Annotated in this window: 108 protein-coding genes, 3 tRNA genes and 1 riboswitch (2 of these 112 only partly in view); of the genes, 61 read left to right on the forward strand and 50 right to left on the reverse strand. The window is 64.0% G+C overall.

All coding sequences use genetic code 11. The features are described 5' to 3' along the window. From ACSYDV_RS06175 to ACSYDV_RS06210, 8 genes are all read left to right on the forward strand, one after another. Positions 1–295: the 3' portion of a response regulator gene (locus tag ACSYDV_RS06175; RefSeq protein WP_438322909.1), read on the forward strand. It extends 59 nt beyond the left edge of the window; the window shows 295 of its 354 coding nt (coding positions 60–354); the start codon falls outside the window, past its left edge; its stop codon occupies positions 293–295. A 121-nt stretch (positions 296–416) separates the two neighbouring features. Next, entirely contained in the window at positions 417–1493 is a 1077-nt protein-coding gene (gene recA / locus ACSYDV_RS06180) for a recombinase RecA (protein ID WP_438322910.1), read from the forward strand. A 168-nt stretch (positions 1494–1661) separates the two neighbouring features. Continuing rightward, the gene (gene speB / locus ACSYDV_RS06185) at positions 1662–2477 is read left to right on the forward strand and encodes an agmatinase (RefSeq protein WP_438322911.1); all 816 of its coding nucleotides are present in this window, start codon (positions 1662–1664) and stop codon (positions 2475–2477) included. 18 nt (positions 2478–2495) lie between these two features. Then, complete coding sequence (locus ACSYDV_RS06190) at positions 2496–3122, forward strand: glutathione S-transferase family protein (RefSeq protein WP_438322912.1); 627 nt, start codon at positions 2496–2498, stop codon at positions 3120–3122. Then, complete coding sequence (locus tag ACSYDV_RS06195) at positions 3112–3699, forward strand: hypothetical protein (protein ID WP_438322913.1); 588 nt, start codon at positions 3112–3114, stop codon at positions 3697–3699. The genes ACSYDV_RS06190 and ACSYDV_RS06195 overlap by 11 nt, the downstream gene beginning before the upstream one ends. A 129-nt stretch (positions 3700–3828) precedes the next feature. Then, positions 3829–4569: a hypothetical protein gene (locus tag ACSYDV_RS06200; protein ID WP_438322914.1), complete on the forward strand. Its 741-nt coding sequence runs from the start codon at positions 3829–3831 to the stop codon at positions 4567–4569. A 63-nt stretch (positions 4570–4632) separates the two neighbouring features. Further along, a complete protein-coding gene (alaS, locus tag ACSYDV_RS06205; protein ID WP_438322915.1) occupies positions 4633–7287 on the forward strand; it encodes an alanine--tRNA ligase in 2655 nt (884 codons plus the stop codon). After that, positions 7284–7760 carry an SRPBCC family protein gene (locus ACSYDV_RS06210; RefSeq protein ID WP_438322916.1) on the forward strand — a complete coding sequence of 159 codons (477 nt, stop codon included), beginning with the start codon at positions 7284–7286 and terminating at the stop codon, positions 7758–7760. Before alaS ends, ACSYDV_RS06210 begins: the two co-directional genes overlap by 4 nt. 302 nt (positions 7761–8062) lie before the next feature. Here ACSYDV_RS06210 and ACSYDV_RS06215 read toward each other — a convergent pair whose 3' ends face one another. Continuing rightward, the gene (locus ACSYDV_RS06215) at positions 8063–8473 is read right to left on the reverse strand and encodes a holin family protein (RefSeq protein ID WP_438322917.1); all 411 of its coding nucleotides are present in this window, start codon (positions 8471–8473) and stop codon (positions 8063–8065) included. A 54-nt stretch (positions 8474–8527) separates the two neighbouring features. Then, positions 8528–9097 carry a glycoside hydrolase family 108 protein gene (locus tag ACSYDV_RS06220; protein ID WP_438322918.1) on the reverse strand — a complete coding sequence of 190 codons (570 nt, stop codon included), beginning with the start codon at positions 9095–9097 and terminating at the stop codon, positions 8528–8530. Positions 9098–9168: 71 nt separating this feature from the next. On the opposite strand from ACSYDV_RS06220, the gene ACSYDV_RS06225 reads away from it, so the two are divergent. Then, complete coding sequence (locus tag ACSYDV_RS06225) at positions 9169–10146, forward strand: NADPH:quinone oxidoreductase family protein (protein WP_438322919.1); 978 nt, start codon at positions 9169–9171, stop codon at positions 10144–10146. On the opposite strand, the gene ACSYDV_RS06230 is transcribed toward ACSYDV_RS06225, so the two are convergent. Beyond that, positions 10143–10916 carry a TSUP family transporter gene (locus tag ACSYDV_RS06230; protein ID WP_438322920.1) on the reverse strand — a complete coding sequence of 258 codons (774 nt, stop codon included), beginning with the start codon at positions 10914–10916 and terminating at the stop codon, positions 10143–10145. The two genes, ACSYDV_RS06225 and ACSYDV_RS06230, sit on opposite strands and share 4 nt — an antisense overlap. A gap of 148 nt (positions 10917–11064) precedes the next feature. Here ACSYDV_RS06230 and ACSYDV_RS06235 point away from each other — a divergent pair, with 148 nt between their 5' ends. Continuing rightward, complete coding sequence (locus ACSYDV_RS06235) at positions 11065–11736, forward strand: hypothetical protein (RefSeq protein WP_438322921.1); 672 nt, start codon at positions 11065–11067, stop codon at positions 11734–11736. 92 nt (positions 11737–11828) lie between these two features. Here ACSYDV_RS06235 and ACSYDV_RS06240 read toward each other — a convergent pair. Then, a tRNA-Pro gene (locus ACSYDV_RS06240) sits at positions 11829–11905 on the reverse strand. 282 nt (positions 11906–12187) lie between these two features. Between ACSYDV_RS06240 and yajC the strand changes: the two genes are divergently transcribed. From yajC to secF, 3 genes are read left to right on the forward strand one after another with little or no spacing between them, the layout of a single operon-like run. Continuing rightward, complete coding sequence (gene yajC, locus ACSYDV_RS06245; RefSeq protein WP_438322922.1) at positions 12188–12517, forward strand: preprotein translocase subunit YajC; 330 nt, start codon at positions 12188–12190, stop codon at positions 12515–12517. Positions 12518–12569: 52 nt separating this feature from the next. Continuing rightward, positions 12570–14183, forward strand: coding sequence for a protein translocase subunit SecD (gene secD, locus ACSYDV_RS06250; protein WP_438322923.1), 1614 nt, complete (start codon positions 12570–12572; stop codon positions 14181–14183). 15 nt (positions 14184–14198) lie between these two features. Then, positions 14199–15182, forward strand: a complete 984-nt coding sequence (gene secF, locus ACSYDV_RS06255) for a protein translocase subunit SecF (RefSeq protein ID WP_438322924.1) — start codon at positions 14199–14201, stop codon at positions 15180–15182. 64 nt (positions 15183–15246) lie between these two features. On the opposite strand, the gene ACSYDV_RS06260 is transcribed toward secF, so the two are convergent. Beyond that, positions 15247–16416: a glycosyltransferase gene (locus tag ACSYDV_RS06260; RefSeq protein ID WP_438322925.1), complete on the reverse strand. Its 1170-nt coding sequence runs from the start codon at positions 16414–16416 to the stop codon at positions 15247–15249. Positions 16417–16687: 271 nt separating this feature from the next. Next, complete coding sequence (locus ACSYDV_RS06265) at positions 16688–17248, reverse strand: helix-turn-helix domain-containing protein (RefSeq protein WP_438322926.1); 561 nt, start codon at positions 17246–17248, stop codon at positions 16688–16690. 88 nt (positions 17249–17336) lie between these two features. Here ACSYDV_RS06265 and ACSYDV_RS06270 point away from each other — a divergent pair, with 88 nt between their 5' ends. Next, the gene (locus tag ACSYDV_RS06270) at positions 17337–17819 is read left to right on the forward strand and encodes a DUF6456 domain-containing protein (RefSeq protein WP_438322927.1); all 483 of its coding nucleotides are present in this window, start codon (positions 17337–17339) and stop codon (positions 17817–17819) included. Between the two features lie 631 nt (positions 17820–18450). Here the strand turns inward: ACSYDV_RS06270 and ACSYDV_RS06275 are convergent. Then, positions 18451–20226 carry an ABC-F family ATP-binding cassette domain-containing protein gene (locus tag ACSYDV_RS06275; protein WP_438322928.1) on the reverse strand — a complete coding sequence of 592 codons (1776 nt, stop codon included), beginning with the start codon at positions 20224–20226 and terminating at the stop codon, positions 18451–18453. Between the two features lie 399 nt (positions 20227–20625). Here ACSYDV_RS06275 and ACSYDV_RS06280 point away from each other — a divergent pair, with 399 nt between their 5' ends. Next, complete coding sequence (locus ACSYDV_RS06280) at positions 20626–21372, forward strand: SIMPL domain-containing protein (protein ID WP_438322929.1); 747 nt, start codon at positions 20626–20628, stop codon at positions 21370–21372. Positions 21373–21483: 111 nt separating this feature from the next. Here the strand turns inward: ACSYDV_RS06280 and ACSYDV_RS06285 are convergent, their stop codons facing one another. Next, positions 21484–22164, reverse strand: a complete 681-nt coding sequence (locus ACSYDV_RS06285) for a prolyl hydroxylase family protein (protein ID WP_438322930.1) — start codon at positions 22162–22164, stop codon at positions 21484–21486. A gap of 112 nt (positions 22165–22276) precedes the next feature. On the opposite strand from ACSYDV_RS06285, the gene ACSYDV_RS06290 reads away from it, so the two are divergent. From ACSYDV_RS06290 to ACSYDV_RS06355, 14 genes are all read left to right on the forward strand, one after another. After that, positions 22277–22353, forward strand: a tRNA-His gene (locus ACSYDV_RS06290). Between the two features lie 108 nt (positions 22354–22461). Further along, on the forward strand, positions 22462–23514 hold the full coding sequence (locus ACSYDV_RS06295) for a Glu/Leu/Phe/Val family dehydrogenase (protein WP_438322931.1): 1053 nt from the start codon (positions 22462–22464) through the stop codon (positions 23512–23514). A 133-nt stretch (positions 23515–23647) separates the two neighbouring features. Continuing rightward, entirely contained in the window at positions 23648–24001 is a 354-nt protein-coding gene (locus ACSYDV_RS06300; RefSeq protein WP_438322932.1) for a YbaN family protein, read from the forward strand. Positions 24002–24097: 96 nt separating this feature from the next. Next, entirely contained in the window at positions 24098–24832 is a 735-nt protein-coding gene (gene ccmC / locus ACSYDV_RS06305) for a heme ABC transporter permease CcmC (protein ID WP_438322933.1), read from the forward strand. 3 nt (positions 24833–24835) lie between these two features. Continuing rightward, positions 24836–25021: a hypothetical protein gene (locus ACSYDV_RS06310; RefSeq protein WP_438322934.1), complete on the forward strand. Its 186-nt coding sequence runs from the start codon at positions 24836–24838 to the stop codon at positions 25019–25021. After that, the gene (ccmE, locus tag ACSYDV_RS06315) at positions 25018–25458 is read left to right on the forward strand and encodes a cytochrome c maturation protein CcmE (protein ID WP_438322935.1); all 441 of its coding nucleotides are present in this window, start codon (positions 25018–25020) and stop codon (positions 25456–25458) included. The genes ACSYDV_RS06310 and ccmE overlap by 4 nt, the downstream gene beginning before the upstream one ends. Further along, positions 25455–27425, forward strand: a complete 1971-nt coding sequence (locus ACSYDV_RS06320) for a heme lyase CcmF/NrfE family subunit (protein ID WP_438322936.1) — start codon at positions 25455–25457, stop codon at positions 27423–27425. Before ccmE ends, ACSYDV_RS06320 begins: the two co-directional genes overlap by 4 nt. Then, positions 27422–27952, forward strand: coding sequence for a DsbE family thiol:disulfide interchange protein (locus tag ACSYDV_RS06325; protein WP_438322937.1), 531 nt, complete (start codon positions 27422–27424; stop codon positions 27950–27952). The genes ACSYDV_RS06320 and ACSYDV_RS06325 overlap by 4 nt, the downstream gene beginning before the upstream one ends. A gap of 2 nt (positions 27953–27954) precedes the next feature. Next, entirely contained in the window at positions 27955–28386 is a 432-nt protein-coding gene (locus tag ACSYDV_RS06330; protein WP_438322938.1) for a cytochrome c-type biogenesis protein, read from the forward strand. Beyond that, entirely contained in the window at positions 28383–29033 is a 651-nt protein-coding gene (locus ACSYDV_RS06335) for a tetratricopeptide repeat protein (protein WP_438322939.1), read from the forward strand. Before ACSYDV_RS06330 ends, ACSYDV_RS06335 begins: the two co-directional genes overlap by 4 nt. Positions 29034–29077: 44 nt before the next feature. Beyond that, on the forward strand, positions 29078–31039 hold the full coding sequence (locus ACSYDV_RS06340; RefSeq protein ID WP_438322940.1) for a potassium transporter Kup: 1962 nt from the start codon (positions 29078–29080) through the stop codon (positions 31037–31039). Positions 31040–31135: 96 nt separating this feature from the next. Continuing rightward, on the forward strand, positions 31136–31948 hold the full coding sequence (locus ACSYDV_RS06345; RefSeq protein WP_438322941.1) for a hypothetical protein: 813 nt from the start codon (positions 31136–31138) through the stop codon (positions 31946–31948). Then, positions 31948–32424 carry an AHH domain-containing protein gene (locus ACSYDV_RS06350; RefSeq protein WP_438322942.1) on the forward strand — a complete coding sequence of 159 codons (477 nt, stop codon included), beginning with the start codon at positions 31948–31950 and terminating at the stop codon, positions 32422–32424. The genes ACSYDV_RS06345 and ACSYDV_RS06350 overlap by 1 nt, the downstream gene beginning before the upstream one ends. 140 nt (positions 32425–32564) lie before the next feature. Further along, positions 32565–33440 carry an IS1595 family transposase gene (locus tag ACSYDV_RS06355; RefSeq protein WP_438322943.1) on the forward strand — a complete coding sequence of 292 codons (876 nt, stop codon included), beginning with the start codon at positions 32565–32567 and terminating at the stop codon, positions 33438–33440. Positions 33441–33503: 63 nt separating this feature from the next. On the opposite strand, the gene ACSYDV_RS06360 is transcribed toward ACSYDV_RS06355, so the two are convergent. Continuing rightward, on the reverse strand, positions 33504–34424 hold the full coding sequence (locus tag ACSYDV_RS06360) for a hypothetical protein (protein ID WP_438322944.1): 921 nt from the start codon (positions 34422–34424) through the stop codon (positions 33504–33506). A gap of 311 nt (positions 34425–34735) precedes the next feature. Beyond that, positions 34736–35707 carry an NAD(P)H-dependent flavin oxidoreductase gene (locus tag ACSYDV_RS06365; RefSeq protein WP_438322945.1) on the reverse strand — a complete coding sequence of 324 codons (972 nt, stop codon included), beginning with the start codon at positions 35705–35707 and terminating at the stop codon, positions 34736–34738. 205 nt (positions 35708–35912) lie between these two features. Between ACSYDV_RS06365 and ACSYDV_RS06370 the strand changes: the two genes are divergently transcribed. Then, positions 35913–36344, forward strand: coding sequence for a YciI family protein (locus ACSYDV_RS06370; protein WP_438322946.1), 432 nt, complete (start codon positions 35913–35915; stop codon positions 36342–36344). Positions 36345–36460: 116 nt separating this feature from the next. On the opposite strand, the gene ACSYDV_RS06375 is transcribed toward ACSYDV_RS06370, so the two are convergent. Continuing rightward, positions 36461–36988 carry a hypothetical protein gene (locus ACSYDV_RS06375; protein ID WP_438322947.1) on the reverse strand — a complete coding sequence of 176 codons (528 nt, stop codon included), beginning with the start codon at positions 36986–36988 and terminating at the stop codon, positions 36461–36463. A gap of 114 nt (positions 36989–37102) precedes the next feature. After that, on the reverse strand, positions 37103–38065 hold the full coding sequence (locus ACSYDV_RS06380) for a patatin-like phospholipase family protein (RefSeq protein WP_438322948.1): 963 nt from the start codon (positions 38063–38065) through the stop codon (positions 37103–37105). Between the two features lie 211 nt (positions 38066–38276). Here ACSYDV_RS06380 and ACSYDV_RS06385 point away from each other — a divergent pair, with 211 nt between their 5' ends. Continuing rightward, entirely contained in the window at positions 38277–39434 is a 1158-nt protein-coding gene (locus ACSYDV_RS06385) for a hypothetical protein (RefSeq protein WP_438322949.1), read from the forward strand. 64 nt (positions 39435–39498) lie between these two features. Here the strand turns inward: ACSYDV_RS06385 and ACSYDV_RS06390 are convergent, their stop codons facing one another. The 20 genes from ACSYDV_RS06390 to miaA form a co-directional block, all read right to left on the reverse strand. Further along, the gene (locus tag ACSYDV_RS06390) at positions 39499–40083 is read right to left on the reverse strand and encodes a hypothetical protein (RefSeq protein WP_438322950.1); all 585 of its coding nucleotides are present in this window, start codon (positions 40081–40083) and stop codon (positions 39499–39501) included. Between the two features lie 158 nt (positions 40084–40241). Next, positions 40242–40646, reverse strand: a complete 405-nt coding sequence (locus ACSYDV_RS06395; RefSeq protein ID WP_438322951.1) for an acyl-CoA thioesterase — start codon at positions 40644–40646, stop codon at positions 40242–40244. Beyond that, complete coding sequence (gene metE, locus ACSYDV_RS06400; protein ID WP_438322952.1) at positions 40636–42963, reverse strand: 5-methyltetrahydropteroyltriglutamate--homocysteine S-methyltransferase; 2328 nt, start codon at positions 42961–42963, stop codon at positions 40636–40638. Before metE ends, ACSYDV_RS06395 begins: the two co-directional genes overlap by 11 nt. Positions 42964–43079: 116 nt before the next feature. Then, a riboswitch (cobalamin riboswitch) is annotated at positions 43080–43282 on the reverse strand. Between the two features lie 56 nt (positions 43283–43338). Next, positions 43339–43548 carry a hypothetical protein gene (locus tag ACSYDV_RS06405; protein WP_438322953.1) on the reverse strand — a complete coding sequence of 70 codons (210 nt, stop codon included), beginning with the start codon at positions 43546–43548 and terminating at the stop codon, positions 43339–43341. An 8-nt stretch (positions 43549–43556) separates the two neighbouring features. Next, entirely contained in the window at positions 43557–43883 is a 327-nt protein-coding gene (locus ACSYDV_RS06410) for a hypothetical protein (protein WP_438322954.1), read from the reverse strand. Between the two features lie 141 nt (positions 43884–44024). Then, on the reverse strand, positions 44025–45689 hold the full coding sequence (gene leuA / locus ACSYDV_RS06415) for a 2-isopropylmalate synthase (RefSeq protein ID WP_438322955.1): 1665 nt from the start codon (positions 45687–45689) through the stop codon (positions 44025–44027). Positions 45690–45936: 247 nt separating this feature from the next. Continuing rightward, positions 45937–46317 carry a hypothetical protein gene (locus ACSYDV_RS06420; RefSeq protein ID WP_438322956.1) on the reverse strand — a complete coding sequence of 127 codons (381 nt, stop codon included), beginning with the start codon at positions 46315–46317 and terminating at the stop codon, positions 45937–45939. Between the two features lie 78 nt (positions 46318–46395). Continuing rightward, positions 46396–46890, reverse strand: a complete 495-nt coding sequence (locus tag ACSYDV_RS06425; RefSeq protein WP_438322957.1) for a rhodanese-like domain-containing protein — start codon at positions 46888–46890, stop codon at positions 46396–46398. Positions 46891–47009: 119 nt separating this feature from the next. Next, positions 47010–47654, reverse strand: a complete 645-nt coding sequence (locus ACSYDV_RS06430) for a YceI family protein (RefSeq protein WP_438322958.1) — start codon at positions 47652–47654, stop codon at positions 47010–47012. A gap of 99 nt (positions 47655–47753) precedes the next feature. After that, entirely contained in the window at positions 47754–48161 is a 408-nt protein-coding gene (locus tag ACSYDV_RS06435) for a hypothetical protein (protein ID WP_438322959.1), read from the reverse strand. A 118-nt stretch (positions 48162–48279) separates the two neighbouring features. Then, the gene (locus ACSYDV_RS06440) at positions 48280–48594 is read right to left on the reverse strand and encodes a hypothetical protein (RefSeq protein WP_438322960.1); all 315 of its coding nucleotides are present in this window, start codon (positions 48592–48594) and stop codon (positions 48280–48282) included. A gap of 50 nt (positions 48595–48644) precedes the next feature. Then, entirely contained in the window at positions 48645–49919 is a 1275-nt protein-coding gene (locus ACSYDV_RS06445) for an adenosylmethionine--8-amino-7-oxononanoate transaminase (protein WP_438322961.1), read from the reverse strand. A gap of 131 nt (positions 49920–50050) precedes the next feature. Continuing rightward, positions 50051–50659: a dethiobiotin synthase gene (gene bioD, locus ACSYDV_RS06450; protein WP_438322962.1), complete on the reverse strand. Its 609-nt coding sequence runs from the start codon at positions 50657–50659 to the stop codon at positions 50051–50053. Further along, a complete protein-coding gene (locus tag ACSYDV_RS06455) occupies positions 50656–51798 on the reverse strand; it encodes an 8-amino-7-oxononanoate synthase (RefSeq protein ID WP_438322963.1) in 1143 nt (380 codons plus the stop codon). The genes bioD and ACSYDV_RS06455 overlap by 4 nt, the downstream gene beginning before the upstream one ends. Before the next feature lie 48 nt (positions 51799–51846). Beyond that, entirely contained in the window at positions 51847–52449 is a 603-nt protein-coding gene (locus ACSYDV_RS06460) for a DUF6151 family protein (protein ID WP_438322964.1), read from the reverse strand. Positions 52450–52557: 108 nt separating this feature from the next. Further along, positions 52558–53592 (reverse strand): ketol-acid reductoisomerase, encoded by a 1035-nt coding sequence (gene ilvC, locus ACSYDV_RS06465; protein WP_438323647.1) that lies wholly within the window; start codon positions 53590–53592, stop codon positions 52558–52560. Between the two features lie 108 nt (positions 53593–53700). After that, positions 53701–54216 carry an acetolactate synthase small subunit gene (gene ilvN / locus ACSYDV_RS06470; RefSeq protein ID WP_438322965.1) on the reverse strand — a complete coding sequence of 172 codons (516 nt, stop codon included), beginning with the start codon at positions 54214–54216 and terminating at the stop codon, positions 53701–53703. Between the two features lies 1 nt (position 54217). Further along, positions 54218–54433: a hypothetical protein gene (locus ACSYDV_RS06475; RefSeq protein ID WP_438322966.1), complete on the reverse strand. Its 216-nt coding sequence runs from the start codon at positions 54431–54433 to the stop codon at positions 54218–54220. Then, a complete protein-coding gene (ilvB, locus tag ACSYDV_RS06480; RefSeq protein ID WP_438322967.1) occupies positions 54433–56187 on the reverse strand; it encodes a biosynthetic-type acetolactate synthase large subunit in 1755 nt (584 codons plus the stop codon). Before ilvB ends, ACSYDV_RS06475 begins: the two co-directional genes overlap by 1 nt. Positions 56188–56284: 97 nt before the next feature. After that, complete coding sequence (miaA, locus tag ACSYDV_RS06485) at positions 56285–57259, reverse strand: tRNA (adenosine(37)-N6)-dimethylallyltransferase MiaA (RefSeq protein ID WP_438322968.1); 975 nt, start codon at positions 57257–57259, stop codon at positions 56285–56287. Between miaA and serB the strand changes: the two genes are divergently transcribed. From serB to ACSYDV_RS06535, 10 genes are all read left to right on the forward strand, one after another. After that, the gene (gene serB / locus ACSYDV_RS06490; RefSeq protein ID WP_438322969.1) at positions 57258–58142 is read left to right on the forward strand and encodes a phosphoserine phosphatase SerB; all 885 of its coding nucleotides are present in this window, start codon (positions 57258–57260) and stop codon (positions 58140–58142) included. The genes miaA and serB overlap by 2 nt on opposite strands. A 20-nt stretch (positions 58143–58162) precedes the next feature. Continuing rightward, complete coding sequence (locus ACSYDV_RS06495) at positions 58163–58489, forward strand: low molecular weight protein tyrosine phosphatase family protein (protein WP_438322970.1); 327 nt, start codon at positions 58163–58165, stop codon at positions 58487–58489. A 405-nt stretch (positions 58490–58894) separates the two neighbouring features. Beyond that, positions 58895–59305, forward strand: coding sequence for a hypothetical protein (locus ACSYDV_RS06500; RefSeq protein ID WP_438322971.1), 411 nt, complete (start codon positions 58895–58897; stop codon positions 59303–59305). A 446-nt stretch (positions 59306–59751) separates the two neighbouring features. Next, on the forward strand, positions 59752–61785 hold the full coding sequence (locus tag ACSYDV_RS06505) for a transglycosylase domain-containing protein (protein ID WP_438322972.1): 2034 nt from the start codon (positions 59752–59754) through the stop codon (positions 61783–61785). Positions 61786–61896: 111 nt separating this feature from the next. Next, entirely contained in the window at positions 61897–62394 is a 498-nt protein-coding gene (ybeY, locus tag ACSYDV_RS06510; protein ID WP_438322973.1) for an rRNA maturation RNase YbeY, read from the forward strand. Positions 62395–62423: 29 nt separating this feature from the next. Then, a complete protein-coding gene (locus tag ACSYDV_RS06515) occupies positions 62424–63365 on the forward strand; it encodes a hemolysin family protein (RefSeq protein ID WP_438322974.1) in 942 nt (313 codons plus the stop codon). Between the two features lie 53 nt (positions 63366–63418). Further along, the gene (locus ACSYDV_RS06520) at positions 63419–64576 is read left to right on the forward strand and encodes a glycosyltransferase family 4 protein (protein ID WP_438322975.1); all 1158 of its coding nucleotides are present in this window, start codon (positions 63419–63421) and stop codon (positions 64574–64576) included. 40 nt (positions 64577–64616) lie between these two features. Further along, entirely contained in the window at positions 64617–65903 is a 1287-nt protein-coding gene (locus ACSYDV_RS06525) for a replication-associated recombination protein A (RefSeq protein ID WP_438323648.1), read from the forward strand. Positions 65904–65920: 17 nt separating this feature from the next. Beyond that, positions 65921–66274 carry an MmcQ/YjbR family DNA-binding protein gene (locus ACSYDV_RS06530; RefSeq protein WP_438322976.1) on the forward strand — a complete coding sequence of 118 codons (354 nt, stop codon included), beginning with the start codon at positions 65921–65923 and terminating at the stop codon, positions 66272–66274. Position 66275: 1 nt separating this feature from the next. Further along, positions 66276–67637: a serine hydrolase domain-containing protein gene (locus ACSYDV_RS06535; protein ID WP_438322977.1), complete on the forward strand. Its 1362-nt coding sequence runs from the start codon at positions 66276–66278 to the stop codon at positions 67635–67637. A 268-nt stretch (positions 67638–67905) separates the two neighbouring features. Here ACSYDV_RS06535 and ACSYDV_RS06540 read toward each other — a convergent pair whose 3' ends face one another. The 4 genes from ACSYDV_RS06540 to ACSYDV_RS06555 form a co-directional block, all read right to left on the reverse strand. After that, positions 67906–68322 (reverse strand): GFA family protein, encoded by a 417-nt coding sequence (locus ACSYDV_RS06540; protein WP_438322978.1) that lies wholly within the window; start codon positions 68320–68322, stop codon positions 67906–67908. 67 nt (positions 68323–68389) lie between these two features. Further along, the gene (gene ptsP / locus ACSYDV_RS06545) at positions 68390–70687 is read right to left on the reverse strand and encodes a phosphoenolpyruvate--protein phosphotransferase (RefSeq protein WP_438322979.1); all 2298 of its coding nucleotides are present in this window, start codon (positions 70685–70687) and stop codon (positions 68390–68392) included. Positions 70688–70777: 90 nt separating this feature from the next. Continuing rightward, positions 70778–71524: a hypothetical protein gene (locus ACSYDV_RS06550; RefSeq protein ID WP_438322980.1), complete on the reverse strand. Its 747-nt coding sequence runs from the start codon at positions 71522–71524 to the stop codon at positions 70778–70780. Positions 71525–71556: 32 nt separating this feature from the next. Beyond that, positions 71557–72561, reverse strand: a complete 1005-nt coding sequence (locus ACSYDV_RS06555; RefSeq protein ID WP_438322981.1) for an NAD(P)H-dependent flavin oxidoreductase — start codon at positions 72559–72561, stop codon at positions 71557–71559. Positions 72562–72752: 191 nt separating this feature from the next. Between ACSYDV_RS06555 and ACSYDV_RS06560 the strand changes: the two genes are divergently transcribed. Continuing rightward, positions 72753–72923: a YezD family protein gene (locus tag ACSYDV_RS06560; protein WP_438322982.1), complete on the forward strand. Its 171-nt coding sequence runs from the start codon at positions 72753–72755 to the stop codon at positions 72921–72923. A gap of 112 nt (positions 72924–73035) precedes the next feature. After that, positions 73036–75507 carry a TonB-dependent receptor gene (locus ACSYDV_RS06565; protein ID WP_438322983.1) on the forward strand — a complete coding sequence of 824 codons (2472 nt, stop codon included), beginning with the start codon at positions 73036–73038 and terminating at the stop codon, positions 75505–75507. A 76-nt stretch (positions 75508–75583) separates the two neighbouring features. Here the strand turns inward: ACSYDV_RS06565 and ACSYDV_RS06570 are convergent, their stop codons facing one another. Next, complete coding sequence (locus ACSYDV_RS06570) at positions 75584–75736, reverse strand: hypothetical protein (RefSeq protein ID WP_438322984.1); 153 nt, start codon at positions 75734–75736, stop codon at positions 75584–75586. Between the two features lie 383 nt (positions 75737–76119). Between ACSYDV_RS06570 and katG the strand changes: the two genes are divergently transcribed. Continuing rightward, on the forward strand, positions 76120–78309 hold the full coding sequence (gene katG, locus ACSYDV_RS06575; protein WP_438322985.1) for a catalase/peroxidase HPI: 2190 nt from the start codon (positions 76120–76122) through the stop codon (positions 78307–78309). Between the two features lie 90 nt (positions 78310–78399). On the opposite strand, the gene ACSYDV_RS06580 is transcribed toward katG, so the two are convergent. Next, positions 78400–78990: a TetR/AcrR family transcriptional regulator gene (locus ACSYDV_RS06580; RefSeq protein ID WP_438322986.1), complete on the reverse strand. Its 591-nt coding sequence runs from the start codon at positions 78988–78990 to the stop codon at positions 78400–78402. Positions 78991–79095: 105 nt separating this feature from the next. Between ACSYDV_RS06580 and ACSYDV_RS06585 the strand changes: the two genes are divergently transcribed. After that, positions 79096–79680 carry an inner membrane-spanning protein YciB gene (locus tag ACSYDV_RS06585; RefSeq protein WP_438322987.1) on the forward strand — a complete coding sequence of 195 codons (585 nt, stop codon included), beginning with the start codon at positions 79096–79098 and terminating at the stop codon, positions 79678–79680. A 47-nt stretch (positions 79681–79727) separates the two neighbouring features. Here the strand turns inward: ACSYDV_RS06585 and ACSYDV_RS06590 are convergent, their stop codons facing one another. After that, positions 79728–80975 carry an aspartate kinase gene (locus ACSYDV_RS06590; RefSeq protein ID WP_438322988.1) on the reverse strand — a complete coding sequence of 416 codons (1248 nt, stop codon included), beginning with the start codon at positions 80973–80975 and terminating at the stop codon, positions 79728–79730. Between the two features lie 156 nt (positions 80976–81131). On the opposite strand from ACSYDV_RS06590, the gene ubiG reads away from it, so the two are divergent. After that, positions 81132–81857, forward strand: a complete 726-nt coding sequence (gene ubiG / locus ACSYDV_RS06595; protein ID WP_438322989.1) for a bifunctional 2-polyprenyl-6-hydroxyphenol methylase/3-demethylubiquinol 3-O-methyltransferase UbiG — start codon at positions 81132–81134, stop codon at positions 81855–81857. Beyond that, positions 81845–82447 carry a YdeI/OmpD-associated family protein gene (locus ACSYDV_RS06600; RefSeq protein ID WP_438322990.1) on the forward strand — a complete coding sequence of 201 codons (603 nt, stop codon included), beginning with the start codon at positions 81845–81847 and terminating at the stop codon, positions 82445–82447. Before ubiG ends, ACSYDV_RS06600 begins: the two co-directional genes overlap by 13 nt. 107 nt (positions 82448–82554) lie before the next feature. On the opposite strand, the gene ACSYDV_RS06605 is transcribed toward ACSYDV_RS06600, so the two are convergent. The 7 genes from ACSYDV_RS06605 to ACSYDV_RS06635 all read right to left on the reverse strand — a co-directional run bounded on the left by ACSYDV_RS06605 (position 82555) and on the right by ACSYDV_RS06635 (position 93076). Next, the gene (locus tag ACSYDV_RS06605) at positions 82555–83226 is read right to left on the reverse strand and encodes a glutathione S-transferase family protein (protein ID WP_438322991.1); all 672 of its coding nucleotides are present in this window, start codon (positions 83224–83226) and stop codon (positions 82555–82557) included. Positions 83227–83284: 58 nt separating this feature from the next. After that, positions 83285–83719: a hypothetical protein gene (locus tag ACSYDV_RS06610; RefSeq protein ID WP_438322992.1), complete on the reverse strand. Its 435-nt coding sequence runs from the start codon at positions 83717–83719 to the stop codon at positions 83285–83287. Positions 83720–83978: 259 nt separating this feature from the next. Further along, positions 83979–88508: a glutamate synthase large subunit gene (gltB, locus tag ACSYDV_RS06615; protein WP_438322993.1), complete on the reverse strand. Its 4530-nt coding sequence runs from the start codon at positions 88506–88508 to the stop codon at positions 83979–83981. A gap of 29 nt (positions 88509–88537) precedes the next feature. Next, on the reverse strand, positions 88538–89713 hold the full coding sequence (locus ACSYDV_RS06620; protein WP_438322994.1) for a DUF2059 domain-containing protein: 1176 nt from the start codon (positions 89711–89713) through the stop codon (positions 88538–88540). A gap of 23 nt (positions 89714–89736) precedes the next feature. Further along, positions 89737–91179: an NAD(P)-dependent oxidoreductase gene (locus ACSYDV_RS06625; RefSeq protein WP_438322995.1), complete on the reverse strand. Its 1443-nt coding sequence runs from the start codon at positions 91177–91179 to the stop codon at positions 89737–89739. A gap of 158 nt (positions 91180–91337) precedes the next feature. Further along, complete coding sequence (locus ACSYDV_RS06630) at positions 91338–92138, reverse strand: undecaprenyl-diphosphate phosphatase (RefSeq protein ID WP_438322996.1); 801 nt, start codon at positions 92136–92138, stop codon at positions 91338–91340. Beyond that, positions 92138–93076, reverse strand: a complete 939-nt coding sequence (locus ACSYDV_RS06635; protein ID WP_438322997.1) for a complex I NDUFA9 subunit family protein — start codon at positions 93074–93076, stop codon at positions 92138–92140. Before ACSYDV_RS06635 ends, ACSYDV_RS06630 begins: the two co-directional genes overlap by 1 nt. 200 nt (positions 93077–93276) lie before the next feature. Between ACSYDV_RS06635 and ACSYDV_RS06640 the strand changes: the two genes are divergently transcribed. The 4 genes from ACSYDV_RS06640 (at position 93277) to ACSYDV_RS06655 (ending at position 98164) form a co-directional block, all read left to right on the forward strand. Beyond that, positions 93277–93363, forward strand: a tRNA-Leu gene (locus ACSYDV_RS06640). A gap of 224 nt (positions 93364–93587) precedes the next feature. After that, positions 93588–94805, forward strand: coding sequence for a tyrosine-type recombinase/integrase (locus tag ACSYDV_RS06645; RefSeq protein ID WP_438322998.1), 1218 nt, complete (start codon positions 93588–93590; stop codon positions 94803–94805). A gap of 474 nt (positions 94806–95279) precedes the next feature. Beyond that, positions 95280–97067, forward strand: coding sequence for a ParB/RepB/Spo0J family partition protein (locus ACSYDV_RS06650; protein ID WP_438322999.1), 1788 nt, complete (start codon positions 95280–95282; stop codon positions 97065–97067). Between the two features lie 773 nt (positions 97068–97840). Next, complete coding sequence (locus ACSYDV_RS06655) at positions 97841–98164, forward strand: DUF736 domain-containing protein (protein ID WP_438323000.1); 324 nt, start codon at positions 97841–97843, stop codon at positions 98162–98164. A gap of 56 nt (positions 98165–98220) precedes the next feature. Here the strand turns inward: ACSYDV_RS06655 and ACSYDV_RS06660 are convergent, their stop codons facing one another. Beyond that, complete coding sequence (locus tag ACSYDV_RS06660; RefSeq protein ID WP_438323001.1) at positions 98221–98442, reverse strand: helix-turn-helix transcriptional regulator; 222 nt, start codon at positions 98440–98442, stop codon at positions 98221–98223. Between the two features lie 536 nt (positions 98443–98978). On the opposite strand from ACSYDV_RS06660, the gene ACSYDV_RS06665 reads away from it, so the two are divergent. The 4 genes from ACSYDV_RS06665 (at position 98979) to ACSYDV_RS06680 (ending at position 101941) form a co-directional block, all read left to right on the forward strand. Continuing rightward, complete coding sequence (locus tag ACSYDV_RS06665) at positions 98979–99872, forward strand: ArdC family protein (protein WP_438323002.1); 894 nt, start codon at positions 98979–98981, stop codon at positions 99870–99872. Beyond that, on the forward strand, positions 99869–100117 hold the full coding sequence (locus tag ACSYDV_RS06670; protein ID WP_438323003.1) for a sigma factor-like helix-turn-helix DNA-binding protein: 249 nt from the start codon (positions 99869–99871) through the stop codon (positions 100115–100117). Before ACSYDV_RS06665 ends, ACSYDV_RS06670 begins: the two co-directional genes overlap by 4 nt. A gap of 61 nt (positions 100118–100178) precedes the next feature. After that, positions 100179–101105, forward strand: coding sequence for a HEPN domain-containing protein (locus ACSYDV_RS06675; RefSeq protein WP_438323004.1), 927 nt, complete (start codon positions 100179–100181; stop codon positions 101103–101105). Next, a complete protein-coding gene (locus tag ACSYDV_RS06680; RefSeq protein WP_438323005.1) occupies positions 101102–101941 on the forward strand; it encodes an NYN domain-containing protein in 840 nt (279 codons plus the stop codon). Before ACSYDV_RS06675 ends, ACSYDV_RS06680 begins: the two co-directional genes overlap by 4 nt. A gap of 9 nt (positions 101942–101950) precedes the next feature. Here the strand turns inward: ACSYDV_RS06680 and ACSYDV_RS06685 are convergent, their stop codons facing one another. Together ACSYDV_RS06685 and ACSYDV_RS06690 are read right to left on the reverse strand one after the other, a co-directional pair. Next, positions 101951–102184, reverse strand: coding sequence for a conjugal transfer protein TraD (locus tag ACSYDV_RS06685; RefSeq protein ID WP_438323006.1), 234 nt, complete (start codon positions 102182–102184; stop codon positions 101951–101953). 1 nt (position 102185) lies between these two features. After that, positions 102186–102509 carry a conjugal transfer protein TraD gene (locus ACSYDV_RS06690; protein ID WP_438323007.1) on the reverse strand — a complete coding sequence of 108 codons (324 nt, stop codon included), beginning with the start codon at positions 102507–102509 and terminating at the stop codon, positions 102186–102188. Positions 102510–102682: 173 nt separating this feature from the next. On the opposite strand from ACSYDV_RS06690, the gene traA reads away from it, so the two are divergent. From traA to ACSYDV_RS06720, 6 genes are all read left to right on the forward strand, one after another. Then, the gene (gene traA / locus ACSYDV_RS06695) at positions 102683–105634 is read left to right on the forward strand and encodes a Ti-type conjugative transfer relaxase TraA (RefSeq protein WP_438323008.1); all 2952 of its coding nucleotides are present in this window, start codon (positions 102683–102685) and stop codon (positions 105632–105634) included. A gap of 9 nt (positions 105635–105643) precedes the next feature. Next, the gene (locus ACSYDV_RS06700) at positions 105644–106102 is read left to right on the forward strand and encodes a hypothetical protein (RefSeq protein ID WP_438323009.1); all 459 of its coding nucleotides are present in this window, start codon (positions 105644–105646) and stop codon (positions 106100–106102) included. Between the two features lie 369 nt (positions 106103–106471). Then, on the forward strand, positions 106472–106657 hold the full coding sequence (locus tag ACSYDV_RS06705) for a ribbon-helix-helix domain-containing protein (RefSeq protein ID WP_438323010.1): 186 nt from the start codon (positions 106472–106474) through the stop codon (positions 106655–106657). Further along, complete coding sequence (locus ACSYDV_RS06710) at positions 106657–108171, forward strand: DNA cytosine methyltransferase (protein WP_438323011.1); 1515 nt, start codon at positions 106657–106659, stop codon at positions 108169–108171. The genes ACSYDV_RS06705 and ACSYDV_RS06710 overlap by 1 nt, the downstream gene beginning before the upstream one ends. Beyond that, positions 108168–108752 (forward strand): hypothetical protein, encoded by a 585-nt coding sequence (locus tag ACSYDV_RS06715; protein WP_438323012.1) that lies wholly within the window; start codon positions 108168–108170, stop codon positions 108750–108752. Before ACSYDV_RS06710 ends, ACSYDV_RS06715 begins: the two co-directional genes overlap by 4 nt. After that, on the forward strand, positions 108745–109221 hold the full coding sequence (locus ACSYDV_RS06720; RefSeq protein WP_438323013.1) for a very short patch repair endonuclease: 477 nt from the start codon (positions 108745–108747) through the stop codon (positions 109219–109221). The genes ACSYDV_RS06715 and ACSYDV_RS06720 overlap by 8 nt, the downstream gene beginning before the upstream one ends. On the opposite strand, the gene ACSYDV_RS06725 is transcribed toward ACSYDV_RS06720, so the two are convergent. Beyond that, a protein-coding gene (locus ACSYDV_RS06725) for a hypothetical protein (protein ID WP_438323014.1) crosses the window boundary here: on the reverse strand, positions 109218–111533 show its 3' portion. 384 nt of this gene lie beyond the right edge of the window; only the last 2316 of its 2700 coding nucleotides appear in the window; its start codon lies beyond the right edge, outside the window; it ends in the stop codon at positions 109218–109220. The genes ACSYDV_RS06720 and ACSYDV_RS06725 overlap by 4 nt on opposite strands.

Below are 111533 nucleotides of genomic sequence, written 5' to 3' on the forward strand. Positions count from 1 at the left end.
TGTCGATATGTTCGACGCGCTCGATCTGCCCGAACCTGCGCAGGCGACCAGCAACGAAGAGGCGCTGGCGATCATCGCGGCCGAGCCGATCGCCGGGGCGCTGGTCGACATCAATCTGGGTGATGAAAAGGGGTGGCCGGTCGCCGACGCGCTGGCGGAGCGCGACATTCCTTTTGCCTTCACCTCGGGCGGAGGGGACGTCATACCCCCCGCGCATGTTCATCGGCGGTTGGTGAACAAGCCATTCCGGATCAATGATATCGAGCGCGCTCTGGATGAATTTTTTAGCAAATAGAGCGACTTATTCTTTAATTCCGCCGTTTATGTTCTACTCTTGTTCTCTTGGAACAAATGCCGTACAAAGGTCCGGCGTTGCGATGCTACTGCCTTCGCTCTAGAGCAGGAAAGGGACGGTTATGGCCGGACAATTATCACTCGTCGAATCGGGGAAATCAGTGAACAGCACGGATAGGCAGAAGGCGCTCGACGCCGCGCTCGCGCAAATCGATCGCGCGTTCGGCAAGGGCTCGGTAATGAAGCTGGGCTCGAAGGAGACGATGCAGGTCGAGGCGATCTCGACCGGCTCGCTCGGGCTCGACATCGCGCTTGGCGTCGGCGGTTTGCCGCGCGGCCGCGTCATCGAAATTTACGGTCCGGAAAGCTCGGGCAAGACCACGCTGGCGCTGCACACGCTCGCCGAGGCGCAGAAGACCGGCGGCACCGTCGCTTTCGTCGATGCCGAACATGCGCTCGACCCGGTCTATGCCAAGAAGCTCGGGGTCAATATTGACGAACTGATCGTATCGCAGCCCGACACCGGCGAACAGGCGCTCGAGATCGTCGATACGCTGGTGCGCTCGAACGCGATCGATGTGCTCGTCGTCGATTCGGTCGCCGCGCTTGTGCCGCGCGCCGAAATCGAAGGCGAGATGGGCGACAGCCACGTCGGCCTTCAGGCGCGCCTGATGTCGCAATCGCTGCGCAAGCTCACCGGCTCGATCAGCCGCTCGCGCTGCATGGTGATCTTCATCAACCAGCTGCGCATGAAAATCGGCGTGATGTACGGCAACCCCGAAACGACGACGGGCGGCAATGCGCTGAAATTCTATGCCTCGGTTCGCCTTGACATCCGCCGCACCGGCCAGATCAAAAATGGTGACGAAATCGTCGGCAACACCACGCGCGTGAAAGTGGTGAAGAACAAGGTCGCGCCGCCGTTCAAGCAGGTTGAATTCGACATCATGTACGGGCAGGGCATTTCCAAGATCGGCGAAATTCTCGATCTGGGGGTCAAGGCGGGCATCGTTGAGAAGTCGGGTGCCTGGTTCAGCTATGATTCGATCCGCATCGGCCAGGGCCGCGAAAATTCCAAGACCTTCCTCAAAGGCAACCCCGAGTTGATGGAGCGGCTCGAAACCGCGATCCGCGGCAAAACCGACGAGGTCGCCGAAGAAATGATGATCGGCAGTGACGAGGCCGACACCGACGATTGATAGCCATCCGGCCGGTCCGTCTCCTTGCGGATCGGCTGGCGAACGGCGGCGGGCCCGAGCTCCTTGGACCTGCGCTTGCCCCTCACCGCAGGTTGGCCCGCCCGCCGTTGATTTTCCCGAATACCGCTTGATCCTTGTCTGAGGCCTTCCAGCAGGTACAAGCGGTGCATGCCCGCGATCCGCCTCTTCGGCCTGCCCACCGACATCAACAGCAGTTTCGAGCGTGGAGCAGCGGGCGGCCCCGCCGCGATCCGGGCGGCGTTGTGGAGTGATCGCGGTAACCTTGCGAGCGAAATGGGCGGCGAGATCGGCAGCGACATTGCCTTTATCGACGATGGGGACCTGCCGCTCAGTGAAAATGTGGTGCGCGACGATGCGGCGATCCACCGCCATGTCGTGATGCTGCACGAAAATGGCGAGGTGCCGCTTGCGCTTGGCGGCGATCATGCGGTGACCTTTCCGCTCGTTGCCGCAGCGGCGGCCTGTTTCGGCCCCGTTAACATATTGCACTTCGATGCGCACCCGGACCTGTACGATGATTTCAACGGCAATCCGCGCAGCCATGCCTCGCCCTTCGCGCGCATATGCGAAAACGGGCATGCAGCGCGGCTGGTACAGGTGGGCATTCGCACGCTGACGAACCATTGCCGCGATCAGGCGGCGCGCTTCGGGGTCGAAATCTTGCCGATGGCGGGTTTCGAGCCCGACAAAGTGCCGGTACTCGATGGCCCGCTCTATATTTCGATCGACCTCGACGGGCTCGATCCGTCGGCGGCGCCCGGTGTGGCGCATCCCGAGCCTGGCGGGCTGACGGTGCGCGAACTGCTGGCCGTGCTGGCGCGGCAAACGGCACCCATCGTCGGCGCCGATATCGTCGAACATCATCCCGGCCGCGACATCGGCGGCGTCACCGCGATCCTCGGTGCAAAGCTGGTCCGCGAACTCGCGGCGCTGATCGACCGCAACGGACCCTATCGTCCCTGATATGACAAGGAGAGAGCCATGAGCCTGATCGTCCATCATCTCAACAACAGCCGTTCGCAGCGCATATTGTGGCTGCTCGAGGAACTTGGCACGCCTTACGAAATCAAATTTTACGACCGCGACGCGACGACCAATCTTGCGCCGCCCGAGTTGCTGTCGGTTCACCCGCTCGGCAAATCGCCGCTGATCGAGGATGATGGCAGGGTGATCATCGAGTCGGGGGCGATCACCGAATATCTGTGCGAGCGGCACGGTGGCGGCCATCTTGTTCCCGAGCGCGGCACCGACGATCATGTCAGCCACCTCGAATGGATGCATTTTGCCGAAGGCTCCGCGATGACGCCTATCCTGCTGCGCATCTATACCGCCCGCCTCGGCGAAGCGGCTGCGCCGATCGAACCGCGGATCACGCAGCAACTCGATGCGCATTTCAGCTTCATGGAGAGCCGCGTCGGCGACACGGGCCATTTCATCGGCGACAGCCTGTCGGCGGCGGACATCATGCTGAGCTTCCCGGCCGAGATTGCGATCATGCAGGGCATGGCGCCGCGCTATCCCAAACTCGCCGAATTTGTGAACATGTGCCACGGGCGGCCTGCGTGGCAGCGCGCGCGTGAAAAGGGCGGCGCCTATTATGGCTATTGACCGGCGTTGGGGAATATTTGCGGCGGCCGCCCTGTTCATCGGCACCGGCGCGGCGGCGCAATCGCCGCTGTTGGGCACCGATGTCGAGCGAGTGACGGCTGACGCCGACGGCAAGGATTTGCAGCTGGAAGCGGGCGACGAGCGCGACGCGATGGACCGTTTCGCGGCCTATACGATGGCGCTTGCCCGCCGCGACTATGACGCCGCCTATGCGATGCTGCGCCTGTCGCTGCAGGCGGCGTCGCCGCGGCTCGAGTGGGAAATGAACCTTCGCAAGCGCCCGGTCCTGTGGGCGGATGGCACGATCCGCGTGCTGCGGCTGAGTTGGTATCGCGACCCGGCGGAACAGCCGCCGGGGCTGTATGCCGCCTTTGATTTTCGCGGCGATCGCAAGAACAAGACGATGGATTGCGGCTATGTCGTCGTCCACCGGACAGCGCCCGGCGCGGCTTTTTCGGTGGTTCGGACCGACATATCCGAAGTGCCCGCCGAGATGATGGAAGAGGGCGTCCCAAAGGCCGATGTGCTGCGCCAGCTGCCCTGTTATCTGGGCAAGGGAATCGCCACGGCCTTTTAATCCCGATCGAAATTTCGGCTTGTGTGTTGTCACCGACCTGCGCACGGTCACGAGCAGGGGCGCCGTGACCGAATCACGGCGCGAAACGCGGTGCCGGGGGGCGCCGCGTAACGGGGTGGGAAACAGACTATGGCGACGATATTCGTGGCTGCCTTGCTGGCAGCGGCATCGGCACCTCCTGAAATCAAGATCGAGGCGGTGCCGGGCCGCGGCTATGCCGCGACAACGCCGTTTATCGACGAGAATCAATATGATCCCGTGGTCGCGCGGGTAAAGGCGATGGCCGCTGCACGGTGCGGGCGGCTGAGCGTCAGGTTCGGACGCTATTATTTCGACAACCAGATTGATGTCGAACGCGGCGTCATGGTCATCAAGAACTTTCGTCAGAGTTTTTTCTGCTTCGATCCCGCGACCGACCCTTACAAGCCGGTACCGGCCGACTGGAAGGCAAGTGCGACCGAAATCGCGGCCGCGACACAATATGTGACGCGCTTCCTCAACAATCTCAATGCCGGCAACGGGCGCGCAATGGCCGCGATGACGGACCCGCTGCTCGAAACGACAACCGAAGAAATGAACCGCTTCAGCACCGAAGCAAAGGTGCACCAGACGGGCACGGGGAGCTTGACTCCGCGGCTGGACAGCTGGCTGGTCAACCCCGCAGACGCAGCCTATCCGGGCGCCTATGCCTTTTTCGCCGTCCTCAGTTCGCATCCGGGGATTGCCGGAACATGCGGCGGCGTGCTCCTCTATCGCGTTAGCGACGGCAAATATCAGGTTTCGCAATATGACGTGCGTTACATCTCGCAAAGGCTGATCGACGAGGAAGGCATGAGCGACGAGGAACTCGATCGCCTTTGCCGGCGCTAGGCGATGGGGAGCGGCATACGCATCAAGCTTGAGAAACGCAGCATACCGGACTAGATCGCGCCCATGACATCGACCAACGACATCCGCCGCTCGTTCCTCGACTATTTCGCCGGGGCAGGCCATCATATCGAACCTTCGGCACCCCTGGTGCCGCACAATGACCCGACGCTGATGTTCGTCAACGCGGGCATGGTGCCGTTCAAGAATGTCTTCACGGGGCTGGAAACGCGGCCGTACAGCACTGCCGTTTCGTCGCAGAAATGTGTGCGCGCCGGCGGCAAGCATAACGACCTCGACAATGTCGGCTTTACCGCGCGTCACCATACTTTCTTTGAAATGCTGGGGAATTTCTCCTTCGGCGATTATTTCAAGGAACAGGCGATCCACCATGCCTGGACGCTGATAACCAAGACCTGGGGGCTGGCGCCCGAACGGCTGACCGTCACAGTCTATCACACCGACGATGAAGCGTTCGACCTGTGGAAGAAGATCGCCGGCCTGCCCGACGAGCGCATCATCCGTATCGCGACCAACGACAATTTCTGGTCGATGGGTGACACCGGACCGTGCGGACCGTGCAGCGAAATCTTTTATGACCATGGCGATCATATCTGGGGCGGTCCGCCGGGATCGCCCGAAGAGGACGGCGACCGCTTCGTCGAAATCTGGAACCTGGTGTTCATGCAATATGATCAGCGCGGTCCGGGCGACCGCGTCGACCTGCCGCGGCCGAGCATCGACACCGGCATGGGGCTGGAGCGTATCGCCGCCGTCATGCAGGGCGTTCACGACAATTATGACACCGACACATTCAAGGCACTGATCGCCGCGTCGGTCGATCAGACCGGGGTTCCCGCCGAGGGCGCGACCCAGGCGAGCCACCGGGTGATCGCCGACCATCTTCGTGCATCGAGCTTCCTGATCGCCGACGGCGTGCTGCCGTCGAACGAGGGCCGCGGATATGTGCTGCGCCGGATCATGCGCCGCGCGATGCGTCATGCGCATCTGCTGGGCGCCAAGGACCCGTTGATGTACCGCTTGCTGCCGTCGCTGACCGCCGAGATGGGCGCCGCCTATCCCGAGTTGATCCGCGCGCAGCCGCTGATCGCCGAGACGCTGGAGCGCGAAGAAACCAAATTCCGTCAGACGCTCGATAAGGGCCTGCGCCTGCTTGACGAAGCGACGGTCGGCATGGGCGCAGGCGCGACGTTGCCCGGCGATGTCGCGTTTAAACTCTATGACACCTTTGGTTTCCCCTATGATCTGACCGAAGATGCGCTGCGCACGCAGGACATCGCGGTCGATCGCGCCGGTTTCGATGCGGCGATGGCGCAGCAGAAAGCCGCGGCGCGGGCGGCGTGGAAGGGCAGCGGCGAAAAGGCGTCGGACGAAATCTGGTACGACATCGCCGAAACCCACGGCAGCACCGAATTCACCGGCTATACCTCGACTGACGGCGAAGCCACGGTGATCGCGCTGGTCAAGGACGGCGCATCGGTGGCCGAAGCCAAGGCGGGCGACGAACTGATGGTGCTGACCAACCAGACGCCTTTCTATGGCGAGAGCGGCGGCCAGATGGGCGACGCGGGGACGATCACGACGCTGGAGGGCGCCAAGGCGTCGGTCAGCGACACCGGCAAGCCGCTCGGGCGGCTGCACACGCACCAGACGAAGCTGGAGGCGGGGACGCTGAAGGTTGGCGATACGGTGCGCCTGACTGTTGATGCCGCGCGGCGCGACCGCATTCGCGCCAACCATAGCGCGACGCACCTGCTGCACGCGGCGCTGCGCAACCGGCTGGGCGGCCATGTGACGCAGAAGGGCAGCCTGGTTGCCGAGGATCGCTTCCGTTTCGACTTCTCGCATCCCAAGGCGCTGACGCCCGAGGAAATAGCTGACGTCGAGACAGAGGTGAATGCCCAGATCCGCGGCAATGATGCGGTGACGACGCGGTTGATGACCCCCGACGATGCCGTCGCGGCGGGCGCACTGGCGCTGTTCGGCGAGAAATATGGCGACGAAGTGCGCGTGCTGAGCATGGGGCATGGCGACGATCATCATTATTCGGTCGAACTGTGCGGCGGCACGCATGTCCGCGCTTTGGGCGACATTGCGCTGCTGAAGATCGTCGGTGAGAGTGCGGTGTCTTCGGGCGTGCGGCGTATCGAGGCGCTGACCGGCGAGGCGGCGCGCCTGTGGCTGAACAGCCGCGACGAGGCGCTGAAGTCGGCGGCGGCGGCGCTCAAGACCTCGCCCGACGACGTGCCGGCACGCGTTGCGGCGATGGCCGACGCGCTGAAGAAGGCCGAACGCGAACTCGCCGATGCGAAGAAGGCGCTAGCGCTGGGCGGCGGCAGCAGCGGCGGTGGCGGTGCCTCCGGGCCGGCGGTCGAGCAGATCGGCGATACTGCGTTCATCGCGCAGGTCGTAGACGGGCTCGATCCCAAGGAATTGCGCGGCACCGTCGACGGGCTGAAGAAGCAGGTTGCGAGCGGCGTGGCAATGCTGGTCGCGGTCAATGACGGCCGCGCGTCGGTTGCGGTCGGCGTGACCGAAGATGTCGTGGCGAAGCATAGCGCGGTCGATCTGGTCAAATTGGCGGTTGCGGCGCTGGGCGGGCAGGGCGGCGGCGGCCGTCCCGACATGGCGCAGGGCGGCGGCCCCGACGGCGGCGCGGCCGATGCGGCGGTTGCCGCGGTCAAAGCCGCGCTGGCTTGAAACCGACCAAAAAGACGCGGCGCACCGACCATGCCGAACGGCTGATCGACGCGCCGCTGGTCGATGTGTTCGCGGCCTTTACCAGCGCCGACAAGCTGGCGCGCTGGTTGCCGCCCGAGGGGGCGACCGGGACGTTCGAGCATGTCGACCTGTCCGCGGGCGGCGGTTTCCTGATGCGGCTGACCTTCGACGATGCCGATGTCGAGACCAAGAGCGACGATGATAGCGACGTCGTGGAAGTCTATATTCCGACCCTCGACGACGGCCGACTGATTGTGTGGCAGGTCGAATTCGAGTCCGACGACCCGCGCTTTTCGGGAACGATGGCGATGCACTGGTATCTGTCGCGGCAGAGCGGCGGCACGCTGGTCACGATCGACGCGCACCATGTGCCGCCGGGGATTTCGGCGAAGGATCATCTGGAGGGGCTGAATTCGTCGCTGGCGAATTTGGCCACTGTGGTGGAGAACTGAGGCCGGTTCTGGATTGGGTTCGCGCAGAGATCGCAGAGATCGCAGGGATTTTGTTCACGCGGAGACGCGGAGACGCGGAGGAGTAAGAGATTGGCGGCTTTGCCGCCCTTTCTTTTTCTCTGCGTACTCCGCGATCTCTGCGCGAATATTTTCTTCTCCGCGCCTCCGCGTCTCCGCGTGAACATGGAAAGATCGTGTCCCCGCGAACGCGGGGACCCATCTTCTGCCGGTTCAACCTGGAGCCCGCCGGAGATGGGCCCCTGCCTTCGCAGGGGCGCGAAAAATGGGATGCGGGTGCGGCCTTAGCCCTCGCCCCTCGATTTTCCCCACGCCCGCGCGGCGGTGTAGCCGAGATAGCCTGTGCCGAAGAGCGCGTAGAGCGGTTCGGGGATGCCGGCGAGATAGGCGTTCATGCCCTCTGCAATCCCCTTTGCCATGTCGGGCCGCGCGGCGGCGATCAGGCCCATGGGGATCGCCCACAGCAGCAGCGCATAGATGACATAGAGGAAGCTGGGCCGGGCGCGGCTGGTCCACGGGTCGGCGCTGTTCGCTTCAGCGACGATCGCGGTCATCCGGGTGCGGATCGCCTCCATCTCCTGACTGCCCTCCATCTTCAAGAGTTCGAGCTTGGCGCGATCGCGGGCTTCGGGGTCGGGGATGATCTTGTCGATCAGCTTGGCAATGGGGCCGATCAGTCCTTCGATAATGCTCATTTCAACATCTCCTGCCGGGTTGGAAGTATAGTAAGTATCGTGCACGTCCCCCCTTCATCCGGCCCCGATGCGGTTGGCGAGCCAGCCGTAGAGAAAGGCTTCCTGACTGGGGCGGCGTTCGGCGAGCGCGATGTAGCGTTCGCCCTGCAGCGCCTCCATCGCGCGGAGGAGGACGGTTTCACCGGCATGGCCGCGCGTGCGCAGAAAGGCGTCGAGCGCCGACAGGGTGCGCGGGCCGATATGGCGGTCGACCGCAATGTCGGGATAGTCGCGGGCGGCGCGGTTGAGGGCGTTGAGCGCACGCTGGAGAAAGCCCGCCGCGGTGCCGGTGCCCATGTTGACGCCGGTGTCGAAGAGTTCGGCGGCGATTTTCCGCGCCCGCAGCGCGACCTTGTCGAAACCGGGACGCAGCCAATAGATACGGCGATAAATGGCCGCCGCTTCGGCGCGCGGCAGGTCGCGCATGTCGCCGTCATAGCCCTGCGCGCGCGCGACGGCTTCGGTAATGCCCCAACAGGTCGGGCCGCCACGGTCGGCGGGGTGGTTTACATATCGGCCTTCGCGGTCGATGACGGCGTCAATCAACGCTTCAGCTTCGGTAACCGAGGGATGGGGTCGTGGCATGAGTCGTTCCTTTGGTTTGTTGAACAAGATAAACGAACCATATTGGAATATTGTAGGAAAGGGTTTTTTCCATGCGCGCTTTGCAGGTCAGCGAATTACTGCCCGACCATCGCGGGGCTGCAGTGGCCGACCTGCCGGTTCCGGCGCCCGGCCCGGGCGAGGTGCGGGTGCGGGTGCGCGCGGCATCGGTGAATTTTCCCGACCTGTTGATGACGCGCGGCGCCTATCAATTGAAGCCCGACCTGCCGTTTGTTTCGGGGCTGGAATTTGCGGGCGAGGTCGATGCGGTTGGGGCGGGCGTTGACGGCTGGCAGGTCGGCGATGCGGTGGTTGGCGGCAACCGGTTCGGGGCGATGGCGGAATATTGCGTTGCGCCCGCGAGTGCGCTGCGCCGCAAGCCCGAGCGGCTGAACTGGGAGGAGGCGGCCGCCTATCCGGTTGCCTATCTGACCGCCTGGGTCGCGCTGGTCCGCTGTGCACGGGTCGAGGCGGGCGAGTGGGTGCTGGTGCATGGCGCGGCCGGCGGGGTCGGGCTGGCGACGGTCGATCTGGCGAAGGCGCTGGGCGCGCGGGTGATTGCGGCGGCGAGCAGCGAGGCGAAGCGCGACGCGATCGCGGGTCTTTATGCGCCCGATGCGTTGATCGCCGCCGATCCGGGGTTTCGCGAGCAGGTGAAGGCGTTGACCGGCGGGGCGGGGGCCGATGTGGTGTTCGACCCGGTCGGGGGCGATGTGTTCGACGAATCGACGCGCTGCATCGCCTTTGGCGGGCGTCTGCTGGTAGTCGGCTTTACCTCCGGCCGCATCCCCGAGGTGTCGGTGAATATGCCGCTGATCAAGGGCTTCTCGGTCGTCGGGGTGCGCGCGGGCGAATATGGCCGCCGCTTTCCCGAACGCGGCGCGGAGCATGTCGCGGCGATCGACGCGCTGGCGGCGGAAGGGCGGATTCGCCCGCATGTCCATGCCGCGCTGGACCTGTCCGACTGGCGCGAGGCGTTTGCGATGATCGAACGGCGCGAAGTCGTGGGAAAAGTCGTGCTGCGGCCCTAGAAGAGGTCCCAGATGGGGTTTGCGGGGTCGGCGAGCAGCTTGGCGGTGAGCGCGAGCGACATGATGACGAGCAGCGGGCGGACGCCGCGGCCGCCGAAACGGATCGCCAGCCGGGCGCCGATCTGATTGCCCGCGACATTGGCGGCGGCCATCGTCAGGCCGAGAATCCACAGCACATGGCCCCCGGCGATCATGGCGAGCAGCGCGGCGATATTGGTCGCAAGATTGAGCAGCTTGGTATTGCCGATCGCGCGGACGAGGCCGAGACCGCCGAGCGCGACGAGGGTCAGCGTCAGGAAGGAGCCGGTGCCGGGTCCGAAAAAGCCGTCGTAAAAGCCGATGGCCGAGATGATGAGGGTCAGGCCGACGGGGCCGAAACGCGCGTGGCGATCGACCTCGCTCATCGGCGGCGCGAGCAGGAAATAAGCGCCCATGGCGATCAGCAGGATCGGGACGAGCGCCGCCAGAAAGTCCGAACGGACAAATTGCACCGTAATGGCGCCGAGTGCCGATCCGACGAACGCGCCGATGGCGGGCAGGGCGAAGCGCCGAAGGTCGACATGGCCGCTACGCCAGAAGGTGAAAAAGGCCGACGAGGTTCCGACCGCAGCTTGCAGCTTGTTCGTCGCGAGCGCCGCGACCGGCGGGATGCCGGAGGCCATCAGTGCGGGGATGGTGAGGAGCCCGCCGCCGCCTGCCATCGCATCGATGCCGCCCGCCAGAAAGGCGACGGCAGCGAGGAAGGCGATGGTTTCGACGGCGAGTTCCATGGTGGCGGCGTGTAGATGGGTGCGGGGGGATTGGCCAGTGGGGGCGGGGCGGGGTGGCCGCACATGTGAAAAGTTGTCTTGATCTCCCGAGAATGCTTCTCGTCCATCCTCTCTTTCGCGAGCTATCTGGTTGAGATACTAAAGTGCGATGAGTGAAGCCGTCGAAATCTATTGCTCGTGCATGGAAGACGTCAAGGCGCGCCTCGCTCTCTTGAAATCCATTACTGGGGGACTTTCTCCGTTAGGAAGTGATGGGCTGGATGGGGAGGTCGTTTGCCTTTTGCTTCGCCGTGTTGTCGAGCAAATCGCATTCGGATCTCTAGTCGCGCACAAAGAAACCTATGAGTCGGCGCACAATGATTTGAATACGGTGTGGAGCGCGAAGCGGTTGGTTAAGCGGCTCGAAAAAATACACGCCGACTTCTTTCCTATGCCGGTAAAGCGTGGGGTTAGCCCGTACGTTGGGGTTGCTCACCATTTCGAGCCATTGAACGAAGGGTTTCTTACTCGCGATGAGCTTGAATTCCTCTACGACAAAACAAGTGATGGGATCCATACTTGGAACCCTTTCAAGGAGGCAGATCGTGTTCTCAACTTTGAGCGTAGCATTTCCGAATGGGTCGCTCGAATAGAGGCGTTGCTAGAACATCACTTTGTGCGTTTTGTGGGTACGAAGGATCTTTGGTTGATTCAGATGGACAGTCCTGAGGATCATCGGGTCCACGCATACATTGCACCCATGGTCGTAGAGCTCGCTTCACCGCCGAAGATCACTGTTACATTTGACTTCGCCCAATGGCCGTCGTCTGGCGGCTCATGAAATGCAAATCTAGTGCAGACCTCGCGCGAATCGCGCTTGCGGCAAAGCGGGCCGCTCTGGCCACCCGCTTTGCTGTTTTGTTAGAAATTAGTTGGTCGGGACGAGAGGATTCGAACCTCCGACCCCCACACCCCCAGTGTGATGCGCTACCAGGCTGCGCTACGTCCCGACCGGCCCTGTTGGGCAGGCGAGGCCCCTAGCGCGGCTTGGCGGACGATGCAAGCGGCGATGGACGGACAAAATGCCGATTGCGGTGGAAACTGTCATGCCGACGGTTTGGACGGCCTTGATCTGGCGGCCACTCTCCCCATTTCGGGCGCACTTGCCAAGGGGAGGGCGCGCAGCGATTGGTTGCGTCGAAATTCCCTGCGTGATAGGCGCCGCGGCATCATTTTGCGTGGCTATTCCCCGGGGGGATGGGTCGCGTTTTCTAACAGAAAGTCTTTCATCCATGTCGACCCAATTGCTTCTGACCCAGGCGGCCGGATCCGGGGGCGGGGCCGCCGGCTTCTTGATGCTGGTTCCCTATCTGCTGATCTTCGTCGTGTTCTGGTTCTTCCTCATCCGCCCGCAGCAGATGCGCGCGAAGGAGCATCGCAACAAGGTCGCGGCGGTGAAGCCGCGCGATCAGGTCGTCACCGGCGGCGGCATCGTCGGCAAGATCACGCGCGTCGACGATGATTTCGTCGATGTCGAAATCGCACAGGGCGTGAAGATCAAGGTTGTGAAATCGACCTTGGCCGACGTTCTCCAGCCCGGCGGCAAGCCCGCCAACGACTGACACGGCGCGGCCCGCACCCGCGGGTCGGCCCTGGCCAACCGGAATTTCCCATATGCTCGATTTCCCGCGCTGGAAAACCATCGGTATCAGCATCATCCTGCTGCTTGGTATCCTATTCTCGATCCCCAGTTTCCTGCCCGAAAAGACGTTCGAGAAACTGCCGTCCATCGCGCAGATCAAGGTCAATCTGGGTCTCGATCTGGCCGGCGGCAGCCACTTGCTGCTCGAAGCCGATCTCGCCGATCTTCAAAAGACGCAGCTGACCAATATGGAAAAGGCCGTGCGTACTGCGATGCGCGGCGAGCGGGGCGCCGATGACGATATCGCGATCGGCGAACTGTCGACCACGGGTGGCAAGATCAGCTTCCTCGTTCGCGACCAGACGCAGCTCGACGATGCGCGCGACCGGTTGTTCAAGGAAACGCAGGGCGCGGGGCTGACGGGTCAGCGCGACTGGAATATCAACATCGTCGATACGACGCGCATCGTGATGACGCCGACCAGCGCCGGGCGGACGCAGGCCGTGGCGCATGCCATGGACACCGCGCGCGACATCATCGACCGCCGCGTCAACGCGCTGGGCACGCGCGAACCGACGATCATCCGCGAAGGCAATGATCGCGTCGTCGTTCAGGTTCCCGGCTTGCAGGATCCGACCGCGCTCAAGGAACTGATCGGCAAGACCGCGCGGCTTGAATTCCGCATGGTCGACGAAAATGCCGATCCGAACGAAGCCATGGCCGGCCGCGTGCCGGTGGGCAGTGAAATCGTCCCCTATGGCGAAGGCGAGGGCAATGGCGCGCCATTCGAGGTGCTGCGCCGTCAGGTGATGATCAGCGGCGAACAGCTGATCAACGCGCAGCAAAGCTATGACCCGCAGAACAACCAGCCGGTCGTCTCGATCCGTTTCGATTCGGCCGGGTCGAGCACCTTTGCCAAGGTTACGGCGCAGAGCGTCGGCAAGCGTTTCGCGATGGTTCTCGACGGCAAGGTGCTGTCGGCACCGTCGATCAACGAACCGATTCTGGGCGGCAGCGCGCAGATTTCGGGAAGCTTCAGCGTGGCCAGCGCCAACGCACTTGCGATTTCGCTGCGCTCGGGCGCTTTGCCGGTGAAGATGACGGTCGTCGAAGAACGCACCGTGACGCCGGAACTGGGCGCCGATTCGATCCGCAAGGGCGCGATTGCCGGCATCATCGCAACGGTTGCGGTGCTGGTACTGATGGTCGTCGTTTACGGCCGGTTCGGCGTTTACGCCTGTATCGCGCTGGTCTTTAACGTCTTCCTGATCATTGCGGTGATGGCCGCGATCAATGCCACGCTGACCTTGCCCGGCATCGCCGGTTTCGTGCTGACGGTCGGCGCCGCGGTCGACGCCAACGTGCTGATCAACGAACGAATACGCGAAGAGCTGAAACGCGGGCGAAAAGTGTTCCAGGCCGTCGAGCTTGGCTATTCCGAAGCCAGCCGCGCGATTTTCGACGCCAACGTGACCAATGTGATCGCGGCATCGCTGATGTTCTGGTTCGGTTCGGGCCCGATCAAGGGCTTTGCGGTGGTGCTGACCATCGGCATCGTTACCAGCGTCTTCACCGCCGTCACCGTCACGCGCATGTTCGTCGCCCATTGGCTGCGGACGTCGCGTCCGACGTCGATCAATATTTAAGAAAGGAGCGAAACGATGCGCTTGCTGAAACTCGTTCCCGACGACACCAACATCGATTTCCTGCGCTGGCGAAAGTTCGCCTCGTTCATGAGCTTTTTCCTCGTCGCCGTGTCGATCGCGCTCGTTGCGGTGAAGGGCCTGAACTTTGGCGTCGACTTTGTCGGCGGCCAGTCGGTTCGCGTCGAATTTACGCAGGAAATGCCGCCGATCGACGAGATTCGCGAGAAGGTCGGCGATATCGGCCTGGGCGAAGCGACCATCCAGCAGTTCGGGTCGGACAAGGCGGTATCGATCCGCACCGCGCTGCCCGAAGGCGACAAGGCGGCGGCGGAACGCGCCGGTCAACAGCTGGTGGCCGGGATCGCGAAAGCCTTTCCCACCGCCAAGACCGGCGCGGTTGAAACCGTGTCGGGTAAGGTGTCGGAAGAGCTGATCCGGACGGGTGCTATCAGTCTGGGCCTCGCGATTCTGGGTATTTCCATCTACATCTGGATTCGCTTCGAATGGCAGTTCGGTGTCGGCGCGCTGGGACGCCTGTTCCACGAAGTGTCGCTGACCTTCGGACTTTTCGCGGTGACGCAGATCCAGTTCGACCTCAATAGTGTCGCGGCGCTGCTGACGATCGTCGGCTATTCACTGAACGATACGATCGTCGTTTATGACCGTATTCGCGAGAATCTGAAAAAATACCGCAAGATGGAGATCATCCCGCTGCTCAACCTCAGCATCAACGAAACGCTGTCGCGCACGGTGATGACCACCGTGGCCATGGTGCTGGCGCTCGGCGTGTTGCTGCTCTTTGGGCCGGATGTGATTTTCGGCTTTACCGCAGCGATGCTGTTCGGTGTGTTCATCGGCGGCTATTCTTCGGTGCTGATGTCGACGCCGGTCCTCGTATGGCTGAAGGTCGGACCCGGCAGCTTTGTTCCGCGCACGAGCGCGGCGGGCGAAGGGGCCGAGCGGGTGGCCAGCAAGAGCGACGACGGCGCGGTCGTCTGACCCTTTCCATCTGGAATGAAAACCGGCGCCGGCCCGCTCTGAGAGTGGGCCGGCGTTGCCGTATCTAGAGCCCGGCGCAGCGGCGGAGATGATCGGCGAGTTCGCGGCCGTTGCGGTCCCAGTCGAAGCGGCCCGCGAGGCTGGCCGCGACATCGGGCGGTGGCGGCGGTGCGGCGAGAATAGCGCGCACGGCGTCGGCAATGGCGTCCGGGGTGCGGGCGACGATGCGGCCGGCGACGGGTGTCGTCACCAGCTCGGCGGCGCCGCCCGCGTCGCTGATCACGATCGGCGTGCCGCAGGCGAGCGCCTCGACCCACGCATTGGCGAGGCCTTCGCTGACCGAGGGCATGACGACCGCGTCGACGGCGCGATAAAGCTGCGGCAGGTCGGCGTTGGCCACGGGCCCCATGAAATGGACGCGCGCGGCGACGCCCAGCCGGGCGGCGAGGGCGCGGTAGCGGGCCTCCTCTTCTCCGGCGCCCGCCAGCCAGTAATGGACGCCGGGCAAAGCAGGGAGCGCCGCGATCACGAGCGCCTGTCCCTTGCGCGCGATCAGCGCGCCGACGGTGAGGATCGCGGGTTCTTTTACCATGCCCAGCGCGGCGCGTGCGGCGGCGCGATCGCCGGGCGCAAAGCGGGCGCTGTCGATGCCGGTGTAATGGACGGCGGTTTTTCCGGCGTCGATGCCGATCGCGGCCATGTCGCGGCGCATGGCATCCGACACGGCGAGCAGGCCCGCGGCGCGATCGGCGGCGGCGAGAAGCTGCGGCGCGGTCGCGGGATCATGGCCGAAATGGCTGATGTCGGCGCCGCGCGCCTTGATCGAAAAGGGCAGGCCAAGGGCGTGAGCGACGCGCATCGCGGCGGGGCCGTCGGGGTAGAAGAATTGCGCGTCGATAACATCGAAATCGTCGCTGCGCGCGATCGGGAGCACCGCGCGTGCGATTGCGCCGGGATTGAAGCGCGCACCGAAGCGCGGGATCAGCGTGAAAGGCGGGCGATGGACGGTGAGGCCGTTCCATTTTTCTTCGCGTGGCAGCGCGCGTAGGGCGCGGTAGCGCGGGTGGAGCGACAGCGGGAAGGGCGGCAGCCCGACGGGGGCGACAAGTGTAAGGTCGATCCCACGCTGCTGGGCGAGCGCCCGCAGGCTCTTCTCGACGAACAGCCCGAAATTCGGGCGTGCGGCGTCGGGGAAGAGGGTGGCGATCGAGAGGACGCGCAGGGGGGCGGTCATGCCGATGCATCCGCCGGTGCGTTGCAATGACGAATCATTTGGCGGCCGTCGCACGAAGGCGATTGTTTTGATGGCAAATCCAGCAAGCGAAAGAGGGATTTACGCCGGTTACGGAACTTGCCCTTTTCGTCACCCCGGACTTGATCCGGGGTCCATGGCAATGCCCGTCGCCTGGACCCCGGATCAAGTCCGGGGTGACGAAGGTGGGGAGAGGAGGTCCACGCCAGAGCGGACAGTCCTTCCGGGTTTGCAATCGACATCGCCCCGATTTCTAAAGGCTGCGGATCAAGCGCACCGCGACCGCCGCCCATGGCGGATTGCTGACGACCTGTTGGCGCTGGCCTGAACCGAGGGGGAGCAGGTGCAGTTTCTCGCCGTCGACGTTGAGCAGGCGTGCGAAGAAGAAGCGGCCGGCGGGGCGCGGGACGAGCAGGTCGCGGTTGAGCGCGCTGGCCCAGTCGCCCTCGATACGGCGGCACCAGATTTCGTCGCCGGCGCGATAATCGCCGATCGACGAGGTGACGCGCACCGCGATCATATCCTCGCTGGGGCGCGCGGTCAGCGCCTGTTCGACGCGGGTCGGTGCGATCGCGCCGTCGGTGCCGAGGTGCGCGGTGATCGTCAGCTGAGTGTCCTGCGGGAGCTGGACGAGTTCGGCGGCATCGACCCCGAGCGCGGCGGCGATGCGGTTCATCCAGCCGAGCGACAGATTGCGGGTGCCGGTTTCGAGGCGGCCGATCGTCTGCGCGGTCGTCGGCGGATCGCAGCGTTGCCCGACTTCTTCCAAGGTCAGCCCCTTGGCGCGGCGGACGGAGCGGATGCTGTTGATCATGGCGGCACCTTCAAATAACCAAATCGGTTTCTTCTTTCCTACAAAATATCCTTATGTCAAGGCTGGTCTTCGCTCTCAGGAGATTGCCATGACCGCGCGCCAACTCGCCACCCGCCTCCACCCCGACGACCGCATCGATCCCGCCAAAGCGGGGCCACGGGTGATGCGCCATGTGACGGTCAATGTCGCCGAAAGCCCGATTGCCTGGCTTGCGGCGCGCGGACACCTGACCGAGGCGCAACTGCGCGCGGGCGAGCATCTGCGCGCCGATTATGAGCGGGCAGGGCTGGCGGCGCGGGTGACGATGCGCTGGGATGCCGCGCCACCGGGCAAGAGTCGCGGTGGGGCGCGGGCGTCGGATGCATCGCTGGCGCGGATTGACGCGCACCGGCGCTTTCATGGCGCGATCGAGGCGGCGGGGCCGGGGTTGGCGGATATTTGCTGGCGCGTAATCTGTGCTGGCGAGGGGATTGGGTGCGCCGAGAAGGGGCTGGGCTGGCCCGCGCGATCGGGGAAGCTGGTGCTGGGGTTGGCGTTGGACCGGCTGGCGCGGTTTTACGGGACGGGGTGAGGGCGCGCGCGTGTGAAGGGGCGTGTTGGCTTTGGGATGGGAAGCTGTCGCTCCCTCCCTTCGTCATCCCGGGCTCGACCCGGTATCCCGCTTTTTGAGGCATCGACCAGCGCTTGGTTTCAAGCGGGGCCCCGGATCAAGTCCGGGGTGACGATGATCAAGGCGGCGGAAATGGGGTGGCTAGCTGCCGTGGCTCTGACGCGAATTCCCTCTCTTAAACCACTCCCTTCCCGCACTCGCGATGAGCGCTACTGAGAGTATCACGCCCCCAGCGACAGCCGATGAGAGCGCCGTGAGCACGATTTCGTGAATCCAGCCTTCTTCCGCCGGGTGAGGTAAAAACTTCAAAGTGCTAAGAAAAACGAGAATTGATCCTACAAGCGAGGCGAGCCCGATACTGAATCGTTGAGTAGGCTCGGTCCGGCGCAGCTTCCTGCGCACCGCGCTGACCAAGAAGAGAATGGGCATAAGGAAGGCCAGTATCAGGAGGTATTTTGTGTCCATATTCAGTTGATACGCACAATCCGCTTATGTCTGCAATCGGTCGTTACCTGCCATCCCCACAATCGTTGTCCGGGTTTGATCCGGGGCCAAAAAGGCTGGACTGAGGCGGGGAAGGTACGGCTCTCGTTTACTGAAGCCCTTCGACCTCTTCCGCCAGTTCCAGCCAGCGGTCTTCGGCGGCCGCTTTTTCGTCGCGCAGCGTGTCGAGCTTCCCCGTCAATGCGGTGAATTTCGCGTGGTCGCGGGCGAAGAGTGTGCCGTCGGACAGTTGTTTTTCGATGTCCGTCATTTCGGCCTCGATCGCCTCGATCCGGCCGGGCAGCAGATCATAGTCGCGTTGATCCTTGTAGCTGAGTTTCTTGCGCGCGGTTGGCGGAGGCGGCGGGGCTGCGACCGATGCCTTGGTTTTGGCGGTGTTGGGCTTGACGCGCTTGGCTTCCCAATCGGCGTAGCCGCCCGCAACGATATCGACCTTGCCCGATCCGTCGAGGCCGAGGGTGACGGTGACGGTGCGGTCGAGGAAGTCGCGGTCGTGGCTGACGAGCAGGACGGTGCCGGCGTAGTCGGCGATAACTTCCTGCAGCAGGTCGAGCGTTTCAAGGTCGAGGTCGTTGGTCGGTTCGTCGAGGACGAGCAGGTTCGATTCGCGGGCGAATTCGCGCGCGAGGAGGAGGCGGGAGCGTTCGCCGCCCGACAGCGCGCCGACGCTGGCCTCGATGACGCCGGGGTCGAAGAGAAATTCCTTCAAATAGCCCTGAATATGTTTTTTGACCCCGCGCACCTCGATCCAGTCGCCGCCGTCGGAGAGGATGTCGCGGACGGTTTTCTCGGGCGAGAGCAGACTGCGCTGCTGGTCGATAATGATGCCGTCGAGGGTCGGGGCGAGGGTGATCTTGCCGCTGTCGGGCTGAATTTCACCGGTAAGCAGCTTGAGCAGGGTCGATTTGCCCGCACCATTGGCGCCGACGATGCCGATGCGGTCGCCGCGCTGGACGCGGAAATCGAAATTTTTGATGATCGTGCGGTCGCCGAAGCTGATCGAGACATTTTCGGCGACGATCACCGATTTCGACCGGACATCGTCATTGGCGAGGCCGAGTTTGGCGACGCCGGGGCCGCCGATCATCGCGGCGCGGGTCGCGCGCATTTCCTTGAGCTTTTCAAGCCGTCCCTGATTGCGCTTGCGGCGTGCGGTGACGCCGCGTTCGAGCCAGTGCGCCTCGAGCCGCAATTTCGAATCGAGGCGTTGTGCGGCGCGGACCTCTTCGGCTGCGACGGCGTCGCTCCATTCCTCGAAGCCGCCAAAACCGATTTCCTTGCGGCGGATGCTGCCGCGGTCGAGCCACAGGGTCTGGCGGGTCAGGCGGGTGAGGAAGGTGCGGTCGTGGCTGATCGCGACGAAGGCGCCGGTGTAGCGGGCGAGCCAGCTTTCGAGCCAGTCGATCGCGGCGAGGTCGAGGTGGTTGGTCGGCTCGTCGAGCAGCAGCACGTCGGGGTTCTGCGCGAGCGCGCGGGCGAGCGCGGCGCGGCGGCGTTCGCCGCCCGAGGCGCTGGCGGCGGTGCGGGTCATATCGATGCCGAGCTGGTCGGCGATCGTCGCGACCTCAAATTCCTCGGGCGCATGGGGGGCGGCGAGGGCGAAATCCATCAGCGTCGCAAAGCCTGAGAAATCGGGTTCCTGTTCGAGCATCACGACATGGGTGCCGGGGACGATGACGCGCTTGCCCTTGTCGGGATCGATCTGACCCGCGAGCAGTTTGAGCAAGGTCGTCTTGCCCGCGCCGTTGCGCCCGATCAGCGCGAGGCGGTCGCGTTCGCCGACATAGATGTCGAGATCCTGAAACAGCCAACCGCTGCCCTGGACGAGGCCGAGGCCTTCATATGATAAAATCGGTGCTGCCATTGGGTCAGGGTCTGCTTCTTGCACGTTCGAGGCGTCGAAATGGCGAAGGTAACGGCTTCGTGCGACCGCCGCGGATGGTGGTTCCATCTGCAAGGGCGCACGGAGCCGAGACCGAAGCCATTTCGACGTCCCTGCGGGATTTGATCGATTTCGTCCATGGCCGCGTCAGCGGGCCTTGGAATATAGTCATATGCCTGCGTCCCGCTTCCTCGCCCTGAACGAAATCGCTTCAAACCTCGGACGCGCAAGAAGCAAACCCTGACCCATATGAACGGCTCGCTACTGGCGCGTTCAGCATCATGCAAGCGCGCAGCGTACAAAGGCGGGAACGGGTCGGCTCCGTCAGCGTTACGGGGCCGGGTTCATGAAGAGCCGGGGCTCCGGCGACAGGAGAAGAATATGACGAAGCAGATGCTCACCGCTATGGCTACTGGATTGGCATTGCTGGTGGCAACGCCGGCACTCGCGCAGCAAGGAGGAACGACGGTGACGACAGCAACAGCGGGCGGCCCGATCCTCAGCTTCAGCGTCGACAAGGAAGTGCGTTCGCGTCCCGACCGCGCCAGCATCGGTGCGGGCGTGACGAGCGTTGCGCCGACCGCGGTCGAAGCCCTGCGCGCGAACAGCGCCGCGATGGAAAAGCTGGTCGCCGCCGCCAAGGCGCGCGGGATCAAGGCCGACGATATTCAGACGAGCGGCATCAACCTCTCACCGCAATATGATTATAACAATCAGGGCAATGGCCAGCCGCCGCGTTTCCTGGGCTATCAGGTCAGCAACACGGTGCGCGCGACGACTGACGATATCGGCAAGCTGGGCGAATTGCTCGACGCGCTGGTCGCGGCAGGCGGCACCAATGTCGATGGACCCTATTTCTCGATGAAGGATGCCGATGCGTTGCTGGTCCCGGCGCGCAAGGCGGTGTTCGACGAGGCGAATGCCAAGGCGGCCGATTATGCGCGGCTTGCAGGCTATCGCACCGCCGAGCTGGTATCGGTGAGCGAAGGCGGCGGCTATCAGGGCCCGCCGCGTCCGATGGCGTATGCGATGGATGCGCGGGTGCAGAGCGCCGGCAAGGCCGTGGTGGAGCCGGGTCAGGTTGCGAACACGCTGACGCTGAGCTTCCAGTACCGCCTGGTTCGCTAAGCGATCTAGCGATCCGTTCGTGTCGAGCGTAGTCGAGACACCCCAAAGGCGCGTGCGACCGATGGGCATCTCGACTGCGCTCGATGCGAACGGATCTTTTGTATCTGGCTTCTAGCCCAATTCCCCCTCCGCCCACGGCCAGGGCCGTTCGCGGAACCATTTGGTGATGATATATTTGCGCCCCTTGCGCACCTTCATCCCGTGGTGGAGCGTGTCGGGGTTGGGCTGGCCATTGCTGCGGACATTGTTCCACGCGAGCAGCTTGCCGGTTTCGGGCTGATGCATCTTGGCGGTGGCCATAAAGCGCGTCGCGCCGCCGGCGCCGGGTTCGTTGAGATAGATCATCAGCGTCCAGCTGCGCTGCCCCGGCACCGCGCAATAGGTTTCCCAGTCGGCGCCGTGCGGATCGAAATAATCGGTGTGCGCCTTGAACTGCTGACCCACCTCATATCGCTGTCCCTGCAAGGGCTCGCCATATTCCAGCGGAATGCCGGTGAGGTCATGAAGGCGTGTGTTTACGGTGTTAACTATGGCGTCGCGATGGTTAAGGTCGCAGGTCGTGCTGGTGCGAAAAGCGTCGTCGCCGTTCGGATCGGCGATCGTCGAGGGGCGCACGTCGCGGTCGATCTGCTCGACCAGCGCGGCGCAGGTAGCGGGGTCGAGGAAGCCCGCCAGCATATATTGTTCGAGCTTTGGCGTCGGCGCGCGGCGGATGCCGGGGACGGCGGCGAGCCGCGCTGCGGTGCGGTCGGCGCCCGATGTCGCCATGTCCACGATCTTGGTTTCGGTCATGCGGGCTTTTTAGTCGGCACATTGCCTGCGAACAATGCTTGACGAACGGGGGCACCCGCGCCTATTCGCCGCGCGCTGTCGAGGCGCGTTGTGCGCCCTCGTCGCTTATGTGGCGACCATAGCTCAGTTGGTTAGAGCGCCGGTTTGTGGTACCGGAGGTCGCGGGTTCGAGCCCCGTTGGTCGCCCCATTTTCCCATGATATCATGGATGATATTCCCCATGTGGAATCGGCGTGACTTCGCAGCATTGTTCTATTATTACTCTTTCACGTAATTTTTAAACGTGAGGATGAGTCCATGTCCGCAGTCTGGGATTTCGCCGATTTTGACGATCATGAGCATGTTCACATGTTCCGCGATCGGGCCAGCGGGTTGACGGCGGTCGTCGCCGTTCACTCGACTCACCTAGGCCCCGGCGCCGGCGGCGTCCGTTACTGGCATTATCCGCAGCGTGCGGCCGCGATCACCGACGCGCTGCGCCTGTCGCGCGGCATGAGCTATAAAAATGCGATGGCCGGGCTGCCGATGGGCGGCGGCAAGGGCGTGATTCTGGCCGAGGAGGGCGGGGTGAAGTCCCCCGAACTGCTCGCCGCGTTCGGCCGTGCGGTCGAATCGCTGGGCGGCGCCTATATCACCGCCGAAGATGTCGGGATCACCGACGTCGATATGGTCGAGATCGCCAAACAGACCAAGTATGTCAGCGGGCTTCCCGTGGCGAACGGCGTGGCTGTGGGCGGCAATCCGGGGCCGTACACCGCGTTGGGCGTCTATCTGGGCGTCAAGGCGGCGATCCTGAACGGGCTGGGCACCGACAGCGCCAAGGATGTGCGGGTTGCGATCCAGGGCGTCGGCAGCGTCGGCGGCGGGGTCGCGCGGCGGCTGGCGGCCGAGGGCGCGAAGCTGATCCTCGCCGACGTCGATCTGGGGCGCGCCAAGGCGCTCGCCGACGAACTGGGCGCCGATCTGGCCGATTCGGGTGCGATCATGGAGGTCGAGGCCGATGTGCTGAGCCCCAATGCGCTTGGCGCGATCCTGACCGAACAGAGCATCGAGAAGTTGCGCGTGCCGATCATCGCGGGCGGCGCGAACAATCAGCTTGCGACTGCGGCCGATGGTCAGCGCATCCACGATCGCGGCATCACCTATGCCCCCGATTATGTGATCAACGCCGGCGGCATCATCAATGTCGCGCTGGAATATCTGGGGCACGGCAGCCGCGAGGAAGTCGAAAGCCGCATCCACCTGATCCCCGGCCGGCTGGCCGACATCTGGGCCGAGAGTAAGGCGAGCGGCACGCCGGCGTCGATGGTCGCCGACCGGATGGCGCAGAAGCTGATCGGGCGGGGGTAAAAAGGCGTCGCCCCCGCGAAGGCGGGGGTCGCTGGCAACCTTATGCAAGGCCGATGGCGGCCCCCGCCTGCGCGGGGGCGACGGAAGTGGTTCGGGGCTGGCGCGACGGCGGATTTCCGCTAAGCCCTTCCCAATGAAGCGGCATTTCTTTTTCGTCAGCGGCTGGCTGTCGCTGGGGTTGGGCGCGATTGGCGCCGTTTTGCCGCTGTTGCCGACCGTCCCTTTCGTGATTCTGGCGGCCTTTTGCTTTGCGCGTTCGTCGCCGCGGCTGGAGGCGTGGCTGGTCCATCACCCGATCTTTGGTCAGCATATTGTCGCATGGCGCGAAAAGGGCGCGATCAGCCGCAAGGGCAAGATCGCGGCGAGCGTCGCCTTTGCCGTCAGCATCGCCGCGGCGCTGATTTTCGCGCCCTGGCCCTGGTCGATGGCGCCGGTCGTCGCGGCGGCGGTCACCGGCAGCTGGATATGGACACGGCCGGAGAAATGACCGAGCCGCGCGGGCAGCCAAAAGGGGCGGGAAGGGCTGTGCCGGGCAAATTGCTGGACCCACCCAAGCTGCTCGCCTAAGGACGACGCCAATCCGATGCACGCTTATGCCAACCCCACCCGTTTTCTTGCGATCGCCAGGCCGCTGACGCCGTGGCTGCTGGGCGCCGGTCTGTTGCTTTTGCTCGTCGGAGCCTGGGCCGGGCTGACGCAGGTGCCGGGCGACTATAAGCAGGGCGAGACCGCACGCATTCTTTATGTCCATGTTCCGTCGGCATGGCTGGGCATGGGCGGCTGGACCGCGCTGGCGATCACCGGGCTGGTTCAACTGGTCTGGCGGCACCCGCTGGCGGGAATCGCCGCACGCGCCGTCGCGGTGCCGGGGATGCTGTTCACCGCGTTGTGCCTTGCGACCGGATCGATCTGGGGCAAGCCGACGTGGGGCACCTGGTGGGAATGGGATGGGCGGATGACGTCGATGCTGGTCCTGTTGTTCCTGTATGCCGGTTTCATTGCACTGACGAGCGGCGATGAGGGGCAGCGGCAGGGCGGTTCGCTGTCACGCGGCGCCGCCATTTATGCGCTGGTCGGCGCGATCAATATTCCGATTATCAACCGCAGCGTCGTCTGGTGGAACAGCCTGCATCAGGGGCCGAGCATCACGTTGCGCGGATCGAGCATCGACGGCGCGTTGCTGTGGCCGCTGGGGCTGACCCTGCTGGGCTTTTCATGTCTGTTCGGTGCCATCGTGTTGATGCGGATGCGCCGAATCATTGCCGATAACCGCGTGGCCGCGCGGTTGCGACGGCTGGCCGACGACGAGGGGATTTAGAACGTGACGGGGGTCATCAGCGGGGGCGGGCAATGGGCCTATGTGGCGGCAGCCTATATTTTGACGGCTGTTTTGACCGGCGCGGTGCTGCTGCATAGCTGGCGCGCGATGGCGAAAGCCGAGGGGCGCAGCGACGCGCTGCGCGCCAGCAATCGGCGCGGTGAAACGCCGCGCGGGGACGGGAAATGAAAGCGAAACATCAAAGGCTGGTGCTGGCGCTGGTGGCGCTTGTCGGCGTCGGGGGCGCGGGCGTCCTCGCGGCGAGCGCGCTGCGCGACGAAGCCGCCTATTTCCGCACGCCCGTTGAAATTCAGGACGGCAAGGCGACGGTCGGCGAAGCGATGCGGCTGGGGGGCATGGTCGCCGCGGGCAGCATCAAGCGCCAAAGCGACGGCCTGACCATCCGTTTCGTCGCGACCGACGGAAAAGCGTCGGTCCCGGTCGAATATACGGGCATCGTCCCCGACCTGTTCGGCGAAGAATCGGGCATGGTCGCCGACGGCCGGATGCGCGCCGACGGCACATTCGTCGCCGACCGCATCCTCGCCAAGCATGACGAACGTTATATGCCGCCGCAGATGGGCGAGATGCCCGAGGGCGTAGCGAAAGCGCAGCAAACGACATGATCGCCGAACTTGGACTAGCCCTGCTCTGGATCGCGGCGGCGCTCGCCTGTTTGTCGCTGGTCGCGGGAACGCTGTATCTGCGCGGGGGCGCGAAGGATCTGGGAGCGCTGGTGCGGCCGGCGAGCGTCGCGCAAGGCGTGCTGACCGCGGTTGCCTTTGCCTTGCTGATCGCGCTGTTCGTGCGTTCCGACATGTCGGTCGAACTGGTTGCGCGGAACAGCAACAGTTTGAAGCCGATGATGTTCAAGATCGCGGGGACGTGGGGCAATCATGAAGGGTCGATGCTGTTGTGGCTGACGATCCTTGGCCTGTCGGGCGCGCTGGTCGCGATTTTCGAGAAGCGACTGCGCGAGGATACGCTGATCGCGACACTGGCGGCGCAGGCCGCATTGAGTATCGGTTTCTTTGCCTTTCTGATCTTTTCGTCGAACCCCTTCAAGCGCCTGCCCGTGGCGCCGCCCGACGGACAGGGGCTCAACCCGCTGCTCCAGGACCCGGGGCTCGCCTTTCATCCGCCGACGCTTTACATCGGCTATGTCGGCCTGTCGGTCGCCTTCAGCTTTGCCGTCGGTGCGCTGATTACGCGCGAGATTGGCCCGGCCTTCGCCCGCGCGATGCGCCCATGGGTGCTGGGAAGCTGGATATTCCTGACGATCGGGATCACGGCGGGCAGTTACTGGGCCTATTATGAGCTTGGCTGGGGCGGCTGGTGGTTCTGGGACCCGGTCGAGAATGTCTCGCTGATCCCCTGGCTAGCCGGTGCGGCGCTGCTCCATTCGGTGGCGGTGACGGCGATACGCAACGCACTGCGCGCCTGGACGGTGATGCTGGCGGTGATCGGCTTTTCGATGTCGATGGTCGGCACCTTCATCGTACGTTCGGGGTTGCTGACCAGCGTTCACAGCTTTGCCGTCGATCCCGAGCGCGGGACGTTCCTGCTCATCCTGATGGCGGTCTATATCGGCGGCGCGCTGACCTTGTTCGCGCTGCGCGCCAATACCGTCGCCGAGGGCAAGAAATTCGCGCTGCTGAGCCGCGAAGGTTCGCTGGTGATCAACAATTTGCTGCTCACGACGATCCTTGCGCTCGTCCTGCTGGGCACGCTCTATCCGATCGTTGCCGAGGCGATGGGGGAGAAGATTTCGGTTGGCCCGCCCTATTATAACAGGGTCGCGGGGCCGCTGGCGCTGATCCTCTGCCTCGTCATGGTCGCGGGGCCGCTGCTGAGCTGGCGCAAGGACGATGGCAAGAAATTATGGTCGCGCTTGCCGCTTGCGGTGTTCGCCGGGGCACTGGTGCTGGTGCTGCTCGTCATTTTCGGCGGCACGGTCGGGATATTGCCCCTGCTGGGGATGACCGTCGCGGGCGTGGTCGCTGTCGCGAGCCTCGCGCCCCTGTGGGGCCGCAATCTGCGGCGCACCCCGCTGCCGACATGGGGCATGGTGATCGCCCATTTCGGGGTCGCGGTGACGCTGGCCGGGATGGGCGCCGAAAGCGCGTTCATCAAGGAGCGGCTGGTTGCAGCGGCGCCGGGGGATGTCGTGAAGGTGGGCGAGTTCGAAGTGAAGTTCGTCGGGGTGAAGCCCGTCGCGGGACCCAATTTCACGTCGATCGAGGGGACGCTGATCGCGTCGACACCCGGCGGTGCGTCCTTCATGCTGCGGCCCGAATCGCGGATGTTCCCCGGCCTGATGGGCACGGCGCCGACCGAGACGAATGAAGCCGCGCTGCTGACGCGGCCGGGCGGGCAGCTTTATGCGGTGCTCGGTCAGCCCGTGGTGAGCGAGGATGGCAGCGCCGACCGTTATCAGCTGCGCCTGTGGTGGAAGCCGCTGGTGTGGTGGATCTGGCTTGGCGGGGGATTGATTGCGCTTGGCGCGGTGCTGTCGATGCTCGGCCGCGCCCAGTTGCTGGCACTATGGCGCGCACGCCGGTCGCGCAAATCACAGGAGCGTTTCGCACCATGAAGAATCGTTGGGTTCTTTTCGTCCCGCTGGCGATCATGGGGCTGTTGTTCGGCGCCTTCATCTATCGGCTGGTGACGCCGCCCGATACGCTGATCCAGTCGCAATGGATCGACAAGCCGATGCCGCTGTTCGACCTGCCGCCCGCGACGACCGGGGTCGAGGGACTGAAAAGCAGCCAGCTTGCCGACGGCCGTCCGCGGCTGGTCAATGTCTTTGCGAGCTGGTGCATCCCGTGCCGCGCGGAGGCGCCGCAGCTTGAGGCGCTGAAGGCCGCAGGCGTGCCGATCGACGGCATTGCGATCCGCGACCGTCCCGACGATGTCGCGATGTTCCTGCGCGAATATGGCAATCCGTTCGACCGCATCGGGGCCGATATGCAGAGCAGCGTCCAGATCGCGCTGGGGTCGTCGGGTGTTCCCGAAACCTTCCTGATCGACGGCAAGGGCATTATTCGCGAGCAGATTCAGGGCGTGATCCTGGCGGAACATGTTCCCGAGATCGTCGCCAAGCTGGAAGCGATGAAGTGAGCATGCGCTTTGCCGCCCTGGTGCTGCTCGGTGCGATGGCGATGGCGATGCCGCTGGCGGCGCAGGACCGCCTGCCGCCCGCGCCCTATGCCTATCAGCAGCTTGCCGACCCCGCCAAGGAGGCGAAGGCGAAGGCGTTGATGGAGGAACTGCGTTGCCTCGTCTGTCAGGGGCAGTCGATCGCAGACAGCGATGCGCCGCTGGCCGGCGACATGCGGCACGAGGTGCGCAGCAAGATCGCAGCGGGCGAAAGCCCCGGTGAAATCCGCAAATGGCTGGTCGCGCGCTATGGCAATTGGGTGACTTATGATCCGCCGTTCGACATGGCGACGGCGTTGCTGTGGCTGGGGCCGTTGATCTTTCTCGGCCTTGGCGGCTTGCTGGCCTTCGGCCGTTTCCGCCGTGGCGACAGCGAAGGCGAGGGTGAAGCATGATCTGGCTGTGGGTGATATTGGCCGCGGCGCTGACGATCGGCGGGATATTCTGGCTGGGCAAGCTGCCCGCAGCGGCGCGCCCGCTGGCGGCGGCGGCCGTGATGCTGGGCCTTGCGGGCTATGCGCTGGAGGGGAGCCCCTCGCTGCCCGGCAAGCCAGTTGCGGCGGCTGCCGAACCCGAAGGTTTCGGGGAAGCAATTACCGACCAGCGAAAGGGCATGGCCGACCGTTTTGGTCCGGCGGCGCAGTGGCTGGGCATGTCCGACGGGTTCGCCCGCACCGGCAAGACCGGGCTCGCCGCCCAGACGTTGCAAAAGGGGCTCGAGAAATATCCCGACAATGTCGACCTGTGGGTGGGGCTGGGCAATGCGCTTGTCGCGCATGGCGGCGGCGCGATGTCGCCCGCGGCGGCACTGGCATTTGACGAGGCGGCGCGCCGCGATCCGACGCACCCCGCGCCGCCCTTTTTCGCCGGGCTGGCACTGGCGCAGGGCGGCGACCTCAAAGGCGCCGAGGCGGTGTGGAGCCAATTGCTCTCGCGCAGCCCCGCCGACGCACCCTGGCGGGCCGATCTGGAAATGCGGCTGGCGCAGCTGCATCAGGCACTTGGCCCGCAACTGCCGCCCGCCGCGCCGGCAGAGCCCTGATTTGAGTGCTATTCCATCATCGCGGACTGGTCTAAAGGCGCGCGATGACTGCTGAGTCGCAACAGGTGGCCGGTGGGGCTTCGAGCCCCGCCCTGACTGCCGCCGATACGGGCCATTACGGCCATGGCCATCAGGGTGACGGCAAGCTGAAGCTGGCCGTCGGCGCGGTGGGCGTCGTCTTTGGCGATATCGGCACCAGCCCGCTCTATGCCTTTCGCGAAACCTTTTCGGGCCATCACCGGATCGAGGCGGACACGCTGCACATCTATGGCGTGCTGAGTCTGGTGTTCTGGTCGATGATGCTGGTCGTCACGTTCAAATATGTGCTGACGATCATGAAGGCCGACAACAAGGGCGAGGGCGGCAGCCTGGCGCTGCTCGCGCTGATCAGCCGCCAGTCGGAAGGCAAGCGCTGGACTTGGCCGCTGGTGCTGCTCGGGGTGTTTGCGACCGCGCTTTTCTATGGCGACAGCATGATCACCCCCGCGATGTCGGTCCTCTCTGCGACCGAGGGGCTGAGTTATGTCAACAAGGGGTTCGAGCCCTATATCGTGCCGATCGCGCTCACGATCCTGATCGGCATCTTCGCGATCCAGTCGCGCGGAACGGCGAAGGTCGGGGCGCTCTTTGGCCCGATCATGCTGGCCTATTTCCTGATGCTCGCGACGCTGGGCATCATGCATATTGTCGATCACCCGGGGATCATCATTGAGACGCTGAATCCGCTAAACGCGCTCAACTTCTTTTATGTCGATGGTTTCACCGCCTTTATCGCACTGGGCGCGGTGGTGCTGGCGGTGACGGGGGCCGAGGCGCTTTATGCCGATATGGGCCATTTCGGACGCAAGCCGATCGGCCTTTCGTGGCTGTGCTTCGTGCTGCCGGCGTTGATGCTGAACTATATGGGGCAGGGCGCGATGGTGCTTGCCGCCGAAGCGGGGCCGCGCGCCGAACTGATCCAGGACCCCTTCTTTCAGATGATGCCCGACGCCTGGCGAATTCCGGTCGTCATCCTGGCGATGCTGGCGACGATCATCGCCAGTCAGGCCGTGATTTCGGGCGCCTTCTCGCTGACCCAGCAGGCGATCCAGCTGGGCTTTATTCCGCGCCTGCGCGTCGAGCATACGAGCGCGTCGGCCGCCGGGCAGATCTATATCCCGATGGTCAATTGGGCGCTGATGGTGATGGTGATCATCCTCGTCCTCTTCTTCGGGTCGTCGAGCAATCTGGCCGCCGCCTATGGTATTGCGGTGACGGGGGCGATGTTCATCGACACCTGTCTGATGAGCGTCGTGCTGTTCAGCCTGTGGCGCTGGCCGGCGTGGAAGGCGCTGCCGGTCCTTGCGGTCTTTTTCATCGTCGATATCGCCTATTTCGGCGCGAACCTGATCAAGGTGCCCGACGGCGGCTGGGTGCCGCTGGCGATCGGCCTGACCATCTTCACCCTGCTCACGACATGGTCGCGGGGGCGCAAATTGATGCAGCAGCAGATGGCCGAAGGCGCGATGCCGATCCCGGTGTTCGTGAAATCGGCGGCGAACAGCGCGACCCGCGTGCCCGGAACCGCGGTGTTCATGACGTCGAGTTCCGACGGTGTGCCGCACGCGCTGCTCCACAATCTGAAGCACAACAAGGTGCTGCACGAACGCATCATCCTGTTGACGATCAAGATCGCCGATGTCCCCTTTGTGCGCGAGGAAAACCATTGCGCGCTTGAGGATCTGGGGCAGGGGTTCCACCGGCTGGTGCTGAATTACGGCTTCATGCAGCCGGTCCATGTCCCCGAGGCGCTGAAGCGCGTCACCGGATGCGGCGCCGAATTCAAGATGATCGAGACCAGCTTCTTCCTGTCGCGGCAGACGCTGATCGCCGCAGCGACGCCCGGGATGCCGATCTGGCGCGAAAAGCTGTTCGCGTGGATGCTGCGCAATTCGGAAAGCGCGATGGAATATTTCCGCCTGCCGACCAATCGCGTCGTCGAGCTGGGCAGCCAGGTCGCGATCTGAGACCCGACCATTTCGGACCCATTGCCGCAATAAGCGTTTGAACATTGCCGGCAGGCTTGCGATGCAGGCGCGAACGGACGGGGGGCAGCGACCAGCATGGCAGTCGGCAAAAGCGATGGACTGATCCTGCCGGTTCCCCCGGCGCCTTTTGCGCTGATCATCGGGTCCGCAATGCGGCGCGCGTCGCCCGACGAAATGGAACAGGCGATCCGGCAAATGGGGCTGATGCCCGAGCGGATCGACCGCAGCGACCCCGCACGGGGGGTGCCGACATTCCGCCTGCGCTTCGGGGCCTTGCGGTGGATTGCGGGACCGGCCGATGCGTCCGCGCTCGACGAGGTCGATCCGGAGCAGCCGTCGATCAGCCAACTCGCCGCCAGCCTGCCGCACGACTGGCGCGACGGCGGGCACTGCTGGACCTTCGTTCCGGAAGATATCCGGGCGCCGGGGGCCGCGACGAAGCCGTCGGTGGAAGGCCGCGATTATTTCAAGGCCATGCTGTTGCTGGTCGACCTGTTCGACGCGAGCCATTTTTTCTGGTCGCCCGCGCGCCTGTGGTCCGACGCGCCGCAATTTCGCGCATCGGTTGCGGAGATGCTGACGAGCGGGATGCCGCCGGTTCTGCACATGGTGGCCTTTCGGTGTCAGGACGGCGACGAAGGCGAAGCGGTTGTCACGCGCGGGCTGGCATGGTTTGCGGGGCAGGAGCTGGAGGCCCGAATCCCGGCCGGTTGGACGGTGGCGAAGATGGTCCGGCGGCTGGCGCGGCTCTCACTCGACATGATGCTCCATGGGCGGTTCAGTGGCAGCCGTGAGTTGCAGGGCCTTGCGCCGGGTGAACGGATACGGCTGGCGGCGGCCGGTGAAGGGCGGCGCGTGGTGCGCGTCGAGTTCGGCCCCGAAAGCTGATGCCGCGGCGCCGCTGGCAAGGGGCGCCGGCGCCGCGCAGCGGATATCAACGTCATCATCTCATCCCCATTTCCCTGCTGAAACGGCCCCAGATGGCGTCGATGTTCGTCCTTCTGGAAGGCGAGGGGTTTGCGTTGCGGCATTTTGGCTGCAACGGCTTGGTGCTGCCTGCGTCCGAGGTTGCGGCGCTGTCGTCGGGCTATGCGATGCACCGCGGACCGCATCATGGTTACAGCGATGTCGTGACCGCCCGGGTCGAGCAGGTGCGGGTGCATTTTTGCCTGCACGCGCCGGCGGATCTGCGCTCGGCGCGGCGGACGGCGGTGATGCGGCTTGGGCTGTTGCAGGATGCAACGCGCCGCGCGCTGACCGACCGGCATGGTACCGGATTCTGGCTCAACCGGCGCGACCCGATGCGGCTGTTCGCCGACCGCCCTTATCTGGACGAGGCGATCGAGCGGCTGTTCGGCGGGTAGGGCAGTCGTCATCCCGAACGCTTCGGCAAGCTCAGGACAGGTTTGGTCCGGGATTCATCGCAGCGTTGAAGTCATGGACCCCGGATCAAGTCGGCAATTATCCCTTTGCGACAAGTAAAGGATTCGGCTAGACAATCGGCATGAGCAAAGCACCGACCCTTCGCCAGTTTCAGGACCGCTTCCCTACCGAGGAAAGTTGCCTCGATCATCTGATGCGCGTTCGCTACGGCGAGCGTCACGACTGCGAAAAGTGCGGCAAGAGCGCGAAATTCTACCGCGTCGCCAAGCGTCGCAGCTACGCTTGTGAATGGTGCGGCCATCAAGTCTATCCGACCGCTGGCACCCCGTTCGACCGGACGCGCACGAGCCTTCGCGACTGGTTCTTTGTGATGTTCCAGTTCTGCTCGACCCGTAGCGGCGTGGCGGCAAAGGAAATCGAGCGCCAGATCGGCGTCACCTACAAAACGGCTTGGCGCATGTGCCACGAAATCCGCAAGTATATGGCGATGCTCGACAGCGACGATCCGCTTGGCGGCGTAGGTGAAGTCGTTGAGATCGACGAAACGATCATCGGTGGTTCGGTGTCGGGCAAAGGTAACGGCTACATGGGCAACAAAACCGTCGTTGTTGGAATGCTGGAACGCGGTGGCGAGCTAGTCACCCGCGTGACGCAAAGCCGCACGAAGTTTCACATGCACGGCATGATCCAGCACCATGTTCTGCCGGGAACGACGATCAGCACGGACGAAATGGGCGGCTACAAGGACATTGACCAGAAGGGCTATCGCCACATCAAGGTGAACCACAATCGCGGGCAGTATGCGACGAAGGATGGCGCTGGCGTGAATGCGCTGGAAGGCTTCTGGGCGCAGCTAAAGCGGTCGATCAACGGCACTCACATTCATGTTAGCCGTCAGCATCTGTCGAAGTATCTGGGTGAGTTTGAATTTCGTCACAATCGCCGTCATCGCCCTTCGACGATGCTGAACGAGTTGCTGACTTCTTTTGTGCGCTAGGGGCTTCGCCCTGCACCATTGCCCCTAATAGGGCGTCGAAGCGGGTCGTGGGGCCGTCCGCCATCAAGTTCTCCATACTCTCAAAAGTTCTATGTCCCCCGGCGGGACGTAGGCTCGCTGATAGTTCGACTTAAACGCATCCGTGAAAGCTCGGTCGAGATAGTATTGCTTCTTTTCTGCGCCGCTTTTCCACCGATCCTCCTCGCCCTCCAACAGAACGACATATTGGTTCTGGGTGTTTATTTCCTCGAGCCTCTGCTCGTATGTATAACCATTTCCTGAACTCATATCACGACCAAGCAACGCCAGCTTATCTTGTATCGTAGAAATATGGAGGTCGCGAGCATGGTCACGACCAATGGTTGTGACGCTGTCCATTGCGTCGATGGCTTGCCAGATTTCATCCCACACAACGGCTCGCAGTCGTCCAATGTAGTGGTCTGCGACATATCTGAGCTTTTTCACCCCAGCCAGCGTTTGACTCCATCCGGCCAAGGTCTTGTCCATCTTTTCGATGCTTTGAAGCATGTCTGTGATGGAGCCGGCAGTCATGTTGGCGCCGGCACGAACGCTCTGCAGTTCGCTAGAGAGCTCAATTTTCAAGCGGTCCAGTTTACCCGAGAATCCTGCCTCATACCCCCGCATATTCTGGTAATCGACGATTACTGCTCGGACCGTTTCTGCAAGATCGGACACCTCTTGGCGAAGCTTACTTTCGTCATAAGGCGGCGTGGATTTGAGCGCCTGAGTCGCATTTCGCCGCACATATTCGAATAGAGCGACAACTATTAGTCCCTGGATCGCGATCAGCCATCCCCACCAAGGCAGCAAAGACCCGGTCATGCCCCATAGCTCGGGTATTTTAGGCCATCCAAATTGGTTGCAGCCCACATCGTAAGCGCCGACGCCTGCCAGCAATAAAGCGCCCCAACGCACGGCCTTTGGCCGCACAAGCTCACCCACGAACGCCTTTGTCCCCGCCATTCGCTTGTCATAGCAGGCGGAAAAGGAGGAGTCACGTTACTTGCCCTAAGGGGATAATCGCCGATCAAGTCCGGGGTGACGATGGGGAGTGGTAGCTAGCGACCCGTTGCGGACATTTCTTCTCCCCTCCCGCAGGCGGGAGGGGTTGGGGGTGGGCCAGCAGCGTTGCGGTTTTCCCACCCCGCTGCGGCTAGCCAGCAAGCTGGCAAGCCTCGCTGCCCCTCCCGCATGCGGGAGGGGAAAAGAAGCGTCCGCTTCCCACCCCAAAGCCGACATTGATGATCGGTGCGGGCAGCGGGCTGGTGTCTGGCTTAGAGGCGCACCTTGGCTTCGAGTTCGCGGCGGGCGGCGAGATATTGGGCTTCTAGTTCGGCGACGAATTCGGCGACGGGGCGGACCGCGGTGAGGGGGCCGATGCCCTGACCCGATCCCCAGATATCCTTCCACGCCTTGACCTTGGTGTTGCCGCCCGATCCGAAGTTCATCGTCTTGAGATCGCCTTCGGGCAGATTGTCGGGGTCCATGCCCGCGTCGATGATCGACTGGCGCAGATAATTGCCGTGAACGCCGGTGAACAGGTTCGAATAGACGATGTCGCTGGCACGGCCCGCGACGATACCGTCCTTATAGCCGTCGTCCGCATTGGCTTCGGCGGTGGCGATGAAGGCGCTGCCCATATAGGCGAGGTCGGCGCCGCATGCCTGCGCGGCGAGGATCGAGCGGCCGTGGCCGATGGCGCCGGACAATGCGACCGGGCCGTCGAACCATGTGCGGATTTCCTGCACCAGCGCGAAGGGCGACAGCACCCCGGCGTGGCCGCCGGCACCCGCCGCAACGGGGATCAGCCCGTCGGCGCCCTTTTCGACCGCCTTGCGCGCAAAGCGATCGTCGATGACGTCGTGGAGCGTGATGCCGCCCCAGCCATGGACGGCCTGATTAAGTTCTTCGCGCGCGCCGAGCGAGGTGATGGTGATCGGCACTTTCCATTTCGCGCACGTCGCGATGTCCTGTTCGAGCCGGTCGTTCGATTTATGGACGATCTGGTTGACCGCATAGGGCGCCGAAAGGCGGTCGGGATTGGCGCGGTCCCATGCCGCAAGTTCTTCGGTAATCTGGTGCAGCCATTCGTCGAGCAGGGTTTGCGGCCGGGCGTTGAGCGCCGGGAAGCTGCCGACGATGCCCGCCTTGCACTGGGCGATGACCAGCTCGGGGCCCGATACGATGAACAAGGGCGAGCCGATGACGGGCAGGCGCAGGCGGTCGAAAATCGGGGGAAGAGCCATGAATCATTCTCCGGTTGCGGTTTGAAACTGACCTTAACGTAAACGGAAAGCCGCGCAAGAGGGTTGGCGCGCTGTCGAGGGCGCGTCATTTTGATAGCTGACACGGCTCGGGAATTTTTTTGCTGCCCCTGTCGATTTTCCCGATGCCCGTTCGTCGTGTAGATACTGAGGCCGATGGCGGCCCGGAAAAAGAAGGAGACGGACGATGCGTGTAATGGTTTTTGTGAAGGCGACCGAAGACAGCGAGCGCGGCCTTCCGCCCACGGCCGAGATGACCGAAATGTTCGAGGCGATGGGGCGGTTCAACGAGGAGCTGGTGAACGCCGGTGTGATGGTCGAGGGTGACGGGCTGAAGCCATCGTCGGCGGGCAAGCGGATCGCGTTCGATGGCGCGAACCGGACCGTGATCGACGGCCCCTTTGCCGAAGCGCGCGAACTGGTCGCAGGCTACTGGATCTGGGAGGTCAAGGATATGGATGAGGCGGTCGCCTGGGCGAAGCGTTGTCCCAACCCGATGCCCGGGCCGAGCGAGCTGGAAATTCGCCCCTTTTACCAGCCGGAAGATTTCGGTGACGCGATGACGCCCGAGATTGCCGAGCGCGAACAGCGGCTGCGTGATCGACTGGCCGGGGAATGATCGATCGCCGCCGTCATGCTTGCCTCCACGCTCGTCGTGGCGGGCATGGCGGGCAGTCGAAGCGGTGTACCGGATCGAACGCGCCCGCCTGATCGCCGGGCTGGCCGCAGAAGCGGTTATAGCGCCGCGAAAATGACGGCGCCGGTTGCGGCGGCGAGGGTCAGGAACAGCGCGGCTTTCGGACCATAGTTGCGAAGGGCGCGCACCATGCGCGGCTCGGGCACCTCGTCGGCCGGGGGCCAGTCGATGTCGGGGGCCGGTACGCCGATCGGGCTTGGCTGGGGCAGGGACGTGGGCGGCGAGGCGATGCCGGGGCCGCTGATCCCGCTGGCGAGGACGAGTTTCTCGAACGCCACCGCCATTTTTTCGCGGCCCAGATGCTCGTTGAGCCCTTCCGCTCCGACCGGTGCAGGCAGGCTTGCGACCTTGCGCTCGATTTCGCTGTCGAGGGCGTGGAGCCGGTCCATCGCCTCGATAATCCGTTGGCGGTCGCGGCTTTCGAGCGCGAGTTCGAGCCGGGTCAGCGACAAGGTGCTGGCGCGGCAATATTGCAGGCCCCAGAAGAGCCCGGTCGCTTCATTGTCAGCGATATCCGCCGGATGCGGCTGGCCGGTATCGCCGACGGTCGTCGGATAAGCGTTCACGATCCTACTCCTCTGCGCCGCCCCCCCCCCTTGCCCGTGGCTTAAGGGCAAAGACGCGGCGGAAGAAATGGCGATCCGGCCAGCCGTGACGGGCTTGCGGCGGGGCGGTCGCGGCTAGCTGAGCAGCGGTTCAAGCGCCTTCCATTCGCGCTCGACCGCGGCGCGGCCGGCGTCGATCGCCTTGCGGATCTTTGCGGGGCTGAACTCCAGCGTTTCCGACACCTCCTGTTCGGGTTCGATGATGCGGATCGGCGCGAAGCGGTAACGCGAGATTTGCAGGTCGAGCGGGCGGAGGATGCGCGCCGCCGCTGCGCCACCGACCCCCGCTGCCTGCAGTGCGCGCGCCTGCGCCTCGCGCGCGGCGATGATGTCGTTGATCAGTGCGGCATTTTTGGTGTCGTTCGCCGACACTTCGGATTGCAGGATATCGACCGCGCGCAGCCCGATCTTGATCAGATCGGGAAAGAGCCGGACCTTGCCCGGGCGCGGCGGGGGCGAGGCGCGGACGACGATCACCCCGCGTGGATTGAGTTCGAGCGCATCGTCGAGCGGGGTCACGTTGCGCACCCCGCCGTCGACCCATTGTTCCTCGGTCCCGTCGGCGGCGGTGGTTTTGAGCGGGTCGAAGAAGACCGGCATCGCCGAACTGGCATAGACCCAATTGTGGATGCCGGGGACGCTTTCGTCGATGCCGCGATAATCGCCGGTGCCGAGGTTGACGACGCCCAGCCGCAGCTTGCGCCCGCTGGCCTTCAGCTTGCGGTCGTCGGCGAAGCTTTTGAGCATCCGGCGCAGCGGCGCGGTGTCGTAGATCGCATCCTCGCCCAATATGCCGCCGGCAATCCCGAGCGGGCGTTCCTTGTAGATATCGCCATTGCCGCGAATGCCGAGCCAGCGGTCGAGCAGCCCCGGCACATCGTCCTGCGCCACCCCCAGCGCCTGGATCGCGCCTGTCGATACGCCCGCGACGATATCGAGGCGGACGCCGCGATTGACGACAAGTTCATGGACGACGCCGACCTGAAAGGCGCCCTTGGCACCGCCGCCGCTGAGTACGATCGCAAGGTCACCCGCCATGGCTATCCTCCTTCGTTCGGGGGCGAACATAGCATGGATTGCGCCCGAGGGAGATGGTGAAGCGAAGGGGGAGCCGTCGGCCTGTGATCGCGCGCATCGCCGGGCCGCGGCGGCGGCCGCTATGCAGCGAGGGCCAACGTCGAAGCTGGCTGGCCCGCGCCTTGCCCGACGCTTCGAAACATGGAAGATGGCGGGAATATAAGGAGATGACATGGTACGGAAATCGATTTTGGCGGCCGGCGTAGCGGCGCTGGGCGTTGCCACCCCGGCGGCCGCCAACCGGCTGGTGATCGACCTTCAGGGCGTCTCGCCCAATCGCGTCATCGTCTATGCCGACACCTATTCGTCCAACCGGACCCCGGTGGGCGAGATGGGGCCGGTCGATATCAAGGAGATCGAGCTGGTCACCGTCTATGAAGCGGCGGACAAGCCCTATTGGACCGAAACCGATATCCAGTTTCAATGCCCCAATCCCTATTCCGCCGCGCATGGCCGCAAGCGGGTGAAGCCGGGCGACAAATGGGTCCTGCCCGCCGCGACGTCGGTCCAGTTCCGGCTGGCGGCGGGCCGGACGCGGTCGAAGCAGAAGGATGACAGCGATGCGTTGCAGCCGACCGACTGGCAGTCGACGTCGAGTTACCCGATGCTGCGCGCCTATCGGCTGGCGTGCCAGGAAGCCGAACTGAGCCAGGCGATCGCGGCGTCGGGCAAGGACGGCAAGGTCGTGCAGGATCTGGTGAGCCGAAATCTGGCCGCGCTGGGAGTCGAGGGCGTGCTGATGACGCCGGTCGGGTATAATTGGGTCGAGGCGGCCGAGTTCAGCTGGACGCATTTCTGGAAGGACGCGAAGAAGCCGCCGGTGATGGCGAGCCGCAAGCTGACGCCCGCCGAACAGGCCGAGTTCGAAGCCCGGATGCGCAGTTTCGAGACCGCGCTGCCCGCCGCGCGGCAGCGGGCGATGGGCATCATCGACAATTTCCAGAGCGAAAGCGCCTTTGTCGCCAAGGCGGCGGAATTGCGCGGCAAGCGCAAGCTGTCGCGCAGCGAAAGCCTGCTCCTTGGCGTATGGATGTCCAAGACCGAGCAGGATGTCGTCGCGGCGAACGGCCCGCCGGCGGTGGACAATGCCGGCGGCCTGCGTTTCCTGTCCTATGGCCGCTCCTATGACAATCGCGTCCTGTGGCAGAATGTCGTGAGCGGAGGGACGCGGGTCACCGGCGGATATGACAGCTGCAATGTCCGTTACGTCCTGCTTCCCGATGACAAGGGCGTGCCAAGGGTTGCCGATGTGACGGTCAGCCGCGATCGCGACGGCGCTATCGCCGGTACCAATGCCTGCGCCGATATCATGAATGTTCCCGGCGGATAGCGCCGGGATGGGGCCGCCCTTTCGCGTCTTTACCAAGAGCGCGAAGGGGCGGGGTGTATGATGGCTAGCCGGCCGGTTTTGCCGCGGTGCATTCGCCGAGCCGGCGATAGGCTTCCTGCAGGCGGATGGGCTGGGCGCTGAAAACCTGTTTGCCGCCGAAATCGACCGCAATATCATCGCTCTCGTTCTTCTCGGCGAGCAGGGCCTTCATGTCGACGATCAGGATGAAAACGCCGTTGGTCGCACTCTGCCCCAGCGTCGTGTGGATGGCGGGATAGATTTGGGTCGGATCCTTGCTGCGCACCGTGATTTTGGTGGCGGCCGTCTGGGCGACTTTCGGAATATCCTTGCCGTCGAACCAGATCATGCCGACGCCCTTTTTAGCCATTTCGGCATCCCAGGGACCGTGGATGGCGAACAGTCCGTTGGTCGTGATGAAATTCACCGAGCAGCGAAGGCCGTCATTTGCGGGTTTGCGCATCTGCACCCAAAACCCCTCGGCCCCCTTGTAGAATGGCTCGCTGTGCAGGCCTTTCGAGGGATCGCCGCCGCTGTCGCCGCCGAGCAATTCCGGGGGCAGCTGCGCCGCGGCCGGGTGGGAAAGGCCGGACAGGATCAGCGCGCCGAGGGCGAGATAGGTGTTTCGCATCGAAACCGAGCTCCTTGAAGGTGAAATCAAAGCCTTATCAGCGGCTTCTATATCATCTCTGTGATGCCCGTCACTGCGAAGATAAGGCTGGCGCCCCGTTCCTTGCCATTCCAGCCGAAGCGGGAATGGCAAGGGGTGGAGGGTCCCGGGCGATGGGGCTAGGTCAGGCTTTTTACCGCCCTTGGCCGCCTGTCCGGTCCCACCGCGACGAAGATGAACACCGCCTGCGTGACCTTATTATCCTCATCAGCGTGACGGTCGCGCGCCCAGGCCTCGACCTCGACATGCATCGAGGTGCGGCCGACTTTGACGAGGCGCCCGAATACGGACACCTCGTCGCCGACGAAGACGGGGCGGTGGAAGGTCATCCCTTCGACCGAGATCGTCACCGCGCGGCCGCGTGCGTGGCGCGAGGCCACCGACGAGGCGGCAAGGTCCATTTGTGCCATCAGCCAGCCGCCGAAGATGTCGCCATAGACATTGGCGTTGGCGGGCATGGCGGTGACGCGGACGGCGGGCTGTCCGTCGGGCATGCCCGTGGGCGCACTGGCCTTAGTTGGCATCATAGGCCTCCTTGATCCGGGCTTTGGTGCGCATCGCCTGTGCGGCCGCGACCATCGCTGTCAGGGCCGGGCGCACCTCGTCCCATTTGCGCGTCTTGAGCCCGCAATCGGGGTTCACCCAGATTTGCCCCGGCGGGACATGTTTGCCGGCAAGGGTGAGGAGGTCGGTCATCTCACGTTCGGCCGGGATGCGCGGGCTGTGGATGTCGTACACGCCGGGGCCGACCTCGTTCGGATAGGCGTAGCTGGCGAAGGCGTCGAGCAACTCCATCTGCGACCTTGCGGTCTCGATCGAGATGACGTCGGCGTCCATCGCGCCGATCGCGCGGATGATGTCGTTGAACTCCGAATAGCACATATGGGTGTGAATCTGGGTGTCGTCGCGGACGCCCGACGATGTGATGCGGAAGCTTTCGACGGCCCAGTCGAGATAATGCTGCCGCCACTCCGAGCGACGAAGCGGCAGGCCTTCGCGCAGCGCCGCTTCGTCGATCTGGATGATCGCGGCGCCGGCCGCCTCCAGATCCTGCACCTCGTCGCGGATCGCGAGCGCGATCTGGCGGCAGCTGGTCTCGCGCGGCTGGTCGTCGCGGACGAAGGACCAGTTGAGGATGGTGACGGGGCCGGTGAGCATGCCCTTCATCGGGCGGTCGGTCTGGTCCTGCGCATAGCGCCACCAGTCCACGGTCATCGGCGCGGGGCGCGAGACGTCGCCGTAGAGGATGGGCGGGCGGACGCAGCGCGAGCCATAGCTTTGCACCCAGCCGGCGCGGGTGAAGGCGAAGCCCGCGAGCTGCTCGCCGAAATATTGCACCATGTCGTTGCGCTCGAACTCGCCGTGGACGAGGACGTCGAGGCCGATCTCCTCCTGCCATTTGACCGCGGCACGGGTTTCGACCTTCAGATAGCGGTCATAGGCGGCATCGTCGATTTCCCCCCTGATATGCGCGGCGCGCGCCTTGCGGACCTCGTGGGTCTGCGGGAAGCTGCCGATCGTGGTGGTCGGGAAGGCGGGAAGGGCGAGGCGCTTTTGCTGGGCCTCGCGGCGGGCGGCGAAGGGCGCGGTGCGTTTGGTGGCGCTTTCGTCGAGGGCGGCGAGGCGGGCGGCGACGGCGGGGTTATGGATTTTCGGTGAGGTCCGGCGGGCGACCGCGGCGATGCGTGAGGCCGAGAAGGCGGCGAAGCTCGCGTCTTCGCCTTCGTTCAGCGCTTTGGCGAGCGCGGCGAGTTCCTCGATCTTTTGCACCGCAAAGCTCAGCCATTGTGCGATTTCTGGGTCGAGCGAGGTTTCGAGCGCGAGGTCGACGGGGGTGTGGAGCAAGGAGCAGGAGGGGGCGAGGATGAAGTCGCGCGTGCCCGCCAGTTCCTTGAGGCGCCAGTAAAGGTCGGGCAGATTGGCGCGCCAGATGTTGCGGCCGTCGATGACGCCGAGCGAGAGCAGGACGTGCGGCTGGAGTTTTTCGAGCGCGGGTTCGAGCTGACCCGGGGCGCGGACGAGGTCGAGGTGGAGCCCGTGGACGGGGAGGTCGGCGACGAGATCGAGATTGTCGCCGAGGCCGCCGAAGTAAGTGGTGAGCATGAGTTTCGGACCGCGAGTGGCGAGGCGGGCGTAGGCGCGCTCGAACGCGGTGCGCTGTTCGGCGCTGAGGTCGAGGACGAGGCAGGGCTCGTCGATCTGGACCCATTCGGCACCGGCCTTGGCAAGGCGCGCGAGGATTTCGGCATAGATATCGAGAAGCTGCGGCAAGAGCGCGAGCGGTTCGACCGCCTTGCCCTTGGCGAGCATCAGATAGCTGACGGGGCCGAGGAGGACGGGGCGGGTGGTGTAACCGAGCGCTTTGGCTTCCTCAAACTCGTCGAAAATCTTGGTCGAGGCGATCCTGAAGATCTGCCCTGCGGTGAGTTCGGGGACCATGAAATGATAATTGGTGTCGAACCATTTTGTCATTTCCTGCGCGGTGGTGTCGTGGGTGTGGCCGCAGGCGGCCGGTCCCGCCGGGTCATCCTGAACCCCGCGCGCCATGGCGAAATAGAGGTCCGGATCGACCGTCTCGCCCGCCCAGTCGTAGCGCGGGGGGATCGCGCCGATCAGCGAGCTGGTGTCGAGAACATGGTCATAGAGCGAGAAGTCGTTCGAGGGGAGGATGTCGGCGCCGAGCGCCTTTTGCCGCGCCCAATTGAGGGCGCGAAGGCCCGATGCCGCGATCTGGAGATCGGCGAGGCTGGTCTTGCCCGACCAATAGCTTTCGAGCGCATGCTTGAGCTCGCGGCGAAGGCCGATGCGGGGAAAGCCGAGGGTGGCGACGCTGACAGTCATGTTTCAAACACCTTGCAAGGGGGCAAGGGCCGGACAGACGGACACGCAAGGGTCCACGCCCGCAAAGCAAGGATCGGGCGCAGTCAAGCATGCGGCCTGACCGGACACCCCGCCGGAGGACGTTATCTGACGAGGCAGGTCTCCTGGCTCACGGATCAGCGCGGGGGTCTGGCCTTCCCGGTTCCTTGCGAACCAGTGACACGTATCGACCACCGCTCACCGCTTACAGTTGCGGGGGCAGCGCCGGTTTTGAACCGGCTTCCCGTCTTAGCTCCACACCGCGCAAGCGATGTGGAGAACCTCGACAGTTTGGAGAATAGGCGGCGCAGATTGGAAGTCAAGGCGCACATAAAGAAATCTTTATATGCGCCTTACTTATACGCTCGGTGGGCGGTAGAATCGGTAGCGGGTGACAGCGCCGTCGATCAGGTTCTTTTTCAAGCGCTTGCGCATCTTGTCGGCGTCGTCGAGGGTGACGCAGACGAGGCGGGTGCCGCCCGACGGGAGGGGCTCGATCGCGCTGATTGCGACGCCCGCGGTCTTGCAGGATTTGGTGACGTCGCTTTCGGGCAGCGTAACGTTCATCGCGCGGGTCATGGCGTGACCGGCGCGGCGGCTTGGGCGCGGATGGCGGCGGCAACCCGGGCATAGCCTTCGTCGCTCGCGGTCGCGATGGCGAGCGGGCGGCCGCCGAGTGCGGGGTTCTCGGTGTTGAGGAAGCCGATCGCGTTTTGGGGGCCGCTTTCGGTTTTAGTTCCGCCGAGGGTCAGCCAGGCGAGCTGGCTGATATTGCCTTGGCGCCGCGCATCGTCGCGGGGGAGCGGGGTGCGGGCCTTGCGGACAAAGCCGTTCGAGCGCGTCCTTGCGGGGGCGGCGGTCTCTGTACCGGATTGGGGCTCAGGGTGAGTCTCGGAATTCATAGGCGGCGCGGCTCCTCTTGCGTAAGCGGGAGCACAGCCTGTCTCTCGGTCGCGGCGGCTTACGAGAATGCGTGCCGCGATAGTCTGTATATGGGGTCCCGGAGGCGGATTGTAAGCACCCGCCGCCCGGGATCGATTGGTTTACGCGCCGTTGGCGGCGGAAAGAATCGCCCGCACACTCGCGGTCGCGACGTCGGTATCCAGCCCACAGCCGAACAGGCTTTTTCCATCCGCCGTGCGGCATTCGACATAGGCGGCGGCTTGCACGGTGCTGCCCTGACCGATGGCGTGTTCGCTATAGTCGATGATGTCCATCACCGGGCCGCCGCTTTCGCTGAGCGCGGCGATGACGCTGCTCATCAGGCCGTTGCCGCGGCCGCTGACGGTGCGCGGGGTGCCGTCGATCATGAGCTTGCCGGCGAAGATGCGGTCGGGACCGCTGTGGGTTTCGGACCAGTCGACGAGCTGGAAACGCTTGCCAGTCGTGGCGAGATACTTACCCTCGAAGGCGCCCCAGATATCCTCGGCGCCGAGTTCGCGGCTGGTCTCGTCGGCCAGCGCCTGTACAACGTGGCTGAAGCTCGCCTGCATTTTCTTGGGCAGTTTCAGACCCTTGTCCTGTTCGAGGACCCAGGCGACGCCGCCCTTGCCCGACTGGCTGTTGACGCGGATCACCGCTTCATAGCTGCGGCCGAGGTCGGCGGGATCGATGGGGAGGTAAGGGACTTCCCATGTCTCGTCATTCTGGCGTTCGCGTGCGGCGAAGCCCTTTTTGATCGCGTCCTGATGGCTGCCCGAAAAGGCGGTATAGACCAGTTCGCCGCCATAGGGGTGGCGCGGGTGGACGGGGAGCTGGTTGCAATATTCGACCGTCTGGATGACCTCGTCGATATTCGAGAAATCCAGTTCGGGGTCGACGCCCTGCGTGTACATGTTGAGCGCGATGGTGACGAGGCAGGTGTTGCCGGTGCGCTCGCCATTGCCGAACAGGCAACCCTCGACGCGGTCGGCGCCCGCGAGCAGGCCGAGTTCGGCCGCCGCGACGCCGGTGCCGCGGTCGTTGTGGGTGTGCAGGCTGATCAGCGCGCGGTCGCGGTTCGGCAGATTCTTGGCGAAATATTCGATCTGGTCTGCGTAGATATTCGCCGTCGAGGCCTCGACCGTCGCGGGGAGGTTGAGGATGATCGGATTTTCGGCGGTCGGTTGCAGCACTTCCATGACCGCTTCACACACCTCGATCGAGAAATCGATTTCGGCGGTCGAGAAGGTTTCGGGGCTGTATTCGAAGCGCCAGTTGGTCTGCGGCAGGCGCGCGGCATTGTCGCGCAGCTGCTTGGCGCCGTCGATCGCGATCTGTTTGATTTCGGGCATGTCCATGCCGAAGACGATCTTGCGCCACGCGGGGCTGACCGCGTTGTAGAGGTGGACGATCGCGGTCTTTGCGCCCGCGAGGCTGTCGAAGCTGGTGCGGATGAGGTCGGCGCGGCTCTGGGTCAGCACCTGCACGGTGACATCGTCGGGGATGCGGCCGTTCTGGACGAGGCCGGAGATGAAATCGAACTCGGTCGCGCCCGCGCTGGGGAAGCCGACTTCGATTTCTTTCAGACCGACGCGGCAGAGCAGGTCGAAGAAGCGCGCCTTTTTCTCGGCGTCCATCGGGTCGATCAGCGCCTGATTGCCGTCGCGCATGTCGGTGGAAAGCCAGATCGGCGCCTTGGTCGTGACGCGGCCGGGCCATTCGCGGTTCGTCAAGGGAACCTGCGGAAAGGGGCGATATTTGACCGAAGGGTCGCGGAGCATGGTCATGGTCTTTTGGTTCTTCTGCGAAAGGGTGGTTTTGGTCGAGTTACCCTTGGGCGATCGCGCGCCACCGTGGGCGCAGCGTTATCGTCACGCCCAAGGGCGTGTAAGTCGCAGAAGTAGGAGCCCGTTGTGGCGCATGGCCACGCTCTGACATGAAAATGTCGTGTTTGGCAAGGGGCAACACAGGAAAATTGCGCGGAGGGCTGCGCTGCGCCACCTCCGCGAAGGCGGAGATGGCGCTGGCAGGCTGTCAGGCGGCCTTGCTTTCCGGCGCGTCCGCGTCGTCTTCGTCGTCGTCCTCTTCCTCCCAGGGGGTGAAGATTTCATCCTCGATCATATTGGCGATCGCGTGGACGCGGATGCCGATGACCCAATCCTCGAGCGGGCCTTCCCACGCGGCCTCGACTGTGGTCGGCGTGTCGGCGCTGCCACCGGCCGGGCGATCGCCGACGAGATCGAAGTCCTGCACACCGTCGGCGGGCGGGTTGATATAGACGTGGGGGTCGAGCAGGACGCTCGTCCAGCCCGCGGTGGAGGCAATGCCCTCTGCCTCGACGGTCAGCAGGGCATGTTCTTCGTCGCCGCCGATAAAGGCGTTCACTTCGATAATTTCGCGTACCAGTTCGCTCATCACACGGAACTCCCTGTCAGGGCCGGGGACTGGCCCGGACGCCTGTCTAGCGGAGTCGTGTGACAGATTGGCGCGCGGTCAGTTTTTCACCCACCCCACTGCGGGATCGTTGAAGTCGATCACGTCGGCGAGTTCGCGGACATTGGGGTAGCCATAGCCGACGAGGTTGATGAAGGTCTGGATGTTGAGCGCGAGCGCGGCCGATTTCATCGGCACGGGCGCGGCGTTGTTACGGAAATTATTGTTGCAATAGATGAGGATGGGGCGGTCCGGGTTGACGCCGATCACCGCGGCGAGGCTGTCGGCGGTGAAATCGGTCAGCGGCAGGTTGACCGCGCCCGCGATATGGCCGCGCGCAAAGGCGTCCTTTGAGCGCGCGTCGAGGAGGAGGGTTTCGGGTTTGGCCGCCTCGGCCTTGAAGGCGTCGAAAGGGAGGAGGCGCGTGGCGCGTTCTGGCGCGACGCTGGCGGTGAGCGCCTGGAAAGCCGGATAGTCGATTTGCGGATTGCTCTGCGCGAATGCGGGCGCTGCCGGGAGCGACAGGGCGAGAGCGAGTAGCAGGGTTTTGCGCATGATGATCCTCCCTTGAATGACGGGAGGTTAGGCGCGGGTTGCTGGATGCGCGATGAATGCGGAGTGGCCCGCCCCCGCGCCTTCCCATGAGCGGGAGGGGCGGGGGCGGGCCGGCGCGCTTACTGCTTTTCGAACGCGGCGTGGATTTCGAGTTCGACGATATCGCTGACCACCGGGATGCCGTAATTGACGCCAAAATCGCTGCGACGGATTTTGGTTTCCGCGTTGAAGCCGATGGTGGCTTTCTTGTTGAACGGATTGGCGCCCGCGCCGTGGAAATCGACGTCGAGCGTGACCGGGCGGGTCACGCCATTGAGGGTGAGGTTGCCGGTGACCTTGGCTTCGTCGCCGTCATCGTCGAGGACGACGCGGGTCGAGACGAATTTGGCGTCAGCGGGCGCGGGGCCGAAGAAATCGGCCTTGCCGCCGTCCTTGCCCGCGCGCAGCAGATGGTCGGTGAGGCCGGCGCTGGCGGTCGTGACCTTCGACACCGGGATCGTCACATCGACCTTTGACGCGGCAGGATTGGCGGGGTCGATGACGAGGGTGCCGGTGACGTCGCCGAAGATGCCCGAATATTTGCTGAAGCCGAAATGATCGACTTCCCAGACGACCATCGTGTGTCCGGCATCGGCGGCGTAGGTGCCGGCGGTGACGCGCGTTTTGTCGGGCGCGCCGGGGACGCCCGAGGGGGCCTGCGCGATGACGGCGGGGACGGCGACGACGGCGAGCGCGACGGCGGCAATGGGAAGAATGCGGCGCATGTGGAAGGCTCCTGTTTCGGGGGAGGCCAAAGGCTAAGCGACAGGAGGGGCCGGCGTCAATCGCACGGCATCGAAACGCTGCGTTTCGCGGCGGTCGCTTCAGTCGGCGGCGCGGCGTTCCTCGAACCATTGGCGCAGCATCGCCGAGGTGCAGCCGGTGAAGCCATAGCTGCCGACGGGCGAGCAGCTGTTGGGGCGAGTGGCGCGAGCGACATTGTCATAACCCTCGACCGCCGAGGCCCATGAACCGCCGCCGACGGGTGCGTCGTCCTTCAGCTCCTCACGCAAATCCTTGGGGACGCGGTAGCGTTCGCTTTCGGGTTGCTGCGCGCAGACGATGATCTCGTCCCCCACCGGTGCGGGGCAGGGTTCGTCGCCATAGGTGTAGAGAATCGAGGTTTTCTGCGGCGGCGTGGCGGTTTGCGCGAGGCTTTGGTCGAACGCATGCGCGGGCGCTGCGAAGATGAGCGTGGCAATCAGGGGGAGGAGGAGGGCAGGCTTCGTCATTGCAATCAGGCATTCCCTTTGCGACCATCCCCTGCATGCCACGCTAGCGCGCCGAGATGAACCTAAGCCGAACTGCGCCTGCCGCCCTGTGCGATGGCGGCGATGGGGCGCCCGCGGTTCAGTTCAGGGCGCGGCATTTCGACTTGGCATCGTTCATCGCCGGACTGACGATAAAGCAAATGACATATTTGCCGCCGTTCGACAGCGTGAAGGTATAGGAGGAGAAATTGTCGGAGAACATCTCCGTCTGATAATCGTTGAACCCGATGATCCGCCACCCTGCATTGAGAAGGTCGGTCATCGACTGGGTGAGCGGCACCCAGTCGGTCGGGCGTTCATAGGTGTCGACCGGTTCCTCTTTTTTGCGCGCTTCGGCGCTGCCGAGGGGAAAGAGCATCAGAAGCAGCGCGAGAAACAGGCCGGGCTTTTGCATTATTTCATTCTCCGGGAAGGAGTTAGGGGGATATCCGGTGTATCCGGATATCAGCCCGGCACGTCAAGCGAGGCTGCGATGGAATTCCAGACCTGCGCCAGTTCATCGGGCGCGATGCAATAGGGCGGCATGACATAGACGGTGTTGCCGAGCGGACGCAGCAGGACGCCGCGATCGCGATAGAAGGCGATGAGGCGCGGCGCGAGGTTCGAGAGATAGCCGCCGTCGGGGACCTGGATATCGAAGGCCGCGATGGTGCCGAGGCGGCGGGCATTGGCGACGCGCGGGTCGTGAGCGAGCATCGACAGGTGCGCGCCTTGCGCGACCGCGAGCGCGTCGATGCGCTGCTGAACCGGCTCGTCGCGCCAGATGGCGAGATTTGCGTTGGCGGCGGCGCAGGCGATCGGGTTCGCGGTGTAGCTGGACGAATGATAGAAGGTTTTGCTGCGGTCGGTGGAGAAATGCGCTTCGAAGATCGGTTCGATGCACAGCGTCACCGCGAGCGGCAGCGCGCCGCCGGTCAGGCCCTTCGACAGGCAGACGATATCGGGGATGACGCCCGCCTGATCGCACGCAAAGCGGGTGCCGGTTCGGCCCCAGCCGGTCATCACTTCGTCGGCGATGAAGAGGACATTGTGGCGCGCGCAGATGGCGCGCATTTCGGCGAGCACCCATGCGGGATAGATGAGCATGCCGCCCGCGCCGAGGATCAAGGGTTCGACGATGAAGGCGGCGGGCGCGCTGCCCGTTTCTTGGCTTGCGCAAGCGGCTTCGAGCGCGTCGAGTGTTTCCTGTTCGCGGCCTTCGTGCGGGAAGGGGATGGTGTTGACGTCGAAGAGCAGGGGCTGCCAGGCGCGGTTGTAGACGCCGCGCTCGCCGACCGACATCGTGCCGATCGTATCGCCGTGATAGCTATGTTCGAGGACGAGAATGCGGCTGCGCGGCTCGCCGATGTTATACCAGTAGCCGAGCGCCATTTTGAGCGCGACCTCGACGCTGGTTGAACCTGAATCCGAAAAAAAGACGCGGGTAAGCGGGTCGGGGGTGATGCGGATGAGTTCGGCAGCCAGCGTTTCGGCGGGTTCGTGGGTCCAGCCCGCGAAGATGAGCTGATCGAGCTTTTCCGACTGGTCGCGGATCGCGGCCATGATGCGCGAGTGGGCGTGGCCGTGGGTGGTAACCCACCAGCTGGAGATGGCATCGATCCAGCTCTGGCCGTCGGGGCCGTGGAGGCGCGCGCCTTCTCCGCGGGTGATCAGCGGCACGGGGTCGCCAAGGCCGTGCTGGGTGAAGGGGTGCCAGATGGGGGAATCGAGAGAGGTCATGGCGTGTCCCTATACGCCTTCGTCATTCCCGCGAAGGCGGGAATCCCGCTTTTCCTTTTTGCTTTCCGAGGCAGAGAAAGCTGGATCCTCGCCTTCGCGAGGATGACGAAGAGGGGAGGGGATGACGAGATTTAGCGGAAGTCGGCGAGGTCGAAGTTCGCGCGGAACGCGGCGGCGAGGGTTTCGCTGGTCAGCGGGGCGACGATCGGCAAGCGGCCCAGGCGGCGGACGCCGCTGACCTCGGCGATTGTGTTTTCGCTGTCTAGCACGGGGTCGCCGAGGAAGGCGAGGCCGTGGATCGGGACATGGCGCGACCGAAGCGCCTCGATCGTCAGCAGGCTGTGGTTGATCGTGCCGAGCATCGTGCGGGCGCAGACGATCACCGGGATTTGCCATTTCGCGAAGAGATCGGCGTAAAGGGTGGTGCGGGTGACGGGGACGAGCGCGCCGCCCGCGCCCTCGACGATGAGGTCGCCGGGCGGCGGGGCGAGTGTTTCGGTGTCGATGGTAACGCCGTCAACTTCGGCGGCATAATGCGGCGAAGCGGGGGTGATCAGGCGGTGCGCCTCGGGATGGATCGCGACCTCGGCGAGGCGCGCGACGACCTGGCTGTCGCTTTCTTCTTCGAGGCCCGCCTGAATCGGTTTCCAGTAGGACGCGCTGGTCGCCTGCGCCAAGGCGGCGGAAAAGATGGTTTTTCCGATGCCGGTATCGGTCCCGGTGACGACGAAACGGGTCATGCGTCGGCCATGGCGGCGGCGAGGGCGTCGGTCATCGCGTCAATGTTATCCTCGTCAACATTGAGCGTGATGGCGATGCGGAGGCGGGCGGTTCCCTGTGCCACCGTCGGCGGGCGAATGCCGCGAATGTCGAAGCCCGCGCCTTGCAGCGCGGTCGCGATGCGCATCGTGCGATCATTTTCGCCGATGATCACGGGCTGGATCTGAGTGCCGCTGGCCGTGATGCCGAGCGGGGCGAGGCGCGCCTCGGTATGGCGGACGAGCGCGGCGAGGCGTGCCTGACGCTCGGGCTGGGTCGCGACGATTTCGAGGCTCTGGCGGACGAGCCACGCCATCAGCGGCGACGGCGCGGTCGAGAAGATGAAGGGGCGGCCGCGATTGACGAGGAAGTCGGTGACGACGCGCGGCGCGCAGACCAGCGCGCCTTCGCAGCCCAATGCCTTGCCGCAGGTGTGGAGGGTGATCAGATTGTCGCGGCGCACGAGGTCGCTGGCGAGCCCCGCGCCATTGGCGCCGTAGACGCCGGTCGCATGGGCTTCGTCAACGACAAGCACGGCGTCGAAGCGATCGGCGACGGCGGCGAGGTCGGCGAGCGGGGCGCGGTCGCCGTCCATGCTGTAGAGGCTTTCGACCGCGATCCATGGGGTGCCCGAACCGCCGCCGGCGCGCCAGCGGGCGATGATGTCGGCGAACGCCTGCGGATCATTATGCGCGGCGGCGATGCTGCCGGCGCGGGCGAGGCGCATGCCGTCGTGCGCGCTGGCGTGGATCAGTTCGTCGTGGACGATCAGGTCGCCGCGCTGCGGCAGCGTCGCGAACAGCGCGGCGTTGGCGGCGAAGCCGGTCGAGAAATAGAGCGCCGCTTCGCTGTCATAATGGCGCGCGGCATGCGCTTCGAGCGCTTCATGTTCGGCGTGGTTGCCGCGCAGCAGGCGCGATCCGCCCGATCCGGCGGGGATGCCCTGTGCGATGCCGGCGGTCAGCGCGTCGCGCAGCGCGTCGGAATCGGCGAGGCCGAGATAGTCGTTCGAGGCGAAATCGACCCCGGTGCGGGGGGCGAGCGCACGGAGGCGGGTCTCGGCGGCGAGAGCGCGAAGATCGCGGCTGTGGGCGGAGAAGGGGGAGGCGCGGCCCGGCATCGGGGTTCCTTAGAATATCGGGGTGAAATGGCAAACCCGCGGTGCGGTTCAACCGGCTTTTTCGGTGAGCCCTTTTTCGCTCGCCAGCCGATGGGGTGTGACGATGGGTTCGAGGGTTTTGCTGTCGAAAAGCGCGCATCTCCGGCGATCGCCCGACAGGAGGTCCTTGATCATGCGGGGAAAGAAGCGGCGCATCAATGCGCCCATGCTCATTTTGGGCAGAAGGCTGGTGTCGCCGACGCCGTCCTCTGTGAAGAGATGTCCGCGCGGCGGGCCGACCAGTCGTTCGCGCGCAGCGGGGTCGCAGGCGCGGAGCTGGGTCGTGATGTACGGGATTTTGCCATTGGCATAGGTGTTGAACAGCGGGGTACGGCAGCATTTGGCATACCAGCGCAACGTCGGCTTATCGGTCAGGTGGAGGCAGGCGAGCTGGTCGCGACCGGAGGCGATGTGCATGCGCGCGCATCGCGATTGATAGAGCGATGCGCCGCCATGTTCGTCGAGCATTTGCGCCGCATGACCGAGATAATGAGCGAGATATTGGCAGTCGGTGCAATGGCAGACGACATGGTCGCCCTGGTCCGGACCGACGCGCAGAAGTGTCCCCGAAACCGTTCCGCATTCGCAGGCAAAGGGGAGGTCGGATGTCATTGCCCGGCCTTAATCCTTTGCCCGCGATTGCGAAAGCGGTTGCCGTAGGGACCCCGGCTTTCGCCGGGGTGACGGCCTGTCGGGGAGCCTGCCCCGGCGTAGGCCGGGTCAGTTCTTCGTCTTGTCGACCAGCTGGTTCTTGGCGATCCACGGCATCATCGCGCGCAGTTCGCCGCCGACCTGTTCGATCTGGTGCGCGGCGGCGGCCTTGCGGCTGGCCTTCAGCTCGGGCTGGCCGGCCTGGTTGTCGAGGACGAAATCCTTGACGAAGCGGCCCGACTGAATGTCCTCCAGCACGCGCTTCATTTCGGCCTTGGTCTCGGCGGTGATGATGCGCGGGCCGGTCTTGATGTCACCATATTCGGCGGTGTTCGAGATCGAGTAGCGCATATTGGCGATGCCGCCTTCATAGAGAAGGTCGACGATCAGCTTGGTTTCGTGGAGGCACTCGAAATAGGCCATTTCGGGCGCGTAACCCGCTTCGACCAGCGTTTCGAACCCGGCCTGGATCAGGTGGGTGACGCCGCCGCACAGCACGGCCTGCTCACCGAACAGATCGGTTTCGCACTCTTCCTTGAAGGTCGTCTCGATGATCCCGCTGCGCCCACCGCCGACGGCCGAGGCATAGGAGAGGGCGAGCGCCTTGGCGTGGCCGTTGCCGCTGTTGCCGTTCGCTTCCTGTGCGACCGCGATCAGGCAGGGGACGCCGCCGCCCTTCTGATATTCGCTGCGCACGGTGTGGCCGGGGCCCTTGGGAGCGACCATGAAGACGTCGATGTCGGCGCGCGCTTCGATCAGGCCGAAGTGGATGTTGAGGCCGTGGGCGAAGGCGAGCGCCGCGCCGGGCTTCATGTTCGGGCCGATATCGTCGGCATAGATTTTCGCCTGATGCTCGTCAGGAGCGGCGATCATGATCACGTCGGCCCATGCAGCGGCTTCCTTGTTCGTCATGACCTGGAAGCCCGCAGCTTCGGCCTTCTTTGCGGTTGCCGAACCGGCGCGCAGCGCGATTGCGACATCCTTGACGCCGCTGTCGCGCATATTCTGTGCGTGGGCGTGGCCTTGGCTGCCGTAACCGACAACGGCGACCTTCTTGCCCTTGATCAGATCCTGGTCGGCGTCGCGATCATAATAAACTTGCATGTCATTCTTTCCTGTCTTGTTGTGCGTCATGCCGGAATTCATCCGGCATCCTTGGCCCCCGGATCAGGTCCGGGGCGACGCGTGTTGGAAACGCAATCTGTAAATTCTTCAGGCCGCCTCCGCCCCGCGGGCGATGGCGACGACGCCGGTGCGGCCGACTTCGACGAGGCCGCATTCGCGCATCAGGGCGATGAAGCGGTCGATTTTCTCGCTGGCGCCGGTGATTTCGAAAATGAAGCTGGTGATCGTCGTGTCGACGACCTTCGCGCGGAAGACGTCGGCGAGGCGCAGCGCCTCGATCCGTTTGTCGCCGGTGCCCGCGACCTTGACCAGCGCGATCTCGCGCTCGACATGCGCGCCCGCGTCGGTGAGGTCGGTGACCTTGTGGACGGGGACGAGCCGGTCGAGCTGGGCGATGATCTGGTCGATGATCTGCGGCGGGCCATTGGTGACGATGGTGATCCGCGACAGCGCATGGTCGGAGCTGATGTCCGCGACGGTCAGGCTTTCAATATTATAGCCGCGCGCGGTGAACAGCCCGGTGATCTTGGCGAGCACCCCGGCTTCGTTGTCGACGGTGATGGCGAGCACATGGCGCTCGCCCGCTTCGGTTGTGATTTTCATGTCAGTGCCTCGGAAGGTCTATTTTTACGGCATGGGTTTTGACGGGCGTCAGCAGAATCGTGCCCGCTACCCAGAACAGCGCCACCGAAACGACACCGCCGACCGTCCCCCAAAGCGAGTTTTTGCGTTGAAAGTCGCGGACGGTTTGCGCGCCGGCATAAAGCGCCGCTGCGAAAGCGATGCCCGCGACGGGCAAAAGATACGCCAGAGACTCCATCACACCAGTGCCTTGGCTTCGTCGTCCATCGTGCCGGTGACGTCGCTCGGCTGGAGGATCATATCGGTGTGGGCGGCTCCCGACGGGATCATCGGGAAGCAGTTGGCGAGTTGGGCAACGCGGCAGTCGACGATCACCGGACCCGGGGTGTTGATCATCGTCTGGATGCCGTCCTCCAGCTCACCGAAATTGTCGATGCGCAGGCCGGTCCAGCCATAGGCGTCGGCAAGCTTCACGAAATCGGGCAGGCTGTCCGAATAACTGTTCGAATAGCGGCTTTCATAGGTGAGTTCCTGCCACTGGCGGACCATCCCCATCCACTGATTGTTGAGGATGAAGATCTTCACCGGCAGACGATACTGGCTGACCGTGCCCATTTCCTGAATGTTCATCTGCAGGCTGGCTTCGCCCGCGATGCAGATGACGAGGCGGTCGGGGTGCGCGATCTGCGCGCCGACGGCGGCGGGAAAGCCGTAACCCATCGTGCCGAGGCCGCCGCTGGTGAGCCAGCGGTTGGGGCCGCGGAAGCCGAAATGCTGCGCCGCCCACATCTGGTGCTGGCCAACCTCGGTCGTGATGATCGGGTCGCGCGCATGGGTGGCGTCGTACAGCGCCTTGACCGCGCGCTGCGGCATGATTTCGGCGGCATCCTCTTTCTTTTCGGGGAAGTCGAGACAGCGCGTCGCGCGCCAGCCGTCGATGCGCCGCCACCATTCGCCGAGGTCGCGCGCCTTGTGGCCCGCCGCCTGCCAGCCCGCGATGATCGCGTCGAGCGCGCGGCCGGCATCGCCGACGATCGCGAGGTCGACGGGAACGATCTTGTTCACCGAGCTGCGGTCGATGTCGATGTGGATCTTTTTCGCTTCAGGCGCGAAGGCGTCGAGGCGGCCGGTCACCCGGTCGTCGAAGCGCGCGCCGACCGCGATGATCAGATCGGCGCGGTTCATCGCCATGTTGGACTCATAGGTCCCGTGCATGCCGAGCATGCCGAGCCATTTGTCGTCGTCGCACGGGAAGGCGCCGAGCCCCATCAGGGTCGAGGTGATCGGCGCGCCGGTGAGCGCGACAAGCTGACGCAGCGCCGCGCTGGCATCGGGGCCCGCATTGATCACGCCGCCGCCGGTGTAGAAGACCGGGCGTTCTGCGGCGGCGATCATCGCGACGGCTTCGGCGATCGCCGCGCTGTCAGGTTCGACCTGCGGGCGATAGCTTTTGTGGTCGATCATGTCGGGCACGATATATTTGCCGGTCGCGACCTGAACATTTTTCGGAATGTCGATCACCACCGGGCCGGGGCGGCCGTGGGTCGCGATGTAAAAAGCCTCATGCATGATCGGGCCGAGCCGCGCCGGGTCCATCACCAGATAATTATGCTTGGTGCAGTGGCGGGTGATGCCGACCGTGTCGCATTCCTGGAACGCGTCGGTACCGATCAGCGTCGTCGGAACCTGACCGGTCAGCACGACCATCGGGATCGAATCCATCAGCGCGTCGGTGATGCCGGTGACCGCGTTGGTCGCGCCGGGGCCCGAGGTCACGAGCACGACGCCGGGCTTGCCGGTCGAACGTGCATAACCTTCGGCCGCATGGGTCGCCGCCTGTTCGTGGCGGACGAGAATATGCTGGATCGTCGGATGCTTGAAGAGCGCGTCATAGATGGGAAGGACCGCGCCGCCCGGATAGCCGAACACCGTATCGACCCCGAGGTCGACCAGCGCCTGAACCACCATGTCGGCACCACTCATTTCCGTCACGACTATGCTCCTTCCATCTTGTGCAGGCGCGCGAACTTGCACGCCCAAGCCGCGCGCTTGTGCGCTGCAACAGGAGGCGGGGAATAGGTATATGATTCTATCTTGTCAACAGGCTATCGCGTAATATTATTGCTAATTCTGCGAGGTTGTCGATTGATAATGACTCTGCGTGGCGGGGCCATTCGGCGGGGAGCTGGTTGCGAAACCACGTATATTGGCGCTTGAGATACTGGCGCGTCGCCGCCTGCGCGAGGTCGAGCGCCTCGGCGCGGTCGATTTCGCCCGCCAGGTGGCGCGCAATCTGCGGCACGCCGATGGCGCGCATCGCGGGCAGGTCGGGGTTGAGGCCGCGTGCGAGAAGAGCCTCGGTTTCCTCGATCGCGCCGCGCTCGAACATCGTCACCAGCCGCCGGTCGCAGCGGTCGCGCAGCCAGTCGCGCGGCGGCAGGAGGATCATCGGCGCGACGCTGATGGCATCCGCTATCCCGCCCTCGCGCGCCTGTTGCCAGTCGGCGAGCGGGCGGCCGGTCGAGCGGACGACCTCGAGCGCGCGGGCGACGCGGGTGGCGTCGGCAGGGTGGAGCCGCGCGGCGGCGGCGGGGTCGTCGCGGGAGAGAGCGGCGTGCGCGTCGGCGACCTCCATCGCGCGGATCGCAGTGCGAATATCGGGGTCGATTTCGGGCACGGGGGCGATGCCGAAGAGCAGGGTGTTGAGATAGAGCCCGGTGCCGCCGACGAGGATGGGGAGCGCGCCGGCGGCGTGCGCCTTGGCGATTTCCGCGGTCGCGTCGGCCGCCCAGCGCGCGGCATTATACGCCTCGGCGCCGTCGATGCAGCCGAACAGGCGGTGCGGGATGCCCGCCATTTCATCGACCGTCGGGCGCGCCGACAGGATGGCAAGATCGGTATAGACCTGACTGGCGTCGGAATTGATCACGACCGCATTCGGGACAATTTGGGCGAGCGCGACCGCCAATGCGCTCTTGCCGCTGGCGGTGGGTCCGGCGATAAGCGCGACAGGAGGACTGGCCTGTGAGGGCTGGGGCCGGAAAGATGATGAAGGAGATGCCATGTTCGTCGCAACGCTGATAGCAGCAGGGAAGCTGACGGGCGAGGTGGTCCGCGAAGCCATCGACCGGCTCGACGCGACGGGCCATGATGTCGGCGCGCCGCACTGGCTGGACGAGGGCGATGCCGCCGATATCGTCTTTCACGGCAGCCTTGTCAGCGCCCGCGCCGAACTCGCGAAAATGGACCATGGTGCGCTGGATGTCGTCGTTCAGCCGCTGGGTGACCGCACCAAGAAATTGATCATCGCCGACATGGATTCGACGATGATCACGGTCGAATGCATCGACGAACTCGCCGATTATGCCGGGCTGAAGCCGCAGATCGCGGCGATCACCGAACGCGCGATGCGCGGCGAACTGGATTTTCGCGCCGCGCTGACCGAGCGCGTCGGACTGCTCGCCGGGATGCCCGAATCGGTGCTGGCCGAATGCCGGATGGAGCGGGTGCGACTGACGCGCGGCGCGCGGACTCTGGTGCAGACGATGAAGGCGCATGGCGCGCATTCGGTGCTGATTTCGGGCGGCTTCACCGCCTTTGCCCGCCCGGTGGGCGAGGCGATCGGGTTCGACAAGGTGATCGCAAACGAGCTGGAGATTGCGAACGGCAAGCTGACCGGGCGCGTTCTGGAGCCCATCGTCGATGCGAGCACCAAGCTGGAAACGCTGAAGACCGAGGCCGCGGCGCACGGCCTGCCGCTGGCCGAGACGCTGGCGGTGGGTGACGGCGCGAACGATATTCCCATGATCACCGCCGCGGGGCTGGGGATCGGTTATCACCCGCATCCGGCGGCAGCGGAAGCCGCGGCGGCGGTGGTGCGGCACCATGACCTGTCGGCGCTGCTGTGGGCGCAGGGCTATCCGCGGCGGAGCTGGGTGCTGGGGTAGGGCGAGCACAGCTGGCGAGCGTGAAAAACTTCCTGTTCGTGTGTAGCCAGAACAAGCTGCGCAGCCCGACCGCCGAGCAGATATTTGCGCAATATCCGGGGATCGAGACCGCGTCGGCGGGAACCAATAATGACGCCGAAAATCCGCTGACGTCCGAGCTGATCCGCTGGGCGGACATGATTTTCGTGATGGAAAAGACGCATCGCAGCAAATTGCAGCGGCGCTATCGCGCGGCGCTCAAGGATGCGCGGATCATCTGTCTCGACATTCCGGATGACTATGAATTTATGGACGAAGCGCTGGTGGGGATTTTGAAGACCAGAATGTCGCGGTATCTGCCGACCTGACTCGCGCTGCGATCGGCGGGAGAGCGGGAAGAGCGGCTTGCAACCGTGAAGTTGACCTCGCCATCCTCGTCATCCCGGACCCTTCGACACGCTCAGGACAGGCTTGATCCGGGATCCACAGCAGCGTCGAAGTCATGGACCCCGGATCAAGCCCGTCCTGAGCGTGTCGAAGGGTCCGGGTGACGAAGCGGGAATGGCGGGTCGCGACCGGTTGCAGTTCCCACTTGCGGGAGGAAATGGGCATTATGCCCTTGCCACCCAAGGTCGACGTGGCGGCCGAAAATGCCGGCTGCTAGGACTCTGTCGATCAATCGACTCGCTCCGCCGCAAAATGCCGTCTGGTCGCTTGCGAGCGCTGGATCGCGTTCATAGGGTCGCCTGATCCATCCAACCACGGGGAATAAATTGCCAGTTTTCAAATCCTCTGCGCTGCTCGGCGCACTGTTCGTCCTGACCCTTCCGGCGGCTGCCAGCGCCCAGGGCGTGGTAGTCGAAGGCAATCTTGCGCGTGCGCAGGGGCATTGGGGCGGCGAACTGGGGGCGGGCGTTGGCTTCCGCGCCGGGCCGATCACGTTGCGGCCGATCGGCGGGCTGCTGATCCATTCGGACAACGACGAGCGCGAGGTGAAACCTTATGCCAAGGCTGAGGCGACAGTGACGATTCCGGCGCTCGCCGAACTCGGCGCGGGCGCGCGCATTAGCAGCGGTCGGACGCGAATTTACGGAACCGCAGCGTTCGATCTGCTCCCGAAGCTGAAGCTGAAAGGCAATTTGGGTGACGGCTATGCGGCGATCGGCGTCATGGGGCAGTTTTGACCGGTCCGGACGGGTTTAGGGTGACTTGAAAGGGGCCGATGGCGGCCGCTTCTTCTCCCCTCCCGCAGGCGGGAGGGGTTGGGGGTGTGCCAGCAGCGTTGCGTTTTGCCCACCCCGCTGCGGCTAACCAGCAAGCTGGCAAGCCTCGCTGCCCCTCCCGCCTGCGGGAGGGGAGAAGCGTCGGCTTCCCATCTCATTGCCCCTCCGTCGTCGTCGCCCCGGACCCTTCGACAAGCTCAGGACAGGCTTGATCCGGGGGCCATGAATTCGGCGCTGCGGTGGATCCCGGATCAAGTCCGGGATGACGAATGTCAGGAAGGCACCTCAAGGCAGATCCTGTTCGTACACCCCGGACCAGCGCGGCGATGGCCAGCACATTGTAAAGACGGGCTACCTTCAAAGCCATTTGCCTAGGCTGTGTTGTGATTGTAATACGCGAACCAAGCATGAGATGGTTCCGTAAAGCCCAAGCCCCCGATCCGGTCCCCGCGGCGATGCCGGGCGCGCCTCTGGCCGAGCCGGCGGCAGCGCCCGTTCCCGAATCGCGCCGGCGCAAATGGGCTCGCCGTATCGCGCGCGGCTTTGCGGTTTTCTGTGTTGCTTTCATCCTGCTCGTCGGCTGGCTCGCGCTCACCGCGCCCCTGTCGAAGTCGCTTGAGCCGATCGCGCCGCCGCAGATTACCTTGCTGGCGTCGAACGGGTCGCCGATCGCGCGCATCGGGGCGATCGTCGATACGCCGGTGAAGACGGCGGCGCTGCCGAAGCATGTTACCGGCGCCTTCCTCGCGATCGAGGACCGGCGTTTCTACAGCCATTGGGGCATCGACCCGCGCAGCATCGCTCGCGCGGTGTGGAGCAATGTCACCGGCGGACGGACGCAGGGCGGCAGCACGATCACCCAGCAGCTCGCGAAATTCACCTTCCTGACGCCCAAACGCACGCTCGGCCGCAAGGCGCGCGAGGCGCTGATTGCTTTCTGGCTGGAGGCGTGGCTGACCAAGGACGAGATTCTCGAACGCTATCTGTCGAACGCCTATTTCGGCGACAACACTTACGGGCTGCGCGCCGCGTCGATGCATTATTTCTATCGCCAGCCCGAAAAGCTGACCCCGGCGCAAGCGGCGATGCTGGCGGGGCTGGTGCAGGCGCCCTCGCGCCTCGCGCCGACCAAAAACCCCGACCTTGCCGAAAAGCGAATGCGGCTGGTGCTGAAGGCGATGGCCGCCACCGGATATCTCACCGAGGGTGAAGCGAAGTCGTTGCGCGCGCCTAGGATCGATGTGCGGAGCCGCAATACGCTGCCAACCGGCACTTATTTTGCCGACTGGGCGCTGCCCGAGGCACGCAAGCTCAGCGATGTCGGATATTCGCGCGAGACGATCACCACGACGCTCGACGCGCGGCTTCAGGGCGTCGCGCGGCGGGTGACCGGCCACGCCGGGCTGGGCAAGGCGCAGGTCGCGCTGGTTGCGATGCGCCCGAATGGCGAGGTGGTGGCGATGGTCGGCGGGCGCGACTATGCCGCATCGCCCTTTAACCGCGTGACGCAGGCGCGGCGGCAGCCGGGGTCGACCTTCAAATTATTCGTCTATCTCGCGGCGCTTCGCGATGGTTGGAAACCCGACGACCGGATCGGCAACGAGGCGATCGAAACCGGGTCGTACCGGCCGAAAAATGCAGGCGGTTCCTATTCGCCGTCGCTCACGCTCGAGGATGCGTTTGCGACGTCGAGCAATGTCGCCGCGGTGCGGTTGCTGCGCGAAGTCGGCGACGACAAGGTGATCCGCATGGCGCGCGACCTGGGCGTCACCGCGCCGATGGCCGAGGGCGATCCCAGCCTGGCCCTGGGCACGTCGAGCATGACTTTGCTGGAACTCACCGCCGCCTATGCCGCGGTCGCGGCGAACAGCTATCCGGTCGAGCCGCATGCCTTTGAGGCGGCGGAGATGGGCTGGTTCGAAAAACTGTTCCGCGGGCCAAGCCGCTTTGGGTCCCGGGAGCATGAGGCAATCGAACAGATGTTGCGCGCCGCTGTTAACCGCGGCACCGGCCGCGCCGCCCGGCTTCCGCAGGCCAATTTCGGCAAGACCGGGACGAGTCAGGACAATCGCGACGCGTTGTTCGTCGGCTATGCCAACGGGCTGGTGGTCGGGGTATGGATCGGCAATGACGATAATTCGCCGCTTCAGGGCATTTCTGGCGGCGGCCTTCCCGCGCGCATCTGGCGCGATTTCATGGTCGAAGCGCGCGGGCAGAAGCAGCAGCGCAAGGCGCCTGCGCCGGCGGCCGATCCGCGCGGGCCTGTTCAGCCGCTCGACATTCCCGACGTGGGCGCGATTCCGGTCGGGGATAGAACCCGCGTCGGGATCGAGGATGGCAATGCGGTGATCACGACCGAAATCGGCGGCAATCGCATCGATTTGCGCCTGCCGATCGACCGGCCTCCGCCCGCCGCTGAACCCGCGCCGCCCCCACCGTAGCGAAGGCCGGAGAAATTTTCGCTGTCCACCATCGGCGCGCCGCGATAGCGTCACCGCGATGATCGATCCCTGTTCCAACGCGCCTGCGCCTTTCCATATCCGGACCGCCATATGCTGATCGTCGAATCCCATGAAGCCCAGCCCTGGCCCGATGTCGTCGACTGGGAAGCGCGGGCCGGGGAGGCTGTCGCGGCGGCGCTCAAGCTGACGCCCTTTGCCAGCCTTGCCGATGCGGCGCCGATGGTCGAGGTCGCCGTGCGGCTGACCGACGATGCCGAGGTTCAGACACTCAACCGCGATTTTCGCGGGAAGGACAAGCCGACCAATGTCCTGTCCTTTCCGCAGGTACAGGCCGACCTGCTGGAAAGCCTGTCGAACAGCGACGATGGCGAAATATTGCTCGGCGATATCGTGCTCGCGCGCGAAACCTGCGCGCGCGAGGCGGAGGAGAAGGGGGTGTCGCTGGCCGATCATGCGACCCATTTGATGGTCCATGGCACGCTGCATCTGGTCGGTTACGACCATATCGACGACCCCGAAGCATCGGCGATGGAGGCGCTGGAGGTGAAAGCGCTTGCATCGCTGGGCATCGCCAATCCATATGCGTGAGCTGGATTAACATAGGAAACCAAGACCACATGCCCGACGACCAGGGATCTTCGACCCGATCGGAAGAGGACAGTAGATCCGGCCTTTGGGCCGGCATCCGGACATTGTTGTTCGGCGGCGCGAACGAGCCCTCGCTGCGCGAGCAGATTGAGGATGTCATCGACGAGGCCGAGGAAGAGGGGCAGGAGCGGCGCGGTAGCAGCGTCGTCGGCGATTTGTCGCCGATCGAGCGCAAGATGCTACGCAATCTTCTGCATTTTGGCGAGCAGACGGTCGACGATGTGGCTGTGCCGCGCGCCGACATCATCGCGATTTCGGAAAGCGCGAGTTTTGCCGACATTATCGCGCTGTTTGTCGAGGCGGGGCACAGCCGCCTGCCGGTCTATCGCGAAACGCTCGACGAGGTTGTCGGGATGATCCACGTCAAGGATGTGTTCGCGGTCCTCGCCGAAGGCCGCCCGCCGCCGCCGCTGATCGACCTGCTGCGCCAGCCGCTGTATGTCCCGCAATCGATGGGGGTTCTGGACCTGCTGGCCGATATGCGGGCGCAGCGCACCCACCTTGCGATCGTCATCGACGAATATTCGGGGACCGAGGGACTGGTGACGATCGAGGATCTGGTCGAGGAAATCGTCGGCGAGATCGAGGACGAGCATGACGACGAGCCTGTGCTGCTGTTCTCGCCAGGCGAGAATGGTTGCTGGGAGGCCGATGCGCGCGCCGAACTTGACGATGTGGGCGAGGCGATCGATCCGCGGCTGGTCGAGGTCGAGGAAGATGTCGACACGCTGGGCGGGCTTGCCGCGGTGCTGGCGGGCCATGTGCCCGAAGTCGGCGAAATCCTGTTGCACCCCAGCGGCTGGCGCATCGAGGTGACCGAGGCCGACGAGCGCCGGGTCCACCGCCTGCGCCTTCATCCGCCGGTCGAAATCGACCTGGAGGCGCCGCTGGAACGTCCCGACGACTATTGAGGGCGATGGCCGACACAATTGCCTTTGCGCCGCGATGGGACTAGCGGAACGCGATGGACGTTTCGGACCTGCGCATCGCTCTTTTCAGCGGCAATTACAATATGACGGTCGACGGCGCCAACAAGGCGCTGAACCGGCTGGTCGGCTATCTGCTGGAGCAGGGGGCGGCGGTGCGCGTCTATTCGCCGACCGTCGCCAACCCCGATTTCGAACCGACCGGCGATCTGGTCAGCGTGCCGTCCTTTGCGATTCCGGGGCGTAGCGAATATCGCATTCCGGTGTCCTTTTCGTCGCGGGTACGCGAGGATATAGCCGCGTTCGCGCCCAATATCCTGCACATTTCCAGCCCCGACCGCGTGTCGCGGCAGGCGGCGGCGTGGGCGCGGCGGCGCAAGCTGCCGGTTGCCTGTTCGGTGCACACGCGTTTCGAAACCTATTTCCGCTATTATAATCTTTCCTTCGTCGAACCGCTGATGGTCGCCTGGCTGCGCAAGCTGTACCGCAAGTGCGACGCGTTGATCGCGCCGTCCGAAAGCTTTGCTCAAGTGCTGCGCGAACAGCGGATGAACTATGATATCGGCATCTGGACCCGCGGCGTCGAGCGCGACATTTTCCACCCCGGCCGGCGTGATATGGCGTGGCGCCAGTCGCTGGGCATCGCCGACGAGACCCCGGTCATCGCCTTTCTGGGCCGGCTGGTGATGGAAAAGGGGCTCGACGTCTTTGCCGACGCCATCGATCAGCTCGCGCGGCGCGGCGTGCCGCACGAAGTAGTCGTGATCGGCGAGGGGCCGGCCGGCGAATGGTTCGAATCGCGGTTGCCCAATGCGAAGTTCGTCGGCTTTCAGGCCGGTGAGGATCTCGCCCGCGCGCTGGCGTCGTGCGACATGTTCTTCAACCCGTCGGTCACCGAGACCTTTGGCAATGTGACGCTGGAAGCGATGGCGTGCGGGCTGCCCGTGGTCGCGGCGCGCGCAACGGGCAGCGCGAGCATCGTCAAGCATGGCATCACCGGTTTTCTGGTGTCGCCGGGGTCGATCGGCAGCTTCGCCGACGATCTGGAGCTTTATTGCCGTGATTGGGCCCTGCGCGCGATGCATGGCGCGGCGGCGCTGAACGAAAGCGGCGCCTATCAGTGGGATGCGATCAACAAGTCGGTCGCCGATACCTATTTGCGCCTGATCCGTCAGAAACAGCGGCACCGGGGCTGAGGCGGTCGTGGCCGGGGATTTGTTCGGCGACGATGCGCCCATGGGCGATGGCGCGGCGACCGGTCCGGTTCCGCTTGCCGAACGGCTGCGCCCCCGGGTGCTGTCCGACGTCGTGGGACAGGAGCATCTGACCGGCGCCGAAGGCGCGATCGGGCGGATGGTCGCGGCGGGGCAATTGTCGTCGATCATCCTTTGGGGACCGCCGGGCACCGGCAAAACGACGATCGCGCGGCTGCTCGCCGAAGCGGTCGGGATGCGCTTTGCCGCACTGTCGGCGGTGTTTTCGGGCGTCGCCGATCTGAAAAAGGCGTTTGCCGAGGCCGAAAAGATGGCGAGCGCGGGCAAGCGAACCCTGCTTTTCGTGGACGAGATTCACCGCTTCAACCGCGCGCAGCAGGATGGCTTCCTGCCTTATGTCGAGCGTGGGACGGTGGTGCTTGTCGGTGCGACGACCGAGAATCCCAGCTTCGCGCTCAACGCGGCGCTGCTGTCGCGGGCGCAGGTGCTGGTGCTCCAGCGGCTGGACGAAGCCGCGCTCGCGACGCTGATCGAACGCGCCGAGGCCGAGGTCGGGCGCCGCTTGCCGGTGACCGACGATGCGCGCGGCGCATTGATTTCCAGCGCCGATGGCGACGGCCGTTTCCTGCTCAATCAGGTCGAGACGCTGTTCGCGGCAGTCCTCGACGCCCCGCTCGATCCCGCCGAGCTGGCGCAATTCCTGCACCGGCGCATGCCCGTCTATGACAAGGATCGCGACGGCCATTATAATCTGATTTCGGCGCTGCATAAGGCGATGCGCGGGTCCGATCCGCAGGCGTCGCTCTATTGGCTCGCGCGGATGCTGGTGGCGGGGGAGGAGCCGCTTTACGTCCTGCGCCGTATCGTCCGCTTCGCGAGTGAGGATATCGGGCTGGCCGATCCGCAGGCGCTGATCCAGTGCCTGGCCGCCAAGGATGCCTATCAGTTCCTGGGGTCGCCCGAGGGCGAACTCGCGATCGTTCAGGCGTGCCTTTATTGCGCGACCGCGCCCAAATCGAACGCCGCCTATGCGGCGCAGAAAGCGGCCTGGGCGGCGGCGCGCGAGACGGGATCGCTCGCGCCGCCCGCGAATATCCTGAACGCCCCGACCAAGCTGATGAAGGATCTGGGCTATGGCGCGGGTTATAGCTATGACCATGATGCGCCCGAGGGTTTTTCGGGCGATAATTACTGGCCCGATGCGATGGCGCCGGTGGATTTTTATCGCCCGGTCGATCGCGGGTTCGAAAAGCGGATCGGCGAGCGGCTGGCGTGGTGGGACGAGCAGCGCCGCCTGCGCGGAGAATAAAAGGAAGGGGAAGGGCGATGCCGCCGTCATTCGACGATTGGGACGATGTGATTGCCTTCACCTGCGGCCTTCCCGACGTCGAAATGGCGCCCTTTTACGGCACCCCCTGTCCCAAGCTCAACGGCAAGGCGCTGGTGTCGCCCGGGCGCGAGCCCGGCAGCTTCGTTGTCATGAGCAAGCCCGACGAAAAGGAAATTCTGCTTGAAACCGATCCCGAGACTTTCTGGCAGACCGCCCATTATGAAGGCTGGCACGCGCTGCTCGTGCGTTTCGGATCGGCCGATCCCGAACGCGTCGCCGACGTCATCCGCCGGGCCTGGTGGGACCGCGCCAAAAAGCCGCAGCGGCAGGCATTTGGCGAGCGGCCCTGAGATGTTGCGCGGTCTGGCCATTGGTGTCGCGTTCGCCGCATTCGCTCTACCCGCGCATGCAGCCGACGCCCAAGCGGAGATTAATCGGGCGTGGGCGGCGGGATATCGCGCCGGCGTCACCTGTTCGGCGCTGTGGAACGGCGCGGGCAAGTCGCTCGCCGATATCGAGCGCGACGAACTGACCCATATCTATCCCGAGATCGAGGCCGATGTCCGTGCGCTCAAGGCCGATATCGACGACAAGGCGAAGCGGGTCAGTGTGGCGTATCGCGACGATATGCCGCCGCGCATCGCGATATGGGGCAGCCGCGAGGGCTGCGTTACCCTGCCGATCGGTGCGGCGGTGAGGTCGCCGGGGCAGGCCGCCGCGGCGGCGCGGCCGAACCTCGACGATCAAAACTGGCCGCTGGGCGATCGGTCTGCGCGCGTCGGGGTGCCCGCAGGCGTCCCGCCCTTCGCAGGGGTTTCGATGGGCCTCGACGGTTTCGGCGGCCGCAGCAGCTCGCTGTTGATCGTCAAACAAGGGCGGATCGTGGCCGAATGGTATCAGCCGGGGCATGGTCCGCACACTGCGCAACGAACTTTCTCGGTCGCCAAGTCGATGGCGGCGACGCTGATCGGCCATGCGGCGTATCAGGGCCGGATCGACGTGACGAAGCCCGCGATGATCGCCGATTGGCAGGCCCCCGGCGATCCGCGCGCCGCGATCACGACCGAACAGCTGATGCGCATGGCGAGCGGGCTGACCAGCGATACCGCGGGCAACCGCACCGATGCCATTTATATGGGCGGTGCGTCGGTGCGCCAGTGGACGGTCCAATGGCCGCTGCTTCACCCGCCGGGCAGCCGCTATCGCTATGCCAACAACGACACGTTGCTTGCGGTGCAGTCGCTTCGGGCGGCGCAGCGAAAGGCATCGGGGTCCCTCGACCCTGCTGCCTTTTTCGACAAGATCGGTATGACGCGGACCTTCGCCGAACATGACGGGAATGGCGATTATATCCTGTCGAGCCAGGTCTCGACGACCGCGCGCGATCTCGCGCGTTTGGGGCTGCTCTATCAGAATGACGGACTATGGAAGGGCGAGCGCCTGCTCCCTGCCGACTGGCGCCGCTTTGTCACGACGCCGAGCGGGCCGCAGCCCGATGGTCCGTTCGGTTATGGTGCGGGTTTCTGGCTGTTCAACAAATCGGACGGCATTCCCGTCGACGCGTTCGGCGCCTTCGGCAATCGCGGCCAATATCTGGTCGTCATCCCGTCGCGCCAGTTGGTGATCGTTCGTCAGGGCTATGACGATGCCACCGAGCGCCTCGACATCGCGGCGCTGGTCAAGGCCGTCGTTGCAGCCGATGGCGCCCGCTGACCGCTTGCCTGGCGATCATAGGGTCTGAAAAACGAATGGCGGATAACGACCGGTTGTTGACGTAAAAGCCCTCTCCCTTTGGGCGAGGGTTGGGTGAGGGTGTGTGAGGTTTGGCAACCGGCAATTTCAGCAATCTACCGGTGATCCCCTCACCCAACTTCGGCTAGGGTTGCTACGCAACCAAGCCTGCGTATCCCTCTCCCGACGGGTGAGGGGAATTGCAGCTTCCCACCCCTAAGCCGACGTCTGTTGGCGTTGGCAGAGACACCTATTCGAAAGGCGGATAGCGTTCGAACGCGGGGAGGTCGTTCAGTCTTTCCATCCAGCCGATACGCTCGGCGGTCTGGATTTGTGCGCCGGCCGGGATCAGGTCGGGATCGTCGAGCGTTGCCGACTGGACGTCGATCTTGCCGGGGAAGATGGCTTCATTGGTATAGAAAAGCCCGGTCCCGCAGTCGGCGCAGAAATGGCGGCGGCCATGTTCCGACGACGCGTAGATTTTCGGCGTGCCGTTGAGGTCGAGTTCATCCTGTCCGACGAGTGCCCAGCCGACGAGCGGGGCGCCGGAATGGCGACGGCAATCCTGACAGTTGCACAGCGCATGATGCTCGACCGCGGTCGGCATGGAATAGCGAATGGCGCCGCAATGGCATTGGCCGCTGGCGCGCGGGCTCGAATCGGTCATATGGTTTCTCCTCACCTCGGAGGAGGGAACATATCATAAACATTGGCCGGTGCAATTGTGCGAAAGCTCAATCGCCGAGATCGACGCCATGTTTATCCGCCCACGCCTGATATTGGCCGCGCGGATTCTGTGCGGGCTGGGCAAGGATCGCGGGGATCGCAGCGCGCAGCGCGCCAAGATCGAGCGAGCGGATCATCGCCTTGACCGGCCCGACGCCAGCGGGCGTGATCGACAGGCGTTCGATCCCGATGCCGAGCAGCGCCATCGCCTCCAGCGGCCGGCCGCCCATTTCGCCGCAGACACCCAGCGCGACCTTCGATCCCGCGACGGTTTTCACGACGCGCGATAGGTAGCGCATGACCGTCGGCGACAGCCAGTCATAGCGTTCGGCCAGCCGGGGATGCGCGCGGTCGGCGGCGAACAGAAACTGGGTGAGGTCGTTCGTCCCGACCGACAGGAAATCGAGGTGCGGCAACATCAGGTCGAGCGTTTCGAGAAGGCCCGGAACCTCCAGCATCGCGCCGTAACGGATCGCGACCGGCAATTTCTTGTTGTGGCTGGCGAGCCAGGCACGCTGACCGACGAACAGGTTGCGCGCCGCCTCATATTCCCAGGGTTCCGACACCATCGGGAACATGACGTTGAGCGTTCGCCCGGCGGCCGCCTCCATCAACGCGCGCGCCTGCACCTTCAGCAAGCCTTCGCGTTCGAGCGCGAGACGCAGCGCACGCCACCCCATCGCGGGATTTTCCTCCTGCGCGGTGTCGCCGACGTTCATATAGGGCAGCGCCTTGTCGCCCCCGATGTCGACCGTGCGGAAAATCACCGGGCGGTCGCCTGCGGCGTCGAGCACGTCGCGATAGAGTCGCTGCTGGCGGTCGCGCGATGGAAGGGTTGCCGACACCAGAAACTGGAATTCCGTGCGGAACAGGCCGATGCCGTTTGCGCCCGTGAGGTCGAGCGCGGCGACATCCTCGCGCAGCCCGGCGTTGATCATCAACTCGATCGGCACGCCATCTTTGGTGACTGCGGGCAGGTCGCGGAGCGAGGCGAGGTTGGCGCGCCGTTTCTGCGAAATTTCCAGCCGCGCATCAAAGGCGTCCTGCACCGCCTGTGTCGGGCGAACGTGCAGCGCTCCGCTGGCGGTATCGAGCAGCAGCAGGTCGCCCTCGCGGATCGAGGTACGGACATCGCGCACGCGGCCCAGCACGGGCACACCCATCGCGCGCGCGACGATGATGACATGGGCCGTCAGAGACCCTTCCTCCAGCACGACGCCTTTCAGGCGGCGGCGGTCATATTCGAGCAGTTCGGCAGGGCCGAGGTTGCGCGCGATCAGGATCGAATCCTGCCGAAGCCCCATTTGCGCCGCGGTGCCCATCTGGCCCGACACGATGCGGATCAGCCGGTTCGACAGATCCTCCAGATCGTGCATGCGGTCGCGCAGCAGCGCGTCGTCGATCTGGCGCATCCGCATCCGGGTGCGCTGCTGGACGCGCTCGATCGCCGCCTCGGCGGTCAGGCCGCTGTCGATCGCCTCGTTGATCCGTCGCGACCAGCCTTCGTCATAGGCGAACATCTTGTACGTCTCGAGCACCTCGTCATGCTCGCCGCCGACGCCGAATTCGGCCTGGCTGGTCATGCGGTCGATCTGTTCGCGCATCTTGTCGAACGCCGCGTAAACCCGGTGACGCTCGGCTTCGATATCGTCGGCGACGGTATGTTCGATGGTGATGCGCGGCTGGTGGAACACCGCGATCCCGGCGCCCATTCCGTCGACCAGCTTTTGCCCGTTCAATCGCTGTGCCGACTGGTCGGCCGTTGCGGCGTCGGTGCGCGCGGCGGTGTCGACGAGGTCGGCGTTGGAGATGAGTTCGGACAGGACCATGGCGACGGTCTGCAGCGTCTCGATCTCGATATCGGCGTAGCGGCGCGGGTCGCTGTGCTGGACGCACAGTACCCCGACCGCGCGCTCGCGGCGAATGATCGGGACGCCGGCAAAGCTGTGAAACAATTCCTCGCCGGTTTCGGGGCGATAGGAAAAGTCGGGGTGCGATGCCGCTTCGTCGAGGTTCAGCGTTTCGATCTGGTCGGCGATCATGCCGACCAGCCCTTCGCCAAGGCCGAGGCGGGTGACGTGAACCGCCTCCTGCTTCAGCCCGCGAGTGGCGTAGAGTTCCAGTGCGCCTTCGCGCAGCAGGTAGATGGAGCAGACTTCGCTGTCCAGGCACTCGCCGATGATCCCGACGACCTGATTGAGCTTGCCCTGCGCGTTGGTGCGCGATGCCATGACCTCGTGCAACCGGGTCAATATGGTGCGCGCCGATTGGGCGGCCGACGAGGGCGGGAGCGGGGCGTTGGTCATTACAGCCCTGCTAACAGATGCGCAGGCCGCGCGCCATTGCTGCGCGCGCGACCTTCGCCAATCTCTTCTTGGGCCGGATGAGGCGGCGCGTCAGTTGCTGTGTGTCGCGGTTGCCGGGACGACGCTCATCGTGCCCGCCGGATTTGTCGGGCCGACGGGGTTCATGGGCGCCGGGGCGCTCATGATCGGCGGCGGCGGCGCATATTTGGCGTCCCAAGCCACGACATCCGACTGATATTTGGCATAGGCCTCATAAAAGTCGAGGAAGGGCTGGTCGAGGCGGGCGAGATGCGTCGGGGCGTCCGCCACGACCTGCGCGGCCGGGGTGCTCGACACCAGTTGCGCAATCTCGTTGGCACGCGGGCAGAAGGAGCGTTGCGCCGGCGGCTGGGCGAAATAGTTGAACAGCTGGGTCGACAATTTGTCGCGCGCGGCGGTTCCGTTGGTACGCATTTCCTTGCCGAGTTGTGCGATCACATTTTTCTCGGTCGTCCGGATCGCCTTGCCGTGGGTCTTGATGATATTGTTATAGGCCGAAACCAGTGTTGCTTCCTCGGGCCCGCGGCAACCGATCGCGGCGACGTTCAGCGCGATCTTCATCTGCCAGAAGGCACGATCCCCGGTGACATTGCTGTTCGCGGTCGTGAAACGGCCGTCCATTCCGCGCGCGGGCAGGATTTGCGTCAAGGCGGCGTTGCCCGGGGGCAGCGGCCGCGGCGGAATGACGATGGCAACCGGCGGGGGCGGCGGGGGCGGAGGCGGCGCGACGGGCTTGGGCGCGCACGCGGCTACGCTCGCGAGCAAACCGGCGACGATAATCTTACGCGACAAATTCATGATATTCTCCCCAGCCGCTCCATCATGCGGCTTCAACCCCGAGCATGCAACGCCGCTTCGGCCTGTTGCACCAGCGATGCGACGATTGACGCTACGCTCTCTTCTTCTGATACCATGCCGACAGATTGCCCTGCCATTAACGAGCCGTTTTCGACGTCCCCGTCGATCACGGCGCGGCGCAGGGCCCCGGCCCAATAATGTTCGATTTCCAACTGTGCGGCCGCCATGTCAACCTGTCCGCTGTCGAGCATGTTGGCGACTTCGCGCTGTTTGGCGGTGAACGCCTCGGTCCCCGCATTTTTGAGCGCGCGGACCGGGATGACGGGCAGGCGCGGGTCGATCTGGACGCTTGCGATCGCCTCGCGCGCCGACGCGCGCATGAAGGCTTTTTTGAAATTGGGATGCGCGATGCTTTCGGTTGCGCAGACGAAGCGGGTGCCGAGCTGGACGCCCGATGCGCCCATTTCGAGATAGGCGGCGATCGCCTCGCCGCGGCCGATGCCCCCGGCGACGAAGATCGGGACTTCTTCCGCCAGCGTCGGCAGGATTTCCTGTGCCAGCACGCTGGTCGACACCGGACCGATGTGGCCGCCGGCCTCCATCCCCTCGATCACCAGCGCATCGACGCCCGAACGCACGAGCTTTTTGCCCATCGCCAGCGTCGGCGCAAAGCAGATGACCTTCGCGCCCGACGCCTTGATCGCCTCCAGGCTGCCCTTTGGCGGCAAGCCGCCTGCGAGGACGACATGGCCGACGCCATGCTTTGCGCAGACGTCGATCAGCTCGAACAATTGCGGGTGCATGGTGATCAGGTTGACGCCGAAATTGCGTGTCGCGAGCGCCTTGGTCGCCGCAATCTCTGCATCGAGCTGATCGGGGTTCATCGCGCCGCACGCGATGACGCCGAAGCCGCCGGCATTGCTGATCGCGCTGACCAGATTGCGTTCCGAAACCCAGCTCATCGCGCCGCACAGGATGGCGTAGTCGCTGCCCAGAAGTTCGGTGCCGCGCGCCATCAGTTGTTGAATTTTATCCATCTCCGCGCCTTTGCCAGCACTGGGACTCGCGCGCAATCCCTGGCGTGGAGAAGGGGCATTTTGCTGGCGCGCGCCGGCAAACGACTGGGCGCGCCAACCCAACCTTTCGGCGCAGAAAGCAAATCAATCATTGTCAACTAAAACACTTGGCATATGCTTATGGGCGAATCCAAAGAGGGAAAGGGATCCTGATGACACAGCCGACAAATGCGGCGCAGAGCGAACGCGAAAGCGTTCCGCTTGCCGTGCAGACCGTGCTCGACGCACTCGACAAGCTGCGCTTTGGCGCCATCCAGCTGACTGTCCACGAGGGGCGGCTGGTGCAGGTCGATGTCACCGAGCGCCACCGCTACCCCAACTAGGGTCAATCACCATTCGACCCTGATTTAAACTCCCAACGGGGGACGCATCCCCCGGCCTTGCCGCAGACCGGACCACCGGATGTGGCGATTTTCTTTGCAACAGGAAATTGCCATGACTGCCAGATATCCTTCGCTTCGCCGACGCCTTCCGGCCGCCTCGCTGACGCTTTCGCTTCTGCTGGCCTTTGCCGCCACACCCGCCACCGCCAATGAAACGGCGGCCGATGCTGCCGCCGACGCGGCGACCTCCGCCGCCGATGACAGCGCCACCACGCAGGGCAGCTATGGCGGCGATATCGTCGTCACCGCGCGTCGCCGCCAGGAAACAGCCCAGGATGTGCCGATCGCCATCTCGGTCGTCGCGGGCGAGCAGATCGACAATACGGGCAGCTTTAACGTCGGCCGCCTGACGCAGCTGACCCCGACGCTGCAATATTATTCGTCGAACCCGCGCAACACGGCGGTCAATATCCGCGGCATCGGCGCGCCGTTCGGGCTGACCAACGACGGGATCGAGCAGGGCGTCGGCATTTATGTCGACGACGTCTATTATTCGCGCGTTGCTTCCTCGACCTTCGACTTCCTCGACGTCGCGCAGATCGAAGTGCTGCGCGGGCCGCAGGGTACGTTGTACGGCAAGAACACGACGGCGGGCGCGATCAATATCACGACCAACCAGCCGACCTTCGATTTCGAGGGGAAGGCCGAACTCAGCATCGGCAATCTGAACTTCAAGCAGGCGAAGGCCGCGATTTCGGGTCCGCTGTCCGACACGCTGGCGGCGCGCGTCGCCATTTCGTCGACCAGCCGGCGCGGCACCATTCGCAATGTCGCGACCGACCGCTGGGTCCAGAGCCAGGACAATATCGGTGTTCGCGGGCAATTGCTGTGGCAGCCGAACGACAACCTCAGCATCACCCTGTCGGGCGACTGGAACAAGCAGGACGCGGTATGCTGCGCGTCGGTCTATGTCCGCACCGGCGCGACGCAGCGGCCGCTCAACCGGCAATATGCGGCGCTCGCCGCAGCGCAGAATTATGTGGTTCCGAGCACTAATCCCTATGACCGGCTGACCGACCTCGACGCCAATCTCAACGCGGGCAACAAGATCGGCGGCGCCGCGCTTCGCGTCAAATGGGACGTCGGACCCGGCACGCTGACATCGGTTACGGCGTGGCGCTTCTGGGACTGGCAGCCGGAGAATGATCGCGATTTCACCGGCCTGCCGATCGTCACCAAGTCGCAGAATCCGTCGCAGCAGGACCAATATACGCAGGAACTGCGCTATAATTACACCGGCGACCGGTTCGATTTCGTGGTCGGCGGATTCTATTATTATCAGCGCATCGACACGCAGGGCACCGAAGCCCACGGCCCTGCGTCGAGCCGATGGACGCTCAATCCGACAAACGCGCTGGCGAACAATCCGGCGGTGCTCGACGGGCTGACCGCGATCAACACCCAATATCTCAAGAACACCAGCGCCGCGCTGTTCGGGCAGGCGAGCTGGAAGGTCACCGACCAGTTCACGATCCAGCCGGGGGTGCGGCTGAACTATGACAAGAAGGACGGTTTCTATCAGCGCCGCGTTTTTGCCGGCGACGGAACGCCGGTCGTCTTCGGTCCGACCGATGCGATCACGGTCGCGCGGCTGGGCGTCTTTGCGCCGCAGGAAATCTCGCCCTCGTTCAGCGACTGGAATTTCAGTTACGATCTGACCGCGACGTACAAGGCGACGTCGGATCTGCTTTTCTATGCGACCTATGCCAAGACTTTCAAATCGGGCGGGATCAATCAGAATGGCGTCCCGACCGACGGTTCGAACAATCCGATCCTTGCCGCCGCGACGGTGAAGCCGGAATCGGTCAATCATTTCGAAGCGGGGGTGAAGAGCGAGTTCTGGGACCGCCGCATCACCTTCAACCTCACGGCCTTTCGCACCGACATCAAAAATTATCAGGCCAATGTGAACAACGGCCAGTTCGGCGTGCTGCGCGGCTATCTGGCCAATGCGGGCAAGGTTCGCACGCAAGGCATTGAGGCCGATCTGTCGGTCCGGCCGAGCGAGCGGTTCCGCGCCTATGCCAATGGCGCCTACACCGATGCCAAGTACAAGCGTTTCGTCGATGCGCCGTGCCCGCCAGAACTGTCGGGTGGCGGGACCGGGGCGGTGATCGCCGCGCCGGGAACGCCGGGCAACAGCCCCTCGAACTGCGATATCTCGGGTCAGCGCCTGCCGGGCGTGTCGAAGCTGGCTCTTTCCTTCGGCGCGGAAGCGAACACCGAGTCCAAATTGTTCGGGAAAGATGGCCAATTTTATCTGGGCTATGACGGCAGCTATCGTTCGAACTTCTCGTCGAACCCGTCGCCCTCGGCCTATACTTGGATCGAGGGTTATTCGCTTTCGAACTTCCGCGCCGGTTTCCGGACGGAATCGGGCTTCGACATCTATGGCTGGGTTCGCAACGCGTTCGACCAGAATTATCTGGAGCAGCTGAGCGTCGGTCCGGGCAACACCGGTCTGATCGTCGGCTTACCGGGCGATCCGCGCACTTGGGGCGGGACGATCAAGGCGAGCTTCTGACCCGTCGAAGGCGAAAGCCGCGCAAAAAAGAAAAGGGGCCGTTCCGATGGAGCGGCCCCTTTCTCATGCAGGCGGGTTAGCGCTGCTGCGGGCGATTCTGATCGCCGTCTTCGCGGCGCTGTTCACCCGGCTGGCGGTTCTGGCCGCCCTGCTGCTGTTGCTGGCGGCGCTGTTCTTCCTCGCGCTGGGCCGGCGTTTTCTTCTGGTTCTGGTTGGGGTCGTTAGCCACTTTCCTTCTCCTTGCAGTCGCGGCATGCGATCATCTCGCGACCCTTCAGGAACCCGCCGCCGTCGCCCATGTTCCGTCCAATGCCAGCTGATCGTCGGGGCGTGGCCCATTTGAGACGAGGGCCATGATGCCTGGCGTGCCGAGGCGTTTCTAATCGGATCACTCACTTACTGAATTCAGCATATTTGGTTTTGTCGATGGGAAGGCGCCGCCTATCCTGCCCCGGTCAGAGCGAAAGGATGATGCCATCGACTCATGGTTTTCCTGCGTTTTTTGCGATCCGGTGCGGCGGCCGCCGTTCCGCCGTCATGCGCCGGTCATCCCGACACGCCATCGCGTCCCAAAACCATAACAGGCCCAACGACCATAAGAGGAGAGACTGTATGAACGCCGAAACCCCCGTGGATCCCGCAAAAGGTTGTCCGGTCAGCGGTGACCGTTTCCGCTCGCTGCTCGGCCGGACGAACAAGGACTGGTGGCCCGATCAGCTGCCGATCGAAATCCTGCATCAGGGCGGCGTGTCGCCCGACCCGATGGGTGCGGATTTCGATTATGCCGCGGCTTTCAAGTCGCTCGACTATCAGGCGGTCAAGGATGACCTCACCGCGCTGATGACCGACAGCAAGCCATGGTGGCCCGCCGACTATGGTCATTACGGCCCGTTCTTCATCCGCATGGCGTGGCACGCCGCGGGCACATATCGCACCGCCGACGGACGCGGCGGCGCGAACAGCGGGCAACAGCGTTTCGCCCCGCTCAACAGCTGGCCCGACAATGGCAATCTCGACAAGGCGCGCCGCCTGCTGTGGCCGATCAAGCAGAAATACGGCAGCAAGATCAGCTGGGCTGATCTGTTCATTCTCGCGGGCAACGTCGCGATCGAATCGATGGGCGGGCCGGTGTTCGGTTTCGGCGGGGGCCGCAAGGATGTTTATGAGGCCGAGCGCGACATTTACTGGGGCGCCGAGGATCTGTGGGTTAGCGAAGGGGTGCAGACGCGCATCGACCCCGACAAACAGCTCGACCTCGAAAATCCGCTCGCCGCGATCCAGATGGGGCTGATCTACGTCAATCCCGAAGGGCCGGGCGGCAATCCCGACCCGCTGCTGTCGGCGCGCGACATCAAGGTTACGTTCGAGCGCATGGCGATGAGCCATGAGGAGACGGTCGCGCTGACCGCCGGTGGCCACACCTTCGGCAAGGCGCATGGCGCGGGCGACGCGAGCCTGGTGGGTGTGGCTCCGGAGGGAGGCGATCTCACCTTGCAGGGGCTCGGCTGGTCGTCGAGCTTTGAAACCGGGGTGGGCGCGCATGCGATCACCAGCGGGATCGAAGGGGCGTGGGTCAACACGCCGACCGAATGGTCGGAGAATTTCTTCCGTCTGCTGCTCGACTATGAATATGAACTGGTACGCAGTCCCGCTGGCGCGCAGCAGTGGCAGCCGATCGACCAGAAGGAAGAGGATAAGGCGCCCGACGCCCATAATCCGGGCAAGCGCGTGCCGACGATGATGACCACCGCCGACATGGCGCTGAAAGTCGATCCCGAATTCCGCAAGATCTCGGAGAAGTTCCGGAACGATCATGAAGCGTTCAAGGACGCCTTCGCGCGGGCATGGTTCAAGCTGTGCCACCGCGACATGGGGCCCAAGGTCCGCTATCTTGGCCCCGAAGTTCCCGCCGAAGACCTGATCTGGCAGGACCCGGTTCCGGCCGGAGCCAAGCCGTCGGATGGCGACGTATCGGCGTTCAAGAGCGCGATCCTCGGCTCGGGGCTCAGCGTCGGGGAACTGGTCAAGGCGGCGTGGGCGTCGGCTTCCACCTATCGCAAGTCGGACTATCGTGGCGGCGCCAATGGCGCACGCGTGGCGCTGGCGCCGCAAAAGGGCTGGGCGGTCAATGATCCGGCCGAGCTGTCGAAGGTGCTTGGCAAGATCAATGAGCTGCGCGGCAATCTGTCGCTGGCCGATGCGATCGTGCTGGCGGGCAGCGCGGCGGTCGAGAAGGCGGCGAAGGATGCCGGCTTCGATATCGCGGTGCCCTTCACCGGCGGGCGCGGTGATACGACCGATGCGCTGACTGACGCCGAAAGCTTCGACGTGATGGAGCCGAAGGCTGATGGCTTCCGCAACTATCTGGCGACGAAACATCGCGTGAAGACCGAGGAACTGCTTCTCGATCGCGCGTCGTTGTTGGGCCTGTCCGCACCCGAAATGACGGTGCTGGTGGGCGGGCTGCGCGTCCTCGGCGCCAATGCGGGGGGCAGCAAGCATGGCGTGCTTACCAATCGCGTCGGTCAGCTCACCAATGATTTCTTCGTCAACCTGCTCGACATGGATACGATCTGGGAGGTCGTCGATACCAGCGGCGACGAGGAGTTCATCGGCTATGATCGCGGTGGGCGCACCCAGCGCTGGACCGCGACGCGCACCGACCTGATCTTCGGCTCCAACTCGCAGTTGCGCGCGACCGCCGAAGTCTATGCCGAGAAGGGGCATGAGGAAAAGTTCGTGCGCGACTTCGTCAAGGCGTGGACCAAGGTGATGAACGCCGACCGGTTCGACGTCGCCTGAGGCGGCCGGGAGGGGCTCAAAGCCTCTCCCGGGCCAGCTCACAAGACATGCGAAACCCGTCTCCCCTGTCGGAGGCGGGTTTTGTGCTTTTCAGCCCAGCGTCAGCATGTCGTCGAGCAGCACCATCGCGTCGGCCCTCGGAGCCTCGGTGTCGAGCAGCGGGTTGAGGCGGTCGTCGAGGAGCAGGATGGCATAGCCATGGACCATGCTCCACGCGCGGGCGGCGTGGGCGCGGGCGGCGCGTTTGGCGGCGGGGTCGTCGGTGTGGAGCGCGGCGACCGCGCCGGTCAGCGTGCCGAAAGCGCGGGCCATCGCTTCGTGCAGCGCGGGGCGCGCCTTGTCGAGGCGTTCGCCGCGAAACATCAGCTGGAACAGTCCGGGCTCGGCGAGGGCGAATTCGACATAGGCGCGGCCGGTGGCGTTGAGCTTGTCCTGCGCCGAGGTTTCGGCCGCCGCCGCGTTTGCCATGCGGTCGGCGAAGCGGGTAAAGCCGATTGCGGCGAGTTCGCTGAGCAGGCCGGTCAGGTCGTCGAAATGATTTTTGGGCGCGGCGTGTGAGGCGCCGACTTCGCGCGCGACGCCGCGCAGGGTGAGGCCGGCGACGCCGTCGCGGTTCACGATGGTCTCGGCGGCGGCGAGCAGCGCCGCGCGCAAATCGCCATGATGATAGGGTTTGGTCATGGCCCGGCTTAGCGCCTCGATATTGACGCTGTCAATTTTGACTTGACGCCGATCGGGTGGGCGTCAATATTGACAGTGGAAATATTGAACCGAAAGGAATGGCGGATGAAAACCCTGCTCTATGCCCTCGGGCCGATGCTGTTCGACTCGTTGGGGATCATCGTCTTTGCCATATTGCTGGTCGCGGGGGCGGGGATCGTGCCCGCAACGGTCGCGGGTACGGCGGTTGCCGTTGCGGTCGTCGGCTATGAACTGGCGCGCGGCAGGAAAGTCGCGGCGCTGCAGTGGATCAGCCTCGCGTCGGTGCTGCTGACCGCCGCGGCAACGCTTTTCACCGGCGATCCGCGTTTCGTGATGGCGAAGCCGACGATCGTCTATCTGGTCGTCGGGAGCGTGATGCTGCGCCGCGGCTGGCTTAACCGCTATATCCTGCCCGAACAGCTGGCGCTGGTGGGCGATGTCATGGATCGGTTCGGGATGATCTGGGCTGCGCTGATGTTCGCGAGCGCGGGGCTGAACCTCGTCGTTGCGCTCTTCTTCACCCAGTGGTGGCCGCTGTTTATCGGGATATTCCCGCTGGCGTCGAAGTTCGGCCTGTTCGCGGTCCACATCATCGTGGTCCATTTCATCGGACAGGCGCGGCTGCGCCGCCGCGCGGAGGGCGAACGGCAAGCTCTGGCAACCGAATAGAAGGGATGTGGACCCCGGCTTTCGCCGGGGAACAGCTTGCGAGAGGCTTAGTCGGCGTCGAGGCCGTAGGCGGTGTGCAGGACGCGCACCGCGAGTTCGGTTTCATCCTCGTCGATCAGCACGCTGACCTTGATCTCGCTGGTCGAGATCGCCTGGATGTTGATGCCGCGGTCGGCCAGCGCGCGGAACATCGTGCTCGCAACGCCCGCATGGCTTTTCATGCCGACGCCGACAACACTGACTTTCGCGACCTTGTCGTCGCTGATGATGCGGTTGAAGCCGATCTTGTCCTTCGCGGCTTCGAGCATGTCGATCGAGCGGATCAGATCGGCGGCGGGGACGGTGAATGTCACGTCGGTCTCGCCCTTGTCGCGGCCGACATTCTGGATGATCATGTCGACATTGATCCCGGCTGCGGCGAGCGGGGCGAAGATGTTGGCGACGCCGCCCGGCCGGTCGGGCACGCGGGTGACGATGATCTTCGCTTCATTCTTGTCGTGGGCGATGCCGGTGATCAGCTGCCGTTCCATCTGATGTTCCTCTATTTCCTCGTCGCTGACGATCATCGTGCCTGTCTTGGGAGCTTCGTCGCCCTCGACGAAGCTGGACAGGACCTGCACACGCACGCCTTCCTTCATCGCGAGGCCGACCGAGCGGGTCTGCAGAACCTTGGCGCCGACGCTCGCGAGCTCGAGCATTTCTTCATAGGTCACGAAGTCGAGCTTGCGTGCCCGCGCGACGATGCGCGGGTCGGTGGTGTAAACGCCGTCGACGTCGGTGTAGATGTCGCAGCGATCGGCCTTAAGCGCGGCGGCAACCGCAACCGCACTGGTGTCCGACCCGCCGCGGCCGAGCGTAGCGACGCGGCCGTCCTCCATCAGGCCCTGAAAGCCCGGGATGACGGCGACTTCGCCCTTGGCCATCGAGGCGGCGAGCGCGCCGGTGTCGATGTTCGAAATGCGCGCGCGCGCATGCGCTTCTTCGGTGCGGATCGGCAATTGCCAGCCGAGCCAGCTGCGCGCCGGGGTCCCCATCGCCTGCAGGGTCAGCGCGAGCAGGCCCGATGTGATCTGTTCGCCCGCCGCGACGACGACGTCATATTCGGCGGGGTCGTAGCGCGGATTGGCTTCGCGGCAGAAATTGACGAGGCGGTCGGTCTCGCCCGCCATCGCCGAAACGACGACGGCGACCTCGTTGCCATTGGCGACTTCGCGCGACACGAGTTTCGCAACGGTGCGAATCCGCTCGGTGCCCGCCATCGACGTACCCCCGAATTTCATCACGATCCGCGCCATGTCACCCTGCTTTCTTGAACTGGTTTCCGCCGCAACTTTTCCAAGCATTTCTGCGGCGCGCCGCTGTTACGGAAGGGGAGCGGGAATGGCAAGGGCGGCAACACATGCACGGTAAATTTCTTGCGCCGGACGGGGGGGAGTGCCACAGATTGTTCCATGAACGCCGCGACAATCAATCCGCAGGAAGCCGCTCATTTCGGCGCCCTGGCCGCCGACTGGTGGGATCCCCATGGCAGCTCGGCGATGCTGCACAAGCTTAATCCGGTGCGGCTGGCTTATATCCGCGAGCAGGTCGATGTGCATTGGCATGTCGATGCGCGCGAGCGTTATCCGCTTGCCGGACGGCGAGCGATCGACGTCGGCTGCGGTGCCGGGCTGCTCGCCGAACCGCTCGCGCGGATGGGAGCGTTGGTGACCGGGGTCGATGCGGCGCCCGAAAATATCGCCGCGGCGCGGGAGCATGCGGCGGGGCAGGGGCTGGCGATCACCTATCATGCCGGCGAGCTGGCGGCGCTGCCGGCGGCGAGTTTTGACCTCGTCACCTCGATGGAGGTGGTCGAGCATGTCACCGATCCTGCGGCCTTTATCGGCGAACTTGCCGCGCGGCTGGCACCCGGCGGGCTGATGATCCTGTCGACCCCGAACCGGACGATGTGGTCGAAGCTGTTGCTCGTCGAGGCCGCCGAGCGCGTCGGCGCGGTGCCGCGCGGGACCCATGACTGGGACCAGTTTCTGAAGCCTGAGGAACTGACCGGGATGATCGAGGATGCTGGTCTGGAAGTGATCGACCGTAGCGGGCTTTCGCCTTCGGCGGCCAAGGGTTTCAAGATTGGCGGCAGCGAGGCGCTCAATTATCTGCTCGCGGCGCGGTGGCCGGGGTAATTCGCGACCCGCGCGTTGACGCCTATATCGCAAAGGCGAAGCCTTTCGCGCAGCCGATCCTGACCCATTTGCGCGAACTGGTGCATGTTTATGCACCTGGCGCCGAAGAGACGCTGAAATGGGGCGTCCCGCATTTTACGCTGAACGGTCAGAATCTGGCGGGGATGGCGGCGTTCAAGGAACATGCGACCTTCGGTTTCTGGCGCGACGAGGAGGTGACGGGTTCGCCGCGCGATACCGGTGCGATGGGGAGCATGGGACGGCTTACCTCGATCGCCGATTTGCCGGATGACGCGGCGATGGCGGCGATGATCGCCAAGGCGGTGCTGCTGGCGGCCGAAGGTAAGCCGAAGCGAGCGGCGCCGAAGCCCAAGGCGGCGCTCGATATGCCCGCCGATCTGGCTGCGGCGCTGAAGGCGAATCCCGCCGCGCAGGCGCATTGGGACGCTTTCTCGCCCGGCAAGCGCCGCGACTATATCGAATGGGTGATCGAGGCGAAGCGCGAGGAGACCCGCGTGAAGCGGATCGAAACGATCGTGGCGCAGGTTGCCGAGGGCAAGGATCGCAACTGGAAATATAAGGGCTGCTGAGGAATGGTCGTCGCCCCCGCGAAGGCGGGGGCCGCAGTCGGCTTGCCACGATGGCACGGTTTCAGGCTGCCAGCGGCCCCCGCCTTCGCGGGGGCGACGGGATGTGGTCAGAAGTCCACATCCTCATAATATTTCGGCGGGCTGACAATTTCCATCCGCTCGGCGAGCAGGGGGCGGAAGCTCGGGCGCGATTTCAAGCCCGAATACCAGCCCTTGGTCTGTTCGTGTCCCGTCCAGTCGATCCCGCCCAGATAGTCGGCGACCGAGATATGGGCGGCGGCGGTGAGATCGGCGAGGCTCATCGTCGCGCCGGCGAGCCAGGTGCGATGGTCGATCAGATAGTCGACATAGTCGAGATGGTTGTTCGCGGCCTTCATCGCCTCGCGCAGCGCGCCGGCGTCGGGGGGCTGGCGGTGGACGATGCGTTTTTGCATGCGTTCGAAGAGCAGCGGGCCGGTGACTTCATAATAGAAATCATGGTCGAACCACGCGGTCAGGCGGCGGATCTCGGCGCGGTTGGCCGCGGTGCCGTTGATCATCGCTTTGCCTTCGACGGTTTCCTCGAAATATTCGGCGATCGCATTGCTGTCCATCAGCACCTGCCCACGCGCCTGATCGACCATCACCGGGGTGCGCCCGGCGGGGTTCAGATCGATGAATTCGTCGCGCCGTTCCCACGGCGATTCGCGCACCAGATCATAACCGACCCCCTTTTCGCCCAGCAAAAGGCGAACCTTGCGCGAAAAGGGACAGAGGGGGAATTGATAGAGTTGCCACATGATTCCGGCATAGCGTCAGCGGGGCCGGGGTGGCAACGCCTATGGCGCAGAGTGGTGCTTAGCGACGCTGCGCGTCGAGCTGTTTTTCCCACTGCGCAGCAAGATCACGCGCCATATCCTTGAGGACCGGGGCATAAGACGCGAGCGTGCTGGCGGCCTGACCCGCCATGCGGGTGCCGGCGCGGACATCGTCGCCGACGCGTTCGGCATAATAGGGATCATCATGGCCGGCGATTTCGCCGAGCGTGGCATCAGGCGGGATGTAAGAGGCATCGGATTCGGGATCGACGCGCGCGACCGCTTCGGCGAGCGGGCCGACGTTGAGTTGCATCAGCGCGCGGACCATGGCGGCGACGGTGTCGGCCATGCGATCCTGCTCGACCGGGTCGTTCAGCCGTTCAACCGTGCTTTGCGCCCGCGTGTCGGCAGCATGCGCGGGCAGCGGCGCGGTGAGCGCGAGCAGGGGGAGGGCGGTCAGGGTCCAACGGGGCATCGGCTTCATCCTTTCAAAGGACGCGAGTCCATGAATGGCGCGTTCTTTAGAGAAACTACGCTTTCGCTGTGCTGAACGGGGAAGGGGGAGCGGTGAGACGGGGCTAGGGCGGGGTGAGCGCATATCCTCCCTGTGCCCCACGCATGGGGAGGGGGACCGTCCGCGAAGCGGATGGTGGAGGGGCCGGCGCCCAAGCCCCTCCGTCAGCGCTTCGCGCTGCCACCTCCCCATCGCTTCGCGACAGGGAGGATTGTTGAGCCTACTCTGCCGCGACCACCTCGGCGGGCGCATCGCTGAGCGGATGCGCGAGGCGGCTGAGCATTTCCTTCGGGCAGACCTGCCAGAAACGGCCCTGCCAGCGATCCCAGTCGGCGAGGATTTCGCTCGACCATTTGCTGCCGGTTGCCTGCGCATGATCTTCGACCAATTCCTTCAGCACCGCTTCCCAATGCGCGCTGTCGAGGCGCTGCCAGACGATCGATTCGTCGTTGGCGCGGCGTTCGAAACTGTCGTCGGTGTCGAGGATGAAGGCCATGCCGCCGGTCATCCCGGCGCCGAAGTTCGACCCGACCGGGCCGAGGATGACGGCGGTCCCGCCGGTCATATATTCGCAGCCATTGGCGCCGCAGCCCTCGACGACGACCTTTGCGCCCGAGTTGCGAACCGCGAAGCGTTCGCCGGCCTGACCCGCAGCGAGCAGGGTGCCCGCGGTCGCGCCATAGAGGACGGTGTTGCCGATGATGCTGTTATGCTGGCTGACCAGCGGGCTCGACACGGTCGGGCGCACGACGATGCGGCCGCCCGACAGGCCTTTGCCGACATAGTCGTTGGCGTCGCCGAAGACTTCCAATGTGATGCCGCTGCACAGGAAGGCGCCGAGCGACTGGCCCGCGGTGCCGCGCAGGCGGACCTGCACATGATTGTCGGCGAGCCCGGTCATCCCGAAGCGCGCGGTGACTTCGGCCGACAGGCGGGTGCCCACGGCGCGGTGGGTGTTCCGGACATTGTACGTCAGCTGCATCCGCTCGCCGCGATCGAACAAAGGCTTGGCGTCGTTCAAAATCTGTGCGTCGAGGCTGTCGGGCACCGGGTTGCGGAAGCTCGGTCCTTGCGAACGGCGCTGATCGTCGGGCGCATCGACCTTTGCGAGGATCGGGTTCAGATCGAGGTCGTCGAGATGTTCGGCGCCGCGGCTGACCTGACGCAGCAATTCGGTGCGGCCGATCACCTCGTCGAGGCTGCGGCAGCCGAGCTTCGCGAGGATTTCGCGCACTTCCTCGGCGATGAAGGTCATCAGGTTGATGACCTTCTCCGGGCTGCCGGTGAACTTCTGGCGCAGTTTCTCGTCCTGCGTGCAGACGCCGACGGGGCAGGTGTTGCTGTGGCACTGGCGTACCATGATGCAGCCCATTGCGACGAGGCTCAAAGTCCCGATGCCAAATTCCTCGGCACCGAGGATTGCGGCAATCACGATGTCGCGCCCGGTCTTGAGCCCGCCGTCGGTGCGGAGGCGGATGCGGTGGCGGAGGCCGTTGAGGGTGAGGACTTGATTGACTTCGCTGAGGCCCATTTCCCACGGCGTGCCGGCATATTTGACGCTCGTTTGCGGCGAGGCGCCGGTGCCGCCGGTGTTGCCCGCGACGAGGATGACGTCGGCATGGGCCTTTGCGACGCCTGCCGCGACGGTGCCGATCCCCGCGCTCGAGACGAGCTTGACGCAGACGCGGGCCTTGGGGTTGATCTGTTTCAGGTCATAGATGAGCTGGGCCAGATCCTCGATCGAGTAAATGTCGTGGTGCGGCGGCGGACTGATCAGCGTCACGCCCGGCGTCGCATGACGCAACCGCGCGATGAACTCGGTGACCTTGAAGCCCGGAAGCTGGCCGCCTTCGCCGGGCTTGGCGCCCTGTGCGACCTTGATCTCTATCTCGTCGCACGCGCCGAGATATTCGGCGGTGACGCCGAAGCGGCCCGACGCGATCTGCTTGATATTGCTGTTGGCATTGTCGCCATTGGCATAGGGCTGATAGCGTTCGCTCGCTTCGCCGCCTTCGCCCGACACGGCTTTCGCGCCGATGCGGTTCATCGCGATCGCCAGCGTTTCATGCGCCTCGGGCGACAGCGCGCCCAGCGACATGCCGGGGGTGACGAAGCGCTTGCGGATTTCGGTGATCGCCTCGACGCTGTCGAGCGCGACGCCCTGCGAGGGATAGTTAAACTCCATCAGGTCGCGCAGATACACGGGGGGAAGGTCGGCGACCCCGCGCGCGAATTGCAGATAGGTCGAATAGCTGTCGGTCGCGACGGCGGTCTGCAGCAGGTGCATCAGCTGCGCCGAATAGGCGTGCGTCTCACCGCCCGCGCGCTGGCGGTAGAAGCCGCCGATCGGCAGCGTAGCGACGCGTGCGTCATAGGCGGCCTTGTGCTTGTCGGTCGCGTTGATGAAGAGCGACTGATAGCCTTCTCCCGAAATCTTCGCCGGCATGCCGGGGAAGAGGTCGTTGACGAGTGCGCGGCTGAGGCCGACCGCTTCGAAATTATAGCCGCCGCGATAGCTGGAGATCACCGCGATCCCCATTTTGGCGAGGATCTTGAGCAGGCCGTCGTCGATCGCCTTGCGGAAACGGAGGCGGCAATCGTCGAGCGACAGCTCCTTGCCGAACAGGCCCCGCGCATGGCGGTCGGCGATTGCGGCTTCGGCCAGATAGGCGTGGACGGTCGTTGCGCCAACGCCGATCAGCACGGCAAAGGCGTGGGTGTCGAGGACTTCGGCCGAACGGACGTTGATCGAGGCGTAGCTGCGCAGGCCCTTGCGGACCAGATGTGTGTGGACGGCGGCGGCGGCAAGGACCATCGCGACGCCGACGCGGCCTTCGCCGATGCTCTGGTCGGTCAGGAACAATTCGCTGCGCCCGGCGCGCACCGCATCCTCGGCCTCGCGGCGGACGCGGGCGATGGCTTCGCGGAGCGTCGATGCGTCGCCATCGACCTTGAAGGTGCAATCGATGTCGGCGACCGCATCGCCGAAATAGGCGCGCAGCCGATCCCAGTCGTCGCCGACGAGCACGGGGGAATCGATCACCAGCACATGTGCGCTCTGACCCTTGGCATCGAGGATGTTGCCAAGGTTGGCGAAGCGGGTCTTCAGGCTCATCACATGGCGTTCGCGCAGACTGTCGATCGGCGGGTTGGTGACCTGACTGAAATTCTGGCGGAAGAATTGCGCGACGTGACGCGGCTTGTCGGAGATGACGGCGAGCGGGGTGTCGTCGCCCATCGAGCCGATGGCTTCCTTGGCATCCTCGACCATCGGGCTGAGGATCAGTTCCATATCCTCCATGGTCAGCCCTGCGGCGACCTGCCGCTGGAGCAATTCCTTGCGCTCCCACGCCGGCAGGCTGGCTTTGCCGCCTTTGGGCAGGTCGGCCATGGTGCGGAAGCCGGTGACGCGCGCGCCATAATCCTGCGCATCGGCGATCAGATCCTTGATCGCGCGGTCTTCGTAAAGCGTGCCTTCTTCGAGATCGACCGCGATCATCTGACCGGGGCCGAGGCGGCCCTTCTTGCGGATGCTCGCTTCGGGAACGAGCACCATCCCGCTTTCAGACCCGACGATCAGCAAATTGTCGGCGGTCAGCGTGTAGCGCAGCGGACGCAGCGCGTTGCGGTCCATCCCCGCGACCGCCCACCGGCCGTCGGTCATCGCGAGCGCGGCGGGGCCGTCCCAGGGCTCCATCACGCTGGCGAGATAGGTGTACATCGCGCGGTGGCTGTCGGGGGTATCGACATCGTGCGCCCATGCTTCGGGGACGAGGATCAGCTTGGCGGTCGGCGCATCGCGGCCGGCGCGGCACAGGGTTTCGAACACCGCGTCGAGCGCCGCCGTGTCCGATGCGCCCGCAGGGATCACCGGCTTGATGTCTTCCGAATGTTCACCGAAGGCGAGGCTCGCCATCTTGATTTCGTGGCTGCGCATCCAGTTCTTGTTACCGCGGATCGTGTTGATCTCGCCATTATGCGCGAGGCAGCGGAAGGGCTGCGCCAGCCACCATTGCGGGAAGGTGTTGGTCGAATAGCGCTGATGGAAAATCGCGACCCGGCTTTCGAACAATTTGTTCGTGAGGTCGGGGAAAAAGTCGGCGAGGCTTTCCGCAAGGAAGAGGCCCTTGTAGATGATCGAGCGGCACGACAGGCTGCAGATATAAAAGTCCGCGATCTGCGCCGCGATCACCTTCTTCTCGATCCGGCGGCGGACGAGGTAGAGCTGCTTTTCAAACTCGGCGAGCGATTGTTCGTCGGGCAGGGGCCCCGCGATCATGATCTGTTCGATCTCGGGACGCGTGCGCTGCGCCTTGTCGCCGATCACCGACACGTCGACCGGAACCTGACGCCAGCCATAGATGGTGAAGCCCGCGTCGATGATCTCGGACTCGACGATGGTGCGGCATTCCTCCTGCGCGCCCAGATCGGTGCGCGGCAGGAAGACCATGCCGACGGCGAGGCGGTTCGGGCGCACCTTGTGCCCCGAAGCCGCGATCGCATCGTCAAAGAAACGCACGGGCAGATCGACATGAATACCCGCACCGTCACCCGTCTTGCCATCGGCATCGACCGCACCGCGATGCCACACCGCGCGCAGTGCCTCGATCGCCGCCTCGACGACGCGGCGCGAAGCCTTGCCGTCGGTCGCCGCGATGAGCCCGACGCCGCAGGCATCGGATTCCAGGTCGGGGCGATACATGCCTTCGCTGGCGAGGCGTGCGTGCTCGGGGGTGGGGTAATGGTTCATGTCGATGTTCCTGACGGGTGGCTAAAAGCCTATTCGGAAGAAGGGTTTTTGGCGCTCGCGTTGGCGATCGCCGCCTGCTCGGCTTCATAAAAGGCGGCTTCGAGTTCCTCGACGCGGGTGCGGTCGGCGTCGGACCAGTTGCTGCGGTCATAGGCCGGGGACGCGACGGCTGCATCGGCGGCAGCCTCTGCGGCATCCGCCGCAGCGTCGACCGCGGTTGCGGCGTAATCCACATCGGTCGCGGCTTCCGCCACGTCGGTTGCTGCTTCGGTCGCCACAGCGTCCTCGCTCCACAGGTCGCGATGGTCCTTGAGCACCTTCACCTTGACCTTCATCAGCTTGGCGAGCTTCTTGAGTTCGGCTTCGTTGAGGTCGGCAAGGGCGCGATCCTGCGGCAGATCCTTCATATCGGCCTCGATCGTCGGGGCACGGTCGATGAACTTGTTGACCAGCGGCGGCATCGCCTTGACCACCGCCAGCATGACTTCGGGGTCGGCCTGAAGCGCCATCCATTCCTGAGAATAGGCCTTGCCGGTCGGGGTCGCGAGGAAGCTGTTGAGATCGTTCAACTGACCGACCGAGAATTTGCGGGCATAGGCTTTCGCCAGTCCGCCCTGCATCGGGCGTTCGACATCGGCGAGCGCTTCGCTGATCAGCGGCTTGATGATCTTGGTGATCTGATCTTCGCGGTCCTTGCGGTGCGGATCGAACATGTCGGCGATCGCTTCCTTGCTCTTTTCATCGAGCTTGGCGATCTCATCGCTTTCGACCCCGGTCTTGATCGAGATCATCAGGTCGGACGTGCCGTCGAACTCTTTCATGAAGCGCGTGAACATCTTGCCGTAGAGATTGTCGATCATCCGTTCGAGGCTGCCCGGCGCGACGAGCGCGGCGGTCGTCTGCTCGGCAAGCGTCAGGCGCGCGGGTTCGATCGCGGGAAGGTCGCTGGTGTCGAAGATTTTTTCGATCATCGCGACGGCCTCGTCCATCTCGCGCTGCATCTTTGCCTTGGCTTCGGCGGCACGGGCTTCGCTGTCGGCTTCGGATTCGACTGCGTCTTCCGCCGGAGCCTCGAAAATCGCGGGCGCTACGATTTCGGCGATCGGCGCCTCTTTGGCGGATTCCTTCGGATCTGCCATGGCCGTCGAACCCAGCGGGGTGAGGGCGATGGTGCCGGCGAGCAGCAGCGATTTGAAAGTCGACATATGCATGGTCCTTCTCAAGATGGTCATGCGGCCCTCTTTTCGCTTTTCGCTTTGGCTTTCAACCACTTTGCCATTTGTTCGCTGACATCGCGGCCGTCGCGGATGCCCCAGACCACCAGACTGGCGCCGCGCACGATGTCGCCCGCGGCGAAAACGCCGGGCAGGCTGGTCATCATCGTCTGATGATCGACGCGCAAAGTGCCCCAGCGGGTGACGCTGAGATCGGGCGAACCGAACAGGTGCGGCAGTTCTTCGGGATCGAAGCCCAATGCCTTGATCACCATGTCGGCGGGCAAGTCGAACTTGCGACCCGGATCGACTTCGGGGCTGCGGCGGCCGCTGGCATCGGGCGCGCCGAGGCGCATCCCGGCAACCGCGACTTCCTTGACGGCCTTGTTGGCGGTGAAGGCTTCGGGAGCGGAGAGCCAGACGAATTCGACGCCTTCTTCCTCGGCATTGGAAACCTCACGCTGCGATCCCGGCATATTCTCGCGGTCGCGGCGATAGAGGCATTTCACCGATTTGGCGCCCTGTCGCACCGCGGTGCGGACGCAATCCATCGCGGTGTCGCCGCCGCCGATGACGACGACATGCTTGCCCTCGGCGTTGAGGCTGCCGTCGTCGAACGCCGCGACCTCGTCGCCAAAGCTCTTGCGGTTCGAGGCGATCAGATAGTCGAGCGCGGCGATCACGCCTTCGGCCTGATTACCGGCGACGTTGATCTCGCGCGCCTTGTAGACGCCGGTCGCGATCAGGATCGCGTCATGCTTCTGGCGCAACTGGTCGAGCGTGGCGTCGCCGCCGACGTCGAAACCCAGATGGAAATGGATGCCGCCTTCGGCGAGCCGGTCGATGCGGCGCATCACCACATCCTTCTCCAGCTTGAAGCCCGGGATGCCATAGGTGAGGAGGCCGCCGGCACGGTCGTGGCGGTCATAGACATGAACTTCATGCCCCTCGACGCGCAGATATTCGGCGGCGGTGAGGCCGGCGGGGCCGGCGCCGATGATGCCGATCGACTGGCCGGTGTCGCGCCCGGGCTGCAGCGGTTCGACCCAGCCTTCCGCCCATGCGGTGTCGGTGATATATTTTTCGACGCTGCCGATCGTTACCGCGCCATGGCCCGAAAATTCGATGACGCAATTGCCCTCGCAGAGACGGTCTTGCGGGCAGATGCGGCCGCAGATTTCCGGCATCGTCGAGGTCGCGTTGCTTAGTTCATAAGCCTCGCGCAGCCGCCCTTCGGCCGTCAGGCGCAGCCAGTCGGGGATATGATTGTGGAGCGGGCAATGCACCGAGCAATAGGGCACGCCGCACTGCGAGCAGCGCGATGCCTGCGCATCGGCGTCGGGCGCCGCATAGCGCTCGGCGATTTCATTGAAATCACGCGCGCGCTCGGCGGCGGAGCGCTTGTCGGGATAAGATTGTTCGCGCCCGACAAACTGGAGCATGCGATCGGCAGCCATTGCAAATTCCCCTTCGTTGCGGGGCAAATGCACAGCTGCTGCGTCGCTGTCACGGACGAAATACGAGTTAGGTCAGCAATGCTGACCTTAAATTGATGCCCTTGACGGGTTTAAAGTCTCTTACGCAACTATCTTTCACGGTTAGTCTCAATTCGGCCCTATCTCATCCCCAGCCAGATGAGCGCTGCGACGCCGACGATGATTCGGTACCAAGCAAAGGGCGTGAAGCCATAGCGGGTGACGACGGCCAGAAACGCCTTGATCACCGCCCATGCGACGATGAACGACACAAAGGCACCGACCGCGATCAGGCTGAGGTCGTTCGTCGTGATCGCGTCGCGATGCTTGAACAATTGCAGCACCGTTGCGCCGGTCAGCGTCGGCAACGCGAGGAAGAAGCTGAATTCGGCGGCGGTCTTGCGATCGACGCCCAGCGACATAGCGCCGAGGATCGTTGCACCCGACCGGCTGACCCCGGGGATCATCGCGATGCACTGGACAAGGCCGATCAGGATCGACTGGCGCGTGGACAGATTGGCGACCCCGCCGCTTTCCTTTGGCTTGGCGAAGCGTTCGACCAGCAGGATGGCAAAGCCGCCGACGATCAACGCCCATGCGACGATCACGGCATTTTCCAGCATCACTTCGATATAATCGCCCAGCGCAAGGCCGAGGATCACCGCAGGGAAAAAGGCGAGCAACAGGTTGCGGACAAAGGCGACCGCGACCGGATCCCGGCGGAAGAAACCCGTGAACATGTCCCAGAACAGCTTCCGGTACAGCACGACGATCGCAAGGATTGCGCCCGGCTGGATCGCGATGTTGAAGATCGCCCAGCGCGAGGCGTCATAACCGAGAAGTTCGGTCGCGAGGATAAGGTGCCCGGTCGACGAGACGGGCAGGAACTCGGTCAGCCCCTCGACAATGCCGAGGATGATCGCGGTCAGCCAGATGCTCATCAGTGCGCCGCAACCTGCGCGAAGCGGCCGTTGCGGCGATATTGAACGAGCCAGCCGTCAGCAACCGCCGCGAGCGCGGTCGGCGTGACGCCGAGATCGGCGAGCCCCGCAGCATTGTCGGCAACGATATTGTCGCTTTGCAGCATCAGCCACTGATCCTTTGTAATCGGTGCGCCGGGCATCCAGCCGAAGCCGCGTGCGAGCGGGGAGGCGACGGCATCGGGGATGGGGACGAACAGGCGATTGCGTCCTGTCGCCTCTCCGATCCATTCGAGCAGCCCGGCCATGCTGAACTGCTGTGGTCCGCCAAGTTCGAAGGTCTGGCCTGCCGCCGACGCGTCCAGCGCCGCGACCACCGCATCCGCGACATCGCCGACATAGACGGGTTGGAATTTCGTGTTCGGCGCGATGACCGGGACGACCGGCAGCATACGGATCAGCGCCGCGAAGCGGTTGATGAACTGATCCTCGCGGCCGAAGATGATCGAGGGCCGCAGGACCACGGCGCCGGGGCAGGTCAAGCGGACGGCGGCTTCGCCAACGCTCTTGCTCTGGCCATAGTTTGACGGGCTGTTCGCATCGGCGCCGATCGCCGAGATATGGACGAGGGTAGGGATGCCGGCGGCATTGACTGCCGCTGCGACATGGCCCGCGCCATCGGCCTGGACCGCGAACATGTCGTCGAAGCTGCCGGCAAGATTGATGACAGCATCGCTGCCCGCGACGGCGCGCGACACGCTGGCGGCGTCGCGGACGTCGGCGGCGACAAACTGCGTCTGGCCCAGTCCGCCGAGTGGTTTCAGGAACAGGGCCTTGCGCGGCTCGCGCTCGGCAAGGCGCACACGCGCGCCGCGCGACAGGAGCCGCTGCACGACATAGCGGCCGACGAAGCCGCTGCCGCCGAAGATGGTGATCAATTGTCCGTCGAGATTTCGCATCGCGTTCGCCTGTCGTCGATTCTTTCGCGGCGCGAGGGACGCGCCGCCCGCGCTCCCCATGCCGCGAAGCACCGGGCAGGGCAAGGGGGCGCCCGCGTTTCCGACGCGAAACCGTCGCTTAGCAATAAATTTTGCAAGGATGGTTGCAGCGCGGTTGACAAGCATCGCACCCCGCAGCTAATCGCCCGCTCCTACCCCGTGCCCAGATGGCGGAATTGGTAGACGCACCAGCTTCAGGTGCTGGCGATCGCAAGGTCGTGGAGGTTCGAGTCCTCTTCTGGGCACCATTTACCATTCTCATGACATCCAAGAACCCTTGTAAAAAGGGCAGAAATCTGCCATTTTCTGCTTGGTTCTGTCTTGTGCTGTCCAGAGAGATTTCACTCCATCTCGGCAAAATCCGGGTCACGTAACGGGTCACGTCGCAGGTGACCAAATTGGTGACCCATGTGCCAAGAATTGAGTGGCGAATCTTCCGACCGTCGAGACACATCGATGGAGGAGTGGATAGATGGCGCTGAGCGATGTTCGCCTTCGGGCACTGAAGCCCCGAGACAAGGCGTATAAGGTCCCGGATGCCGGCGGACTATATCTTGAAGTTCGCACATCGGGAGCCAAGCTGTGGCGCTTCCGCTTCTGCCACCTTGGCAAGGAAAGCCGAATCTCGCTGGGCAGCTATCCCGAAATCGGATTGGCTGCCGCCAGGCGCAAGCGCGACGAGGCGCGGCAGCAACTTGCCGAGGGCCTCGATCCCGCAGCCGAGCGGAGGCGTGAAAAGCTGACCGCCGCCTTCAAGGCCGCGAACAGCTTTGGAGACATTGCCAAGGAATATATCGAAAAGATGGTCGCCGACGGTCGTGCGGAAACAACGACAGTGAAAGCGAACTGGCTTCTGGCACAATTGAAGCCGATCGCCGCCATGCCGGTTGCTGACATCAAGCCGATCGAAGTGCTCGCGGCGCTCAAGAAGCTCGAAGCACGCGGCAAGCGTGAGACGGCGCGGCGTTGCCGGTCGTTCGCGAGCCGGGTTTTTCGCTATGCCGTGGCAACCGGGCGAGGCGAGGTCGATCCGACATCGGTGTTACGCGGAGCTCTCGTGACGCCAAAAGTGACGCATCACGCGGCGATCCTCGATCCGGCAGGAGTCGGCGAATTGTTGCGGTCGATCGACGGCTATACTGGAAATGCGATCACGCGCCTTGCGTGCCAGATTGCACCCCATGTGATGATGCGACCCGGCGAGTTGCGGCAGGGGCTATGGGCCGAGATCGACCTGACGGCGGCAATCTGGACCGTTCCACCCGAGCGAATGAAAATGCGACGGCCACATGCTGTGGCCCTGTCGCGTCAGGTGCTCGTCTATCTGGAAGCGCTTTATCAGCTGACTGGGCCGGAAGGTTTCGTCTTTCCTGCCTTTCACACGTCGAAACGGCCGATGAGCGAGAATACGATCAACCAGGCATTCCGCCGCATGGGCTATGCGACCGGCGAGGTGACGGCGCACGGGCTTCGGACGACCGCCTCGTCGCTCTTGAATGAGAGCGGGAAATGGAGCCCGGATGCAATCGAGCGTTCGCTCGCTCACGCCGATCCGAATGCGGTGCGCGGAATCTACAATCGTGGGCGCTATTGGGAAGAGCGGGTCGCGATGCACCAATGGTGGAGCGACTATCTCGATGCGCTGCGCGACAGCAAAATGGATGTGGTCAAATCTCTGATGGCGGCTTGAACGTCGGGGCTCCCGCCGTCCTGATCAGATACTCTGCAAGGCAACGGGGGCAAGTAGAGCGCGGCCTCAATTGAGCGCACACTGACGGCGACGGGCGCCGCCAGAGGTCGCGCGTTGGCACGGTGGGCCGCGCAACGCTCTTGTCTCGCTTCTTGGCACGGCGGCGGCTGGCCCACAGGCCCGCGCGCACGCCGCCGCGCCTGCGGCTGCGACAAGGGCGCGTTCTTCTATCCGATAATGACGCCGCGCTGACCGCACGGCGGCGTTATGATTGGCCGGCCACGGACAGCGTGGCAGTCGGCGCGCGGCTGTGGGACCGCTCGGCCGGTGCGCAAGCCGCGCTTCGCGCGGCTCCTCCATTTCATTGCGGCCCTGCGGGTGCGCGTTGGCCTCCGGCGCGGTCCCTTTGCCTTTTCTCGCCGCCCGCCCCGCCGTCCGGGGCCGGGTGTGGTTGAAGAGAGAAGGAAGATTGTCATGAAACTCGACTTTATCGATCTCGATCATCTGTCGATTGCGGCCGCCAACATGCGCGGGAAGGGGAAAGACCCTGAGGTCGCCGATCTGCTCCCGAGCATTCGTTCGCGCGGTATTCTCGTGCCGCTGCTTGTTCGACCGAACTGCGCCGAAGGACATTATGAGATTGTCGCGGGACGTCGGCGCTTTACCGCCGTCAACGCTGTGGCGCGCGAGGGCGGGGCGGTTCGGCCTATTCCATGCGCGATCCTCGACGAGGGTGACGATGCCGATGCGCTGGAAGCCTCGATGCTCGAAAATCTTGCGCGGGTGCGGCCCGATGAGGTCAGCCAGTGGGAGAGCTTCGTCGCCTTGGTGAAGGCGGGGCGCAGCGTCGAAGAGGTTGCCGATACCTTCGGCTTTGAGCCGTCGGCGGTGAAGCGCATCCTTGCGCTCGGCAATTTGCTCCCACGCATTCGCACTCTCTATCGTAGCGGACAGATCGATGTGGGCACCGTCCGTCATCTGACCCTCGCATCGAAGAGCCAGCAGAAGGCGTGGCTGGCGCTGCTCGACGACGAGAGCGCCTATTGCCCGACCGGCCACCAGCTCAAGGCATGGCTGTTCGGCGGCACGGCGATTGCGGTCAAACATGCGCTGTTCGACGTCGATGCGTTCAAGGGCGGCATTGTCGCCGACCTGTTCGGTGAGGATCGATTCTTTGCTGACAGCGATGCGTTCTGGTCGGCACAGATGGCGGAGGTCGAGGCGCGCAAGGCGGACTATTTCGAAGCCGGATGGTCCGACGTGATCGTCATGGAGCGCGGCCAGTGGTTCCGTGAATGGGATCATGCTCATGCTGGCAAGCGCAAGGCCGGTCGCATCTATGTCGAGGTTCGCGAGAGCGGCGAGGTGACGTTCCACGAAGGCTTCGTCACCGGCAAGGAAGCGGCGCGGATTTCGCGGGGCGGCGGTGAGGGTGATGCCATCATCGACAAGCCATCGCGTCCCGAAGTGTCGGGTCCGCTCAATGCCTATATTGATCTTCATCGCCATGCGGCGGTGCGGGCTGATCTTGCGGGCCATGGCGGGGTCGCACTGCGGGCGATGCTCGCGCATGTGATCGCGGGCGCGGACCTCTGGCGCGTCGATATCGAGGCGCAGCGCGCGCCGAAGGAAGATATCGCCGAGAGTGTGGAGACGTCTTCCGCCGAAACGGCCTTCGACCTCCAGCGCCGCGCGGTGCTTGCCGTGCTCGGGTTCAATGAGGAAGCGCCAACCGTCACCGGAAAGGGCTTTCACCGCCCCCCTTTTGCTCCCTTGTTCGCGCGGCTTCTCGAATTGCCCGATCCGGTGGTGATGGAGATTGTCGCGATCGTCATGGGCGAAACCTTGAGGGCGGGCAGCGAGGCGGTGGAAATGATCGGCCTTCATCTCGGCACCGACATGCGCCGTCACTGGTCGGCGGACGCGGCCTTCTTCGACCAGCTTCGCGACCGCGAAGTGCTGCTTGCCATCGTCGGCGAGGTAGCGGGCGCAGACGTTGCAGCCGGAAACAAGGACGCCAAGGGCAAGGCCCTCAAGGCGATCATCACCGATTGCCTTGAGGGCGAGAACGGACGTGCCAAGGCCGAGCCGTGGGTGCCGCAGTGGATGGCGTTCCCGCCCTCGGCCTGCACCGCGCGCGGCGGCGTGGGCAGCGTGAAGTCGGCGGCTCGCGTGGCGGCGGAACTTGCCGCGCACGATACGCCCGCTTCCGCCGAGGCCAGTGGAGAGAATGATAGCGAAGAGCCGCCGCTCGCAGCATGATATCGGGGCGGGCGGCTTCGGTCGCCTGCCCACTTTCCCTGTGCGGGAATTGACGCGCCGTCCCTGCGGGCCGTCGCGGCGTTTTTCATTTTTGCGCACCGCTACCGCAAGCGGCAACGGCGCGCGGAGGCCGGAAGGTAAAAAGGCGGCGCGATAAATCGCGCCGCCCTCAACGATGTCTGCATTGCAGAATATCGCCCCCACCATCGAACGGTCCCCTGGGTCGCAATCAGGGAGCGTCCGATGAAAGATCATCTTGCACCGCCTATGGCCGCTGCCGGTGGGGCCGGATTGTATGAAGACGCCAAATCGGGTGGATGTGCGACAGTTCATCGCATTTCTCGAAATGTCGGCGCGTCGGCGCGATCCTCGGCGACCTTTCGAAAATCGACCAGATCGGGGTGTGAGGTGCCGGACCATCGGCGTGTGGACATCCTTGGCGCTGCGGTCGTGCGTCCCGCTTCCGCCATTTTTCACCTTCGTTGCCTCTGATCCGATCCTGCTGGCCCACTCTCCATCGAGCCGAAGACCATCCCCGGCGACGGGTGATTTGACCTGGACCGGCGCGGCGTCCCGCGTAACCATCGGCGGCGCGATTATTTCCCCGCCTGCTTTGCAGGCTCCTCGCGGCCGCTTCGCTCCCAAATAATCGACCGCCTCAAGTCCTCCGCTGACGCTGCGGCCCTGCGGGTTCGCGAGCCGCCTCATGCGCCGGTCTCTGGTCCGCCCATGTCGCAGGAATGGTCCTCGCGGCAAATATCAGGAGACGACCAATGGCATCCATCGGCTTTGTGAACGGCACCATCGAAAAAGGTTTCGTGGGCCAGCTCAAGACGCTCTCGATCCGCGCAAGCATCGAGATCCGAACCAACCGCTCGAAGAGCGGCGACGTCCAGCCCGACTACCGCGTTTATTCTGAAGGCGTCGAAATCGGTGCAGGCTGGATCCGCGTCGGTCAGGTCTCGGGGGAGCAATATGTCTCGCTGAGCTTGGCCGCTCCCGAGTTTGGACCGCGCCGGCTCTATGCCAACCTTGGCCGCGCCGCCGGTCAGGACGGCGAAGACGGCTATGCCCTCATCTGGAACCCGGCCGACTAGAGGCCGGCCGCCCCGCACCAATTCGTCGGTGCGGGGCGGTCGACACGCGCGCAGGTTCAGGTCGTGCCGCGATCCAGGTCGGCGACGGTGAAGGTCATCGGATTGTTGAGCCAAACACCGACCTCACCTGTGCGCCAGCCGCAGCAACGCTCAGCAATCTTGCGCTGTGGCGGGAAGGTTCCGGCATGGATTTTCCGATAAAGGGTGGCGCGGCTCAGGCCAGTGAGATCGAGAACTTCGTTGAGGCGCATTAGGCGAAGATGGGATTGAGATGTCATAGCAATTACTCCGGGGATCGAGGTTGCATGGCCATGCAAATCGAAGATTGGAGCGTCGTGACATCTCGTCAAGCGCAGGAAAAATGGCGGTTTGTCCTTAGGAGCCCCAGAACGGACCCTACCGACCCCCAACGACCCCGAAACGACCCCATGGTGCGATCGAAAAAATGTGCTCGATTATGCTCTTTCTGTCTCACGCGGGGAAATCCGAGACCGTTTGAGACGGTCGCTTCCATAATTGCCGCGCCGCGAACGGCTCGAATGTTGTACGTGTCTATCCTGGGTAGGCGCCTCTGGCGCGCATACGGTCGCCGCTTCGCGGCGGCGTTGTTGTCCCCGGCACGGCAGGGACGCAGGGAGGCGTCACTCGCCTCTAGCCCCGCCCGGCCGGGCCGCAACCCGTGTTCCACGGGTCCTCCATTTCATTTCGGTCCTACGGATGCAGCCCGCCCGATGACGCGGGTCTTCCGGCTCCTTCCTGCCGCCCCCCTGCGCCCCTTCCGGGCCGGGCTGCGGTGGTTTGAAGGAGAAGGGAAATGGCCAAGCAGAATGTCGAGCGGCAGAGCCTCTATTCCGAGGTCACGAGCAAGATCATCGCTGAACTGGAGGAAGGGCGGTTGCCATGGGTGCAGCCTTGGGACAGCGCGGCTTGCGGCTGCACGATGCCGCATAATGCGGGAACCCAGTGGCGTTATTCCGGGATCAATGTCTTGATCCTGTGGGCGGAGGTCATCGGGCGGGGTTTTGCGTCGCAGCGTTGGCTCACTTACCGGCAGGCCGAGGCAGCGGGCGGCAACGTCCGTCGCGGCGAGAAGGGCACCATCATCTGTTACGCCGACCGCTTCACGCCGAAGGCCGAGGCAGAGCAGGCGCGCGGCGAAGATCGCGAGGCGCGGCAGGTTGCGTTCCTCAAGCGGTTTGTCGTGTTCAATGTCGATCAGTGCGACGGTCTGCCGGAGGGCTTCACGGCAGTGCCCACTGCCGCCGATCCGGTGCTCGCCATCGTCGAAGCTGATGCACTCATCGCGGCGAGCGGCGCGCGGTTCCAGATCGGCGGCGGCGAAGCCTTCTACAGCCCGAGCCACGACTTTGTGCAGGTGCCGCCGCAGTCGGCATTCCATGAGCCGATTAACTGGTATCGCACCGCGCTCCATGAACTCGGCCATTGGACCGGCCACGCCAGCCGGTTGGACCGCGACCAGAAGGGCGGGTTCGGATCGGAGGCCTATGCGAAGGAAGAGCTTGTCGCCGAGATGGCGGCGGCGTTCACCTGCGCGTCGCTCGGTATCGCGCCGACGGTGCGGCACTCGGACTATATCGCGTCGTGGCTTTCGGTGCTGCAGGGCGATGACAAGGCGATCTTCCGCGCCGCCAGTCTGGCCAGCAAGGCGTCGGACTATCTGCTTGGCCATGCGGGAGAGGGGCAATGACCACCCGCATGTCCCGCGAAGATCGTCTTCGCCTTCGCCGCGCTGAGCGTGCCGTCGACCGGATGCAGGGGATGGACCGCAAGGTCTTCCTCGCCATCCGCGTCGAGGAGCTTAGCTATTCCGAAATCGCCGCACGGTTCCAAATCACCGTCGCCGAAGTTGAGTGGCACTTTGCGGGCAGTCTGCGTGTGCTCATGAAAGCCATGGACGAGAAAGATCCATGGTGGTGGCAATTCTGGCCGTGATGACCGTGCATAGGCCGGATGGCACTTGCCATCCGGCCTATGGAATTACAGGGTAAAGACTATGCGCACCGACCTCGATCATCTCCCGGCCAACAAACAGCGCGAACTCGAGCGCGTGAAGCAGATCATCTTCGAGGAATTTGCCGACAGCATCGCGCTCGCCACGATGAGCTGGAAGAAGAAGGGCCGGATCGAGAAGCTGATCCTTTACGGCAGCTATGCGCGCGGCGGTTGGGTCGATGAACCGCACACCGCCAAGGGTTATCGTTCGGACTTCGATTTGCTGATCATCGTCAGCGACAAGCGGCTCACCGACAAGGTCGATTATTGGTTGAAGGTCGAGGACCGGCTTAACCGCGAACTCGCGATCGACAAAACGCTGCACACGCCAGTGAATTTCATCGTCCACACTATGCAGGAGGTGAACGACGGGCTCGCGCATGGCCGCTATTTCTTCATGGACGTCGCGAAGGATGGCATCGCGCTCTACGAGTTTGACGACAAGGAATTGCACAAACCGAAGCCGAAGACGCCCGAGCAGGCGCTCGATATGGCGCAGGAGTATTTTGACGAGTGGATTCCCAGCGCGGCGAGTTTCGTAAAGGGGCACCGCTTCTACATGGAAGAACGCGACTGGAAGAAAGCTGCCTTCCTACTGCATCAGGGCGCAGAAAGTTTGTATCACGGCGTGCTTCTGGTCTGCACCTTCTATACGCCGCACGTTCACAATCTCGGCTTTCTTCGTACCCAAGCCGAGCGCATCGACATGCGCCTCGTCGATGCCTGGCCGCGCGAATTGAAGGCTGATCGCAAGCACTTCGAGAAGCTCAAAGAAGCCTATGTGAAGGCGCGCTATTCGAAGCACTACCGGATCACCGAGGAAGAGCTTCTTTGGCTTGGCGGTTGCGTCGAGGAACTTGGCCGCGCCGTTCATGCCATTTGTTCGGAGCGCCTTGCCGCCCTAGAAGAGAAAGTGCAGCGGACATGATCGACAATGCTGCCGACACTGAAGACCGGCCCCGCGCCGCCGCCAATCGCAGGATCGCCCTTCTGATCGACGCGGACAATGTATCACACGGCAAGATCGCGGCGATGCTTGCCGAGCTTTCCAAATATGGCACCGCCAATATTCGCCGGGCCTATGGAAACTGGACAAGTGCCAGCCTCAAGGGCTGGAAGGACAAACTTCACGATTTTGCTATCCGGCCGATCCAGCAGTTCGATTATTCCACCGGCAAGAACGCAACCGATATTGCTCTCGTGATTGACGCGATGGAACTGCTCTACACCCAGAAGCTCGACGCCTTTTGCCTCGCTTCGAGTGATGCCGATTTTACGCCGCTCGTCATGCAGCTTCGCGCCAACGGCCATGAAGTCTACGGCTTCGGCGAACGAAAAACGCCCAGCCCCTTCGTCAATGCCTGCACGACCTTCTTGTACCTCGACAGCCTTGAGGGTGCGGAGGCGCCCGCAGCGTCGGTTGATATCGTGACAGCACCAAAGGCAAATGCGCAGCCCGCCGCCAAGGCGAAAGCGGCACCGGCTAAGGCCGCGAGCAAATCGCTGGCGATGGACACGAAACTCGTGACAATTTTGCGCGGTGCAGTCGAAGCGACCGCGCGCGACGACGGATGGGCGGCAATGTCGGCGGCGGGCAGCGCCATCAAACGACAGGCCCCGATCGATCCCCGCAACTATGGTGCGAAGAATTTTCCGGCGTTGTTCGCAGCAACCGGTCTGTTCGACATTGTGAAAGCAGAACACGGTCACAGCTATGTTGCTGACAAGCGCAACAAGGATCGCGCCGCCGAACCGACCCAGTAAGGTTGCGCTTCAAGACCGGACTACCTGATCATGGTCGAAGGCGCGCTGACCGCGCCGTCGCCACAACAATATTTGCTGTTCGCGATCATCTCCACCGAGTTTCGCGGCCGCTTCAACGAGCAATCCGAGAATGACGGCGCGATCGTCGCCGGTGATTTCGATCAGATTGGCCTTTGCGACCAGCCCGCCGAGTTCGATCAGTTGGCGCGTGCGCTCGCGGCGCTTCACCTGCCACGCCCGCATGTCATGCCGCGCCGCCTTCGCCTGCAGGCGGTTCCGCGCCTGCACCGTTCGCCGATGCGCCGCCCGTGTTGCGGCCAGTAGCTTTGCGAGCACGGGTGCCGTCGCCGCGAAAGAAGGCCGCGCCGCTTTTGCGCCACGCCTCCTTTCGCGCAGCGTCGGCGCCGACGAGTTCGATCAACGCGCCCGCGAGCTGCTCGATGGACAGGCCATCGGCGCCGGTCGCGACGACCAGCTCGCCAAACTGGCCTTGCTTCTTCGTCTTGAGCGCCTTGGCCTTGTCGGTGAGGGCCTGGAGTTCGGCGTCGAAATCACGGGGTTTGCGCACGGGGTTGTCCTTCCGTTTGAATGGAGCGGACAGCTCAGCTATCGCGAGTCTCATCGCCGTTCAAGCAGCTGAAATCTCTTGCGACTTTGTGATCCCGAGCGCGATGAAATCGTGTGAGGGCGCGCTTATACGTCGTGCCGACGTGCTCTTCTTGCTGTAAATGGTACGCCGTCATGGCGATCTATCATTTCTCTGCAAAAGTCATTTCCCGCGCCGCGGGCTCATCCGCGGTTGCTGCCGCGGCCTATCGTTCGGCGTCCCGGCTGGACGACGAGCGGCTTGGTCGTGCCCATGACTTTTCGAACAAGGCGGGTGTGGTTCACAGCGAGGTCCTGTTGCCGGAAGGGGCGCCGGAGGAGTGGCGCGACCGGGAAAAGCTCTGGAATGATGTCGAAGCGATCGAGGTCCGCAAAGACGCGCAGCTCGCTCGCGAGATCGAGTTCGCGATCCCGCGTGAGATGACGCAGGAGCAGGGGATCGAGCTGGCCCGCGACTTCGTCCAACATGAGTTCGTCGAGCGCGGCATGGTCGCCGATCTCAATGTCCATTGGGACATCGGGGCCGACGGCTTCGCGCGCCCGCATGCCCACGTCATGCTGACGATGCGCGAGATCAAGGTCGGCGAAGACGGCGTGGCCAGTTTCGGCGCCAAGGTCCGGGAGTGGAACCGCACCGAGCTGCTGACCCATTGGCGCGAGGCCTGGGCGGATCATGTCAACACCCGCCTCGCCGAACTCGATATCGACGCACGCATCGATCATCGCTCGCTGGAAGAGCAGGGGATCGATCTCGAGCCGCAGCACAAGATCGGTCCCGCCGCGTCGCGGATGGCCGAGCAAGGGCTCGAAGTCGATCGCGCCGAAGAGCATCTGGAGATCGCGCGTTCGAACGGCGAGCGGCTGATCGCGAACCCCTCGATTGCATTCGACGCCATCACGCACCAGCAGGCCACGTTCACCAACCGCGATCTCGCGATGTTCGTCCACCGCCACAGTGCCGGGACAGACCAGTTCGATGCCGTGATGGGAGCGGTGAAGGCTTCGCCAGACCTGATCTCGCTCGGCAAGGACGGGCGCGGCGAAGACCGGTTCACGTCGCGTGCGATGCTCGACACCGAACAGCGGCTCGAACGCGCGACCGCGACGCTCGATGCGCGCCGCAATCATGGCGTCGCCGATCGGCATCGTGAGCTTGCGTTGGAGCGCGCGCAGGCACGCGGCCTGAATCTATCGACCGAGCAGCGCGGCGCGCTCGAACATGTCACCGGCGCCCGCGATATCAGCAATGTCATCGGTTACGCAGGCACCGGTAAGAGCGCGATGCTCGGTGTCGCGCGCGAGGCTTGGGAAGCGGCGGGCTACCAGGTGCAGGGTACCGCGCTGTCGGGCATCGCGGCGGAAGGCTTGGAACATGGCTCGGGTATCGGTTCGCGGACGCTCGCCAGTCTCGAACATCAGTGGGCGAATGATCGCGAACGGCTGACCGATAAGCATATCTTCGTCATCGACGAGGCCGGGATGATCGGGACGCGTCAGCTTGAGCGGGTCGTGACCGAGGCGGAGAAGCAGGGCGCCAAGGTTGTGCTGGTCGGCGATCCCGAACAGCTCCAAGCGATTGAGGCTGGTGCCGCATTCCGCGCGGCGGCGGAGCGCCACGGTGCCGTCGAGATCACGGACATCCGCCGTCAGCATGAGGAATGGCAGCGCGATGCAACGCGCGAGCTGGCCACCGGGCGGACCGGCGATGCGATCGGGCGCTATGCCGAGGCGGGCCATGTTCACGTCGCCGATACCCGCGACTTGGCGCGGACCGAGCTCGCCGACGCGTGGGATCGGGATCGTCAGCAATATCCCGATGCGAGCCGCATCGTCCTGACGCACACCAACGATGAGGTGCGGGCACTCAACGAGGAGGTTCGCGACCGGCTGAAGGCGAGCGGTGCGCTCGGAAATGATGTCGCATTGACCGTCGAGCGCGGTGAGCGGAGCTTTGCCAAGGGGGATCGCGTTATGTTCCTCAAGAACGAGCGGGATATGGGCGTCAAGAACGGCACGCTCGGCACAGTCCAGAATGTCGACCGGATGCGGATGTCGGTGATGCTCGACGATGGACGCACCGTGGCATTCGACGTGAAAGATTATGGCCATGTCGAGCATGGCTATGCCGCGACCTTCCACAAGGCGCAGGGGATGACCGTCGATCGGGTGCAGGTGCTCGCGACGCCGGGGGTGGACAGCCACTCGACCTATGTCGCGCTGTCCAGGCACCGCGAGCAAGTCGATCTATATTATGGCCGGGACGATTTTGCGAACCAGAACAAGCTTGTCCGTGCCGCATCGCGCGAGCGCGGCAAGGATATGGCGAGCGACTATCGGGTGCAGGAGCCGGCGAAGGCAGCACAGCCTAAACGCGGCATGTTCGATGGACTGAAGCTCACTGCCTCGCGCAACGCTCTCAGTGAGCCAGCGCCCGAACGGCGGCGCCAGATTAAACTCGCTGATGTTCGCGTTCGCGCCCGTTCGCTCGATCCCGGAGCTGCGCGCGCGCCGCTCGACAAAGCGGTCGAGCGCTTTGCTCGCGCGACGAAGGACATCGTCGATGTACGGCGCGTCGGCGGGAAAGAGCTGCCGCACGAGCGCGACGCCTATCGGAAGGCCGCGCGCGAGCTCGATGCGCTGCGCCTCGACGGAGCGCGCGATCTGCGCGCTGCGCTAGGGGACAGTCATAAGCTTGTGAAGGAAGCCGCCGAGGGACGCACGGCGGGGGCGATCTCCGCGATGGATCGGCAGAGCGCTGCACGGGCCGCGGAGCGTGTGGAGGTCGCACGCGCGGCGCGCGAGCGCGACCGGCTCGCCGCCGAAACCGAGAAGCGCGCAGACCTGTTCGTCGCGACATGGAAGAAGGAGAGTGCGCGCGAGCGGGAGGCGCCGACCTATGCCGCGCGGGACCAGGCACACGCCAACCTCACAAGCATGGCGAAGAGCCTTCACCGCGACCCGCAGCTCGAGTCGCTTCTCGAAAATCGCCGTGCTCAGCTCGGCCTGGACGTTATGAGAGGAAAAACGCTGTCTCAGGATTTACAGCAATATCTCAGCCCTGGACGCGGGCTGGGGATATCGATGTAGGCTGCGTCCATGACACAGAAACCCGCCCGCTCATCGCCATCCGCCAACGCTGCCGAAGCTTTTGAAGACCTGCGCCGGGAAATATCCCTGCAACGGACCGCGATCGAAGGGCTCACGGCGGCCAAGGACAAGCTACCCGACTATTCGCCGACGCTCCGCGAAATGGAAGCGCGTCTGGGTCGCATCGATCAGCAAATCGCCAGCATCAACGACAAGCCCGCGATGCGTCTCACACCTGAGTCTATCGCCGTTAAACTGGCGGACGCCGCGGTCATCGTCCGCGCCGAGGATCGCGCCGCGATTGGAGACGCGCGCGAGGCGCTGGCGCGCTCGCTCGGTCGTGCGGAGGGGATGATCAAGAAGGGGCGCTCGACCGAAGAGCAGGATTGGTGGACGACGTGGGTAGCTACCGGAGGCCTTCTACTCGGTGCATTGCTGGCCCTGATCGGCGTCGCGACCTGGAGTTGACGCTAACTGGATTTGTCGGTGCTTTGGACTCGCTTTCAGCAAGACGCTCACCCAGTGATGTCCGGTTTGCGCCCGATGTCAGACATCGCCGGCCGCGAGACGGTTGCCGGGAACCTGCCGTTCGAGAATTTCGGAACTGGATGTCTGCAACGCGCCTCTGAGCCGTCGTTCAGGGCAGACGCGTGGGTTTGCCAAGCTGTCGCAGAGGTAAACTTAAAGGCGCCGTGGTGCTCAGCTCTGACCACCGATCCTCCGGGCTGTGATAAGGGCATTACTTCAGACCGGGCAAGCAGGCCGCAGCGGGCCGCGTAGGTCATCAAATTGGTGCTCTATGGTGCAAACTGGTGTATGCGACTTCTCGGAGGAGTTATGACAGACGGAAAGAAATCGGTGCGCACCACTGTCATGCTCCCGGAACGGGTGCATCGGCAGGTGCAATCGATCGCTGCGGCCAATGACGTTTCGACGGCATGGGTTTTGCGACAGGCGGTCCTGCATTATCTGTCGACGCGTTCGGGCCAGACTGAACTGCCGCTGGGCAACGGGCGGAGCTGATGACCGATACGCGGGTTTTTCGCCGTAAGCTCGATCGGATCCGCCAGGGTGCCAAGCCGCGGGTCCTTGATCTCTTTTCGGGATGTGGCGGGATATCGCTGGGGTTTCGGGCGGCCGGCTTCGACATTGCAGCAGCCCTGGAACTTGATGCTGATGCAGCGCGGTCGCATGGCCTCAATTTTCACGGCGGGGATGCGGCACATTGTGACGCGCGGGATATCACAGCGTGTTCGGCCGAACAGCTGACAGCTTCTCTCGAGCTTGGCCCGGCAGCCGAAGCTTTTGACGTCATCGTCGGTGGCCCTCCCTGCCAAGCTTTCGCGCGTGTCGGGCGTTCGAAGCTGCGCGAGGTTGCTGAGCATCCGGAAGCGTTTCTTCACGATCCGCGGGCGCGCCTGTATATCGAATATCTCCGCTATGTGGATGCCTGTGCGCCTCTGGCGGTCCTGATCGAAAATGTCCCCGATATGCTGAATCATGGCGGCCACAATCTCGCCGAGGAGATTGCAGAAATCCTGTCTGACCGAGGTTATGTCGTTCGCTACACCCTTCTCAACGCCGCTTTCTATGGCGTGCCGCAGATGCGCGAGCGAATGATCCTTCTCGCGCTGCGCGAAGAAATCGCTGATGATGTCCTATTTCCCCAGCCCACGCATTTCATCGATTTGCCGCAGGGCTACACGGGGTCGCGCGCGGTCGCGTTGAAGCTGGCACTGTCCCCTCAAATGCCGTCAGGGCCCGGCGGTTACCGTGCCGTGCCGCCGCCCAAGCCTGATCTGCCTCCAGCGATCACGGCGGAGCAGGCTATCAGGGATCTGCCGGTGATCTCAGCACGCGAGCTTCTCGCCGGCGGACTGATCGGACGCGGTGCCCGGAGATTCGACAAGCCTGTCGACTACCAGGGGTCCGGAGAGCAGCACGACTTTGTGCGCCTGATGCGGAAATGGCCCGGTTATGAAGGCGGTGCCGCCGTTACCGACCACGTGATACGCTATCTGCCGCGCGACTATCGCATCTTTGCGGGCCTGAAGCCCGGCGACCAGTACCCGGAAGCCCACAGCTACGCGATGACGCTGTTTGCGGGTGAACTGGAACGATTGGACGCGAAGGGCGGTGCGCCTGTCGAGGGAAGCGCGGAATGGAACGCCGTGAAGGCGAAGTTCGTACCGCCTTATGATGTCGGAAAATTCCCGAACAAATGGCGCAAGATGGAATCGTCGCAGCCTGCCCGCACGTTGCTCGCCCATCTTGGTAAGGACGGGTATAGCCATATTCACTACGACAGTGCTCAGGCCCGTCCCATCTCGGTCCGCGAAGCCGCGCGTCTGCAGTCCTTTCCCGACGGATTCCGTTTCGCAGGCACTATGAACCCCGCCTTCCGCCAGATCGGGAACGCCGTGCCCCCGCTGCTGGCCAAAGCGGTCGCAGTGACCCTGCTGACACAGTTGAGGGGGACGGCGGGTAAACCAGGTGCCGCGGAACAGAAGGCCTTACCGGCAGGGGCGGCGCAATGACGGTCCCGAGCGAGATTATCATCGTCCGATCGCTCGCTGATTCAGATCTGGGAATTTTCTCTGCTCACCGGGCCAGCGCGTCAAGTCACCAGCGGGCTTTCGCTATGACAACGGATGGTGCGCGGCGACTGCTCAGTGCGGAGCTCTTTGAGGCTCGCGCCGGGCTGATGGACATCATCTGTGTCTACGGCTCCTATTCCGCACGTGAGCGCCGGCTCGTCAATCGGGCGAGTAAGAACTGGCGCCTGGGCGGCACATCGATTGATGCCAAAGGCTGCGCATTTCTGGACAGTAAGGATTTCATGCTGCTTCGGTCGCTGAAATCCAATGACGGAAGCACCCCCGTACTCATGACGTTTGTCGGACGGCAGCGCGAACGCCTCATCCACGCCGGTATTGCGGCGAGCCTGCAGGGGCAGTTTCGCGGAAGCACCTTCATTGCAGAGAACGGCAGCGACATTTTTGCAGGCCTTGCCGCAGCATTTCCGCCAGTTCCGGCCGACTTCGCAGTCGGGCTTGCTCGGGCCACCAGTGAGATGGAGACAGACGGAAGCCGGCGTACCGCAAGCTGCGATGGCTGACCGGCTGACGCTGGCCCAGCGACAACTCAATATGTCGCGGATCAGATCGCATGACACCGGCCCGGAGCGGTTGATCCGAAAACTTCTGCACAACAGGGGTTTTCGGTTTCGTCTCCAGCGGCGCGATCTTCCGGGCCGGCCTGATCTTGTTCTCCCCAAATACCGCGTCGCGATTCAGGTACATGGTTGCTTCTGGCACTGGCATGACTGCCGGCTTTTCGTCATGCCCGCAACACGGACCGAATTCTGGTCGGACAAACTGGGAGCGAACCGGCGTCGGGATTCTGCCGTTCGCGAGGCACTCGAAGCGGCGGGCTGGCGCACTCTGCTGATCTGGGAGTGCGCTCTCAAGGGACGCGGCCGCCTGCAAAGCGATGAACTGGCCGATCGCATGGCCGACTTTATCTTTTCGGGCGATACCCGGGCGCATATTGCAGGGTCGTGGGCGGAGGGTCCACGGACCGTTTAACTTCCCGCACGCCGGTTAAGGCTTACCAGATGTTCGAGGATGTCGAGATCGCTCGTACGGCGCTGCAGCCCAAACATTTCAAGCAGAATCCAGTCACGCTCCTGCTCGAACTCACGCAAATCCATCCCGCCATCTGTGTTGCCGTTAAATGTCGGTAACTCCTGCTGCTCCGACATGAATTCATCGATAACCTCGAATAGTTTCCGCAAACTGCGACCGGCCCGGGGAGCACGCAGATGAGCGCGACCCGTCTCTTCGCTGTTCAGGACCAGAAATTCTTCGGGGATTGGAAATGTCTCGAAAGTCCGGGTGATCGAGAAGCGCGACGACCAGCTCGCCGAGCGAGTGATCGTTGCAGCAGCCCAGACATGAAAAATCCTGGAGCCGAACAGCAGCGGGACCGCAGCGTCCCCATCCACAGTGAAGAATTTCTGGGCAGCCACTTCATCCTCGTCAATGAAGCTGCCCTGCAACGGCAATTTCCCGTCTGTTATCATCATCCGACGCGTGCCCGCTTCCGCCGGTGACCAGGACGCTTTGAGATCAGCCATTCTTTTGGAGGCGCTGCGCTCCTTCGGAATTTGGATATCCATCGCGTCCGCAAGGTAGCGGGCGGCGGCGGTATCATCCGCCAGCTCGTACAGAAAGGTCAGTTTCGGTACAGCAAAACTGTTATCGGACTCCGAGAAGGTGGGCCAACGTGCGATATCGGCCCGATATCTTCGAAACTCGTGCGCGAGGCCGGATCCCCCGAAGCGTCGTCGAAACTCTTCGAAGACGGGGTAGGGCACACGTATGATATCGCGGGGATCGATACCACGCACTGCGAGACCCCGGTTTCTCCCGAGCCGATTGAGAGCGGGCAGGGTGATGTCCGAAGGCAGCGAGTAAGGCCCGTGGCTCCGGCCATCGCTGATCCTGCGCAGGGCGTCACTGTCCGAGTAGCGGGCTACGGTCCAGCCGGCTTCTGCGGCCGCGCGCAGCGTGCTCAGCTGGGGGGCTTCTGCGGTTAACACGCATGGTGCGCTGCGAGGACGGTCGCGCGCCTGAAACGCCGCGCTGAGGTGCGGATATCGGAGCTCGGTCGCAATCGAGTCCGGAACTTCACCCAGAATCCGCTCATCGCGCGACAGTCTTTTGAATGTGTGTCGGATTGCTTCTCTAACAAATGCCGCGAATTCGGGATCGTGCCGGCTGATCATCGCTTCGCCAAACGCGCTTTCGCCTTCGCGGTCTGCAAAGCTGATCTCTTCCCACCTGAAATATTCCTCCCCAGCTTTTGCGTTGATGCGCTTCTTAAGACCGACAGCTGAGATTTCAGAGGCCAAGGGCAATGTTTGCCAGTCGGATGGCTGTTCTGTCGCCACCGACAGCAGGCGCATCTGATAATTCGGCCGTTCGTCGGTCAGGCGGCTATATAATGGCGTACCAGGCGCCGTTACCCGCACGGTCGCCCCGATGAGATCGACCACCCTCCTATCGATCGACCGCTTCGAATTTCCGGGCCAGAACGGCGAGCGCACAGTGGCGGTATCGAGAAGAACGATAGAATCGCTCATATCGGGTGCCGGCTTAGCCAGCATCGCGGGCGGCGCGTCCGCAGGAAGCGTCGGGGCGACAATCACAAGCGGCAGGCTCGCGGGCAGCCACTGTGTCGCATCAGCGAAAATCTCTCGGTAACGCTCGTCGTCGGGACCATCGGTCAGCCAGATGACTACCCGATAGCGGTTGAGAACCGGCAGCGCTTTGTCAAACTCGAGTATATCGGGTGCGGGAAGACGGGCGGGATCACGGCGACGTCCCGCCGTGAGCGGAGCAAACTCGCCAGCCGGACGCATTTTACCCCAGTCAGGTATCCAGCCAGGCAGCCTTATCTGGCGCGCCAGCTTTGTCGCACGGGCCCCGGACACCATGATCAGTGTCTCGCTGGAGTAGTCTTCCGGCTCATCGACGATCATTGCGACCGGCTCGGACATTATTTGGCTCGAGGGCGTCAGGGGCGGGCAGGCAATTGGCAGCCCCGTTTCATAACCGAAGGCTTCGACGCGACGTTCGAAAGCCTCGCCGGCCTTATGGCGATGAAGCAGTGCCGTGAGCGGCGCGGTCAAATGAACGCTGAACCTGTCTGCTGCCGGTACTATCTCGAGCTGTCGGATCAGGGCCCCGCTTTCAGGATCTTCGCTATGCAAAAGCAGGCGGCGAAGTTCGAGCATCAGCCCCTGACGCATGAAGATATCCGTCTGCCAACTGTTTGCTGCTCTGCGACCCCAAAGGGCTTCGAGGCGCACAGTTGCAGACGCTACGAGAGCAGC

Source organism: Sphingopyxis selenitireducens, assembly GCF_051550705.1.
In the GTDB taxonomy this organism is placed as follows: Bacteria; Pseudomonadota; Alphaproteobacteria; order Sphingomonadales; family Sphingomonadaceae; genus Sphingopyxis.

What these genes read in the sequence shown, in the direction of transcription:
- ACSYDV_RS06295 (WP_438322931.1), top strand. Translation starts at nt 22,462, where the DNA reads ATGTCCGCAGTCTGGGATTTCGCCGATTTTGACGATCATGAGCATGTT.
- ACSYDV_RS06630 (WP_438322996.1), bottom strand. Translation starts at nt 92,138, where the DNA reads ATGAGCATCTGGCTGACCGCGATCATCCTCGGCATTGTCGAGGGGCTG.
- ACSYDV_RS06390 (WP_438322950.1), bottom strand. Translation starts at nt 40,083, where the DNA reads ATGCGAAACACCTATCTCGCCCTCGGCGCGCTGATCCTGTCCGGCCTT.
- ACSYDV_RS06590 (WP_438322988.1), bottom strand. Translation starts at nt 80,975, where the DNA reads ATGGCGCGGATCGTGATGAAATTCGGGGGTACGTCGATGGCGGGCACC.
- ybeY (WP_438322973.1), top strand. Translation starts at nt 61,897, where the DNA reads ATGCTGATCGTCGAATCCCATGAAGCCCAGCCCTGGCCCGATGTCGTC.
- ptsP (WP_438322979.1), bottom strand. Translation starts at nt 70,687, where the DNA reads ATGACCAACGCCCCGCTCCCGCCCTCGTCGGCCGCCCAATCGGCGCGC.
- ACSYDV_RS06535 (WP_438322977.1), top strand. Translation starts at nt 66,276, where the DNA reads ATGTTGCGCGGTCTGGCCATTGGTGTCGCGTTCGCCGCATTCGCTCTA.
- ACSYDV_RS06275 (WP_438322928.1), bottom strand. Translation starts at nt 20,226, where the DNA reads ATGGCAGCACCGATTTTATCATATGAAGGCCTCGGCCTCGTCCAGGGC.
- ACSYDV_RS06675 (WP_438323004.1), top strand. Translation starts at nt 100,179, where the DNA reads ATGCGCACCGACCTCGATCATCTCCCGGCCAACAAACAGCGCGAACTC.
- ACSYDV_RS06350 (WP_438322942.1), top strand. Translation starts at nt 31,948, where the DNA reads ATGCCGCGGCGCCGCTGGCAAGGGGCGCCGGCGCCGCGCAGCGGATAT.
- gltB (WP_438322993.1), bottom strand. Translation starts at nt 88,508, where the DNA reads ATGAACCATTACCCCACCCCCGAGCACGCACGCCTCGCCAGCGAAGGC.
- ACSYDV_RS06515 (WP_438322974.1), top strand. Translation starts at nt 62,424, where the DNA reads ATGCCCGACGACCAGGGATCTTCGACCCGATCGGAAGAGGACAGTAGA.
- ACSYDV_RS06370 (WP_438322946.1), top strand. Translation starts at nt 35,913, where the DNA reads ATGCGTGTAATGGTTTTTGTGAAGGCGACCGAAGACAGCGAGCGCGGC.
- ACSYDV_RS06665 (WP_438323002.1), top strand. Translation starts at nt 98,979, where the DNA reads ATGGCCAAGCAGAATGTCGAGCGGCAGAGCCTCTATTCCGAGGTCACG.
- ACSYDV_RS06525 (WP_438323648.1), top strand. Translation starts at nt 64,617, where the DNA reads ATGGGCGATGGCGCGGCGACCGGTCCGGTTCCGCTTGCCGAACGGCTG.
- ACSYDV_RS06425 (WP_438322957.1), bottom strand. Translation starts at nt 46,890, where the DNA reads ATGCGCAAAACCCTGCTACTCGCTCTCGCCCTGTCGCTCCCGGCAGCG.
- ACSYDV_RS06635 (WP_438322997.1), bottom strand. Translation starts at nt 93,076, where the DNA reads ATGCGAAATCTCGACGGACAATTGATCACCATCTTCGGCGGCAGCGGC.
- ACSYDV_RS06280 (WP_438322929.1), top strand. Translation starts at nt 20,626, where the DNA reads ATGACGAAGCAGATGCTCACCGCTATGGCTACTGGATTGGCATTGCTG.
- ACSYDV_RS06585 (WP_438322987.1), top strand. Translation starts at nt 79,096, where the DNA reads ATGAAAACCCTGCTCTATGCCCTCGGGCCGATGCTGTTCGACTCGTTG.
- ACSYDV_RS06200 (WP_438322914.1), top strand. Translation starts at nt 3,829, where the DNA reads ATGGCGACGATATTCGTGGCTGCCTTGCTGGCAGCGGCATCGGCACCT.
- ACSYDV_RS06230 (WP_438322920.1), bottom strand. Translation starts at nt 10,916, where the DNA reads ATGGAACTCGCCGTCGAAACCATCGCCTTCCTCGCTGCCGTCGCCTTT.
- ACSYDV_RS06430 (WP_438322958.1), bottom strand. Translation starts at nt 47,654, where the DNA reads ATGCGCCGCATTCTTCCCATTGCCGCCGTCGCGCTCGCCGTCGTCGCC.
- ACSYDV_RS06455 (WP_438322963.1), bottom strand. Translation starts at nt 51,798, where the DNA reads ATGCCGGGCCGCGCCTCCCCCTTCTCCGCCCACAGCCGCGATCTTCGC.
- ACSYDV_RS06700 (WP_438323009.1), top strand. Translation starts at nt 105,644, where the DNA reads ATGACACAGAAACCCGCCCGCTCATCGCCATCCGCCAACGCTGCCGAA.
- ccmE (WP_438322935.1), top strand. Translation starts at nt 25,018, where the DNA reads ATGAAAGCGAAACATCAAAGGCTGGTGCTGGCGCTGGTGGCGCTTGTC.
- speB (WP_438322911.1), top strand. Translation starts at nt 1,662, where the DNA reads ATGCCCGCGATCCGCCTCTTCGGCCTGCCCACCGACATCAACAGCAGT.
- ACSYDV_RS06215 (WP_438322917.1), bottom strand. Translation starts at nt 8,473, where the DNA reads ATGAGCATTATCGAAGGACTGATCGGCCCCATTGCCAAGCTGATCGAC.
- ACSYDV_RS06340 (WP_438322940.1), top strand. Translation starts at nt 29,078, where the DNA reads ATGACTGCTGAGTCGCAACAGGTGGCCGGTGGGGCTTCGAGCCCCGCC.
- ACSYDV_RS06235 (WP_438322921.1), top strand. Translation starts at nt 11,065, where the DNA reads ATGAGTGAAGCCGTCGAAATCTATTGCTCGTGCATGGAAGACGTCAAG.
- ACSYDV_RS06650 (WP_438322999.1), top strand. Translation starts at nt 95,280, where the DNA reads ATGAAACTCGACTTTATCGATCTCGATCATCTGTCGATTGCGGCCGCC.
- secF (WP_438322924.1), top strand. Translation starts at nt 14,199, where the DNA reads ATGCGCTTGCTGAAACTCGTTCCCGACGACACCAACATCGATTTCCTG.
- ACSYDV_RS06225 (WP_438322919.1), top strand. Translation starts at nt 9,169, where the DNA reads ATGCGCGCTTTGCAGGTCAGCGAATTACTGCCCGACCATCGCGGGGCT.
- ACSYDV_RS06325 (WP_438322937.1), top strand. Translation starts at nt 27,422, where the DNA reads ATGAAGAATCGTTGGGTTCTTTTCGTCCCGCTGGCGATCATGGGGCTG.
- katG (WP_438322985.1), top strand. Translation starts at nt 76,120, where the DNA reads ATGAACGCCGAAACCCCCGTGGATCCCGCAAAAGGTTGTCCGGTCAGC.
- metE (WP_438322952.1), bottom strand. Translation starts at nt 42,963, where the DNA reads ATGACTGTCAGCGTCGCCACCCTCGGCTTTCCCCGCATCGGCCTTCGC.
- ACSYDV_RS06195 (WP_438322913.1), top strand. Translation starts at nt 3,112, where the DNA reads ATGGCTATTGACCGGCGTTGGGGAATATTTGCGGCGGCCGCCCTGTTC.
- ACSYDV_RS06345 (WP_438322941.1), top strand. Translation starts at nt 31,136, where the DNA reads ATGGCAGTCGGCAAAAGCGATGGACTGATCCTGCCGGTTCCCCCGGCG.
- ACSYDV_RS06300 (WP_438322932.1), top strand. Translation starts at nt 23,648, where the DNA reads ATGAAGCGGCATTTCTTTTTCGTCAGCGGCTGGCTGTCGCTGGGGTTG.
- ACSYDV_RS06620 (WP_438322994.1), bottom strand. Translation starts at nt 89,713, where the DNA reads ATGTCGACTTTCAAATCGCTGCTGCTCGCCGGCACCATCGCCCTCACC.
- ACSYDV_RS06440 (WP_438322960.1), bottom strand. Translation starts at nt 48,594, where the DNA reads ATGCAAAAGCCCGGCCTGTTTCTCGCGCTGCTTCTGATGCTCTTTCCC.
- ACSYDV_RS06285 (WP_438322930.1), bottom strand. Translation starts at nt 22,164, where the DNA reads ATGACCGAAACCAAGATCGTGGACATGGCGACATCGGGCGCCGACCGC.
- ACSYDV_RS06355 (WP_438322943.1), top strand. Translation starts at nt 32,565, where the DNA reads ATGAGCAAAGCACCGACCCTTCGCCAGTTTCAGGACCGCTTCCCTACC.
- ACSYDV_RS06670 (WP_438323003.1), top strand. Translation starts at nt 99,869, where the DNA reads ATGACCACCCGCATGTCCCGCGAAGATCGTCTTCGCCTTCGCCGCGCT.
- ilvC (WP_438323647.1), bottom strand. Translation starts at nt 53,592, where the DNA reads ATGCAAGTTTATTATGATCGCGACGCCGACCAGGATCTGATCAAGGGC.
- ACSYDV_RS06685 (WP_438323006.1), bottom strand. Translation starts at nt 102,184, where the DNA reads ATGCGGGCGTGGCAGGTGAAGCGCCGCGAGCGCACGCGCCAACTGATC.
- serB (WP_438322969.1), top strand. Translation starts at nt 57,258, where the DNA reads ATGTTCGTCGCAACGCTGATAGCAGCAGGGAAGCTGACGGGCGAGGTG.
- ACSYDV_RS06475 (WP_438322966.1), bottom strand. Translation starts at nt 54,433, where the DNA reads ATGGAGTCTCTGGCGTATCTTTTGCCCGTCGCGGGCATCGCTTTCGCA.
- ACSYDV_RS06380 (WP_438322948.1), bottom strand. Translation starts at nt 38,065, where the DNA reads ATGGCGGGTGACCTTGCGATCGTACTCAGCGGCGGCGGTGCCAAGGGC.
- ACSYDV_RS06610 (WP_438322992.1), bottom strand. Translation starts at nt 83,719, where the DNA reads ATGCCCCGTTGGACCCTGACCGCCCTCCCCCTGCTCGCGCTCACCGCG.
- ACSYDV_RS06710 (WP_438323011.1), top strand. Translation starts at nt 106,657, where the DNA reads ATGACCGATACGCGGGTTTTTCGCCGTAAGCTCGATCGGATCCGCCAG.
- ubiG (WP_438322989.1), top strand. Translation starts at nt 81,132, where the DNA reads ATGAACGCCGCGACAATCAATCCGCAGGAAGCCGCTCATTTCGGCGCC.
- ACSYDV_RS06540 (WP_438322978.1), bottom strand. Translation starts at nt 68,322, where the DNA reads ATGACCGATTCGAGCCCGCGCGCCAGCGGCCAATGCCATTGCGGCGCC.
- ACSYDV_RS06420 (WP_438322956.1), bottom strand. Translation starts at nt 46,317, where the DNA reads ATGAGCGAACTGGTACGCGAAATTATCGAAGTGAACGCCTTTATCGGC.
- ACSYDV_RS06405 (WP_438322953.1), bottom strand. Translation starts at nt 43,548, where the DNA reads ATGAACGTTACGCTGCCCGAAAGCGACGTCACCAAATCCTGCAAGACC.
- ACSYDV_RS06520 (WP_438322975.1), top strand. Translation starts at nt 63,419, where the DNA reads ATGGACGTTTCGGACCTGCGCATCGCTCTTTTCAGCGGCAATTACAAT.
- ACSYDV_RS06705 (WP_438323010.1), top strand. Translation starts at nt 106,472, where the DNA reads ATGACAGACGGAAAGAAATCGGTGCGCACCACTGTCATGCTCCCGGAA.
- ACSYDV_RS06530 (WP_438322976.1), top strand. Translation starts at nt 65,921, where the DNA reads ATGCCGCCGTCATTCGACGATTGGGACGATGTGATTGCCTTCACCTGC.
- ACSYDV_RS06560 (WP_438322982.1), top strand. Translation starts at nt 72,753, where the DNA reads ATGACACAGCCGACAAATGCGGCGCAGAGCGAACGCGAAAGCGTTCCG.
- bioD (WP_438322962.1), bottom strand. Translation starts at nt 50,659, where the DNA reads ATGACCCGTTTCGTCGTCACCGGGACCGATACCGGCATCGGAAAAACC.
- ACSYDV_RS06680 (WP_438323005.1), top strand. Translation starts at nt 101,102, where the DNA reads ATGATCGACAATGCTGCCGACACTGAAGACCGGCCCCGCGCCGCCGCC.
- ACSYDV_RS06660 (WP_438323001.1), bottom strand. Translation starts at nt 98,442, where the DNA reads ATGACATCTCAATCCCATCTTCGCCTAATGCGCCTCAACGAAGTTCTC.
- ACSYDV_RS06445 (WP_438322961.1), bottom strand. Translation starts at nt 49,919, where the DNA reads ATGACCTCTCTCGATTCCCCCATCTGGCACCCCTTCACCCAGCACGGC.
- ACSYDV_RS06265 (WP_438322926.1), bottom strand. Translation starts at nt 17,248, where the DNA reads ATGATCAACAGCATCCGCTCCGTCCGCCGCGCCAAGGGGCTGACCTTG.
- yajC (WP_438322922.1), top strand. Translation starts at nt 12,188, where the DNA reads ATGTCGACCCAATTGCTTCTGACCCAGGCGGCCGGATCCGGGGGCGGG.
- ACSYDV_RS06335 (WP_438322939.1), top strand. Translation starts at nt 28,383, where the DNA reads ATGATCTGGCTGTGGGTGATATTGGCCGCGGCGCTGACGATCGGCGGG.
- ACSYDV_RS06645 (WP_438322998.1), top strand. Translation starts at nt 93,588, where the DNA reads ATGGCGCTGAGCGATGTTCGCCTTCGGGCACTGAAGCCCCGAGACAAG.
- alaS (WP_438322915.1), top strand. Translation starts at nt 4,633, where the DNA reads ATGACATCGACCAACGACATCCGCCGCTCGTTCCTCGACTATTTCGCC.
- ACSYDV_RS06330 (WP_438322938.1), top strand. Translation starts at nt 27,955, where the DNA reads ATGCGCTTTGCCGCCCTGGTGCTGCTCGGTGCGATGGCGATGGCGATG.
- ACSYDV_RS06555 (WP_438322981.1), bottom strand. Translation starts at nt 72,561, where the DNA reads ATGGATAAAATTCAACAACTGATGGCGCGCGGCACCGAACTTCTGGGC.
- ccmC (WP_438322933.1), top strand. Translation starts at nt 24,098, where the DNA reads ATGCACGCTTATGCCAACCCCACCCGTTTTCTTGCGATCGCCAGGCCG.
- ACSYDV_RS06395 (WP_438322951.1), bottom strand. Translation starts at nt 40,646, where the DNA reads ATGCCAACTAAGGCCAGTGCGCCCACGGGCATGCCCGACGGACAGCCC.
- ACSYDV_RS06410 (WP_438322954.1), bottom strand. Translation starts at nt 43,883, where the DNA reads ATGAATTCCGAGACTCACCCTGAGCCCCAATCCGGTACAGAGACCGCC.
- ACSYDV_RS06385 (WP_438322949.1), top strand. Translation starts at nt 38,277, where the DNA reads ATGGTACGGAAATCGATTTTGGCGGCCGGCGTAGCGGCGCTGGGCGTT.
- leuA (WP_438322955.1), bottom strand. Translation starts at nt 45,689, where the DNA reads ATGACCATGCTCCGCGACCCTTCGGTCAAATATCGCCCCTTTCCGCAG.
- ACSYDV_RS06720 (WP_438323013.1), top strand. Translation starts at nt 108,745, where the DNA reads ATGGCTGACCGGCTGACGCTGGCCCAGCGACAACTCAATATGTCGCGG.
- ACSYDV_RS06365 (WP_438322945.1), bottom strand. Translation starts at nt 35,707, where the DNA reads ATGGCTCTTCCCCCGATTTTCGACCGCCTGCGCCTGCCCGTCATCGGC.
- ACSYDV_RS06220 (WP_438322918.1), bottom strand. Translation starts at nt 9,097, where the DNA reads ATGCCACGACCCCATCCCTCGGTTACCGAAGCTGAAGCGTTGATTGAC.
- ACSYDV_RS06360 (WP_438322944.1), bottom strand. Translation starts at nt 34,424, where the DNA reads ATGGCGGGGACAAAGGCGTTCGTGGGTGAGCTTGTGCGGCCAAAGGCC.
- ACSYDV_RS06550 (WP_438322980.1), bottom strand. Translation starts at nt 71,524, where the DNA reads ATGAATTTGTCGCGTAAGATTATCGTCGCCGGTTTGCTCGCGAGCGTA.
- ACSYDV_RS06505 (WP_438322972.1), top strand. Translation starts at nt 59,752, where the DNA reads ATGAGATGGTTCCGTAAAGCCCAAGCCCCCGATCCGGTCCCCGCGGCG.
- ACSYDV_RS06190 (WP_438322912.1), top strand. Translation starts at nt 2,496, where the DNA reads ATGAGCCTGATCGTCCATCATCTCAACAACAGCCGTTCGCAGCGCATA.
- ACSYDV_RS06270 (WP_438322927.1), top strand. Translation starts at nt 17,337, where the DNA reads ATGACCGCGCGCCAACTCGCCACCCGCCTCCACCCCGACGACCGCATC.
- ACSYDV_RS06655 (WP_438323000.1), top strand. Translation starts at nt 97,841, where the DNA reads ATGGCATCCATCGGCTTTGTGAACGGCACCATCGAAAAAGGTTTCGTG.
- ACSYDV_RS06260 (WP_438322925.1), bottom strand. Translation starts at nt 16,416, where the DNA reads ATGACCGCCCCCCTGCGCGTCCTCTCGATCGCCACCCTCTTCCCCGAC.
- traA (WP_438323008.1), top strand. Translation starts at nt 102,683, where the DNA reads ATGGCGATCTATCATTTCTCTGCAAAAGTCATTTCCCGCGCCGCGGGC.
- ACSYDV_RS06605 (WP_438322991.1), bottom strand. Translation starts at nt 83,226, where the DNA reads ATGTGGCAACTCTATCAATTCCCCCTCTGTCCCTTTTCGCGCAAGGTT.
- ACSYDV_RS06320 (WP_438322936.1), top strand. Translation starts at nt 25,455, where the DNA reads ATGATCGCCGAACTTGGACTAGCCCTGCTCTGGATCGCGGCGGCGCTC.
- ilvN (WP_438322965.1), bottom strand. Translation starts at nt 54,216, where the DNA reads ATGAAAATCACAACCGAAGCGGGCGAGCGCCATGTGCTCGCCATCACC.
- secD (WP_438322923.1), top strand. Translation starts at nt 12,570, where the DNA reads ATGCTCGATTTCCCGCGCTGGAAAACCATCGGTATCAGCATCATCCTG.
- ACSYDV_RS06460 (WP_438322964.1), bottom strand. Translation starts at nt 52,449, where the DNA reads ATGACATCCGACCTCCCCTTTGCCTGCGAATGCGGAACGGTTTCGGGG.
- recA (WP_438322910.1), top strand. Translation starts at nt 417, where the DNA reads ATGGCCGGACAATTATCACTCGTCGAATCGGGGAAATCAGTGAACAGC.
- ACSYDV_RS06625 (WP_438322995.1), bottom strand. Translation starts at nt 91,179, where the DNA reads ATGGCTGCCGATCGCATGCTCCAGTTTGTCGGGCGCGAACAATCTTAT.
- ACSYDV_RS06435 (WP_438322959.1), bottom strand. Translation starts at nt 48,161, where the DNA reads ATGACGAAGCCTGCCCTCCTCCTCCCCCTGATTGCCACGCTCATCTTC.
- ACSYDV_RS06580 (WP_438322986.1), bottom strand. Translation starts at nt 78,990, where the DNA reads ATGACCAAACCCTATCATCATGGCGATTTGCGCGCGGCGCTGCTCGCC.
- ACSYDV_RS06715 (WP_438323012.1), top strand. Translation starts at nt 108,168, where the DNA reads ATGACGGTCCCGAGCGAGATTATCATCGTCCGATCGCTCGCTGATTCA.
- miaA (WP_438322968.1), bottom strand. Translation starts at nt 57,259, where the DNA reads ATGGCATCTCCTTCATCATCTTTCCGGCCCCAGCCCTCACAGGCCAGT.
- ACSYDV_RS06565 (WP_438322983.1), top strand. Translation starts at nt 73,036, where the DNA reads ATGACTGCCAGATATCCTTCGCTTCGCCGACGCCTTCCGGCCGCCTCG.